Here is a 112,720-nt window from a genome sequence, read left to right on the forward strand (position 1 = left end):
ACTCGGGCGACCCCCTGCGGCCAGGGCGCGCCGGGGAGGTGCAGCGGCACCGGCTCGGACTCCGCGGAGACGACGATCAGCAGGTGCTCGGTCGCCTCCCCGGTGCCGGGCTCGCCCGGGATCCCGGGCCGGAGCATGGCGAGCAGGTGCCGGGTGGGGTCCATCCAGTCGGCATGGGTCATGCCCTCGCCGTCGGCGCGGAACCAGGCGACCTGCCCCGGGTCCAGGGCCTCGGCGTGAGCGGGCTGGAGGAAGTGAGGGGGGCGCAGCGAGGGGTAGGCCGCCCGCAGCTGCAGGAGCCGTCGCACGGCCTCCCGCTGGACGCGGGCGAGCTCGTCGACGTCCCAGCTCAGCCACGAGATCTCGTTGTCCTGGCAGTACGCGTTGTTGTTGCCGCGCTGGGTGCGGGCGATCTCGTCCCCGGCGGTGAGCATGGGGGTGCCGGAGGCGAGGATCAGGGTCGCGAGCAGCGCCCGCTGGGTGCGCAGCCGCTCCCGGCGCAGGGACTCCCGCGCGGCACCGCCCTCGGGTCCGTCCTCGGGCTCGCCCTCGACGCCGTGGTTCCACGAGCGGTTGTTCCCGGTGCCGTCCCGGTTCTCCTCGCCGTTGGCCTCGTTGTGCTTCTCCTCGTAGGCCGTGAGGTCGTGGAGGGTGAAGCCGTCGTGCGCGCTCACGTAGTTCACGGATGCCCAGGGGGAGCGGAGGCTGCGCCCCGGCGGCAGGTGCTCGGGGTCGCCGCCGGTGAACAGGTCGCTCGATCCCGCGAGCCGGGTCGCGAGATCGCGGACCCCGCCGACCGCCCGGTCGCCGGAGCGCTCGCGGTGGGCGCGGTCGGAGAGCCAGAAGGAGCGCACGTCGTCGCGGAAGGCGTCGTTCCACTCGGCGAAGGGCGGCGGGAAGGCGCCCGTCTGCCAGCCGCCGGTGCCCACGTCCCAGGGCTCGGCGATGAGCTTCACCCCGCGCAGCACCGGGTCGGTGACGATCGCGCGCAGCAGCGGGTGGTCGGGGCGGAAGCCGCCCGCGTCCCGGCCGAGCGTCGCAGCGAGGTCGAAGCGGAAGCCGTCCACGTGCATCTCCTGGACCCAGTACCGCAGGGAGCCCAGCACGAGGTCCACGACGTGCACGGAGGTCGCGTCGAGGGTGCCGCCGGTGCCTGTGACGTCCTGGAAGGAGCCGTGGTCCATCGCGTAGTAGGCGAGGTTGTCCAGTCCCCGCAGGGACAGCGAGGGACCCTCCGCGCCGCCCTCCGCGGTGTGGTTGTAGACGACGTCGAGGATGACCTCGAGGCCGGCCGCGTGGAGGCTGCGGATCATGGTCCGCACCTCGTCGAGCACGGCCTGCGCGCCGGCGCGCTGGGCGGCGGCGGTCGCGAGCGAGGGCTCGGGGGCGAAGAAGGAGAGCGAGGAGTAGCCCCAGTAGTTCGTGAGGCCGAGGCGGGTCAGGTGCGGCTCGTCCATCGCCGCGTGGATCGGCAGCAGCTCGACGGAGGTCACCCCGAGCTCGCGCAGGTAGCCGGTGACCGCGGGATGGCCGAGCCCCGCGTAGGTGCCGCGCAGCGGGGCCGGCAGCCCCGGGTGGAGGCGGGTGAAACCCTTGACGTGGAGCTCGTAGAGCACGGTCGCGTCCCAGTCCACGAGCGGGCGCAGGTCGCCCTGCCAGTCGAAGTCGTCCCCCACGACGACGGACCACACCGCCTCGGGGCCCGAGTCCACGGGGCTCGGCTCGGCGGCGGAGCCGACGGCCTCGAGCATCGAGTCCACCTCGAACGGGAAGAAGGAGCTCAGCAGCGGCGAGGCGTGCGAGATGCCGCGGGCCGTGGGGTCCAGCAGCAGCTGGCGCGGGTTGCCGAACAGCCCGGCGGCGGGGTCCCAGGGTCCCTCGACCCGCAGCCCGTAGTGGGTGCCGGGCAGCATGCCGGTCACGTGGTCCCAGCGCAGGCCGCCGTCGAAGTGCCGCAGGCGCTGGCGCCGCTCCGCCCCGGAGGAGCGCACGCACAGGTCCACCGCGGTCGCACGCGGGGCGGCGACGGCGAAGGTCCCGCGTCCCAGCTCGTCCACGACGAGCCCGGGGGAGGTGGGCGCGAGCGGCGGGGTCGCGCGGTCGAATCGGTCTGCCTGCACCCGCGCATTCTCCCACCCGGGGGCCGGCCGCCGTCCCCGCGCCTGAGCCGCGGCGACGCGACCTGGACCACAGCGGCTAGGATCGGCCGGGTGCCCCGCGCTCCGCTCCGGGGAGGGCCGGGCGCCGGCGCGGCCCGGGGGAGCCGGGACCCGCACCGCAGCGGACCTCACGGTCCGTCCACGACCGCAGACCGCTAGGCGCACGCCGCTCCGACGGGGGACACGCAGCACATGACACAGCCACCCATCCCGCAGCCCGCTGCGCGCGGCGCCGCGGCCCAGCCGTCCCCCCAGGGCCCAGCCTCCGGGCATCCCGCCCCCGCGCAGCCCGGCGCGCAGGCGCCCGGCCGCCCCCGCCGCAGCGGCGACTTCGCCGCCCCGGGCGGCTCCGCGATCGCCCCGGGGGACATGGAGCGCAGCGCGGAGATCGTGCGCACCATCTCGCGGGTCTTCGGCTCCCGCGTCGTGGGCCAGGAGAACCTCCGGCTGACCCTGCTCACCGCGCTCGCCGCGGGCGGCCACGTGCTGCTCGAGTCCGTGCCCGGCCTGGCCAAGACGACCGCCGCCTCGGCGCTCGCCTCCGCGATCTCCGGATCGTTCTCACGCATCCAGTGCACGCCCGACCTCATGCCGAACGACATCATCGGCACGCAGATCTTCAACTACGGCACGAGCACCTTCACGACCCAGCTGGGCCCCGTGCACGCGAACGTCGTGCTGCTCGACGAGGTGAACCGCTCGAGCGCGAAGACCCAGTCCGCGATGCTCGAGGCGATGCAGGAGCGGCAGACCTCCATCGGCGGCGAGATCCATCGCCTCCCCGAGCCGTTCATGGTGCTCGCGACCCAGAACCCGATCGAGGAGGAGGGCACCTACGTCCTCCCCGAGGCGCAGATGGACCGCTTCCTCATGAAGGAGGTGCTCACCTACCCGCGCCCCGGCGAGGAGCACGAGATCCTCGACCGCTCCACCGCGGGCAGCCTCACCGGGCCCCGCGAGAGCGTGGGCACCGTCTCCCTCGAGGACATCCGCTTCCTCCAGGAGAAGGTCGACCAGGTCCACGTCGACCCGGCCGTCAAGCGCTACATCATCGACCTCGTCTTCACCACGCGCGGCTCCGGCCCCCGCCCCGTCCCGAACCTCACGCAGTCCGTGCGCGTCGGCGCGAGCCCCCGCGGCTCCCTCGCGCTGATGCGGGTGGGACAGGCGCACGCCCTGCTCCACGGCCGCGACTACGTCACCCCGGACGACGTCCGCGCCATGCGCTACGGCGTGCTGCGCCACCGCCTCGTGCTGACCTTCGACGCCCTCGCCGGCGGCATCAAGCCCGAGCAGATCATCGACGCGGTCTTCCACGCCGTGCCGATGCCCTGATCGGTGCCCACGAGCACGCGGAAGGAGGTCACGCCATGGCGACCTCGCTGATCACCCGGGTCAAGGCCCGGGTGGACCTGCACACCTCCCACCGCGCCCGGGGACTGATCCAGGGCCGCGGCCGCTCCCTGTTCAAGGGCAGCGGCGAGGACTTCGACGACCTGAAGTACTACCAGCCCGGGGACAAGATCTCCGACATCGACTGGAAGGCGACGGCCCGCTCCGGCGAGCCGCTCATCCGCCAGTTCAACGAGGAGCGCGTGCGCCACCTCTCGATCGTCGCGGACACCTCCTCCGCCATGTCCGCGACCGCGGCCGACGGCACCTCCAAGCGCGACGCCGCCGTGATGGCCGCGGGCTTCATCTGCTTCCTCGCCCAGCGCAGCGGTGACCTCGTGGGGCTCGTCGGCGGCTCCGAGCGCTCGCCGATGCAGCTGCCCGCGCGCTCGAGCGACGGCCACCTCGAGCTGCTGCTGCGCTCGATCCAGCAGGGCACCACGGCGAGCTCCCCGGCGCCGGACAGCGCCTGGCTGCTCGAGCGCGCCTTCCGCGTGACCAGCCGCTCCACCCTCATGACGATCATCACCGACGAGGCGCACCCCTCCGTCGAGGACTTCGCCTCGCTGCGCCGTCTCACGACCCGCCACGACGTGCTCGTGGTGCGGATCCGGGACGCGGACCCGCTGCAGGCGGAGGCGCTCGAGAACGACGTGGTGGACATCGAGGACCCGCGGGACCTGACCTCGCTCGCCCGCACCTCGAAGCGCGTGCGCCGGGACGTGGAGAACTATCGCCGCGCCCGTGAGGAGGGCATCACCGAGATGCTCGACCGCCTCCACCTCACGCACGTGATCACCGAGGGGGAGTCCACCGTCGTCGAGGACATGATCGCCATGCTCCGCTCCCGGGAGTACCGCCATGCCCGTGCCTGAGCCCCTGCTCGCCGCGGGCACCGTGCTCGCCGAGCCCGCCCCGCCGGAGATCATCGACCCGCCGCAGTACTCCGTCGCCTGGCTGATCCTCGCCGCGCTGTGCGTGATCGTCGTGGCCGCGCTGATCGTGGGCACGCTGCGCATCACCCGCGGCATCGAGCGGCGCATCGCCTACCGGGCCCGGCCCACGGACGTCGACACCCTGAAGGCGGAGTTCCTGCGCGCGGTCAACGACCTCGCCGACCGCCACGAGGCGGGGGAGCTCGACGCCCGCGAGGGCCACCAGGAGCTCACCGCGATCATGCGCCGCTTCGTGCGGCGCACCACGGGGCACGACGTCACGAGCCAGGATGTCGGCACGCTCCGCGCCGACCCCCGCACCCGCGAGGTGGGCGAGCTGATCGCCGCGCTCTACGAGCCGGACTTCGCCGCCGCCCCGGACACCGCGCTGCGCGACTCCGTGCGCCGCGCCCGGGAGGTGGTGCGCCGATGGTCATGACCCTGTGGTGGGTGACCCTCCTGCTCCTGCTCGCCGCGATCGCGGTCTGGGCGATCACCTTCTGGAACCGCCGGGCGATGCGGCGCTCCCCGGTGGTGGTCGCGAACAGCCGATTCATGGACCGCATCCCGAGCTTCACGCGCGCCCAGCGGGTCGCCGGCGTGCTCCGGGTGGCGCTCGTCGGCGTCACCGTGATCGGTGTGCTCTCCTCCTCGGTGCTCTCCGGGCGGGTGGCCTCCGAGCGTATCGAGACGCCGTCCTTCGCCTCGCGGGACATCGTGCTGTGCCTGGACGTCTCCGGGTCGATGTACGAGTACGACACCCAGATCCTCGCCACCTTCGCAGAGCTCGTGGACTCCTTCGACGGGGAGCGGGTGGCGCTGTCGATCTTCAACTCGACCAGCCGCACGGTCTTCCCGCTCACCAACGACTACGACCTCATCGAGAAGCAGCTGCGGGAGGGATCCGAGGCGATCGACTTCGACGAGTTCGGCTACCGACTGGGCCAGCGCGACTACTCCGAGGACAAGGTGCGCCAGTACGTCGACTTCGTCGACGGCACCCGCGGCGTCGCGGACCAGGCCTCGATCGTGCCCGACGGCCTCGCCTCGTGCGCCCAGCTGTTCGACCAGGCGGAGCAGGACCGCTCCCGCTCGATCATCTTCGCGACGGACAACGAGGTCAACGGCGAGTCGATCTTCACCCTCGACGAGGCGGCGGACGCTGTCACCGCGCGGGACATCTCGCTGTTCACCTTCTACCCGGGCGCCTACGAATGCGGTCCCGAGTGCCTCGAGGAGCTCCGCAGCGCCACGGAGTCCCATGACGGGAAGCTCTACCAGTCCTCGGACCCGCAGGCGATCCCGACGATCATCCAGCAGATCCAGAGGAGCCAGGCCCAGGAGATGGGGGCGGAGCCGGTGCTCGTGCGCAGCGACCACCCCGGACCGATGTTCGTGCTCACGCTGCTCGCGCTGATGGCCGTCCTCGCGCTCGGATGGAGGTCGCGATGATCCGCCTCGATCCCCTGCTCACGCCGTGGGCGGCGGTCCCGCTGTTCGGCGCGATGCTCGTGCTGTGCGTGGTGCTGCTGGTGCGGCGGCCGCGCCAGCGCACGGCCTGGCTGCGGCGCTGCCTGATGGTCCTGCTGCTGCTCGTCGTCGCCCTGCGCCCCGTGACGCCGCTCGACGACCGCCAGACGCAGCGCATGGACGCGAACGTGTTCTTCGTCGTGGACCGCACCGGATCGATGAACGCCGAGGACTACGGGGCCGACGGCGACCAGCCCCGGCTCGACGGCGTCAAGGCCGACATGACCCGGATCATGGGCATGACCGAGGGCGCCCGCTACTCGATCATCGCCTTCGACTCGACCGCGACCCAGCAGCTGCCGCTGACGACCGACGCGGGCGCCGCCAAGGCCTGGATCGACACGCTCACCACCGAGCCCACCGACTACTCGAAGGGCTCGAACGTGGACCGGCCGCTGCAGGCGCTGACGACAGCGGTCACCGAGACCCAGCGGGAGGACCCTGACTCCTCGGTCCTCGTCTACGTGCTCTCCGACGGGGAGAACACCGACGGCAAGGAGACCCAGCCGTACTCCGCCGTCGCCGGATTCGTGGAGGGCGGCGGCGTGCTCGGCTACGGCACCGCCGAGGGCGGCCCGATGAAGGCGCAGGGCGGCGCCCACGACGGGGACTACATCACCGACGGATCGGGCCAGCAGGGGCTGTCGAAGATCGACGAGAAGCAGCTGCAGACGATCGCCGGGCAGCTGGGCGTGCCCTATCTGCACCGGACCTCGCCGGACGAGCCGATCGAGGGCACCATGGACGGCGTGACGCTGCGCCCGGTGCCGATCGAGTCCACCCGCGAGACGACGAACTTCCGCGACTGGTACTGGATCGCGGCGATCCCGCTCGCCGCCCTGATGATCTGGGAGCTCGGCGAGATGACCTATCGCCTGCCCCGCAAGCTCGACCGGCACGACCTCGAAGGAGCCTCGCGATGAGCGCACCCGTGCAGGATCAGCCCTCGTCGACCCCGGCGACCCCGTCGGCCCCGTCGTCGGGCCCGTCCGGACGGCCCGAGGGGGACCCGCTGCACCAGGACGCAGGCGGTCGCCCGGCGGACTTCGGGCTGAACCGGCGCCGGCTGCGCCGCACGCGGATCATCGTCTTCGCGGTGCTCGCGCTGCCGATCCTCGCGCTGTCCCTGCTCGCGGTGAAGTTCGTGTCGATGCCGATCACGCAGGCGTACCACCAGTCCGCCTACGGCGACGGCGACTACGAGGGTGCGATCGAGCGCCTCGCGCCGGTCTGGGTGGTCAACCGCTTCGAGCCCTACCTCCCGCACCTGACCAAGGGCACGGACCTGCTGCGGCAGGGGAAGGACGCGGAGGCCGAGGAGGAGCTGCGGGCCTCCCTCACCGCCTGGCAGGAGGGCACGGACCTCAACCAGCCGGCCCACGCCCAGTGCAAGATCCTCAACAACCTCGCGATCTCCATCGAGAACCAGGCCGACGAGCTCACCGATCCCACCCAGAAGGCGGATCGCCTGTACGAGGCCGAGGAGCTGCTCGCTCCCTGCGCGGGCGGCGGCGGTGGCGGAGAGGGCGAGGGCCAGGGCGGCGGAGGCGGCGGCACCGGCAACGAGGACGAGGGCACAACCGGGGGCAACGGCGAGCGCATCAAGGAGAAGCGCCGCGAGGCCGACGAGCAGGCCGGCAAGGACCCCGACGCGCGCGGCGAGGACGGTTCCGGAGGGGAGGAGCCCGGGAACGGCGGGCCCATAGACCCCGGCACCCCGAAGCACGAGGACCCGGAGGGCGACGGCCCCACCGAGGAGGCCACGACCGAGGGACCCACCGAGGACCCGGACAAGGGCGACGAGCTCGAGCAGCGCAACCGCGACGCCCAGGGCGGCGAGGGTGAGGAGACCGAGGGCGGCACCGACGAGGACCCGTCCCAGCCATGGTGAGCGCCCCCGATCCTGAGGAGAGCGCGCCCCGTCGCGCCTACCTCGACCATGCGGCGACGACGGTCCTGCGACCGGCCGCGGCCGAGGCCTACCTGCGCGCCGCGGCCGTGCGCGGCAATCCCTCCGCGACGCACGCCTCGGGCCGCGCGGCCCGGGCGGTGCTCGACGACGCCGTCGGGGAGATCGGCGAGCTGCTCAGCGTGCCCCGCAGCTGGCTGATCATGACCTCCGGCGGCACCGAGGCGGACAACCTCGCCCTCCGCGCGGCGCCGCTCGGCGTGCTCGCGCAGGACCCCTCCCGCACCGCGGTCGCCGTCTGCGCGACGGACCACCCCGCCGTGCTCGCGACGGCGCGCTCCCTCGCCCCGACGCTCGAGGCGCGCGAGCTGCCCGTCGACGCCGCGGGGCTGCTGGACGCCGGGGCGGTCGAGCAGGTGCTCGCCGACGGCGCCGTCGGCGTCCTCAGCGCGGCGCTCGTGAACAACGAGACCGGGGCGCGGCAGGACATCGCCGCCCTCGCCGCCGCGGCCCGCCGCCACGGCACCCTCGTGCACACCGACGCCGTGCAGGCGCTCGGCCACGTCGACCTCCCCGCCCTCGAGGACCTCGACCTCATGTCGCTGACCGGCCACAAGATCGGCGCCCCGGTGGGCGTCGGCGTGCTCGTCGCCCGGCCCGAGGTGCCCTTCGCCGCGCTCTCGACCGGCGGCGGCCAGCAGCGCGGCGTGCGCTCGGGCACGCTCGACGGACCGCACGCGGCGGCCTTCGCCGCGGCGCTGCGGGAGGTGCTCGCGGAGCGGGCCGAGCAGGCGGGCCGGCTGCGGGAGCTCGCGGCGCGACTGCGCGCGGGGATCGCGCGGATCGACCCGGAGGCCCGCTTCACCCTCCCCGAGGACTCCCCGCAGTCCGGGCACATCGTGCACGTGGTCTTCCCCGGTGCGGACTCGGACGCGCTGCTGTTCCTGCTCGACGAGCGCGGGGTGGACAGCTCCGCGGGGTCCGCGTGCTCCGCAGGTGTCACCCAGCACAGCCCCGTCCTCGCGGCGATGGGCATGGACGCCGCCCGCTCGCGCGGGGCGCTCCGGCTCTCGCTGGGGTGGACGAGCACCGCGGAGGACATCGACCTGCTGCTCGCGGCGCTGCCGGAGTCGCTGCGGCGCGCACGGGCCGTGGGCGCGCTCGCCCGCTGAGCCGGGCGGCTGGACGCATCTCACGCCTCGCGGGTGCGGGGGAGCGGGGCACGGCTCCGTAGACTCGCCCGGGACACGGAGGAGGTGCGCGGGATGAAGGTGCTCGCGGCGATGAGCGGCGGGGTGGACTCCGCCGTGGCGGCGGCCCGCGCCGCCGAGGCCGGCCACGAGGTGGTGGGCGTGCACATGGCGCTGTCGACCTCGCGCGAGGCGCGGCGCACCGGATCGCGCGGCTGCTGCACGGTCGAGGACGCGGAGGACGCCCGCCGTGCGGCGGAGCGGATCGGCATCCCCTTCTACGTGTGGGACCTCTCCGCGGACTTCCACGACCTCGTCGTCGAGGACTTCCTCGCCGAGTACGCCGCCGGCCGCACCCCGAACCCGTGCGTGCGCTGCAACGAGCGCATCAAGTTCGCCTCCCTCCTCGAGCGGGCCACCCTGCTGGGCTTCGACGCCGTCTGCACCGGCCACTACGCCTCCGTTCGCGCGGAGGGCCCGGGCGGCGCCGCCTCGCTGCATCGTTCGCGGGACGCCCGCAAGGACCAGTCCTACGTGCTCGCCGTGATGGGCCCGGAGGCCGCGGCCCGCTCCCTGTTCCCGCTCGGGGAGATGGAGGACAAGGCGGCCGTGCGCGCCGAGGCCCGCGAGCGCCGGCTCGGCGTCTCCACGAAGCCGGACAGCTACGACATCTGCTTCATCCCCGACGGCGACACCCGCGGCTTCCTCGAGCGGAGCCTCGGCGAGGCTCCCGGCGAGGTCGTCGACACCGAGGGCGCCGTGCTCGGCCACCACCGCGGGACACACGGCTTCACCGTCGGCCAGCGCAAGGGTCTCGGCGTGGAGCGTCCCGCGGAGGACGGCCGCCCCCGCTACGTCGTCGACGTCGACCCCGCCTCCCGTCGTGTCGTCATCGGTGCCTCCGAGCTGCTCTCCACCACGGAGCTCGAGGCGACGGACCTCGTCACCTTCGAGGAGCTCGAGCCGGGCCGTGCGGTCTCCGCGCAGATCCGCGCCCACGGCGAGGCCGTGCCCGCGCAGGTCTCCTCGATCCCGTCCGAGGGCGACCCGCTGCTGCGGGTGCACCTCGAGCAGCCGGTGCGCGGCGTCGCCGCCGGCCAGACCCTCGTCCTCTACGACGGCGACCGCGTGCTCGCCGCCGCGACCCTGGAGCGCCGCACCGCATGAGCCCCGCCCCGACCCTCGTCACCCTCGCTGGTGACGGCACCTTCCGCGCCCCCGATGCCTCCCGCATCGAGCGGCTGGACCTGCCCGCGGATCCGCCGCTCGCCGCGCTGATGCGTCTGCGCGCCCTGCTCGGCGACGACCTCGATGCGCAGATCGCGACCCGGCTCGCGCTGCCCGCCGCCCTCGGCTCGGACCCCACGGACCACCTGCTCCCCGCGACGCTCTCCCTGCTCTCCGGCATCACGGGGGACCTCGCCCCCTACGGCTGGCGGATCGGCCCGGGCCTCGGCCGGGCCTGGGCGCATGCGACGGACCTGCGCGGCCGGATGCTCGACGCGGCCCGCATCGCCCTGCTCGGCTTCGAGGGACCGCTGCAGAGCACCGTGCTGGGACCGGCGACCCTCGCCGCCTCGACCTTCGTCGCGACCGGGGAGCGGACGCTCTCGGACACGGGCGCCGTGCGGGACCTGCCGCTGCTGCTCGCCGAGGGGCTCGCGGAGCACCTGCACGCCCTGCGCGAGCGGGTCCCCGGCGCCGCGCCGCACCTGCTCGTGCGGGAGGACGCCGTTACGGCCGTGGTCGCCGGTTCGATCCCCACCCCCTCGGGGCGCCGCCACTACGACCCGGTGCCGCCGGCGCGCGTGGCCCTGCTCTGGCAGAGCCTGCTCGAGGCCCTGCGCACGGGCGCGGGGCTCGATCCCGCGCAGGTGACGCTCGGGGTGGGCGCCGACGCACGGCTGATCGCGGAGGCCCGCACCGCGGGCGCCCGCCGGCTCGCCCTCGCCCCGCGCCGCCTCCCCGCCCTCGCGGGGGCCGGGCGGGCGCTCTGGGAGGAGATCGCGAACGCGCACGAGGCGGGCGTGGCGCTCGAGCTCGTCGTGGACCCGCGCCCGGCCGGCGGCATGGAGCGGGAGCTCGGGGCGGTGCTGCGGATCTGGCACGAGCTGGGCTACGCGGAGTCCGACGCCGCCGGGTTCACCCTCATCGCCCACACGGGCGCCTCCCACCGCGTCCACGAGGGACGCACCGACCCTTCCACGGCCCCCGCCATCGAGGACCTCCTGGACGAGGACGCGCTGGTCGCGCTGCTGCGCGCCGCCCCCGCCTGGGCGGAGCGCGTCGCGGACTGACCGGCGCGAGGGCCGGCGACGCGCCGGCTCAGGAGCCGTTGACGAGGTCGCTGTCCTCGGTGAGCGCGTCCTCGGGGCCGACGGGGAACGCCTCGAGCCGGGGATCGGCGAGGATCGCCGCCACGAGCTCCGCGGATCCCGCGACGATCGTCGAGTCCCAGTCGATCTCGGACGCGAGCGCCCACTCGTGGCCCGCGGGCCACAGCAGCTGCGGGGTCATGCCGGCACCCCACTCCTCGGACCATCCCCACCCCGCGGTGCGCGGCCAGGACGGGTCGGCGAGCTCGCCCGCGGAGGTGGAGAAAAGGAGCATCTCCCGGCCCGGCCAGTCGAGGAAGGGGCCGCTGAGCGCCCGCGCGCGGACGTCGCGGGGCACCGCGTGCTCCGTGACCGGGGCGGTGTCGGGAAGGTCGTCGGCCTCCCCGTCGGTGACCAGCACGACAAAGCGCACGCCGCCGTCATGCAGCTCGCCGTGCCCCGTCCAGAGACCGGCGACGAGCTGCTCCGGGGTCGAGGTGGCCGGGGCGAGATGCTCGGTGAGCGCCGCGAGCAGGTCGGTGTCCAGCAGCCCCTGCTCGGGGGACTGCACGCTCCAGTCCCCGGGCAGCTCCGGATCCTGCTCACCGCCGGTCAGGGAGCGCCACTGGACCAGCGGATGCATGGTCGCGCCCGTGCGGGCGGCGACGTCCGCCCAGCGCCATCGGCCCTCCTCGACCGTCCTCGGGATCCCCCAGGAATCGGTGTCGGCCGGATCGACCCGCCACGCCGGGACCGGGTGCAGGATGCGCGCATAGGCCTCGAAGCCGGTGCCGGCCACGCCGTCCACCTGCGCCCAGCCGCCGGCGCGTGCCAGCAGCCAGCCACCGGCCCGCACGTCCTCCATCAGCTCCATCCCGGCACCCTATCGACGCGAACGGGGGATCGAGGGGGAGCGGGGTGGGTGGAGGGGCGTCGGGGCCATGGAGGACAATGACGGGCGTGACGAACGAGAACCCCCGCACCGATGCCGAGCTCGACCACCGCGACCCCGAGGACGGCGGCCATGACGCCCGGACCCTCGACGCGCAGGAGCGCATCGCTGAGCTGACCGCCCGCATCGAGCAGGCGCGCGCGGAGTACTACGAGCACGACGCCCCCACCCTCACCGACGGCGAGTACGACGCCCTCGAGAAGGAGCTGCGCGCGCTCGAGGAGGAGAACCCTCAGCTCGCGAAGGAGGACTCGCCCACACGGACGGTCGGCGGGCAGGCCGCCACCGGCCTCGCGACGATCGACCACGCCGAGCGCATGCTGAGCCTGGACAACGTGTTCTCCGTGCAGGAGCTGCGGGACTGGTGCGCCCACGCCGTGGAGGAGATCGGCGGCGAGGTGCGCTGGCTGACGGAGCTCAAGATCGACGGCCTCGCGATCAACCTCCGCTACGAGCACGGCGAGCTCGTCACCGCCGCCACCCGCGGCGACGGCCGCACCGGCGAGGACATCACGACCAACGCCCTGCGCATCGAGGGGATCCCGGGCCGCCTCGAGGGCGAGGGCCACCCCGCCCTGGTCGAGGTGCGCGGGGAGGTCTTCATGCCCACCGCCGCCTTCGCCCGCCTCAACGATCTCCAGGTCGAGCTGCGCGAGCGCGCCGTCGCCGAGTCCCGCACCCGCTGGGAGTCCCGCCTGGCCACCTCCCGGCCCTTCGACGAGGAGCGTGAGCAGCTCGCCGCGACCCGGCGCTTCCCGACCTTCGCGAACCCCCGCAACACCGCCGCGGGCGGCCTGCGCCAGCAGCTCGAGAAGAAGGAGGGCCTCGAGCGTGAGGCGGGGGAGGCGCGCCTCGGGGCGCTGCGGCTCACCGTCCACGGCCTCGGCGCCTGGCCCGATCCGCCCGTCGGCTCCCAGAGCGAGATCTACGACCTCCTCGCCTCCTGGGGCCTGCCCACGAGCCGCTACAAGGACGTCGTCACCTCGATCGACGAGGTCGTCGCCTACGTCGAGCACTACGGCGAGCGCCGTCACGACGTCGAGCACGAGATCGACGGCATCGTCGTGAAGGTCGACCACTTCGCGCAGCAGCGGCGCCTGGGCTCCACCTCCCGCGCCCCGCGCTGGGCGATCGCCTTCAAGTACCCGCCGGAGGAGGTCACCACCCGCCTCATCGACATCCAGGTGCAGGTGGGCCGCACCGGCCGGGTCACCCCCTTCGGCGTCATGGAGCCCGTGCAGGTCGCCGGGTCCACGGTCGAGAAGGCGACGCTGCACAACCAGTTCGAGGTCGAGCGCAAGGGCGTGCTCATCGGGGACATGGTCGTGCTGCGCAAGGCCGGCGACGTGATCCCCGAGATCCTGGGCCCGGTGGACGCCCTGCGCGACGGCTCCGAGACGCCCTTCGTCATGCCCGAGCGCTGCCCCTCCTGCGGCACGGAGATCCGCCCCGAGAAGGAGGGCGACAAGGACTGGCGCTGCCCCAACACGCGCGACTGCCCCGCCCAGGTGACGGGCCGCGTCGAGCACGCCGCCTCCCGCGGCGGCTTCGACATCGAGACCCTCGGCGAGGAGAGCGCGATCGCGCTCACCGACCCGGAGGGACGGCGCGAGGAGGCCCTCGCCGCCCTGCGCGCCGGGCACGCGATCTACCTGCCGCTGCGCCGCGAGGAGGAGTTCGACTCCCCGGTCTTCGTGACGGTCCGGGGCGGCAAGGAGACGCAGGGCAACGACGGCGTCCCCATGCTCCGCATCACCGAGGAGACCGCCGGTATGCTGCCCGCCCCGCAGCAGCCCGTCGTCACGACCGGGGCGAACCTCTTCGACCTCACTCCCGAGCAGCTGGAGGAGGTCGCCGTCTGGCAGCCCCTGCGTCGGAACGGGGAGCCGACGGGGGACTGGCAGCTCGTGCCCGCCTTCTGGTCCCGCCCCCAGTGGCGGTACTACAAGTCCCGCGGCGAGTGGACGCTCACCAAGCCCGCGGCGCCCGGGGCGAACACCCAGAAGCTCATGGACGAGCTCGCCAAGGCGAAGGAGCAGCCGCTGTGGCGTGTGCTCGTCGCCCTGTCCATCCGCCACGTGGGCCCTGCCGCGGCCCGCTCCCTCGCGACCGCCTACGGCACGATGGACGCGATCCGTGCGGCGGATCTCGAGGCGCTCACGGAGACCGACGGCGTGGGCGGCATCATCGCCGAGAGCCTGCGCGAGTGGTTCGCCGTGGACTGGCACGGGGAGATCGTCGATGCCTGGGCCGCCTCCGGCGTGCGCATGGCGGACGACGTCGATGAGGGCTTCGTGAAGACCCTCAAGGGGCTCACCGTCGTCGTCACCGGCGGCCTCGAGGGCTACTCCCGCGACGGCGCGAAGGAGGCGATCATCTCCCGCGGCGGCAAGGCCTCCGGCTCCGTCTCGAAGAAGACCGACTTCGTGGTGGTGGGGGAGAACGCCGGCTCCAAGGAGACCAAGGCCCGGGACCTGGGCCTGCGGATCCTGGACGAGGCCGGCTTCACGATCCTGCTCGAGCGGGGGCCTGCCGGGCTGCCCGAGCCCGAGCAGGCGGAGTCCGGTGACGCCGACGAGCCCGAGACGGAGCAGGCATGAGCGCGGAGGCGACCTGGCTGCGGGGGCTCAGCGCCTTCCCGCTCACCCCGCTGCGGGACGGCGCCCTCGACGAGCATGCCCTCACCGCCCTCGTGCGGAGCATCGTCGAGGCGGGCTCCGCGTCGATCGGCGTGCTCGGCTCGACGGGCGTGTACCCGTACCTGCCCCGGGACGTGCGACGCCGCGCGATCGAGGTCGCCGTCGCCGCCTCCGAGGGCGTGCCGGTCCTCGCCGGGATCGGCGCCCTCGCCACGGCGGACGTGCTCGCGCTCGCCGAGGACGCCCAGACCGCCGGGGCGGGCGGCGTGCTCCTCGCTCCCGTCAGCTACCACCCGCTCGCCGATCCCGAGGTGGTGGGGCTGTTCTCCGACGTCGCCGCGGAGCTGTCCGTCCCGCTCGTGGTCTACGACAACCCCGGCACCACGCACGTGACCTTCACCCCGGAGCTCCACGCCGAGGTCGCGGCGCTGCCGGCCGTCGCGGGGATCAAGATCCCGCCGGTTCCCGCGGCGCTCCCCGCGGCGCGCGAGCGGGTCGCCCAGGTGCGCTCCGCGGTCCCGGAGCACGTGCGGGTGGGCGTCTCCGGCGACGCCGTCGGCGCGGTGGGCCTCGAGGCGGGCTGCGACCTGTGGTTCTCCGCGATCGGCGGGGTGCTGCCCGAGCAGACCATGGCGATCGTCCGTGCGCACGAGGCGGGCCGGGACGAGGAGGCGCGCGCCCTCGCGGCCCACCTGGACGGCTTCTTCTCCCTGTTCGCGGAGCAGCGCGGGAGCCTGCGCGTGATCGCGGAGATCGCCGTGCAGCGCGGGCTGGTGGGGGAGGATCCCCTCCCGCGGCCGCTGCGCGGTCTCGACGCCGCGGGCCGCGCCCGGGTGGCCGACGAGCTTGCCGCGCTCGCGACGTCCGGGGACGAGAGGGCCGACGGTCTCGACATCGCCGAGGGCTGATGGAACGGTGTGTAACGCACATCGCACCCGACAGGAAGGCTGCTCACCCGTGAGCGCCCCACGTCCCGCACACCGTCCCGGCCGGTCCACGGCCCCTCACCCGCAGCCCTCTGGCCCCGGTGTGGACCGACGCGCGCTGCTGCGCGGAGCCGGTCTGCTCGGGGCCGTCGCCGCGACCGGGGCGGCGATCGCTCCCGCCCAGGCCGCCCCGGCGCCCACGACGGTGGATCCAGCCGCCTTCCGGCTGACCGCCGACTACACGTCCTCCACCGCACGGGTCGAGGCGCTGCTGGAGCAGGCCGGTCGGGCGAGCGTCAGCGAGGTGATGGACCACGCCAACCACGAGCGCACCCCCGCCACGGTGATCGACACCCAGGTCCACGGTTTCCGCTTCGCCACGAGCGACGAGAACGACCCCGACGCCTTCCCGCAGGGGATCGCCACGAGCCGCGACGCGGTGGGCACCGCGGGGAACGGTCGCTACGACGGGCGCCAGGTGATCGCCGTCAGCTTCTACAACAACTCCCCGAAGTCCAGCCGCATCAACCTCATCGACTGGGACGCGGACCATCCCGACGCCTATCGACGGATCCTGCTCGTCGAGCCGACCGGGACCGCGGAGGAGCCCAGCTTCCGCGACGTGGAGATCCACGCCGGCGGGATCGCCTGGTACGGGGACCTGCTCTACGTCGCGGACTCCGCGGCGAAGCCCGGCGGGATGCGGGTGTTCGACATGAGCAGGATCCTCACCACCGACACCGGCGGCACGAAGGACCAGATCGGTCGCGTGGGCGGGACCTTCTACGCGCACAACTACGCCTACGCCCTGCCGCAGGTCGGGACGATCTCCTCGGAGGTGGACGCGGGCACCGCGCCGCTCGTGTGGTCGACGATCTCGCTGGACCGCGTGACCCGGTCGATCGTCATGACCGAGTACCGCTGCGAGGACTGCGACGACTACCCCACGGGCACCACCCGTGCCGTCCGCTTCGGCTTCCAGCAGGGCGGCCCCACCTTCGCCCGGTCCACGACCGCGAGCGAGGCGCTCGAGGTGCCGCTGCACAACCTCAACGGCGTCGGCTCCCACAACGGGCGCTGGTGGTTCAACAGCTCCCGCCGGAAGACCCTCTCCCACTGGCCCGGCGAGGGAGCGCTCACCACCTATCCCTGGGTCTCCTGGGGACAGTCGCTGAACTACTGGGAGGACGCGGACGGCCCCGACCTCCTGTGGTCCCTCACCGAGGGCGAGGGGTTCCGTGCGGTGTTCGCCGTGAAGCAGAGCGGCTACAGCTGACCTTCCGCGGCGCTCACGCCTGCTGCGCGAGCGCGAGCGGCAGCACGGGCCCGGAGCCCGCACGGCGCAGCAGGCGCGCCGCGACCGCCATGGTCCAGCGGGTGTCGATCACGTCGTCGACCAGCAGGACCGGTGCACCGTCGAGCTGCTCGAGCCGGCCCTGCAGCTGCTCGCCCACGGCGAAGCGCTCCCACAGGTCCGCGACGCGGAAGGCGCTGTTCCCGCCGCCGCGCAGCGGGCCGGCGCCCGGGGCGAGGTCGAGGGCGCCGAGGTCCTCGAGCCTGCCGATCCCCGCGATCCCCGCGGCGAGCGAGCCCACCAGCCGGGGCCGTGTGCTCGAGGGGACGGCGACGACCGCCGCGGGCCGCTGCGCCCAGTCCCAGTCCTTCAGCACCTCGACGATCCGGGAGCCGATCCGCTCGGGCACGACGTCGTCCACGGGGCGGCCGTCCTCGTCCGTGCGCAGGAGCTCCCGCAGCGGGACCGCCCAGCCGAGGTCGGACATGCGGGCGATGACCCGCCCCTCCGCGGCGCGCTCGCCCTCCGGGATCCGTCCCTTGGGGGCACCCGCCCCCAGCAGACGGTCCAGTCCCGAGGGCCAGCTCGCCCGCGGCTCGACCGGCACCCCGACCCGGTCGAGCAGGGCCGCGACGCGCGCATCGGCGCCCTCGGCACCCTCGGAGCCGTCGGCACCGGAGGCCGGGGCGTCGGGGGTGGGGAACCACGGCCCGGCGCATACGTCGCAGCGGCCGCAGGGCTCCGCGGTCGCGTCGTCGAGCTGCCGGGCGAGGAACACCATCCGGCACTGCTCGCGACCACCCGCGAGGCTCTCGTACTCGAGCATGGCCTGCTGCTCCTCCCGGCGCGCGCGGGCCACGGTCGCGTAGCGCTCGGCGTCGTAGTGCCAGGGCGCCCCGGTGGCGATCCAGCCGCCCTTGACGTTCTGCACCGCGCCGTCGACGGCGAGCACCTTGAGGAGCAGCTCGAGCGCGCTGCGGCGCACGTCCACCCGCGCCTCGAGCGCCGGGGTGCTCAGCGGCGCCCCGGACTCCGCGAGGGCGGTGAGCACCTGCGAGGCGCTCTCCTGCGAGGGCATCGAGGAGGTCGCGAAGTACTCCCAGATCGCGCGGTCCTCCCGGCCTGGCAGCAGGAGCACGTCCGCCCGGTCGGTCGCGCGCCCCGCGCGCCCCACCTGCTGGTAGTAGGCGACGGGGGAGGAGGGCGCCCCGAGATGGATCACGAAGCCGAGGTCCGGCTTGTCGAAGCCCATCCCCAGCGCGCTCGTCGCGGCGAGCGCCTTGACCTCGTTGTCCTTGAGCGCCTGCTCGAGCTCGGCCCGCTCCTCCGGATCGGTGCGCCCGGTGTAGGCGCGCACGCGCCGCCCCGGCCGGTCCAGCAGGGAGGCGAGATCCTCCGCGGCGGAGACGGTCAGCGCGTAGATGATCCCGGAGCCCCCGAAGGAGTCCAGGTGCCGCACCAGGTAGTCCAGCCGCTGGCGGTCGTCCGACAGACTCAGCGAGCCGAGACGCAGCGACTCGCGGGTGAGGGAGCCGCGCAGGGTGAGCACCTCCGCGCCCGCCTCGCCGGTGCCGAGCTGCTCGGCGACGTCGGCGACCACGCGGGAGTTCGCGGTGGCGGTCGTGGCGAGGACGGGCACGTGCCCACCGAGCTCGGCGACGAGGTCCCGCAACCGGCGGTAGTCGGGCCGGAAGTCGTGCCCCCAGTCGGAGATGCAGTGGGCCTCGTCGATCACGAGCAGCCCGCAGCGGTCCACCAGGCGCGGCAGCTGCTCCTCGCGGAAGCGCGGGTTGACCAGGCGCTCGGGGGAGACCAGCAGGACGTCGATCGCGTCGGCGGCGAGGCCCTCCTCGATGTCACACCACTCGGTGGGGTTCGCGGAGCTGATCGCCTCGGCGCGCACCCCGGCGCGGCGGGCCGCGGCGACCTGGTCCCGCATGAGCGCGATGAGCGGGGAGATGATCAGCGCCGGACCGGCCCCCCGGTGGCGCTGCAGCAGCGCGGCGAGGAAGTAGACGGCGGACTTCCCCCAGCCGGTGCGCTGGACGACGAGCACCCGCCGGTGCTCCGCGACGAGCGCCTCGATCGCCTCGAACTGCCCCTCATGGAACCGGGCGTCCTCCCGGCCGGTCAGCGCCCTCAACCCCGCGAGGGCCTCCTCGTGCAGAGCGTCATGGTCATCGCGGACGGCGGGGGAGGACGGTGCAGACATGCCCCCAGTGTGCCGGTCCTCCCCGACGTGCGGCGGCGGCAGGACCCCTCGGTGGACGCCGGCGGTGTGGGGAGGAACGACTGTTCACCGGCGCGGGCGGCCGTCCGTCGGCCGGGACGGGACGGTCCTCTCAGATGTCGTAGCCGGGGCCCGCGTCCCGCTCGGTCTCCTCGCGCGTGCGCTCGGCCTCCTCGTCCTCCGCGGCCTGGCGGCGCATCCGCTCGACGGTGGACTCGTCGTCGTGCATCGGGTCCTCCTTCGAGGCCAGCGCCCGGCGCATGCGCCGCTCGTGCAGCTGCGCCTCCCGGATCGCGGGATTCTCGGAGAGCGGCTCCTCGTCCTTCGGGTCGTGCGAGTGGTAGTCCACATGGGGATCGACGGACATGTCCTCCACCTCCGGCATCGGGCGGTCCCGCGCGTCGCTGCGCAGGCTGGACGGCGAGTCTAGTCGGCGGGCGCCGCGTAGGCTCGCGATCATGCCGAAGCGCTCCCGCCGCCCCTCCTCTCCGTCCTCCGACATCGACGGCTCCGCCCTCGTGGAGTCCCTGCTGGGCGGCTGGCGCGCGCTCGCCCGCCTCGACGTGGACGGCTTCGCGCTGCTGCGCTCGCGCGGCGTCACCAGCCGCGCGAACAGCATCGTGCCGATCGACCCGCCCGCGGAGCCCGCCGCGCTCGCCGCCGCCGTCGAGCGGCTCGAGGGCCTCGCCGAGGCCGCCGGGCAGACCCCCACCTTCCGACTGTTCACGGCCCCGCGCCTCGAGCACGGCCCGCTGCGGGAGCTGCTCCTGGCCCGCGGCTACGTCCCCGAGGGGCACACGCTCGTCCAGCAGCGCGAGCTCCCGGCGGCCGGGACCGCGCCTCACCCCGGCGCCCGGATCCTCGTGGGCGGCCCGGACGAGGACTGGCTCGCCGCCTCCTGGCGCCTCTCCCCGCGGCCCGAGGAGGGCGCCCGGGAGACCACGCGCGATCTCATGGCCGGCACGCCCGCCGTCTACGTCTCCCTGCCCTCGGCGGAGGGCGCGGCGAACGCCGCCGTCGGCCGCGCCGCCCTCGTCACCCAGGGCCGACGCACCGTCGCCGTGCTCGACGCGATCGCCGTGGACCCCGCCCACCGTCGCGAGGGCTGGGCGGCGCCGTCGTCGGCTCCCTGCTCGCGCTCGCGGCCGTCCAGGGCGCCGGCCACGCTCTGCTCGAGGTCGAGGAGCACAACGCCGCAGCGCGCGCCCTCTACCGGGGCGCGGGCTTCCGCGCCGGTGGCGAGTACCACTACCTCCGCCGCGGCTGAGCGGACGGACGGTCCGGGCGCGGGGGCACCGCGGCCTAGACTGTCCCCATGCCTTCGATCGGACGAGACGACGTCGCACGCCTCGCCGACCTCGCACGGATCCAGCTCACCGATGAGGAGGTCGACCGCCTGTCCGGCGAGTTCGACGCCATCATGGACGCTGTCGCCTCCGTGTCCGAGGTCGCCACGGCCGACGTCCCCGCAACCAGCCACCCCATCCCCATGACGAACGTGTACCGCGAGGACGTCGTCACGGACACCCTCACGCAGGAGCAGGCCCTCGCCGCCGCGCCCCAGGCGGAGGACGGCCGTTTCGCCGTGCCGCAGATCCTGGGGGAGGAGTGACCATGACCAGCACCGACATCCTGCGCACCTCCGCGGCCTCGCAGGCCGCCGCGCTCGCCGCCGGGGAGATCTCCTCCGCCGAGCTCACCGCCGCCCACCTGGACCGCATCGACGCCGTGGACGGCGACCTGCACGCCTTCCTCCACGTGAGCCGCGACGAGGCCCTGACCACCGCCCGTGACGTCGACACCCGCCGCGCCGCGGGCGAGGAGCTGCACCCGCTCGCGGGCGTGCCCGTCGCCGTCAAGGACGTCGTCGTCACCGAGGGCATCCCCACCACGGCCGCCTCGAAGATCCTCGAGGGCTGGGTCCCGCCGTACGACGCGACCCTCGTCGAGAAGCTCCGCGCCGCCGGCCTGCCGATCCTCGGCAAGACCAACATGGACGAGTTCGCCATGGGCTCCTCCACGGAGAACAGCGCCTTCGGCCTCACCCGCAACCCCTGGGACCGCGAGCGGATCCCGGGAGGCTCGGGCGGCGGCAGCGCCGCGGCGGTCGGCGCCTTCGAGGCCCCGCTCGCGATCGGCACGGACACGGGCGGCTCGATCCGCCAGCCCGCCTCCGTCACCGGCACCGTGGGCGTCAAGCCCACCTACGGTTCGGTGTCCCGCTACGGCCTCATCGCCATGGCGAGCTCCCTGGACCAGGCCGGCCCCGTCACCCGCACGGTGGCCGACGCAGCGCTGCTGCACGAGCTCATCGCCGGGCACGACGCCCGCGACTCGACCTCGCTCACCGACCCCGTCGGCGCCTACGCCGCCGCGGCCGGCCGCAAGGACGTCAAGGGCCTGCGGATCGGCGTGATCGAGCAGCTCGAGGGCGAGGCCTTCGCCCCCGAGGTCAGCGCCCGCTTCACCGAGTCGCTCAGCCTGCTCGAGCAGGCCGGCGCGGAGATCGTGCGCGTCTCCTGCCCGAACTTCGGCTACGCGCTCGGCGCCTACTACCTGATCATGCCGTCGGAGGCGTCCTCGAACCTCGCGAAGTTCGACGGCATGCGCTTCGGCCTGCGGGTGGTCCCGGAGGAGAGCCCGACGGCGGAGTCCGTCATGAAGGCGACCCGCGGCCAGGGCTTCGGCGACGAGGTCAAGCGACGCATCCTGCTGGGCACCTACGCGCTCTCCGCGGGCTACTACGACGCCTACTACGGCAGCGCCCAGAAGGTCCGCACGCTCGTGCAGCGGGACTTCGCGGCCGCCTTCGAGAAGGTCGACGTGCTCGCCTCGCCCACCGCGCCCACGGTCGCCTTCCGCCTCGGCGAGAAGGTCGACGACCCGCTGGCGATGTACGCCAACGACATCGCCACGATCCCGGCGAACCTCGCGGGCGTCCCCGGCATCTCGCTACCCAGCGGCCTCGCCGAGGACGGCCTGCCCGCCGGCATCCAGTTCCTCGCCCCCGCCCGCGGGGACGAGCGTCTCTACCAGGTGGGCGGCGCTCTCGAGGCGCTGCTCGAGGACTCCTGGGGCGGTCCGCTGCTGGACCGGGCCCCCGATCTCGCCGGAGGTGCGGACCGATGACCACCACCACGACCGAGCTGGTCGACTACGACGACGCGACGGACCGCTACGACCCGGTGCTCGGCATCGAGGTCCACGTGGAGCTCGGCACCGCCACCAAGATGTTCGACGGTGCGCCGAACATCTTCGCCGCGGAGCCCAACACGGCGATCACCCCGGTCTCCCTCGGGCTGCCCGGCTCGCTGCCGGTCGTCAACGGCACGGCCGTCGAGTACGCGATCCGGATCGGCCTCGCGCTGAACTGCTCGATCGCGGAGACCTGCCGCTTCGCCCGGAAGCAGTACTTCTACCCGGACCTCACGAAGAACTTCCAGACCTCGCAGTACGACGAGCCCATCGCCTTCGACGGCTGGGTCGACGTCGAGCTCGAGGACGGGGAGATCGTGCGCGTCGAGATCGAGCGCGCGCACATGGAGGAGGACGCCGGCAAGAACACCCACGTGGGTGGGGCGACCGGCCGCATCCAGGGCGCCACGCACTCCCTCGTGGACTACAATCGCGCCGGCGTGCCGCTCGTCGAGATCGTCACGCGTCCCATCGAGGGCACCGGCAAGCGGGCCCCCGAGGTCGCCGCCGCCTACGTGCGCACCCTGCGGGACATCTTCCGCACCCTCGACGTCTCCGAGGCCCGCATGGAGCGCGGCAACGTGCGCGCGGACGTCAACGTCTCCCTGCGGCCCACGCCCGAGTCCCCGCTCGGCACCCGCACCGAGACCAAGAACGTCAACTCGTTCCGGGCGATCGACCGCACCGTGCACTTCGAGATCTCCCGCCAGGCGGGCATCCTCGACGCGGGCGGCACGGTCATCCAGGAGACCCGGCACTTCCACGAGGACACCGGTTCGACCTCCTCGGGCCGCGTGAAGTCCGACGCCGAGGACTACCGCTACTTCCCGGAGCCGGACCTCGTGCCCGTCGCGCCGAGCCGCGAGTGGGTCGAGGAGATCCGCGCCGCGCTGCCGGAGCTGCCGGCCGCGCGCCGTCGCCGCCTGCTCGGCGAGTGGGGCTTCAGCGACCTCGAGATGCGGGACGTGCAGAACGCCGGCGCGCTCGACCTCATCGAGCAGACCGTCGCCGCGGGCGCCTCCGCGCAGTCCGCCCGCAAGTGGTGGATGGGCGAGCTGGCCCGTGTGGCCCGCGAGCAGGAGGTCGAGCTCGAGGAGCTCACCGTCACCCCGGCGCAGATCGCGGAGCTGCAGGGCCTCGTGGACGGCAAGAAGATCAACGACAAGATCGCCCGGAAGGTCCTCGGCTCCGTGCTCGAGGGCAAGGGCGACCCGGCCGCGATCGTGGAGGCCGAGGGTCTCGCCGTCGTCTCCGACGACTCGGTGCTCACGACCGCCGTGGACCAGGCCATCGCGGACAACCCCGACGTGGTCGCGAAGATCCAGGGCGGCAAGGTCCAGGCGATCGGCGCGCTGATCGGCCCGATCATGAAGGCCACCCGCGGTCAGGCCGACGCCGGCCGCGTGCGCGAGATCATCATGGAGAAGCTCGGCGTGCAGGGCTGAGAGCCCGCCACCGCGCACCGGAGCGCCGCACCCCTCAGGGGTGCGGCGCTCCGTCGTCCCCGGGGTGACGCCGACGGCTCGTCGACATCCTCGCGGGAAACCTCCTGCACACGGGCCAGACGGCGATCGTGCGCGAGGCAATCGACGGTCTGGTGGGCGACGACCCGCCGTGACCATTCGGTGCAGCAGCACCGGAACAGCGCTCTGTCCAGGTCTTATGTCCGATCCTCAGGGATCGTGGGACATGTCATGCGTCAGGCGGGAAGGAGTTGCGCACACAAAGGGTTGCGTATTTAGGGTAGCCAATCCTTAGTCGCGCCGGGCTCCGTGCCCGCCTCACCCGGAGGTCCCGCCCATGGCCGTCCTCGCCACCGCTCCCGCCCCGTCGACCGCCGCCCGCCGGCAGACCACGACCGTCGTCGACCCGCCGCAGAGCCCCACCGGACCGGCACCCTCCGGGCTGCTCACCGCCCGCACCTCCGAGGACTACGCGGCGCTCCTGCACCGCACCGTGGACCGCCTCGCCGACCGCTTCGCGAGCGTCGACGCCCCGAGCGCCGGCCCGGACCTCGAGCGCCTCCGCCACCTCGTCGGCGCCGCCGACCTCGACGGCCCCGGCGTCGGATCGGGCGCCGCCCTCGCCGAGGCGGACTCCCTCTATGCGCGCAACGCCGTGTGGTTCCACCACCCCGCCTATCTCGCCCACCTCAACTGCCCCGTCGCCGTGCCCGCCGTCGCCGCGGAGGCGATGCTCGGCGCGATCAACACCTCGGTGGACACCTACGACCAGTCCCTCGTGGGCACCCTCATGGAGCAGCGGCTCGTGGCCTGGACCGCGGAGCGGATCGGGTTCACCGGAGGCGACGGCGTCTTCACCTCCGGCGGCACCCAGTCCAACCTGCAGGCGCTCTTCCTCGCCCGCACCCGCGCCGAGCGCACGAGCGGCGAGCCCCGCTCCTCGCTGCTGCCGCGGCTGCGGGTGCTCAGCACCGACGCCGCCCACTTCTCCGTCTCGCGCTCCGCTGCGCTGCTGGGCCTGGACGAGGACGCCGTGCGCACGGTCGCCACGGATGCCGACGGCCGCATGGACCCCCGCGCCCTGCGCACCCTCCTCGCCCACCTCCACGCCGCCGGGGATTCGGTCATGGCCGTCGTCGCGACCGCCGGCACCACCGACCGCGGCCTCGTGGACCCGATCGCCCCGATCGCCGAGGTCACGAACGCCGCCGGCGTGTGGCTCCACGTCGATGCGGCCTACGGCGGCGGGCTCCTCGTCTCCCCGCGCCGCCGGCACCTCCTGGACGGCATCGAGCACGCGGACTCCGTGACCGTGGACTACCACAAGACCTGGTTCCAGCCCGTCTCCTCGAGCGCGCTCGTGGTCCGCGACCCCGCGGACCTCGCCGCCGCCGCCCACCACGCCGACTACCTCAACCCCGCCGCCGAGGCCGCCTCCGAGGACGCCGAGCCCAACCAGGTGGACCGCTCCCTGCAGACCACCCGGCGCTTCGACGCGCTCAAGCTCTGGACCACGCTGCGGGCACTCGGCCCCGAGCGCATCGGGAGCATGGTCGACGCGATCTGCGACCTCGCGATCGCCGTGCGCGCGCACCTCGAGGACGACCCGGACCTCCACGTCCAGGGCACCACGGACCTCAGCACCGTGATCCTCCGCTTCCAGCCGCCCGGCGTGCCCGACGCCGTGGCCGACGACCTGCAGGCGCGGATCCGCCGCGACCTGTTCCGCTCGGGCCGCGCGATGGTCGCCCGCACCACGATCGACGGCGTGCCCTGCCTCAAGCTCACGCTCCTGAACCCCGAGACGACCGTGGCCGACGTCGCCGCCGTGCTCGAGCAGGTCCGTGCGACCGGCGAGCAGCTGCTCGCGGGGACGAAGGCGACGCGATGAGCACGGGCACCGTGAAGCCCCACGTCCACGACCTCGTCGGCATCGGCATCGGACCCTTCGGCCTGGGCCTCGCCGCCCTCGCCGATCCCCTGGATGACGTCGACGCGGTGTTCCTCGACCAGGCCGCCGGCTTCTCCTGGCACCCCGGCCTGCTCATCGAGGGGACCACCCTGCAGGTGCCCTTCCTCGCCGATCTCGTGACGATGGCGGACCCCACCTCCCGCTACTCGTTCCTCAACTTCCTCAAGGCGACCGGGCGGCTCTATCCGTTCTACATCCGCGAGTCCTTCTACCCGCTGCGCGCCGAGTACGACGCCTACTGCCGCTGGGTCGCCGAGCAGCTGGACTCGCTGCGCTGGCGCCGCCGCGCGATCGAGGTGGTCGAGGAGGGCGAGCACCTGCTCGTCACCATCGAGGTGCTCGGCGAGGACGGCCGTGCCCGGGGTGTGGAGCACCTGCGCACCCGGCACCTCGCCCTCGCGCTCGGCACCGCCCCGCACCTGCCCGGACCGCTCGCCGCCCTCGCCGAGCAGTCGGCCGACGGCGCGCCCGTGCTCCACAGCGCCGGCTACCTCGACCGCCGCGAGGAGCTGCTCGCCCGCGACTCGGTGACCGTCGTCGGCAGCGGGCAGTCCGCCGCGGAGGTCTACCGCGACCTGCTCGAGGCGAGCGAGGGGCGCGGCACCCGCGTGGACTGGGTGACCCGCTCCCCGCGGTTCTTCCCCATGGAGTACACGAAGCTCACCCTCGAGATGACCTCCCCGGAGTACACCGATCTGCACCGCTCCCTGCCCGGGGAGGTGCGGGACCGGCTCTCCCGCGAGCAGCGCCAGCTGCACAAGGGGATCAGCGCCCCGCTCATCGACGAGATCCACGAGCTGCTCTACCGGCTCTCCGCAGGGGGCGCCGAGGTGCCGAGCACCCTGCGCGCGGGCACCGCCGTCACCGCGGCCCGCCGCGAGGGCGAGCAGATCGTCCTGGACCTCGAGCACGAGCTCACCAGGACCGGCCGCACCCACCGCACCGGCGCCGTCGTCGCCGCGACCGGCTACGCGCCGCGCGAGCCGCAGCTGCTGGACGCCCTGGGCGAGCGGGTGCTGCGCGACGAGCACGGCCGCCCCGCGCCCCGCCGCGACTACACCCTCGACGCCGACGGCCGCCTCCACGTGCTCGGCACCGAGGAGCACACGCACGGCGTCACCGCCCCGGACCTCGGCTTCGGCGCCTGGCGCGCCTCCGTGGTGCTCGCGGCGATCACCGGCCGCGAGCCGTACCCGATCGAGCGCCGCATCGCCTTCCAGAGCTTCGGGCCGGAGGGTGAGCGCTGATGACCGCCCTCCCCTCCACCCACCCACGCCACCCAGGAACCGCCATGGACCTCACGACCCGTCCCCTCGACCTCAGCTTCCGCCCGCTCGACCCGGCCGCGGACGCGACCCTCCTGCACCGCTGGCTGAGCATGCCCCGCGCCCGCTTCTGGATGATGACCGAGCACACGCCCGCCCAGGTGCGCACCTACCTCGACCAGATCGCCTGCTCCGCGCACGAGCAGGGGTGGATCGGCATGCGCGGTGGCGAGCCCCTCGTCTACGTCGAGACCTACGACCCCGCGCTGCTGCTCCCCGCCGGGGTGCTCGAGCCGGAGCCCGGGGACCTCGGCATGCACCTGCTCGTCGCCCCGCCGGAGGGCGAGCCCGAGCACGGGCTCACCACGGCCGTCATGGGCGCCGTGGTGCGCTGGTGCCTGCACGGTCGCGGCGCCGCGCGGATCGTCGTCGAACCCGACGAGCGCAACACGGCGGTGCTCGCGAAGAACGCCGCCGCCGGCTTCCGGGTGCTGCGCACGGTGGAGCTCGGCAGCGGCGCGGAGGCGAAGCGCGCGGCGCTCAGCGTCTGCACGCGCGCCGACCACGCCGCCTCCCTCCTCGGCGCGGGCACAGATCCGCTCGCGCACCTCGGGGCGGAGGTGGGGGAGCGGGTGCACCGCCAGCTGCTCGCCAAGGCCATCGCCGAGTTCAGCCACGAGCGCATGCTCACCCCGGAACCGGACGGCAGCACCGAGGGGAGCTACCGGATCACCGCCCGCGACGGCGCCGTGCGCTGGACCTTCACCGCCCGCGAGCTGCCGCTCGAGCACTGGCTGGTGGACCCGGCCTCGATCCGGCGCCACGAGGACGGCGAGGAGACGCGTCTGGACGTGCTGGACCTCGTCCTCGACCTCCAGGAGCAGCTCGGGCTGCCCGAGGAGCTCGCCTCCACCTACCTCGAGGAGCTCTCCTCGACCTTCGCCGCCCGCTGCGCGACGCTCACCGAGGCCCTCGGGGGCGGCCGCCCCACGAGCGCCGAGCTGCTCTCGGCGGGCCTCGAGGAGATCGAGGCGGCGATGACCGAGGGGCACCCCGGCTTCGTCGCGACCAACGGACGGATCGGCTACGGCCTCGCCGACTACCGCACCTACGCCCCCGAGCAGGGACGCCGCACCCGCCTGCAGTGGGTCGCCCTGCGCCGCGAGCTCGGCCACCTCGCCCTCGGCGAGGGACTGGAAGAGCAGTCCCACCTCGACGCCGCCCTCTCGCCGGAGGAGCGGGAGGTGTTCGCCGCGCGCCTGCGCTCCCGGGGCCTGGACCCGGTGGGCTACCACTACCTCCCCCTGCATCCCTGGCAGGCCGATCACCGCCTCGCGATCACCTTCGCCGCCGACGTCGCCCGCGGGGACCTCGTACCGCTCGGGGAGGGCGGGGCGGAGCTCCAGCCCCAGCAGTCCCTGCGCACCTTCCTGGACCGCACGCGCCCCAGCGCCCCGTACGTGAAGACGGCGCTCGCGATCCAGAACATGGGCTTCCTGCGCGGACTCTCCCCGGCGTACATGCGGGACACCCCCGCGATCAACGACTGGCTCGCCCGCATCGTCGCCGAGGACGCGGAGTTCGCCCGCTGCGGCGTGACCGTGCTGCGGGAGCGCGCCGCGATCGGCTACACGGGGGACGCCTACCACCGCACCGCGAGCAGCAACCCGCACCGCAAGATGCTCGCCGCGCTCTGGCGGGAGAGCCCGCTGCCGCTCCTGGCCGAGGGCGAGCGCGCCTTCACCATGGCCGCCCTGCTGCACCGCGACCACGAGGGCCGCTCCTACGCGGGCGCCCTGATCCTCGCCTCCGGCCTCACCCCGGCCGACTGGGTCTCGGGCTACCTGCGCGCCTACCTGCGGCCGCTCGCGCACCTGCTGCTCGCCCACGACACGGTCGTCATGCCGCACGGGGAGAACATCATCCTGCGCGTGCGCGACCAGCAGGTGGTCGGCGCCTTCCTCAAGGACATCGGCGAGGAGATGGCCGTGCTGGGGGAGCGGGAGCTGCCCCGGGACGTCGAGCGGATCCGCGCCCTCGTGGGCGGGGAGGAGAAGGCGCTGTCGATCTTCACCGACGTGTTCGACGGCGTGCTGCGCCACCTCTCCGGGATCCTCGACGCCGACGGCCTGCTGGGCGCGGAGGAGTTCTGGGAGCTCGTCGGCCAGGTGCTCGACGAGTACGAGGCGGATCATCCGGACCTCGCCCGAGGCATCGGCGGGGACGTGGACCTGCGCGCCGGGAGCTTCGCCCACTCGTGCCTGAACCGGCTCCAGCTGCGCAACACGCTGCAGATGGTCGATCTCGGCGACCAGGCCTCGTCGCTGCTCTATGCGGGGCGCATGGAGAACCCCGTCGCGCGGCGGGGTGCGGTGATCGCCTGAGGCCGCAGGGTGACGGCAAGCGGCGACCGAGATCAGTCCCCGGCGTCCGGGCCGGCCTCCGGGTCCGCCTCCAGCAGCGCCGCGGCCGCGGTGGGCGTGCCGTCCTCGTCGAGCGGAAGGTAGGAGACCACGTGCAGGTCAGGAGCGTCCTGCGGGACGATGTTGACCTGCTCGAAGACGAGCCGCCCCACGACCGGGTGCTCGAACACCCGGCGCCGGGAGCTGAATCGGTCCACCTCGTGCGCATCCCAGGCGCGAGAGAACTCCGGGCTCACCGCGCGCAGGTGGTTCACGAGGCGGACGTGCTGCGGCCCGCCGCTGCGACCGCTCGCCTCCGCGCGGTACTCCGCGAGGAACTGGCGGCTGGTGCGGTCCCAGTCCGGCAGCATCGAGCGCACCCACGGGTCGGTGAAGATGAACTGGAGCAGGTTCCGCTGGGCGGGGTCCGCGTCCCGCACCGCCGGGAAGAGCCCTGCGTAGGCGCGGTTCCATGCGGCCACGTCCCAGTGCGTGGTCAGCGCGAACGACGGCGCGGGGTCGAGGGCGTCGAGCAGGTGCTGCACGTGCGAGGGCACCGGGGCGGGCTCGGCGAGATCGGGCCGCGGCGGCGGTGTGAAGCCGGCGAGTCCGAGCACGTAGTCGTGCTCCGCCTCGGTGAGGCGCAGGTTCACCGCCACGGCATCGATGACCTGCCGTGACGGGTTGATGTCCCGCCCCTGCTCGAGCCAGGTGTACCAGGTGACGGAGACGCCGGAGAGGAAGGCGATCTCCTCCCGGCGCAGGCCCGTGGTCCGGCCGCGACCCACGGGCGGCAGGTCGTAGTCGGACCGCTGGACCTCGTTGCGCCGTCGGCGCAGGAAGGTGCCGAGGTCGGTGCGTGCGCCGGTGTCCATGCCGCGAAAACTATCAGTTCCACCACTAGTAGCAGCCGTGTCTTGGTGCCCGGTCGCTCCAGGTGGCCTAATGGACCCCATGCCCCAGCTCCGCTCCCGCACCTCGACCCACGGCCGCAACATGGCCGGCGCCCGCGCCCTGTGGCGCGCCACCGGCATGGAGACCTCCGACTTCGGCAAGCCGATCATCGCGATCGCGAACTCGTACACCCAGTTCGTGCCCGGCCACGTCCACCTCAAGAACCTCGGCGACCTCGTCGCCGGCGCGATCAAGGAGGCGGGCGGCACCGCCCGGGAGTTCAACACCATCGCCGTGGACGACGGCATCGCCATGGGTCACGGCGGCATGCTCTACTCCCTGCCCTCCCGCGATGTCATCGCCGACAGCGTGGAGTACATGGTCAACGCGCACTGCGCCGACGCGCTCGTGTGCATCTCCAACTGCGACAAGATCACCCCGGGCATGCTCATGGCCGCGATGCGGCTGAACATCCCGGTCGTCTTCGTCTCCGGCGGCCCGATGGAGTCCGGCAAGCCCGTCGAGGGCGTCGTCGACCACCGCCTCGACCTCGTCGACGCGATCTCGCTCTCCGCGGACGAGACGATCACCGACGTCCAGCTCGCCGAGATCGAGGAGAACGCCTGCCCCACCTGCGGCTCCTGCTCCGGCATGTTCACCGCGAACTCCATGAACTGCCTCACCGAGGCGCTGGGCCTGTCGCTCCCCGGCAACGGCACCACCCTCGCCACCCACGCCTTCCGCAAGGAGCTGTTCCTCCGCGCGGGCCGCACGATCATGGACCTGTGCCGCCGCTACTACGGCGAGGACGACGACTCCGTGCTCCCGCGCAACATCGCCACCAAGGCCGCGTTCTCCAACGCCATGAGCCTGGACGTCGCGATGGGCGGCTCCACCAACACCGTGCTGCACATCCTCGCCGCCGCGATCGAGGGCGAGGTCGACTTCGGCCTCGAGGACATCGACCGCCTCTCCCGCTCCGTGCCGTGCCTCGCGAAGGTCGCCCCGAACAGCCAGAAGTACCACATCGAGGACGTCCACCGGGCGGGCGGCATCCCCGCGATCCTCGGCGAGCTGAGCCGCGCGGGCCTGCTCGACCACTCCGTGCACTCCGTGCACTCGCCGGACCTCGACACGTGGCTCGGCGACTGGGACATCCGCTCGGGGAGCACCACCAAGGAGGCGGAGGCGTTCTTCCACGCCGCCCCCGGCCGCGTGCGCACCACGCAGGCGTTCTCGCAGTCCGCCGTCTGGGAGGACCTCGACCGCGACGGCGAGTCCGGCGCGATCCGCGCGGTCGCCCACGCCTACACGAAGGACGGCGGGCTCTGCGTCCTCAAGGGGAACCTCGCCACCGAGGGCGCCGTCATCAAGACGGCCGGCATCACCGAGGACCTCTTCCACTTCGAGGGCACCGCCGTCGTCTGCGACTCGCAGGAGGAGGCCGTCCAGAAGATCCTCGACAAGACCGTCAAGGAGGGGGACATCGTCGTCATCCGCTACGAAGGCCCCCAGGGCGGCCCGGGCATGCAGGAGATGCTCTACCCGACCTCCTTCCTCAAGGGCCGCGGCCTCGGCAAGGCCTGCGCGCTCATCACCGACGGTCGCTTCTCCGGCGGCACGAGCGGCGTCTCCATCGGCCACATCTCCCCGGAGGCGGCCGAGGGTGGGCTGATCGGCCTCGTCGAGGACGGCGACCGGATCGTGCTCGACGTCGACAAGCGCCTGCTCGAGCTGCAGGTCCCGGACGAGGAGATCGAGCGCCGCCGCACCGCGAAGGGTACGCTGCCGTGGCGCCCCGAGCACCGCGAGCGCGAGGTCTCCCAGGCGCTCAAGGTCTACGCGCACCTCGTGCGCTCGGCCACCTACGGCGCCACCCGCCGCCCGCTGGACTGACCCCGCACGCAGAGCGCCCGGCTTCCCTCAGGGGGAGGCCGGGCGCCCTGCTGCGTGGAGTCCTGCCACGAGGCAGGAGGCGGGCCGACGGGCGGCCCCCCCCCCGGGGGAGAAGAGAGATCAGCCTCCGAGGGCCTGCCGGTACCGCTCCGCGGCGACGTCCGCGACGAGCGGGTGGTCGCCGAGCGGCGCCGCGAGCAGGTCCGCGCCCGCCGCTGCGAGCTGGTCGTGGAAGAAGCCCGGTGCGAGCAGGTAGGTCGCGATCGCGACGCGACCACCCGCCGCCCGTGCCCGTGCCGCGGAGAGGGCCTCGGGGACGGCCGGCTCCGCGGCGGAGATGAACCCGAGTGTGACCTCGCGCCCCAGGCGCGCGGCGAGCAGGGAGCGCATCTCCTCGGCCATGCCGCGGCCCGCCGCGTCGCGGGTGCCGGCGACGGCCATGACGACCGTGTCCTGCTCCGTCGCACCGGCCTCCTCGAGCCGCTGCGCCATGACCTCCGCGAGCCGCGGGTCCGTGCCCAGCGGCCCGGCGGCGACGGCGTCGTGCGCGGCGACCGCGGCGGCCACGTCCTGGCCCACGTGGAAGCCGGTCGAGAGCAGCAGCGGGACCACCACGGCGGCCGGCGGCCCCTGCTCGCGGGTGCTGCGCTCGGCGCGCACGGGGGCGAGAGCGGCGACGACATCGCCGACGGCAGGGGTCTGCACGTCCACGTAGGCCTCGCGCACCGTCACCCCGGGCAGCGCCGCGTCCAGACGCCGCAGCAGCGCCCGCACCACATCGCGCCCCTCACGGGAGCGGGTGCCGTGGGCGGTGCCGACGAGCACCGGGGAGGTTCCCGAGGCCGCGTCGGAGGGTGTGCCGGGGACGGTGCGGCCCGCCGTCGCCGAGTGGTCGAGCGGGGCGGGCAGCGCCTCGCGTCCCGATCCGTGCGGGGGCACGGGAAGCTCCGGCGGGAGCAGGAAGCCCTCCGCGGCCGTGCGCCCGAGGACGATCACGGAGGGGAAGCCGATGCCCTCGTGCTCGACGACGCGCGCGATCGTGTCGAGGGTGCCGCGCACGGTGCGCTGCCCGGGCAGCGTCGCCTCCTGGACGACGGCGACGGGCAGGTCCCCGGGCACGCCGTTGAGGGTCGCCTGGGAGACGAGACGCGGCAGCCAGCCCACCCCCATCATCAGCACGGTCGTGGTGCCCGGGTCGCGGAGCGCCGCGAGATCCGCCTCACCGAGGTCCCCGTGGGCGTTGACGACGTGCACGGCGACCGCGGTGCCGCGGTGCGTGACGGGCACGTCCCCGGCGGCGGGACCCGCGATCGCGGAGGTCACCCCGGGCACCACCTGGACCGGCACGCCCGCGGCGCGGCACGCGAGGACCTCCTCGCCGCCGCGGCCCAGCACGAAGGGATCCCCGCCCTTGAGCCGCACCACCCGCTTCCCGGCGCGGGCACGGTCCACGAGGACCTCCTCGATCTCGTGCTGGCGCATCGAGGGACGGCCGGGGGTCTTGCCGACGTCGATCACCTCGACCTCGGGGCCCAGGAGCTCGACGACCGAGGCCGGCCCGAGCCGGTCCACGACGACGACCTCCGCCTGCCGCAGCAGGGTCAGCGCCCGCACCGTCATCAGGTCGAGGGCGCCGGGGCCGCCGCCCACGAGGGCGACGGTCCCCGGGTCGAGGACCGCCGCGCCGAGCGCGTCGGGCTCCGGCCCCGACCCCATCAGGAGCCGGCCCGCACGGTGCGCGGGGCGGGGGCGACGAGCACGCGGCCCTCCCGCACCTCCGCGTCGTGGACGTCGATCGGCAGGTCCTCCCCGCCGGCGGCGTCGAGCACCGCGCCGCTGTCCACGTCCCACACCTGCTTGTAGAGGGGCGAGGTGAGCGTGGGGACGACGGTGCCGTCCCCCAGGTCGTGGCTGCCGATGATGCCGCGGGCGAGGACGTTCGCCCCCGAGTACGGGTCCCGCTGCTGGACGGCGCGCACGCCGCCGTCCTCGAGGCGGAACACGGCCACCTGCCGGTCGCCGAGCAGGGCCGCGGCGCCGCGCTCGGGCAGCAGGTCCTCCAGCGCGCACACGTCGATCATGGTCGCCTCCTCGTTCATCGGTCCTCCCGGGCCCCATCCTCGCCGATCCCGGCCGTGCCCTGCAGCGCGAGTTCACGGACCCGCGCCGGGTCGTGGTCCACGATCCGGTCGCCCGGACGCGCCGGCCGCACCTGGCCCCGCTCCGGGGCGAAGGCGAGATCCGGGTCCGGGGTGCCGGGGGCGTTCACGAAGGGCACGAAGCGGGACAGCCGCACGGGGTCGGAGAGGGTCTGCGCCCATTCGTCGGCGTAGGTCTCCACGTGCCGGGCCATCGACGCCTCGAGGTCCTCGCCGATCCCCAGCGAGTCCTCGACGATCACCCGCCGCAGCTCCTCGAGGCCGCCCGGCCGCTCCTCGACCCAGCGCGCGGTGCGCTGGAGCCGGTCCGCCTCCCGCACGTACAGCATGAGGAAGCGGTCGATGCAGCGCACGAGGGCGGCGTCGTCGAGGTCCTCGACGAGGAGCCGCGCGTGCGCGGGCTGGGCGCCGCCGTTGCCGCCCACGTACAGGTTCCAGCCCTTGGCCGTCGCGATGACGCCCACGTCCTTCGCCCGCGCCTCCGCGCACTCGCGGGCGCAGCCGGAGACGCCGATCTTGATCTTGTGCGGGGAGCGGAGCCCCCGGTAACGGTGCTCGAGGGCCACCGCCATCGTCGTCGAGTCCTGCACGCCGTAGCGGCACCACGAGCTGCCCACGCAGGACTTCACCATGCGCAGGGACTTGCCGTAGGCGTGCCCGGACTCGAGGCCCACGGCGTTCAGCCGCCGCCAGATCTCCGGCAGCTGGTCCAGGCGCGCCCCGAACATGCCGATCCGCTGGGCGCCGTTGAGCTTGAGGTAGAGCCCGTGCTCCTTCGCGATCGCGGCGACCTCGGCGAGCTGCTCGGCGGTCACCTCGCCGCCCGGCATGCGGGGGATCACCGAATAGGTGCCGTTGCGCTGGATGTTCGCCATGACGTGGTCGTTCGTGTCCTGGAGCGAGCCCAGCTGACGTCCCACCGGGCTGTGCAGGCTGCCCGAGGTGGAGCCGAGCGTGGAGAGGATGGAGGCGATCGTCGGCCGGCAGACGGCGCAGCCGCGGCCCGTGCCGTGGGCGGCGACGATCTCGGTGAAGGTGGTCTGCCCGCCCTCCTCGACGAGCCGGTACAGCTCGGCGCGGGACATGGGGAAGTGCTCGCACAGGGCCGTCGAGACGGTCTCGCCGAGCTTCTCGAGCTCCGCGTCCAGCAGGGAGGAGAGCGTGGGCACGCACGAGCCGCAGACCGTGCCCGCGCTCGTGCAGCCCTTGATCTCGGCGACGCTGCGGCATCCCTGCTCGCTCACCGAGCGGCGGATCGTGCCCGCGTCCACGGCGTTGCACGAGCAGACCACGGCGTCGTCGGGCAGCTCCGTCTGGACGTCGGCGCCGCCCGCAGGGGCGATGAGGGCGGAGGGGTCCGCGCCGAGCGGGCGCCCGACGAGCGGGCGCAGCCGCGGGTAGAGCGACACGTCGCCCACGAGGACGCCGCCGCGCAGCACGGTCGCGTCGTCGGAGAGGACGAGCTTGCGGTACTGGCGGTGGACGGGGTCGACGAAGGAGACCTCGAGGGCGTCGGGGCTGAGCGCGTTGACGTCGCCGAAGGAGGCGGCGTCCACCCCGGCGCTCTTGAGCTTCGTGCCCTCCGCCGCGCGACGGTGCGTCCTCCCGCCGCCGAGCAGCTGGTCCACGACGACGTCGGCCATGTCGTTGCCGGGCGCGACGAGCCCGGCGCAGGTCCCCTCGAAGGAAGCGCACTCGCCGATCGCCCAGATGGCCGGGTCCGAGGTCCGGCAGCTCGCGCCGACCACGACCCCGCCGCGCTCGCCGATCGCGAGCCCCGCCTCCCGGGCGAGCCGGTCGCGGGGACGGATGCCGGTCGAGAGCACGACGACGTCCGCGGGGACCTCCTCGCCGTCGGTGAGGACCATGGTCGCGACGGCGCCGTCCCCGGAGGGGCGCATGGCGCTCGCGCCGACGCCCGTGCGCACGGCGAGCCCGCGGTCCTGGGCGAGCAGCCGGAGCATCTCGCCGCCGCCCTGGTCGAGCTGGACGGCCATGAGCCGGTCCGCGAACTCGACGACGGTCACCGCGGCGCCGAGCCCCTGGAGGGACGCGGCGGCCTCGAGTCCCAGCACCCCGCCGCCGACGACGACCCCGTGCAGCGGACGGCCGAGGGCCTCGGAGCGCAGGCGGGTCCACTCGGCCAGCTGCTCCACGTCCTCGAGGGTGCGGTAGGAGAAGATCCCGGGCAGGTCCCCGCCCTCGGCGCGCGGCGCCCAGGGCCACGAGCCGGTCGCCAGGACGAGCTGGTCGTAGGGGTGCACGGCCCCGGACCGGGTCGTCACCGTATGCGCCTCGCGGTCGATCGACGCGGCGGCGTCACCCGTGACGAGCGTGATCCGCGGGTCGTCCCAGACGGCCGTGTCGAGCTCGAGCAGCTCGGGGCGGCGGCTCGAGAACCAGTCGGAGAGGTGGACGCGGTCGTAGGGGCGGTGCGGCTCCTCGCCGAGGACGGTGAGCCGCCAGTCGCCGTCCGGGTCCTCGGCGCGCAGCCGTGCCGCGAGGCGGTGGCCGGTCATGCCGCCGCCGAGGACGAGCAGGCGGGTGCCGTCCAGCGGGGAGCGCGCACGGACGGGGACGAGGGGCGAGGAACCGGGGACGGTCATGATCACGATCTCCTGGCGGGTCGGCGAGGTGCTGCCGCCATTGTGGACTCCCCCCGGGGCCGCTCCGCAGGACTTCCGGCCCGGTTCTCCGTGAACGCTCGCCCGTCGGACCGGTCGGTCCGACGGGCGAGCGGCTCAGGCGCGCAGCTCGGCGCCGACCATGCCCGCGGCGAGCGTGGTGCCGCTCTGCGGGTCGATCACGATGAACGAGCCGCCCTCGCGGCTCGCGCCGTAGGGCTCGAGGGGGAGGGGCTGGGCGAAGGCCAGCTCGACCCGGACGAGGTCGTTGAGCTCGCCCTGCTCCGCAGGCACCCGCTCGAGGGCCGCGATGTCGAGCTTCTCGAGGATCGCGGTGACGCGCGCCTGCACGGTGCTGGTGCCGTGCTTGACGAGCACCCGGGCCCCGGGGACGAGCGGCTTCTCCGCGAGCCAGCAGAGCACCGTGGTCGCGGACTCCGCCGTGACGGGGAGGTCGCCCCCGGCGATGAGGTCACCGCGGGACACGTCGAGCTCGTCGGCCAGGCGCAGGGTCACGGCGATGCCGGCCTCCGCACGGTCCACGGACTCGGGACCGCGGTCGATGCCGACCACCTGCGTGCGCCGGCCGGAGCCCGCCACGCCCACCTCGTCGCCCACGGCGATCGAGCCGGAGGTGATGAGGCCCGCGTAGCCGCGGTAGTCGACGTGCGCGGGGTCCACGGCGCCCTGCTGGGGCCGGATCACGAGCTGCACGGGCAGGCGGAAGGGCCCCTCGCGCAGGTCCTGGCCGCCCGGGAAGGCCTCGAGCAGGTCCAGGAGGGTGGGCCCCGTGTACCAGGGGGTCCTCTCCGACGGGGTCACGACGTTGTCGCCGTGCAGGGCGGAGACGGGCACCACGCGCAGGTCGGTGATCGAGAGGGTCCTCGCGATCTCCTCGAGCTGGGAGACGACCTCCTCGTGCACCTGCTGGGGGTTCTCGACGAGGTCGATCTTGTTCAGGGCGACGACCAGGTGGGGGACGCGCAGCAGACCCGCGATCGCGAGGTGCCGGCGCGTCTGCTCGACGACGCCGTTGCGGGCGTCGACGAGCACCGTGACGACGTCCGCCGTGGAGGCGCCGGTGACGGTGTTGCGCGTGTACTGCACGTGGCCGGGGGTGTCGGCGAGCACGTAGGAGCGGGTCGCCGTCGCGAAGTACCGGTAGGCGACGTCGATCGTGATGCCCTGCTCGCGCTCGGCGCGGAGGCCGTCGGTGAGCAGCGCGAGATCGGCGAGCTCGCCCTTCCAGCCGCGCTGACGGCTCGCCGCCTCGACGGAGGCGAGCTGGTCCGCGAGGACGGACTTCGTGTCGTGCAGGAGCCGGCCGATGAGGGTCGACTTGCCGTCGTCCACGCTGCCGGCGGTCGCGATGCGCAGGAGGGTGGGGCCGGAGCCGCCCTCGGAGGATCCCGTGGGATCCAGGAGCAGTGATGCGGTGCTCATCAGAAGTAGCCCTCCTTCTTGCGGTCCTCCATGGCGGCCTCGGAGATGCGGTCGTCCGCGCGGGTCGCGCCGCGCTCCGAGACGGTGGTCGCCGCGACCTCGGCGAGGACGGCCTCGACGTCCCGCGCCTCGGAGGGGACGGCGCCGGTGCAGGACACGTCGCCCACGGTGCGGTAGCGCACGGTGCGCACGGAGGTGGTCTCGCCCTCGCGCAGCGGCACGATCTCGCCGGGGGAGAGGAGCATGCCGTCGCGCTCGACGACCTCGCGCTCGTGCGCGTAGTACAGGGACGGGAGCTCGATGCCCTCGCGGGCGATGTACCGCCACACGTCGAGCTCGGTCCAGTTCGACAGCGGGAAGACGCGCACGTGCTCCCCGGGGCGATGGCGCGTGTTGTAGAGGTGCCACAGCTCGGGGCGCTGGTTCTTGGGATCCCAGTGTCCGAAGGAGTTGCGCAGGCTCACCACGCGCTCCTTGGCGCGGGCCTTGTCCTCGTCGCGCCGGCCGCCGCCGAACACGGCGTCGTGGCGGCCGTCCTCGATGCCGTCGAGGAGGGGGAGGGTCTGGAGCGGGTTGCGGGTGCCGTCGGCCCGCTCCTCGAGCCGGCCGTCGTCGAGGTAGTCCTGGACGCGCGCGACCTTGAGCTCGACCCCGAGGCGCTCGACCGTGCGGTCGCGGAACTCGAGGACCTCCGGGAAGTTGTGGCCGGTGTCGACGTGGAGCACGGGGAAGGGCACGGGCGCCGGCCAGAAGGCCTTCACCGCGAGGTGGAGCATGACCACCGAGTCCTTGCCGCCGGAGAAGAGCATGACGGGGCGCTCGAGCTCCGCGACCACCTCACGGATGATGTGGATGCCCTCGCTCTCGAGGGCGTCGAGCAGGGAGGTCGGCGCGCCGAGCTCCTGCGGGGGGCGGGCGACGGTGGTCATCGGTCCTCCTCGGCGGTGTTCACGGTGATCAGCTGCAGGGGCACGGCCGCGATCGGGGCGCCCTGGGCGTCCTGCTCGGTGCCGGTGCCTCCCTCGGACGGGTGCAGCCCGCACTCGGTCTTCTCCGTGCCGGCCCAGCGGCCCGCACGGGGGTCCTCGCCGGGGGCGACGGCGCGCGTGCAGGGCAGGCAGCCGATGCTCGGGTAGCCCTGGTGCAGCAGCGGGTTCTCGGGCAGGCCGTGCTCGGCGGAGTACGCCATGAGACGGTCGTAGCTCCAGGTCACGAGGGGGTTGATCTTCACCAGCCCGAAGCCCTCGTCCCAGGTGACGACCGGGGTCGCGGCGCGGGTGGGGCCCTCCTCGCGGCGCACGCCGGTCGCCCAGGCGTCGTAGCCGGCGAGCACGCGCTTCAGCGGGGCGACCTTGCGCATGCCGCAGCAGGCGCCCGGGTCGCGGTCGTGCAGGCGGGGACCGTGCTCGGCGTCCTGCTCGGCGACGGTGTGCTCGGGGAGCACGTCCACGATCGTCACGTCGAGCTCCTGCTCGACCCGGTCGCGCGTCGCGAGCGTCTCGGGGAAGTGATAGCCGGTGTCGAGGAAGAGCACGTCGACGCCCGGACGGTGCGCGGCGACGACCTGGGGGAGGACCGCGTCGGCCATCGAGCACGCGACGGCGAGGGCGGGGCCGAACTGCTCGGCGGCCCACGCGGAGACCGCGCTCGCGAGGTCCTCGGGCCCGAGCTCCTTCTCCAGCTCGGCGAAGCGCGCGGAGGCCTCCTCGGCGATCGCGCGGAGCCGCGCGGTGCGCTGCTCGGGGGACTCGCCCGTGGTGCCGGCGGCGGCGGAAGGTCGGTTCTCGGTCATCGCAGCTCCTCGTCCTCGGCGCGGTGCGTCCACGCGGCGAAGGTCTCCCCGCTGTCGCGACCTGCGACGTAACGGCGCACGACCCTCTCCACGTACTCGCCCAGCTCGGTCGCCGCGACCTTGTGCTGTCGCAGCGTGCGTCCCAGCTGCGGCACCTCGAGATCGTGGCGTCCCAGCGATCCTCCCAGATGGACCTGGAACCCGGGGACCTGCTCGCCGGCGTCGGTCGTGATGATCTGGCCCTTGAGGCCGATGTCCGCGGTCTGGATGCGGGCGCACGAGTTCGGGCAGCCGTTCACGTGCATGCTGATCGGCGCCTCGAGCTGGTCCTCGACGTCGGCGAGACGCGTCTCGAGCTCGTCGATCGTGCGCTCGGCCGTGTCCTTCGTGTCGACGATCGCGAGCTTGCAGAACTCGAGGCCGGTGCAGGCCATGGAGGAGCGGCGGAGGGCGCCGGGGCGGGTGCGCAGGCCGAGCCCCTCCAGGCCGGCGACCGCGTCCTCGACGCGCTCCGCGGGGACGCCGAGCACGACGAGCTTCTGGAAGGCGGTCAGGCGCACGCCCTCGGCGCCGACCTCCTCGACGAGGTCCGCGAGGCGGGTGAGCAGGTCCCCGCCGATGCGGCCGACGGTCGGCGCGGCGCCGATGTAGGAGCGGCCGTCCTTCTGAGGGTGCACGCCGACGTGGTCGCCGGGTCCGGTGGCGGGCGCCGGGGCGGGGCCGTCCTCGAGGGCGTAGCCGAGGTACTCGGTCTCGAGCACCTCGCGGAAGCGCTCGGTGCCCCAGTCGGCGAGGAGGAACTTCAGGCGCGCCTTGTTGCGCAGGCGCCGGAAGCCGTAGTCGCGGAAGATCCGGATGACGCCGTGCCAGACGTCCGCCGCCTGCTCCTCCGTGACGAAGGCGCCCAGGCGCTCCGCGAGGCGCGGCGTCGTGGACAGCGCGCCGCCCACCCAGAGGTCGTAGCCGGGGCCCAGCTCAGGGTGCACGACGCCCACGAGCGAGACGTCGTTGATCTCGTGCGCGACGTCGAGGCTCGGGTGGCCGGTGATCGCGGTCTTGAACTTGCGGGGGAGGTTCGCGAGCTCGGGGTCCCCGATGAAGCGGCGCTTGATCTCCGCGATCGCGGGGGTGGGGTCGATGATCTCGTCCGCCGCGATGCCCGCGACCGGGCTGCCGAGGAAACCGCGCGGGGTGTCGCCGCACGCGGTCGTCGTCTCGAGGCCGACGGTGTCCAGGCGCCGCCAGATCTCCGGGACGTCCTCGATGCCGATCCAGTGGTACTGGACGTTCTGGCGGTCGGTGATGTCCGCGGTGCCGCGGGCGAAGTCGGTCGCGATCGAGCCGAGCACGCGCAGAGCGCGCGGGGGCAGCAGGGCGCCGTCGCTGCGCACGCGCAGCATGAAGTAGCGGTCCTCGAGCTCGTGCGGCTCGAGCTGGGCGGTGCGGCCGCCGTCGATCCCGGGCTTGCGCTGGGTGTAGAGGCCCCACCAGCGGAAGCGGCCGTGGAGGTCGTCGCCGTCGATCGAGTCGAAGCCCTCGCGGGCGTAGGTCTCCTCGATGCGCCGGCGCACGTCGAGCCCGTTGCCGGCGGCCTTGACCTCCTCGTTGGAGTTCAGGGGCGTGGGGCCGTCGACCTTCCACTGCCCCTGGGGCTTCCCGGAGCGGGAGGGGCGCACACGCGCGGGCGCGGCGCCGGCGGCGCTCGGGGCCGGGGTGCGCAGGTCGGTGTCAGGGCTGTCCATGCGATCCATAGTGACGCGTTATGCGGCCTCGAACAAATGCTTGGGTCGAAATGTGTCGCCGCATGGCCGGCCCCCGAGGTGTCGACCGGTCGCCGTCCCGTGCGGGTCCGCATCCTGGACGGACGCGGCGGAGGGCGAGGCCGGGCGGGCTATGGTGTGCCCATGCAGAAGATCCTTCTCGTAGTCATCGAGCGCGGCTGACGCCCGTTCGTCCCTACGAGACGTCCTCCGCGCCCCTCCAGAGCCCCAGGCCGAGGGGCTTTTTCGTGTTCAGCGTGATCCGCGGGCACGGACCCGAGAGGGGGAGGGGAACATGGCACGGCCGCCCCTGGTCCCCCGTCCGCGATCCGAAGGAGCAACGATGTCCCCGCAGCAGATGACCGGCGCGCAGGCGCTGGTCGAGTCCCTCGAGCATGCCGGGGCCGAGGTCGTCTTCGGCCTGCCCGGCGGCGCGATCCTCCCCACCTACGATCCGCTCCTGGACGCCAAGAAGCTCCGCCACGTGCTCGTCCGCCACGAGCAGGGCGCGGGCCACGCGGCGAGCGGCTACGCCCACGCGACCGGCAAGGTCGGCGTGTGCCTCGCGACCTCCGGCCCGGGCGCGACGAACCTCATCACCGCGATCGCGGACGCCCAGATGGACTCGATCCCGATGGTCGCGATCACCGGCCAGGTGGGCTCCTCCTTCATCGGCACCGACGCCTTCCAGGAGGCGGACATCGTCGGGATGACGATGCCGGTCACCAAGCACAACTTCCTCGTGAAGGACGCCGCGGACATCCCGCGCACCATCAAGCAGGCCTTCCACATCGCCTCGACCGGCCGCCCCGGCGTCGTCCTCGTGGACGTCACGAAGGACGCCCAGCAGGCGACCGCCCCGTTCGTGTGGCCCGAGGACCTCGACCTCCCCGGCTACCACCCCGAGGGCCGGCCCCACCTCAAGCAGATCCGCGAGGCGGCCTCGCTGCTGCTCTCCGCGAAGCGGCCCGTCTTCCTCCTGGGTGGCGGCGTGCTGCGCGGGAACGCCTCGGCCGAGGTGCGCGAGCTCGTGGACCTCTCCGGCGCGCCCTTCGTCACTACCCTCATGGGCCGCGGTGCGCTCCCGGACTCCCACCCCCAGCAGCTCGGCATGCCCGGCATGCACGGCACGGTCGCGGCGGTCTCGGCCCTCCAGCGGGCGGATCTCATCATCGCGATCGGCGCTCGCTTCGACGACCGCGTGACCGGGCGCCTGGACTCCTTCGCCCCGGACGCGGCGATCGTCCACGCGGACATCGACCCCGCGGAGATCTCCAAGAACCGCACCGCCGACGTCCCGATCGTCGGGCAGGCCGGGGAGGTCGCGACGGCCCTCACCGCTGAGCTGCGCTCCCGCCTCGATGCGGCGGAGCAGGACCCGCGCGACTACGCCGCGTGGTGGCAGATGCTCGACACGCTGCGCAGCTCCTACCCGCTGGGGTGGACCGAGACGGCCGACGGCTTCACGGCGCCGCAGAAGGTCATCTCCCGGATCGGCGCGATCAGCGGCCCGGACTCGGTGTTCGTCGCCGGCGTCGGCCAGCACCAGATGTGGTCGAGCCAGTTCATCTCCTACGAGAACCCGCGCAGCTGGATCAACTCCGGCGGCCTCGGCACGATGGGCTACTCGGTCCCCGCGGCCATGGGCGCCAAGGTGGGCCGCCCGGACGTCCCGGTGTGGGCGATCGACGGCGACGGCTGCTTCCAGATGACGAACCAGGAGCTCGCGACCTGCGTCATCAACGACATCCCGATCAAGGTCGCGGTCATCAACAACTCGAGCCTCGGCATGGTGCGCCAGTGGCAGAACCTGTTCTACGACCAGCGCTACTCGAACACCGAGCTCAACACCGGTCACGGCTCGCGCCGCATCCCGGACTTCGTGAAGCTCGCCGACGCGTACGGCGCGGCGGGGCTGCGCTGCGAGCGGGACGAGGACATCGACGCGACCATCGAGGCGGCGATGGCGATCAACGACCGCCCGGTCGTCGTGGACTTCACCGTGAGCGCCGACGCGATGGTGTGGCCGATGGTCCCCGCCGGCGTCTCCAACGACGAGATCCAGATCGCCCAGGGCATGAGCCCCGAGTGGGAGAGGGACATCTGAGCATGAACTCCACCGATTCCGTGATGCGACCGAACACCCAGACCCTGTCCGTCCTCGTCGAGAACAAGCCCGGCGTGCTCACCCGCGTCTCCGCGCTGTTCGCGCGCCGCGGCTACAACATCGCCTCGCTCGCGGTGGGCCCCACCGAGCACCCGGAGATCTCCCGGATCACCGTGGTCGTCGACGTGGACCAGCACCCCCTCGAGCAGATCACCAAGCAGCTCAACAAGCTGGTCAACGTGCTCAAGATCGTCCAGCTCGACCCTCGCCAGACGATCCAGCGCGAGCTCATCCTCATCAAGGTGGGCGCGGACAACGCCTCGCGCACCTCGGTCCTCGAGGTGGTCCAGATGTTCCGTGCGAAGGTGGTCGACGCAGCCACCGACGCCGTGACCATCGAGGCCACGGGCACCCAGGACAAGCTCGACGCCCTGCTGGGGATGCTCGAGCCCTTCGGGATCCGCGAGATCGTGAAGTCCGGCGAGGTCGCGATCGGCCGCGGCGGCCGCGCGATCACCGACCGCAGTCTCCTCGGCTGACCCGCGAGGGTCACGGGCTGAGACGGCCTCTCACAACGTAAGACGGACGGCGATAGGATCGACCTGTCGCCGGCGCCGAGGGTGCGAACCCCGCCCCGGCGCGGACACAACCACACACAAAGGAGCACATCGTGGCGGAGATCTTCTACGACGACAACGCAGACCTCTCGATCATCCAGGGCAAGAAGGTCGGCGTCATCGGCTTCGGCTCGCAGGGCCACGCCCACGCGCTGAACCTCCGCGACAGCGGCGTCGAGGTCCGCGTCGGCCTGCGCGAGGGCTCGAAGTCGGCCGCGAAGGCGCAGGAGGAGGGCCTGACGACGGGCTCCGTCGCCGAGGTCGCCGAGTGGGCGGATCTCATCATGATCCTCACCCCGGACCAGGACCAGCGGAAGGTCTTCGCCGAGTCGATCCAGCCGCACCTCACCGAGGGCAAGGCGCTCGCCTTCGCGCACGGCTTCAACATCCGCTTCGGCTACATCGAGGTCCCCGCGGGCGTCGACGTGCTGCTCATCGCCCCCAAGGCCCCCGGCCACACGGTGCGCCGCGAGTTCGTCGCGGGCCGCGGCATCCCGGACATCGTCGCCGTCGAGCAGGACGCGACCGGCTCCGCCTGGGACCTCGCGCTCGCCTACGCCAAGGGCATCGGCGGCACCCGCGCCGGCGTCATCAAGACCACCTTCACCGAGGAGACCGAGACGGATCTCTTCGGCGAGCAGGCCGTGCTCTGCGGCGGCATGAGCCACCTCGTGCAGGCGGGCTTCGAGACCCTCTCCGAGGCCGGCTACCAGCCCGAGATCGCCTACTTCGAGGTCCTCCACGAGCTCAAGCTCATCGTCGACCTCATGTGGGAGGGCGGCATCGCCAAGCAGCGCTGGTCGATCTCCGACACCGCCGAGTTCGGCGACTACGTCTCCGGCCCGCGCGTCGTGACCGACGAGACCAAGGCGAACATGAAGGCGATCCTCGCCGACATCCAGTCCGGCGCCTTCGCGAAGCGCTTCATCGACGACCAGGACAACGGCGCGACCGAGTTCCAGGAGCTGCGCGCCAAGGAGGCGACGCACCCGATCGAGACCGTCGGCCGCGACCTGCGCAAGATGTTCTCGTGGTCCACCACGAGCGTCGACGCGGACTACACCGAGGGCAGCGCCGCGCGCTGATCCCGGGGCGTCCCCTCACGGCGGGGCGGGCATCCGATCGCAGGATCGGGTGCCCGCCCCGTCCCTCGTCCGGCGTCCTCCACGAGCCCCTGGAGCACCTTCTCGGATCGTGATCATGGCGACCGCATGGCGGACAGCGGATTACGCTGTGCTCATACGCGTCGCCCCGAGGATGAGTGCGACGATCGCCGTCTGTACCGGAGGAGATTCCGTGACGAGTCCCGTCGTCCTCATCGCCGAAGAGCTGTCGCCCGCCACCGTCGAGGTGCTCGGTCCCGACGTGGAGGTCCGCCACGTCGACGGCGCCGACCGCGCCGCCCTGCTCGCCGCCGTCGTCGACGCCGACGCCCTCCTGGTGCGCTCCGCGACCCAGGTCGACGCCGAGGTCTTCGCGGCCGCGCCGAACCTCAAGGTCGTCGCCCGTGCGGGCGTGGGCCTGGACAACGTGGACGTCCCCGCCGCGACCGTCGCCGGCGCGATGGTCATCAACGCGCCGACCTCGAACATCACCTCCGCCGCGGAGCTCGCGGTGGCCCTCATCCTCGCCTCGCTGCGCAACCTCGCGCGGGCCGACGCCTCCGTCAAGGCCGGGAAGTGGGAGCGCAAGCAGCTCACCGGCGTCGAGCTGCTGGGCAAGACCGTCGGCGTCGTCGGCTTCGGCCGGATCGGCCAGCTGGTCGCCGAGCGCCTCGCCCCCTTCGGCGTCACCCTGCTCGCCTACGACCCGTACGTGAGCCACGCCCGCGCGGCCGAGCTCGGCGCGCGCGTCGTCGAGCTCGACGAGATCATGCGCGAGAGCGACGTCATCACCGTCCACATGCCCAAGACCCCGGAGACCACCGGACTCCTGGGTGCGGAGCAGTTCGCGATCGCGAAGCCGAACCTCCACGTCGTCAACGCCGCCCGCGGTGGGCTCATCGACGAGGAGGCGCTCTACACCGCGCTGACCACCGGTCAGATCGCCGGCGCCGCGCTGGACGTCTACAGCTCCGAGCCGCCCGCGAAGAGCGAGACCGCCGCGAAGCTCCTCGAGCTCGAGAACATCACCCTCACGCCCCACCTGGGCGCCTCCACCGCGGAGGCCCAGGAGAAGGCCGGCGTCGCCGTCGCGCGCTCCGTGCGCCTCGCCCTCGCCGGCGAGCTCGTGCCGGACGCGGTCAACGTCGCGGGCGGCGCGCTCGACGACCTCGTGCGCCCCGGCGTCGCCCTCGCCGACCGCCTGGGCCAGCTGTTCACCGCCCTGGCCGCCGAGGCCCCCGAGGTGCTCGAGATCGTCGTGCGCGGCGAGATCGCGACCCACGACGTCACCGCCCTCAAGCTCTCCGCGCTGCGCGGCATGTTCCGCGGGACGGTCACCGAGCAGGTCTCCTACGTCAACGCCCCCGTCATGGCCGAGGAGCGCGGCATCTCCGTGAGGCTCGAGACGGAGGAGGAGAGCGAGCGCTTCCGCAACGTCGTCGCGCTGCGCGGCACCCTCCGCGGCGGCACCGTCGTCTCCGTCGCCGGCACCCTCAGCGGGGCCCGCCAGGAGCACAAGCTCGTCGAGATCGGCGGCCACGAGCTCGAGGTGCCGCTCTCCGACCACCTTATGGTGATCCGCTACGTCGACGGTCCCGGCATGATCGGCCAGTACGGCGCGCGGCTCGGCGCCGCGGGCGTGAACATCGCCGGCATGCAGGTCTCCCGCGCCGGCACCACCCAGGGCTCCGAGGCGCTCGTCGTCCTCGACCTCGACGAGGCCGCCCCGCGCGAGCTCGTCGAGGAGATCGGTCGCGAGATCGGTGCGCACTCCGTGCACGCCGCCGATCTCGTCTACTGATCCCCGCCCACCACTCCGACCGACACCTCTCCAGGAGCAGCAGATGAACGACTCGACCCTCCGCCTCGCCGTCATCGAGGGCGACGGCATCGGCCAGGAGGTCGTGCCCCAGGGCCTGCGCGTGCTCCGCGCGGCCCTCGAGCCGGCAGGCGTCGCCGTCGAGACGACGCCCTTCGACCTGGGCGCGGGCCGCTGGCACCGCACCGGGGAGACCCTGACGGACGAGGACATGAGCCGCCTCGCCGAGCACGACGCGATCCTGCTGGGCGCCGTGGGCGACCCGGAGGTCCCCTCGGGCGTGCTCGAGCGCGGGCTGCTGCTCAAGCTCCGCTTCGGCTTCGACCACTTCGTGAACCTGCGCCCCACCCGGCTCGTGCCCGGCGTCTCGACGCCGCTCGCGGAGCCGGGGGAGGTTGACTTCCTCGTGGTCCGCGAGGGCACCGAGGGCCCGTACGTGGGCAACGGCGGATCGATGCGCACGGGCACCCCGCTCGAGGTCGCGACCGAGGTGTCCCTCAACACGGCCGTCGGCGTCGAGCGCGTGGTCCGCTACGCCTTCGAGCAGGCCGCCGCGCGCCGCGGGAAGCTCACCCTCGTGCACAAGCACAACGTGCTCGTCCACGCCGGGCACCTGTGGCGCCGGGTCGTCGACGAGGTGGGCGCGGAGTTCCCGGGCGTGAGCGTGGACTACGCGCACGTCGACGCCATGATGATCTACCTGGTCCAGGACCCCGCCCGCTTCGACGTCATCGTCACCGACAACCTCTTCGGCGACATCGTCACGGACCTCGCGGGCGCGATCGGCGGCGGCATCGGCCTCGCCGCGAGCGGCAACATCAACCCCACGGGCGCCTTCCCCTCGATGTTCGAGCCGGTGCACGGCTCCGCGCCGGACATCGCCGGGAAGGACCTCGCCGACCCGACCGCGACGGTGCTCTCGGTGGCCCTGCTGCTGGACCACCTCGGCCACGCGGGTCCCGCCCAGAAGGTCCGCGACGCCGTCGAGGCCGATCTCGCCGAGCGCGCCTCCCTGGGTGCCCGCGGCACCGTCGCGATCGGCGACGCCCTCGTCGCCGCCGTGACCGATCACTGACCCCCACCCTTCCGTCCCGTCCCGTCCCGCCCCAGGAGCCTCCGATGAGCGCGCTCACCTTCACCTCGACCACCACCACCCGTCGCGTGGGCGACGACGAGCGCGCCCGCATCCTCGCCGCCCCCGGTTTCGGCCGGCACTTCACGGACTTCATGGCCCGTGCCCGCTGGACCGCCGAGGGCGGCTGGGGCGAGGCCGAGATCCTCCCCTACGGCCCCTTCGAGATCTCCCCGGCCTCCGCCGTGCTCCACTACGGCCAGGAGATCTTCGAGGGGCTCAAGGCCTTCCGCCACGCGGACGGATCCATCTGGACCTTCCGCCCGGAGCGCAACGCCGAGCGCTTCCAGCACTCCGCGGACCGCCTCGCGCTGCCGCACCTGCCGGTGGAGGACTTCGTGGCGTCGCTGCGCGCGCTCGTCGCGGCCGACGAGCCGTGGGTCCCGCAGCCGGAGGGGGAGACCTCCCTGTACCTGCGCCCCTTCATGTTCGCCAACGAGGAGTTCCTCGGCGTGAACTCCTCCGCGATCGCGGACTACTACCTCATCGCCTCCCCGGCCGGCGCCTACTTCCCGCGCGGCGTGCAGCCGCTCGTGGTGTGGGTGACGGACGAGTACGCGCGGGCGGGCGCCGGCGGCACCGGCGACGCGAAGTGCGGGGGCAACTACGCCTCCTCGCTGCTCGCGAAGAAGCAGGCCGCCGCCCAGGGCGCGGACGAGGTCATGTTCCTGGACTCCGAGTCGCACACCTTCGTCGACGAGCTCTCCGGCATGAACGTCTTCGCGATCACGAAGGACGGCCGGATCCTCACCCCCTCGCTCACCGGGTCGATCCTCGAGGGCGTCACGCGCAACTCGATCCTGCGCCTCGCGGAGGACCGCGGCCTCGAGCCCGTCGAGCAGCGGCTGGACTTCGCCGAGCTCACCGCGCAGATCGCCGCCGGCGAGATCACCGAGATGTTCGCGGCGGGCACCGCCGCGGTGATCACGCCGATCGGGGAGCTGCGCGCCCACGGCGGCTCGTGGACCGTGGCCGACGGCGGGTCCGGCGCGACCACGCTGTCCCTGCGCGAGGAGCTCACCGGGATCCAGTACGGCCGGGTCCCGGACCGCCACGGCTGGCTCACCCGCCTGGTCTGAGGCCCCGATGACGACGACCCCCGCACTCCGCGAGAGCTCCGCGTCCACCGCGATCCCGGGCTTCCACCTCTACGACACGACGCTGCGCGACGGCTCCCAGCAGGAGGGCCTCACGCTCTCCGTCGCGGACAAGCTCGCCGTGGCGCGCCTGCTCGACGAGCTCGGCGTGACCTACATCGAGGGCGGCTGGCCCGGCGCGGTCCCGCGGGACACCGAGTTCTTCACCCGCGCCGCCGGCGAGCTCGAGCTGCGGCACGCGCGCCTGGCGGCCTTCGGGGCGACCCGCAAGGCCGGCGTGGCGGTCGCCGAGGACCCGCAGGTGCAGGCGCTCGTGGACTCCGGCGCGCCGACGATCACCCTCGTCGCGAAGTCGGACCTGCGCCATGTGACGGGCGCGCTGCGCACCACCGCCGAGGAGAACCTCGCGATGGTCCGGGACACGGTCGAGCACCTCGTGGGGCTCGGACGCGAGGTGTTCGTGGACGCGGAGCACTTCTTCGACGGCTTCCTCCACGACCCCGCCTACACGACCTCCGTGGTCGCGGCGGCCCACGCCGCCGGGGCCCGCGCCGTGGTGCTGTGCGACACGAACGGCGGGATGATCCCGCACCAGGTCACCGAGATCGTCGAGGACCTCCGGTCGCGCCTGGACGCGGGGAGCGCCGTCAGCGATGCGCCGGTGCGGCTCGGCGTGCACACGCACAACGACTCCGGCTGCGCGGTCGCCAACGCCCTCACGGCGGTGCGCGCCGGCATCGACCACGTGCAGGGCTGCGTCAACGGCTACGGGGAGCGCACCGGCAACGCCGACCTCGTCACGATGCTCGCTGACCTCCAGCTGAAGATGGGCCTCGAGCTCGTGCCGGAGGCCGCCCTCGAGGACTCCACCCGCATCGCCCACGCGATCGGCGAGATCGTCAACATGCCGGTCTCCCCGCGCAGCCCCTACGTGGGGCAGAGCGCCTTCGCCCACAAGGCGGGCCTGCACGCGAGCGCGATCCGGGTGGACCCGGACCTGTACCAGCACATCGATCCGCGCGAGGTCGGCAACGACATGCGCATGATCATCTCCGACATGGCCGGTCGCGCCTCGATCGAGCTCAAGGGGCGCGAGCTGGGCTTCGACCTCACGGGGGAGAAGAACCTGCTCGCGCGGCTCGCGACCACGGTCAAGCAGCGCGAGGCAGCCGGGTACTCCTACGAGGCGGCCGACGCCTCCTTCGAGCTGCTCCTGCTCGACGAGATGGGGCGCGTGCCGCGGTTCTTCTCGGTCGAGTCCTGGCGGGCGACCTCGCACCTGCTGCGCGACGGCTCCCTCGAGACCGAGGCGACGGTGCGTCTGCTCGCCCGGGCGGACGACCCGAGCTCGCGCTCGGTCACCATCGCCGAGGGCAACGGACCGGTCAACGCGCTGGACACGGCGCTGCGGCGAGGCCTCCTGGAGACCTACCCCCAGATCGACGAGCTCGAGCTGCAGGACTTCAAGGTGCGCATCCTCGACTCCCACCACGGCACCGACGCGACGACCCGGGTGCTCGTGCGCACGGGCGGCGCGGGCCTCGAGTTCCACACGGTGGGCGTGGGCACGAACATCATCGACGCCGCCTGGGAGGCGATCGTGGACGCGTACACCTACGCGTTCCACAAGCTCGGCATCTGAGCTCGGCCGCTGCGTGGTCTCCCCGGTCGCGCGTCCTGCCTTGACAGCTCCGGAACCCTGCGCCCCGGGGCGTGCCGGGCGCTACCCTGGGGCGCATGCTGACCTATGTGCTGACCGCGATCGGCGATGATCGCCCCGGCCTCGTGTCCACCCTCGCCGCGGCCGTGGACGACCACGGCGGGAGCTGGGTGGACAGCCAGCTCGCCCTCCTGGCCGGCAAGTTCGCGGGCATCGTCCGCGTGGACCTCCCCGAGGAACGGGCGGCCGGATTCCTCGACGCCCTACCCGGCCTCGCGGCGGGTGTGGGACTCCAGGTCGAGGCCGCGCCCGCGCACCCGGAGGATGCCGCCGACGGTGCTCCCGCGGGCACGGGTCTCGTGCTGTCCCTGCTGGGCCAGGACCGCACGGGCATGGTGCGTGAGGTGACCGAGGCGCTGCATTCCCAGGGCGCGACCATCGACTCCCTCCGCTCGCTCACGCGCGAGGCGCCCGAGGGCGGAGGCATGCTCTTCGAGGCGGAGGCCGTGGTGCGCCTCCCCGAGGGGGCCGACGAGTCGGAGGTGCGCGAGGCGCTCGAGGCGATCGCCGCCGAGCTCATGGTGGACCTGGACCTCGACGCGCCAGCCTGACCCCGCGCGGCGTGATCACGGAGCCCTCGAGGGCTCCGTGACCGAACCGTGATCGACGGTCTTGCCGGTGACCGGGGTGCTGGTCCCGGGGAGCGGGCGCTTTCAGGCTGAGGGCTCACCCGTCGTCCCGTGAGAGCTGAGTCCCTGTGACCTCGTCGCCGCTGGCCCCGCCGGCCCTGCCCGCCCCGCCTGCCGATCCCGGCCCCTCCACCGATCTCGTCTCTCCGGTCGATCCGGCCCCGCCGATCGACCCGGCCTCGCCCGGCGGCCTCACCCCATCGGTCGGCGCCGCCCCCATCGCCGACACCGCCGTCGCCCTGCCCGCCGGCGCGGTGCGCGCCCTCGTGCTCGCCACCCTCGGCTTCGGCGTGAGCTCCTGGGCCTGGGCGCTGCTGAGCCCGCTCGGGCCGGTGCTCGTGGAGCGCGGCACGATCACCGACGCCTCCCTCGTGGTGGCCGTGCCGGTGCTGGTCGGCGCGCTCGGGAGGGTCCCGATCGGCGCCCTCACGGACCGGCTCGGCGGCCGGGTCATGTTCACGGCCGTCTCGCTCGCCGCCGTCGTGCCGGTGCTGCTGCTCGGCCTCGTCGGCCAGGACTCGCTCGCCGGGCTCCTCCTCGGCGGGCTGCTGCTCGGCATCGCCGGCACGGCCTTCGCGATCGGCATCCCGTACGTGAACTCGTGGTTCCCGCCCTCGCGGCGCGGGATGGCGACGGGGCTCTACGGGGCGAGCATGGGCGGCACGGCGATCGCCGCCTTCACCACCGTGCCGCTCGTGCGGGCCGGGGGAGAGACGGCGCCCTTCCTCGTGGCCGCCGCCGCGCTCGTCGCCTTCGCCGCGGTCGCGGCGACCTCGATGCGCACCGCCCCGACCTGGCGCCCGGCCGTCGGCAGTCCCGCGCGGGCGACGGCCGCGGCCCTCCGGCTGGCCGTGACCTGGCAGGCGAGCGCGCTGTACGCGCTGTCCTTCGGCGGGTACGTCGCGTTCTCGGTCTTCCTGCCCACGCTGCTCGTGCGCTGGTACGGCCTCGAGCCGGGGGAGTCGGCGCTGCGCACGGCCGGCTTCGTGGTCATGGCGGTGCTGCTGCGCCCGCTCGGCGGGGTGCTCTCGGACCGCTTCACCGCCGCCCGCACGCTCCTGGTCTCCTACGCGGCGCTGACCGTCGCGGCCGCCGTCCTCGCGCTGCACCCGCCGCTCGCCCCCACGGGCACGCTCGCGCTCCTGCTCGCCGCCGGGGCGCTGGGCCTCGGCGCCGGCGCGGTGTTCGCGCTCGTCGCACGGGTCGCCCCGGCAGGCGAGATCGGCGCCGTGACGGGCGTGGTCGGTGCCGCGGGCGGGCTCGGCGGGTTCGTCCCGCCGCTGCTCATGGCCGCGACGATGCAGAGCCTCGGCAGCTACGCCCCGGCGCTCGCGCTGCTGCTCCTCGCGGCGGTCGGGGCGATGGTCCTCACCGTGCGCATGAGCCGCCGGTGACTCAGCGGGAGGCCATGTCCCCCACGTGGGTGATCGTGAGCACCGGCTCGCCGGCCTCGTCGGTCGCCTCGAGGTCGAGCTCCGCCTCGATCGCCCAGTCGTGGTTCCCGTCGGGGTCGTCGAGGACCTGGCGGATCCGCCACACCTTCGACTCCTCGGTGATCTGCAGCAGCTGGGGTGAGCGGGCGGGGCCGTCGATGCCGACCTCGTCGTAGGTGTCGTAGTAGGCGTCCATGGCGTCCGCCCAGGCGCGGCGGTCCCAGCCGGCGGCGCCGTCGAGCTGGGCGAGGCGCTCCTCGCGCTCGAAGGCGAAGTGCTCGACCCGCTGCCACATCGCGGCCCGCACCATGGTGCGCAGCACCTTGGTCTGGGCGGAGAGGCCGCGCGGCGAGCTGGGCCGCACCTCCTCCTCGGCGCCGGGTCCGTCCTCGGGGTGGGTGAGCGCCTCCCACTCGTCCAGGAGCGAGGAGTCGATGCCGCGCACGAGCACACCGAGCCACTCGATCGTGTCCTCGAGCTCCTCGGTGCGCAGGTCCTGGGGGATCGTGCGGCGCATGGCCTGGTAGGCGTCGGAGAGGTAGCGCAGCACGATGCCCTCGGAGCGCTGCAGCCCGTAGCGCTGGACGAACTCGCTGAAGGTCTGCCCGGTCTCGTGGATCTCGCGCACCACGGACTTGGGGGAGAGGTCCTCGGCGCGCACCCAGGGCCGGGTGCGGCGGTAGATCTCGAGGGCGGCCTCGAGCTCCTCCGCCATCGGCTTCGGCCAGGTGACCTCGTCCAGCCGCGCCATCCGCTCGGTGTACTCGACGCCGTCGGCCTTGAGCTCGGCGAGCAGCTCGCCCTTGGCGGCGCTCTGCTGGGCGAGCAGGATCTGCCGGGGGTCCTCGAGGACGGACTCGATGATCGTGACGGTGTCCATGGCGAGGGTCGGCGACTCCTCGTCGAGGGAGTCGATCATCGCGATCGCGAAGGGCGCGAGCGGCTGGTTCATCGTGAAGTCGAGCTGGAGGTCCTCGACGAGCGCGAGCCGCCGTCCCAGGTGGTCCGCCTCCGGCAGCAGCTGGACGATCTCGGCGTCCTTGAGCCCGCGGAAGATCTCGGCGGCCTGCCTGACCAGGGCGAGCTTCTGCCGCGTCGTCTGGTGGCTGGTCATGATGAGGTGCCGGGCGGCGCTCACGGCGTTCCCGGGGCGGGCGATGAGCGCGAGCTCCATCGACGGGGTGATCCGCAGGTGCGGGCGCAGGGGCTCCGGCGCGTTCTCGACGAGCTTGGTGAGGTTCTCCTCGGACCACGAGACGGCGCCCTCGGGGATCCGGGGCTTGGGCTCCTTCTTGCGCTTCTTCGCGCTGTTGGGGGCCTTCCCGGCCTCCTCCCGGGCGCGCTGCTTGGCCCGCTCGCGCTCGAACTCGATCGTCCAGGTGGGCGCCTGGACGACCACGTGGCCCACGGTGTCGTAGCCGGCGCGGCCCGCACGGCCGGCGATCTGGTGGAACTCGCGCGAGTTCAGCAGCCGCATGCGCTTGCCGTCGAACTTCGCGAGGCCGGTGAGGAGCACGGTGCGGATCGGGACGTTGATGCCGACGCCGAGGGTGTCGGTGCCGCAGATGATCTTCAGCAGCCCGGACTGCGCGAGCTTCTCCACGAGCCGGCGGTACTTCGGCAGCATGCCGGCGTGGTGGACGCCGATGCCCTCGCGCACGAGCTTGGAGAGCACCTGCCCGAAGCCCTTGGCGAAGCGGAAGTCGCCGATGATGTCGCGGACCTGCTGCTTCTCCTCGGGGGCGAGGATCTTCTGGCCCAGCAGCGCCTGCGCCTGCTCGAGCGCGTCCTTCTGGGTGAAGTGGACGATGTACACGGGGGCGTCGCGGTCCTGCAGGATCGTCGCGATCGTGTCCGGCAGCGGCTCGAGGGCCCAGCGGAAGTCGAGGGGCACGGGTCGGGGCGCGTCGGCGATCGTGGTGACCTCGCGGCCGGTGCGCTCCAGGAGATCCTCCTCGAAGAAGGTCACGTCGCCGAGGGTCGCGCTCATGAGCACGAACTGGCAGCGGGGGAGCTCGACGAGAGGCACCTGCCAGGCCCATCCGCGCTGGGGGTCGCCGTAGTAGTGGAACTCGTCCATGACGGCGAGGCCCACGTCGGAGGAGGGGCCGTCGCGCAGGGCGTGGTTGGCGAAGATCTCGGCCGTGCAGACGATGATCTCGGCGTCGTGGTTGACGCTCGAGTCGCCCGTCATCATGCCGACGCGCTCGGCGCCGAACTGGGCGACGAGGTCGAAGAACTTCTCCGAGACCAGGGCCTTGATGGGGGCCGTGTAGTAGGCGCGCTCCCCGCGGGCGAGGGCGGCGAAGATCGCGGCGTAGGCGATCGTGGTCTTGCCGGAGCCGGTGGGGGTCGCGGCGATGACGTGGTCGCCGGCCGCGATCGCGAGCAGGGCCTCCTCCTGGTGCGGGTAGAGGGTGCGGCCCTGCGACTCCTGCGCGGAGATGAAGCCGTCGACGATCGCGTCCTGACCGTCTCCGTCGAGGTCGGGGGGCAGGAACGGGGTCAGCGCAGGCATGGGTCCAGTCTGCCAGGGCCGGGGCGCCCGGGCGGCTACCCTCGAGCGCCCGGGCACTGCGGTGCCTCCTGCGACGGAAGGACGACGATGCCGGCACGACGATCCGAGGACCCCTCGCTCACCGACGAGCAGAGAGCGGGGGAGGGCGCGGTCGAGCACTGGGACGAGGAGCGACGGGCCGCCGCGCGACCCGCCCCGTTCGGGCGATCGTTACCTGTTCGTGATCAAGATGGCTCGGGGGTCGAGAGCCCCTCGGATGACTGCGCGACGGAGTGCGGAGCGACCTGCAGTGATGGCGGCGGGCGCTCGGAGGGCTCGGGCGAAGGCTTGGCTACCGAGGAGTAGTCGACGGGTGGTGGAGGCGATCCGGGCGGACCGGGAGGAGCCGGAACGAACGGGCAGGTGACCTCCGTCACGTGACGTAGGTTGCCGCCACGGCCTCCCGAGGTCGTCATCCCTCCCCAGGAACCTGTCGAAAGGCACCACCGTGACGCAACGCCCTCTCCTCCGCCGCTGCTCCCGACTCCTGGGCGGCGCCGCCCTGGTCGCCGGACTCGCCGTGGGCGGCGCCGGCATCGCCGCCGCCGACGGCCCGGACAGCGAGCGCACCACGCTCTCCTCGAGCGCGCAGTCCGACGCCCACGAGTACTGGACCGCCTCCCGTATGGAGTCCGCCGTCCCCGCGGAGGACCTCGCCCCCGAGGACTCCCCGGTCACCGACGCCGTCGAGAAGGGCAAGCCCCAGACCGTCACCGGCAGGAGCGCGGAGAAGGGCAAGAAGCCCCAGGCCGCCGCCGCGGCCAAGGACACCGTGGGCAAGGTCTTCTTCACCCAGGGCGGCGTGGACTACGTCTGCTCCGGCAACGCCGTCGCCTCCGGCAACGGCTCGACCGTGGCGACCGCCGGGCACTGCGTGAACGACGCCGGCACCTGGGCCACCAACTGGGTCTTCGTGCCCGGCTACGACCACGGCGACGCCCCCTACGGCACCTGGGCCGCGACGGACCTCGTCTCGACCGACCAGTGGGTCTCCGACGAGGACATCAGCTACGACGTCGCCTTCGCGAAGGTCGAGCCGGAGAGCGGCACCGCGACCCTCGAGTCCACCGTCGGCACCACCGCGATCGCCTTCAACCAGGCCCGCGGCGCGTCGTACACGTCCTACGGCTACCCGGCCGCCGCGCCCTTCGACGGCGAGTCCCTCGAGTCCTGCTCCGGCACCGCGAGCGACGACACGATCGGCGACACCCAGTCCCAGGGCATCTCCTGCGACATGATCGGCGGCTCCTCCGGCGGCCCCTGGTTCCTCGGCGACGGGGCCCAGAACTCGGTGAACAGCTTCGGCTACAACACCCAGAAGAACGTCATGTACGGCCCGTACTTCGGCGCCGACGCGCAGTCCGCGTACGCGGAGGCCGGCGCGCTCTGAGCACGTCCCTCCTCGTGGTCGAGGGCCGGCATCCCCTGGGGATGCCGGCCCTCGGCGTCTCAGGCGTCGGCGGTGAGCGGCGCGAGCTGCTCCAGCAGCCGCGCCCGCAGGGCGTCCGCACCGGTGGCGAGCTCCCGCTGGCGGCGCACGTACTCCGCCTTCCCGCCGGGCGTCTCGATCGGGACCACCCCGTAGCCCAGCGGGCGCACGTCGTACGGGCTCGCCTCCATGTCCAGCACCCGCGTGGCGCGGGCGTGCTCGAAGCAGTCGAGCACGAGCGCGGAGTCCACGAGCGGCCCCAGCTTCATCGCCCACTTGTACAGGTCCATCCCCACGTGCAGGCAGGCGGGGTTGTCGAGCTCCACCTGCCGCTCGCGGCTCGGGGTGATCGCGTTGCGCGGAGCGGCGCTCGGGGTGAAGAAGCGGTACGCGTCGAGGTGGGAGCACACGAGCTGCTCCCGCTCGACGACCGCGTCGGTCTCCTCGTGGCCGAGCCGCAGCGGGAGGTCCTCGTGACGCTGCTGCCCGGGACGGAGTCCGTGGACCATCGCCCACTCGTGCAGGCCGAAGCACCCGAACTCGGGGCGCCGCGCGGTGAGCGTCGAGGAGGAGAGCAGGCGCTGGATGAAACCCAGGGCGCTCGCGCGCTCGGTGCGGAAGCGCTCGACGTCCGCGTGCCGCCAGGTCGTGGGGCCGTCGGCCACGTCGACGTACCAGGAGCGGGAGCCGTCCCCAGTGAGATCCGCGATCACGCTCTCCCCCTGCTCGTCGCGATCCGCGGCGGCGTCGTACGCGACGCCGGCCCCCGGGTGCCAGCGGCGCAGGCGCGCGGCGGAGAACGGGTAGTAGGTGAACAGGAAGTCCTCGACCGGATGCTTCTCCCCGCGGCGCCGGCGCTCGCGGTGCCCCGCGGTCAGCGCATCGGCCCGCTCCTCGTGGGCGCGGCGCTGCTCGCGCGCCTCGTCGGCGGGGATCCGTCGGAGCGGGGGAGGGACGGTCATCCCAGCAGTGTGCCAGCGGCCCGCCGGTCCCGGCTCCTGCGCGTGACCGACCGCGCTCAGCGCCCGTCCCGCAGCCACCGCCGGTGGGCGTCGATCGCCGCGCGGGTGGGACGCGCGGGGTGCAGGAGGTCGGAGCCGTGGTCGAACGTGCTCTCCCCGCGGTGCAGGGCGAACCGTGAGCCGGTGAGCGCGCACCGCACGCGTCGGCCGTCCCGGAGCACGACCACGGTCGCTCCTCGGTCGAAGAAGGACCTGTCCACCTCCACGTGCGCGATCGAGGCCCAGTCCATTCGCCGCGTGCGCACGTAGCCGCGCACCGTGATGCCTCCGGTGGTGACGATGAACGCGGGGCGCAGGAGCAGCGCGACGCCTGTGCCGAGAAGGAGGAACGCGGCGACCAGGAGGGTCGCCAGGAGCACGCGAGCTCGCTCCGGCCTGAGGAGCGACATCGATGCACAGCCGAGGAACGCGACGGCGAGGCCCGCGAGCAGGATGCCCACGGCGACCCGGTAGAGGATGCCGGGCCCCGCGCGATAGACGAGCCGCGGCCCGACGTGCAGCGCAGGGTCGGGCATCGTGGCGCTCCTTCGAGGCGGGGTGCTCGCCGTTACGGACGTGGCGCGGGAGGGACGCCAGGATAGGTCCCACCCCGGAGGGATGCTCGACGCCGGGCGGGGCGGGCCGATCCCGCGGAGGTCAGCGACCGGGGGAGCGGCGCGGCATCGCGGCGTCGGAGGCTCCCTGCGCGAGCAGCTCCCGCACCCGCGGGATGACCTCCGTGCCGTACAGCTCGATCGAGGTCATGAGCTGCTCGTGGGGGACGGGTCCGTTCGCGTACTTGAGGTCGAAGCGGTCCAGGCCGAGGTCCTGCACGGTGCGGGCGATCTTGCGCGCCACGGTCTCCGGTGAGCCGGCGTAGAGGGCGCCGTGCTGCATCTCGGCGTCGAACTCCGCGGGGCCCGTCGGACCCCAGCCGCGCTCGGCGCCGATCTGGTTGCGCTGGGCGATCCAGTGCTCGAGCAGCTGCTCGCGGGCCTCCGCGTCGGTCGCGGCGACGTGCCCGGGGGAGTGGACGCCCACGGGCAGTGCGCCGGTGCCCAGCTGCGAGGTCGCCTCGCGGAAGAGGTCCACGTAGGGGGCGAAGCGCTCGTGCGAGCCGCCGATGATCGCGAGCATGAGCGGCAGGCCGTGCCGGGCGGCGCGCACCACCGAGTTCGGGCTGCCGCCGACGGCGACCCAGGTGGGCAGCTCGCGCTCGAGCGGCGGGAACAGCTCCTGGTCCTTCAGCGGCGGCCGGATGCTCCCGGACCAGCTCACGGGGCGCTCGCGCAGGGCGGTGGCGAGCAGGTCGAGCTTCTCCTCGAAGAGCGTCTCGTAGTTCTGGAGGGAGTGTCCGAACAGCGGGAAGGACTCGGTGAAGGAGCCGCGGCCCACGGTGAGCTCGGCGCGGCCGCCGGAGAGGGCGTCGAGGGTCGAGAAGCGTTCGTAGAGCCGGATCGGGTCGTCGGAGCTGAGGACGATCACGGCGGTGCCCAGCGTGATCCGCTCGGTCCGGCTCGCGATCGCGGCGAGCACGATGTCGGGCGCGCTGACGGCGAAGTCGGGGCGGTGGTGCTCGCCGACGGAGAAGTGGTCGATGCCCACGCGGTCGGCGAGCTCGGCCTGGGCGACCACGTCCCGGAGCGTCCGGGCGTGGCCGACGCTGCGGCGATCGGCGTCGACGGTCACGTCCCCGAAGGTGTCCAGGCCGAAGGTCACGGCAGAAGCAGAAGGAGCCGCGGGGGCCGGAGGGGTGGATGCGGTGGTCATGGCGTCTCCTCGCACAATCTCGTTGAATGTTGAAATACTATGGGGTGTGGGACGAGGTGTCCAGGGCGACGGCCCTCACCAACCGGGGCCCCGCACGCGACGACCTAGACTGGCGCCCATGCGCATCGCCCGATTCACCACCGGTGAGGACCCGATGTACGGCATCGTCCAGGAGAAGGACGGCCGCGACATGGTCTACGGCATCACCGGCGATCCCCTGTACACCGAGATCCGCCCCACCGGGAAGATCCATCCCCTCGAGGACGTCCGCCTGCTGGCACCCGTCATCCCGCGCTCGAAGGTGGTGTGCGTCGGCCGCAACTACGCCGCGCACGCCGCCGAGCTCGGCAACGAGGTGCCCGACCAGGCCCTGTACTTCCTCAAGCCCAACACCGCCGTCGTCGGCCCCGGCGACCCGATCGTGCTGCCCGCCTACAGCGAGGAGGTGAGCCTCGAGGCGGAGCTCGCCGTGGTCATCCAACGGATGGCCAAGGATCTCGAGCCCGAGCAGGTGGAGGACGTGGTCCTCGGCTACACCTGCGCGAACGACCTCACCGCGCGGGACACCCAGCGCGGGGAGAACCAGTGGTTCCGGGCCAAGGCCTGGGACACCTCGTGCCCGATCGGACCGTGGATCGAGACCGACCTCGACCCCGCCGCCCTCGCGATCTCCTCGAGCGTGGACGGCGAGACCGCCCAGGACGGCACCACCGCGGACATGCTCCGCTCCGTTCCCGAGCTCATCTCGGAGATCTCCCGCGTCGTCACGCTGCTCCCCGGCGACGTCGTCCTCACCGGCACCCCGGCCGGCGTCCGCTCCGTCGAGGCCGGCTCGAGCATCGACGTGACCATCCAGGGCATCGGCACCCTGACCAACCCCGTCCTCAGGAGGACCTCCCTGTGACCCCCACCGCCCCCGCGCCCGCCCCCGTCACCGAGGCCACCGGCGCGGACATCCGCGTGCGCTTCTGCCCCAGCCCCACCGGCACACCGCACATGGGCATGGTCCGCACGGCCCTGTTCAACTGGGCCCACGCCCGCCACCACGGCGGCAAGCTGATCTTCCGCATCGAGGACACCGACGCCGCGCGCGACAGCGAGGAGTCCTACCATCAGCTGCTCGACGCCATGCGCTGGCTCGGCATCGATTGGGACGAGGGCGTCGAGGTGGGCGGTCCGCACGGTCCCTACCGCCAGTCCCAGCGCGGCGACATCTACCAGGACGTCATCGCGAAGCTCCGCGAGGGCGGCCACATCTACGAGTCCTACTCCACCGCGGAGGAGATCGCCGAGCGCCATCGCGCCGCGGGCCGCGACCCGCAGCTCGGCTACGACGGCTCCGACCGCGACCTCACCGAGGAGCAGAAGGCCGCCTTCCGCGCCGAGGGCCGCGAGCCCGTGTGGCGCCTGCGCATGCCCGACGAGGACATCACCTTCGAGGACATGGTGCGCGGCGAGATCACCTTCAAGGCCGGGGCCACCCCGGACTTCGTCGTGGTCCGTGCGAACGGCCAGCCGCTCTACACGCTCGTGAACCCGGTCGACGACGCCCTCATGGGCATCACCCACGTGCTGCGCGGCGAGGACCTGCTCTCCTCGACCCCGCGGCAGATCGCCCTGTACCGGGCGCTCATCTCCGTGGGCGTGACCGACGTGATCCCGCGGTTCGGGCACCTCCCGTACGTGCTCGGCGAGGGCAGCAAGAAGCTCTCCAAGCGCGACCCCGAGTCCAACCTCTTCCTCTACCGCGAGCAGGGATTCCTGCCCGAGGGCATGGTCAACTACCTCGCCCTGCTGGGCTGGGGCTACAGCGCGGACCAGGACGTCTTCTCCCGCGAGGAGATGGTCGAGCGCTTCGACGCGTCCGACGTCAACCCCAACCCCGCCCGCGTGGACTTCAAGAAGGCCACGGCGATCAACGCGGACCACATGCGCCTGCTGCCCGAGGCCGAGTTCACCGAACGCATGGTGCCCTACCTGCAGTCCGCGGGGGTCGTCTCCGACCCGGTCACCCCGGAGCAGCACGCGCTGCTCGTGGCGGCGACGCCGCTCGTCCAGCCGCGCATGAACCTGCTGGGGGAGGCGCCGGACATGCTGCGCTTCCTCTTCGTGGCCGATGCCGACCTGGTCGTCCAGGACGACGCCCTGAAGAAGCTCGGCGACGACCCGGTCGCCGTGCTCGACCGCGCGATCACCGAGGTCGAGACGGTGCCGGCGGACTCCTTCGCCGCCGCGACCCTCGAGGAGGTGCTGCGCGCCGCGATCGTCGAGGACATGGGGATCAAGCCGCGCCTCGCCTTCGGGCCGCTGCGCAGCGCGATCTCGGGCCGCCGCATCTCCCCGCCGCTGTTCGAGTCCATGGAGCTCCTGGGTCGCCCCTCGAGCCTCGCGCGGCTGCGCGCGCTCCGCGACCGCCTCGCGGCCGCCGCGGAGTCCTGAGCAGGCTCCGAGCAGGCTCCGGGCATGCCCTGGCGGGCCGCGCGCCGTTCATCCGCAGGCGGGTGAACGGCGCGTGACCAGTCGGGGTGCCGAGGCTCACAGCCGGAAACGGCCCTCTCGCTTTGTCCATCCGGCGCGGACCCGCTAATGTTGTCTCTCGGTACGGCCCCCGCGGCAGACCGGATCGGACGAGTCACACCAGAGGCTCGGACGGCACGGGAAGCTTCGGAAACGTGCTCTCACCATGGGGTATGGTGTAATCGGCAACACAACGGTTTCTGGTACCGTCATTCTAGGTTCGAGTCCTGGTACCCCAGCGCTTCGCAGCTTCGGCTGCTTGGCCCGCGCCCCGTTCGTCTAGCGGCCTAGGACGTCGCCCTCTCACGGCGGTAACACCGGTTCAAATCCGGTACGGGGTACGACACGGATCGTTCGCGATCCGTGAGGAGCCCTCGGGTTCCCGAACGCCCCGTTCGTCTAGCGGCCCAGGACGTCGCCCTCTCACGGCGGTAACACCGGTTCAAATCCGGTACGGGGTACGGCTGAGCCGGTGTCTGCGGACACCGGCTTCTTCCGTTCCTGGGGCAGTGGCCCTGGCCAGGGCGTCGAACCCGGCGTATCGTCGGGATATGATGCAGGCCACAGCTCCGAGGATCACCGTCGGCGTCTTCGACGCCCCCGAGGCGGACGACGCCGTCCGCTGGGCCGCCCGGCACGCGCAGCACACGGGCGGCACCCTCCATCTCCTCCACGCCTTCGTGTGGACCGAGCTGGACGTCAACACCGACCCCGTGCCGGGTCTCTCCGGCTCCGGCATCCGCTCCGCCGCGAACGCCCTCATCGTCGAAGCCGTGAGGATCGCGCGTGAGATCGCCCCGGACGTCCCGATCACCTCGCAGATCGTCGACGGCAACGCCGTGCCCGTGCTCGTCGGGGCGAGCGGCGAGTCCGATCTCATGGTCGTCGGCGGGCGCGGCCTGGGCCGGCTGCTCACGCTCGTGGTCGGCTCGAAGTCCCTCGCGCTCGCGGCGAAGTCCCGCTGCCCGGTCGTCGTGGTGCGCGGCGACATCGACGGTGACGGACCGATCGGGCTCGTGGACCACGGCGAGGATCATGCGAACGAGCAGCGCGCCGCGGATCTCGCCGCGGCCTGGGGCCGCGACCTGGTCCTCATCGTGCGGGCGATGACCTCCCCTGACGAGGCGCAGCACGTGCTCGGCGCGGTGCGGGACCGGCTCGGTCGCACCCATCCGCAGGTCTACGTGCGGGACGTGGTCATCGCCTCCGCGGAGACGGCCCGCGAGCTCGTGCACGCGAGCGAGGGGGCGAGCCTCATGGTCGTCGCGGGGGAGCGATCCGCCAAGGATGCGTCCCGCGTCCATGCGCCGCGGCAGCTGGTGACCGTGCTGCGCTACGCGAACACGCCCGTCTGGATCGAACGCTCCTGACGGCGTGGCCCCCGCCCCCGCCTGACGACGGAGCCCCCGTCCTCGCCTGATGGCGGCGACGGGGGCTCCTGTGCGGGGGAGGACGACTGGCGGCGCGGTGCTCTCGGTGGGGTCAGGCGCCGGCGCGGCGGAGCGTCTCGGTGAGGTGGTTCGCGGAGCTCATCACGGAGGCCGCGTGGAGGCGGCCGGGCTGGCGGGTGATGCGCTCGATCGGGCCGGAGATGCTGAGCGCCGCGACGACGCGCCCGTTGGGGCCGCGCACCGGCGCGGAGACGGAGCCCACGCCGGGCTCGCGCTCCCCGATGGACTGCGCCCAGCCGCGGCGGCGCACGGCGGAGAGCTGGGTCGCGGTGAAGCGGGCGCCGAGCAGGCCGCGGTGGAGACGGTCCGGCTCCTCCCAGGCCAGGAGGATCTGCGCCGCGGAGCCGGCCTTCATCGTGAGCGCGGCGCCGAGCGGCACGGAGTCCCGCAGGCCGATCGGGCGCTCGGCCGCGGCGACGCAGATGCGGTGGTCGCCCTGGCGGCGGTAGAGCTGGGCGGACTCCCCGGTGTGGTCGCGGAGGGCGGCGAGCACGGGGCCGGCGGCTGCGAGCAGGCGGTCCTCGCCGGCGGCGGCCGCGAGCTCGCCCAGGCGCGGGCCGAGCACGAAGCGGCCCTGCATGTCTCGCGAGACCAGGTGGTGGTACTCGAGCGCCACGGCGAGGCGGTGCGCGGTGGGGCGGGCCAGTCCGGTGGACTGGACGAGCTGGGCGAGGGTGGCGGGGCCGGCCTCGAGGGCTCCGAGCACGATCGCGGCCTTGTCGAGCACGCCGACGCCGCTGCCGTTCTCCTCCGACGGGGTGTTGTCCATGCTCCGATACTGCCGTCTTATTTGGTGAGACGCAAGTGCGACGTGTCGGGCACCGCCCAAGACTTGTCCTGCGTCCGATCCCGGACGTGGCCGTCGCGGACCCTCGCGGCGCCGAGATTCAGTGCCCGCACCCCGGGCGCGAGGAGGGAAAGACATGGCGAGCACGCTCGCGGAGAAGGTCTGGCAGGACCACGTCGTCCGCCGCGGTGAGAACGGCGAACCGGACCTGCTCTACATCGACCTCCAGCTCCTCCACGAGGTGACCAGCCCCCAGGCCTTCGACGGCCTCCGGCAGGAGGGGCGCCAGCCCCGCCGCGTCGACCAGCAGCTCGCCACCGAGGACCACAACACCCCCACGATCGACATCGACAAGCCGATCGCGGACCTCACCTCGCGCACCCAGATCGACACCCTGCGCCGCAACGCCGAGGAGTTCGGCGTGCGCATCCACTCGCTCGGCGACAAGGACCAGGGCATCGTCCACGTGGTGGGACCGCAGCTGGGACTGACCATGCCGGGCATCACCGTGGTCTGCGGCGACTCGCACACCTCGACCCACGGTGCCTTCGGCGCGCTCGCCTTCGGCATCGGCACCTCCGAGGTCGAGCACGTGCTCGCCACCCAGACGCTGTCGCTCAAGCCCTTCAAGACCATGGCGATCACCGTGGACGGCACGCTCAAGCCGGGCGTCACCGCGAAGGACGTCATCCTCGCCGTCATCGCGAAGATCGGCACCGGCGGCGGCGCGGGCTACGTGCTCGAGTACCGCGGCGAGGCGATCCGCTCCCTCTCCATGGAGGGGCGCATGACCGTCTGCAACATGTCCATCGAGGCGGGCGCCCGCGCCGGCATGATCGCCCCCGACGAGACCACCTTCGAGTACGTGAAGGGTCGACCGCACGCGCCGAAGGGCGCGGACTGGGACGAGGCCGTCGCCTACTGGCGCACCCTGCGCAGCGACGACGACGCCGTCTTCGACGCCGAGGTGCACATCGACGCCGACGAGCTCGAGCCCTTCGTCACCTGGGGCACGAACCCCGGCCAGGGCCTCCCGCTCTCCGCGAGCGTCCCCGCCCCCGAGGACTTCACGGACGACACCTCGCGCACCGCCGCCGAGAATGCGCTGGCCTACATGGACCTCGTCCCCGGCACGCCGCTCAAGGACATCAAGGTCGACACGGTCTTCATGGGCTCGTGCACCAACGGCCGCATCGAGGACCTCCGGGCCTTCGCCGAGACCGTCAAGGGCCGCGATAAGCACCCCGACGTGCGGGTCATGGTCGTCCCGGGCTCCGCCCGCGTGCGGGTCCAGGCCGAGCAGGAGGGCCTGCACGAGATCTTCCTCGCCTTCGGCGCCGAGTGGCGCCAGGCCGGCTGCTCGATGTGCCTGGGCATGAACCCGGACCAGCTGAAGCCGGGCGAGCGCGCCGCCTCCACCTCCAACCGCAACTTCGAGGGCCGCCAGGGCAAGGGCGGTCGCACCCACCTGGTCTCCCCGGTGGTGGCAGCGGCGACCGCGATCCGCGGCACCCTGTCCTCCCCGTCGGACCTCCAGCCCACCGCCTGAGGAGCAGCATCATGGAAGCCTTCACCACGCACACCGGCATCGGCGTCCCGCTGCGCCGCAGCAACGTCGACACCGACCAGATCATCCCCGCCGTCTACCTCAAGCGGGTCACCAAGACCGGCTTCGACGACGGCCTGTTCAACGCCTGGCGCGCGAACGACCCCGACTTCGTGCTGAACCGCGAGCCGTACTCGCGTGGCAGCGTGCTCGTCGCCGGCTCCGACTTCGGCACCGGCTCCTCCCGCGAGCACGCCGTGTGGGCGCTGCGGGACTACGGCTTCAAGGCCGTGCTCTCGAGCCGCTTCGCGGACATCTTCCGCGGCAACGCGGGCAAGCAGGGCCTCGTCGCCGCCCAGCTCACGCAGGACGACATCGAGCAGCTCTGGAAGATCCTCGAGGAGAACCCGGGCACCGAGGTGACCGTGGACCTCGTCGAGCGACAGGTCCACGCCGGGGACACGGGCGCCGTGTTCCCCTTCGAGATCGACGACTACACCCGCTGGCGGATCATGGAGGGGCTCGACGACATCGGCCTCACCCTGCGCCACGAGGAGGACATCACCGCCTTCGAGGCGACGCGTCCCTCCTGGATGCCGAAGACGCTCCCGGCCCGCATCGCCGAGGACGCCTGAGGGGATCCCGACCATCGGAGGGGGTGGGGAGTGACCCGCGTCGCGGGGAGCCCCCACCCCCCTCCGGTAGGGTGTGCCGGTCAGTCACCAGGCGCCCGGGCGCCTGTCCAGCGAAGCAAGGACACCATGAGCTCGACTTTCCATGTGCGCGGAGGACGGCCCCTCGACGGCGAGATCACCGTCCGCGGGGCGAAGAACCTGGTCTCGAAGGCCATGGTCGCGGCGCTGCTGGGCGAGGAGCCCAGCGTGCTCCACTCCGTCCCCGACATCCGTGACGTGCAGATCGTCTCCGACCTGCTCGCGATCCACGGCGTGAAGGTCGAGCGGGACGTCGTCGGCGGCGTGATCCGGATGGACCCCTCGAACGTCGAGCGCGCCCACGCCACGGAGATCGACGCCCATGCGGGCAGCTCCCGCATCCCGATCCTCTTCTGCGGCCCGCTGCTGCACCGCCTCGGCGAGGCGATCATCCCGGACCTCGGCGGCTGCCGGATCGGCGACCGCCCCATCAACTACCACCTCGACGTGCTGCGCAGCTTCGGCGCGGTCGTGGACAAGCGCGAGATGGGCATCTACATCACCGCGCCGTCCGGCCTCCAGGGCACGACGATCGCGCTCGAGTACCCGAGCGTCGGCGCGACGGAGCAGGTGCTGCTCACCGCCGTGCGCGCGCAGGGCGTGACCGTGCTGTCCAACGCGGCCGTCGAGCCGGAGATCGAGGACCTCATCTCCGTGCTGCAGAAGATGGGCGCGCTCATCACCGTGCAGACGGACCGCACGATCATCATCGAGGGCGTGGACCGCCTGGGCGGCTACGAGCACGTGGCCCTCCCGGACCGCATCGAGGCCGGCTCCTGGGCCTGCGCCGCCCTCGCCACCAAGGGCAGCGTGCTCGTGCGCGGCGCCCAGCAGAAGCCGATGTCGACCTTCCTGAACACCTTCCGGAAGATCGGCGGCGGGATGGACATCACCGAGGCGGGGATCCGCTTCTACCACCCGGGCACCCCGCTGCGGGCGATCGCCGTGGAGACCGACGTCCACCCGGGGCTCATGACGGACTGGCAGCAGCCGCTCGTCGTCGCCCTCACCCAGGCCGACGGCATCTCGATCGTCCACGAGACCGTCTACGAGAACCGGCTCGGCTTCACCTCGGCGCTCAATGACATGGGCGCCCACATCCAGGTGTACCGCGAGTGCCTCGGCGGCTCCTCGTGCCGGTTCGGGCGCCGCAACTACAACCACTCGGCCGTGATCTCGGGCCCCAAGCCCCTGCACGGCGCCGAGATCACCGTCCCGGATCTCCGCGGCGGCTTCTCCTACCTCGTCGCCGCGCTCGGTGCGGACGGCGTCTCCTCGATCCACGGCATCGACCTGATCGACCGCGGATACGAGCAGTTCCGCGACAAGCTGACCGCGCTCGGCGCGGATTTCTGGGAGGACTGAGCAGATGAGCGACGCCGTCGGCCCCCGGGCGGGGGAGCAGGTCCCCTCGCCGGCGAGCTCGCTCGCCCTGCGGGACATCCCCGTCCCAGACTACTGCGACGTGGTCATCGTCCCCACGCGCGGGGTCGACGAGACGGATCCGCGGGTGTGGGCGGAGGCGATCTTCTCCCACGAGAACACGCCGCTGTCCCGCCGCGGCCTGCTCGCCCTGCGGGACGAGGCCGTGCGGCTCATGGACATGGTGCCGCCGCCCGAGAAGGAGTACGTGGCCGACGAGGTCGTGGGCTCCGAGGCGCTCATCAAGGACGACGACGAGAACCTCCGCGTGCGGATCGGCGTGGCGCTCCTGCCCGGCGGGCAGCTGCTGCAGGTGACGACCGCCGTGAAGTACCGCTCGATCCGCGGCCGCCTCGCGTACGCCCCGCGCCGGCTCATGCACGCGGCGGCCGTGAACACCCTCGCCCGCCGCGCGCCTGCCACCCTGCGGCGTCGCGGCGCGCTCGCGACGGGCCCGTCGCGGCGGAGCCTGGGCCGCGGCCGCGACCGGCGCGCCCTCGACTCCTGAGATGACGCGACGCGAGCCCGTCGGACGTCCTGCGAGGACTGCTCGCCCGCGGATCAGCCGGCGTCGCAGCTGGGACCTGGGCTCCGCGCGGCCGCCCGAGCGCCGCTCCCCGGCGGTCATCCGCCTCGCGCAGATCCCGCTGCGGCCGCTCGTCACGGCGATCGCGCGGCCCGTGTGGATCGGCCGCGAGCACCTGCCCGAGCGCGGCGGGGCGATCCTGGCGGGCAACCACATGGGTCCCTTCGACGCGCTCGCCTACGGCCACCTGCTGCAGGCCTCCGGCATCGCCCCGCGCTTCCTCGCCAAGGGATCGCTGTTCGACGTGCCCGTGCTGGGCGCGCTGCTGCGCGCGAGCGGCCAGGTGCCCGTGCACCGCGGCAGCCGCGACGGGCGCGACGCCCTCGCGAGCGCCCGTGAGTCCCTCGAGCGCGGCGAGATCATGATGGTCTTCCCCGAGGGGACCTACACCCGGGACCCGGAGGAATGGCCCATGCAGGCCCGCACCGGCGCCGCCCGGCTCGCGCTCTCGACCGGGGCCCCGCTGGTCCCCGTCGCCGCCTGGGGATCGCGACGCGCCTGGCCCGTGGGCCGCGCGCTGCCGCGCCCCGTGCCCCGGCGCACCCTGACCATGCGGATCGGCGCCCCGATCCCGGCGCTCCGCGGCCCGGGGGAGACCGAGCACGCCGCCGCCCAGCGGCTCACCGAGCAGCTCATGGCCGCGATCACCGCGCTCCTCGGCGAGACGCGCGGGGAGGAGCCGCCCGCCGTGCTCCACGACCCGCGTCGCGACCCCGTGCGCCCCGAGGCCGGTCACCGGCTCGACGCCGAGGACCGCGCCGTGCTGCGGGACGCGGCGGCCGCCGCGAGCCTGCGCACCGAGGCGCTCGAGCAGGCCCGCACCGCGCACACGATGGGGGCCGGCCGATGACCCGCTGGGCGGTGCTCGGAGCGGGCGCCTGGGGCACGACCTTCGCGCAGGTCCTGGCGGACTCCGGCGCCCAGGTCACCGTCTGGGCCCGCCGCGAGGAGATCGCCGATCGGATCGCCGCGGAGCACCGCAACCCGGACTACCTCGGCGAGCACGAGCTGCCCGCGGCGGTCACCGCCACCTCCCGTCCCGAGGAGGCGCTCGAGGGGGCCGACGCGGTCGCGGTCGCCGTCCCCGCCCAGCAGCTCCGCGCGACCCTGGGCTCCTTCGCCTCGCCCCTGCCGGCGGTCCCGCAGCTCTCCCTCGTCAAGGGGATCGAGCGGGGGACCGATGCACGGGTCAGCGAGATCATCGCGGAGGCGGGCCGCGTGGACCCGGCGCTCGTGGGCGTCCTCTCCGGCCCCAACCTCTCCGCGGAGATCCTGCAGCGCCGCCCCTGCGGCAGCGTCATCGCCTTCCCCGACGCCGCGCGCGCCGCGGCCGTCGCCGAGGCCTGCGCCGCCCCGTACCTGCGCGCCTACACCTCGACCGACGTCACGGGCGTCGAGATCGCCGGGGCCGTGAAGAACGTCATCGCGATCGCCGTGGGAGCGGCGACGGGTCTCGGGCACGGGCACAACACGACCGCCTCCCTCATCACCCGCGGCCTCGCCGAGATCACCCGGCTCGGCGTCGCGCTCGGCGGGCACCGCGAGACCTTCGCCGGTCTCGCGGGCATGGGCGACCTCGTCGCCACCTGCTCCTCGCCGCTCTCACGGAACCACCGACTGGGCCTCGCCCTCGGCCAGGGGCTCGACGTCGAGGCCGCCGCCGAGCGCGTGGGCTCGACCGCGGAGGGCGTCGCGACCGCCCGCGCCGTCGCCTCCCTCGCCGAGCGCCTGGGCGTGGACATGCCGATCACCCGGTCCGTCGTCGCCGTCGTCGACGACGGCGCGAGGATCGACCAGGTCACAGCGGCCCTGCTGTCACGGTCGGTGCGCCCGGAGTGACTAGGGTTCCCCCTATGAGAACCACAGTGGCACTCCTGTTCGGCGGACGCAGCGGCGAGCACGGGATCTCCTGCGTCACCGCCGGCGGCATCCTCGGGGCGATCGACCGCGAGCGCTTCGACGTCGTCGCCGTCGGCATCACGCCCGAGGGCCGCTGGGTGCAGGCCTCCGACGACCCCGCGGACTGGACCCTCGTCTCCGGGCAGGCGCCGACCGTCGGCGACGACGGCCCCGAGGTGCTCCTGCCCTCGACCCGTCACCGCCCCGGCGAGCCGATCACGCTGCGCACGGTCGACGCATCCGGCCGCGTGGTGCCGCTCGCGGACGTCGACGTGGTCCTCCCGCTGCTGCACGGGCCCTACGGCGAGGACGGCACGCTCCAGGGCATGCTCGAGCTCCTCGACGTGCCCTACGTCGGCTCCGGCGTGCTCGCCTCCGCCTCCTGCATGGACAAGGCCGCGACGAAGCAGGCGCTGCGTGCCGCGGGCCTGCCCTGCGCTCCCGGCATCGTGGTCCGCGAGGACCACTGGGCGCAGGAGGCGGACGCCGTCCTCGCCCACCTCGAGAAGCACCACGCGCTGCCGTGGTTCGTGAAGCCCGCCCGCGCCGGGTCGAGCCTCGGCGTGTCCAAGGTGACCCGCCCCGAGGAGCTCGAGCACGCGATGAAGACCGCCTTCGCGGAGGATCCGAAGGTCCTCGTCGAGGAGGGCGTCACCGGCCGCGAGGTCGAGTGCGGGGTGCTCGGCCCGCGGGACGGCGGCGAGGTGCGCACGACCGTCCCCGGTGAGGTGCGGATCGGCGAGGACCTCGCCTTCTACGACTACGAGGCGAAGTACTTCGGCAAGGGCACCGTCGAGATCGACGTGCCCGCCGCGCTCCCGGACGCCGCCCTCGAGGAGGTGCGCGAGGTCGCCGCCCGCGCGTTCACCGCCCTGGGCCTCGAGGGGCTCGCGCGCGTGGACGTGTTCGTCACGGAGGCCGGCGAGGTCGTCGTCAACGAGGTCAACACGATGCCCGGGTTCACGCCCTACTCGATGTTCCCCGTGCTCTGGAGGAACATGGGCGTGGAGTACACGGCGCTGATCACCGACCTGCTCGAGCAGGCGCTCTCGCGCCCCCTCGGCTCCCGCTGACACCACGGCGGACGGCCGAGCCCGCGGGGGCAGGGGTCAGGAGACGTCCTCCGCGCCCACGCAGTGATCGGTGGCGTCCACGTTCGTCGTGACGAGCTGCCCCAGGTCCAGGGCGGCGGCGGAGGGCTGGTCCGGGGCCACGGCCCGCGGCACCGAGACGTCGATCGCGGGGGAGCGGCCGTAGGTCGTGTAGAAGACCAGATCGTCCTGCTCACGCACGATCCAGTCGACCTGCACGCCGCTCGAGTCCTCCAGGCGCGTGCACAGATCCGTCGTCGGCCCGGGCGGGGTGACCCCGCAGCGCAGCACGATCGTGTCCTCCCCGGAGCCCCAGGCGATCGTTCCCTGGCTCGAGGTCTCCGCACGCGGCAGCCCCAGCAGCTCGTCCGGGGCGCCGAGCACCACGCCGGCGCAGGTGGGATCCCCGGCCTCGGGGCCGGCGGGGACCCTCACCGTCCCGCAGCCCGCGAGGCCCAGGGCGATCCCGCCGATCACGGCGGCGGTCAGAGGTCGAGGAGCACGCATCCCACCAGGGTACGTGCCGACGATCCGGCACACTGGGAGCATGGCTCCCCACGCGCGGCACGCGCAGATCGGCGAGGCCGGGCTGCTCGCCCGGATGCTCCCGCAGCTCCCCGTCGACCCGCGCACCGAGGTGGGCCCGGGGGACGACGCCGCCGTGCTGCGGCTGGACTCCCCGCGCCTGGTCATCACCACCGACTCCCTCGTCGAGGGCCACGACTTCCTGCGCACCACGACGAGCGCCCGGCGGGTGGGCCGCAAGGCAGCGGTCCAGAACCTCGCCGACGTCGCCGCGATGGGCGCCCGGCCCCAGGCGCTGGTCGTCGCGATCTCCGCCCCGTCGGACGAGCCGCCCTCGACCTTCGAGCAGATCACCGCGGGGATCGCGGAGCGCGCCGCGGCCTGGGGGGCGAGCGTCGTCGGCGGGGACCTCGGCGGCGCCGAGCAGCTCTCCGTGACGATCACCGCGGTGGGCTCCCTGCCGGGGGAGGAGCCTCCGATCCGGCGGGACGGGGCCCGCGCCGGCGACCTGCTCGTCGTCGGCGGGCCGCGTCTCGGCCGCTCCGCCGCCGGCCTCGCCGTCGCGCTCTCGGGCCGCGCCGCGCTGGCCTTCGACGACTCGGCCGACGGCCCCGCCCGCCTGGACCCGGAGCTCGCCGCGACCGACGCCGCCGTGCTGCTCGAATGGCACGATGCCCCGGACCCTGACCTCGCGCTCGGCTGGGGGAGCGGGGGAGCGGTCAGCGCCCAGATGGACCTCTCCGACGGTCTCGTGCGGGACGGCGCCCGGATCGCCGCGGCGAGCGGCCTGGCCGTGGACCTCGACCCCGCGCTGCTCGGCGCCGACGTCGAGACGCTGAGGTCGCTCGCGTCCGTGCTCGGCGCGGAGCCTCTGGACTGGGTGCTCCACGGCGGTGAGGAGCACCTCATGCTCGCCGCCGCCGAGGCGGTGCCTGCGGGGTTCCGCGCCGTGGGCAGGTTCACCCCCGGGCCGGAGGGCCTCGTCACGCTCGGCGGCGCCCCCGTGCCCGGAGTGGGATTCGACCACTTCTCCTGAGACCGGCCCGCCTCCCGGGAAGACCCCGACGGGTCTAGTCTGGGGAGGTTGCCCGATCATCCCGACATCGAGGAGACCCCTGTGTCCATCACCGTGAAGGCCCTGCAGAAGACCGGGCCCGACCAGCCCTACCGCGTCGTCGAGATCGAGCGTCGCGACCCCCGCGAGACCGACGTCGTCATCGACATCAAGGCCGCGGGCATCTGCCACAGCGACATCCACACCATCCGCAACGAGTGGGGCGAGGCGCACTTCCCGCTCACCGTCGGCCACGAGATCGCCGGCGTCGTCTCCGCCGTCGGCTCCGCCGTCACCGACTGGAAGGTCGGCGACCGCGTGGGCGTCGGCTGCCTCGTGAACTCCTGCGGCGAGTGCGAGCAGTGCCTCGCCGGCTTCGAGAACAACTGCCTCAACGGCAGCGTCGGCACCTACAACGCGAAGGACGTCGACGGCACGATCACCCAGGGCGGCTACGCCCAGAAGGTCACCGTCGAGCAGCGCTTCGTGTGCCGCATCCCCGACGCCCTCTCCTTCGAGCAGGCGGCGCCGCTGCTGTGCGCCGGCATCACCACCTACTCGCCGCTCGCCCGCTGGGGCGCCGCCGAGAAGCGGGCCGACGGCTCCGCCAAGAAGGTCGCCGTGCTCGGCATGGGCGGCCTCGGCCACATGGGCGTGAAGATCGCGGCGGCCATGGGCGCCGAGGTCACCGTGCTCTCCCGCTCGCTCAAGAAGGAGCAGCTCGCGATGGACCTGGGCGCCGCCCGGGTGCTCGCGACCACCGAGGACGACTTCTTCACCGCGCACCGCGGCGAGTTCGACCTGATCCTCAACACGATCAGCGCGGACATCGACGTCGACGCGTACCTGCGCCTGCTCACCCCGCGCGGCGTCATGGCCGTCGTGGGCCTCCCGCCGGCCGCGCAGTCGCTGAGCTTCGGCTCGATCATCGGCGGCGGCAAGGTGCTCGCCGGCTCGAACATCGGCGGCATCCCCGAGACCCAGGAGATGCTGGACTTCTGCGCCGAGCACGGCTTCGGCGCCGAGGTCGAGGTCGTCTCCGTCGACGAGGTCGACGCGGCCTACGAGCGCGTCGTCGCCGGCGAGGTGTTCTTCCGCGCCGTCATCGACACCGCGACCTTCGAGGACGCGCCCGTCGCCGTCTGAGACGGTCCCCGTCCGAGGCCGTCCCCGGCCTCCGCGCCGGTCCCGATCGTGCCCGCGCCCTGCCCCGTGCAGAGCGCGGGCACGCTCATGCCAGGAGCTCGACCGGCAGATCCGTCTCGACCGCGCCGCCGGCGCCGTCGGCCTCGATCCGGGTGACCCGGGCGCCCGGCACCTCGGTCACGGCCCGCTCGAGGACGGTGCCGCGGAACAGCAGCCCGGTGCCGTCGTCCGTGCACAGGGCCGGGCCGAGCACCCCCTCGGCGACCAGGCGGCGGATCAGCGGGCGCCGAGCGGCCTCGGAGTCCATGTGGACGCCGTTCGCGCCTGGCAGGAAGCCCAGACCGTTCGTGACCGGTGCGAGCTCGGGGCCGAAGGAGTCCGTGACCCCGCCCTCGAACCAGCAGATCGACCCGGCGGAGATGCCCGCGAGGACGACCCCCTCCTGCCACAGCCGGTGCAGGATCTCCGGCAGCCCGTGCGCCCGCCACACCGCGAGCAGGTTCACGACCGAGCCGCCGTTCACCCAGATGACGTCGAAGCCTCGCAGGTAGGCCTCGACGTCGGGCACGTTGGGCATGGAGAACAGGCTCAGGTGGTGCAGGCGGTAGCCGGCCTCGCGGGCCGCCTCCTCCATGTCCCGCTGGAAGCCCTTGTCGTCCCCGGAGGCGGTGCCGATCACGCAGATCCGGTCGCCGTGGGCGAGCTCGGTGGCGAGCGCCATCATCGGGCCGAAGCCGAAGCGGAGCCGAGGGTGCGGGCGCAGGCCCGCGCTCGTGGCGAGGATCGTGGGGGCTGAGGCCGTCATGGCTCTCCTTCAGCAGGACCGGGCGGCGGGAGCGGCCAGCCTACGGGTACCCCGCGCGCGGACCGTCGGCCGGGATGCCGTCGGAACCGCCCGCGGAACCGCCGTCGGATCCGTCACCGGACATGCAGAAGGGCCCCCGCCGTTCCCGGCGAGGGCCCTTCACCGCGGTGAAGCAGAGGCGCTCAGGCGCTGAGCTTCTGCACCTTGCCGGCCTTGAGGCAGGAGGTGCAGACGTTCAGGCGCGTGGGCGTGCCCTTGATCACGGTGCGCACGGTCTGGATGTTCGGGTTCCAGCGGCGCGAGGTGCGGCGGTGCGAGTGGGACACGCTCTTGCCGAAGCTCGGGCCCTTGGCGCAGATGTCACACGTGGAAGCCACTGTCGTCTCCTGAAGGGTCGAAATGCTGTACCTGGTGCCCGCCCGAGCCTGGCCGGCTCGCGGACCATGGGATCCGCGCCGCACGAGATTCGGTGACCTGGACAGCGCGATGGGGACGCACGGCCCCCGGGTGGTCAGGGCAACCCCGACACCATATCCCAGAGCGACCCCGGACCAGAAGTGCACAGTGCCTGTCGCGCCCTGTGGACTCCGCCACAGCACCCTGCGGGGATGGCACGATGGACCCGGCGACGGCACAGGACAGGAGGCTGCGGTGGCGCGGACGCGAACCCCGGCACGGGGCACCGGCTCCCTGCCGCTCGAGGAGGTCCTCGAGTCCAAGGAGCTCAAGGCGATGCACGGATTTGACGTGCACACCCTCGACGACATGCTCCGCTTCGCCCCGCGCCGCTACACCGTGCCCGCCGCCCTCCGCTCGATCCACGAGGTCGCCGAGGGAGAGGAGATGGCCGCGGTCGTCACCGTGACCGGGCTGACCGCGCGCAGCATGCGCAACCGGCGCGGCACCCTGCTCATCGTCGACGTGACCGACGGCGACTCCGCCCTCGAGCTGGTCTTCTTCCTCGCCAAGGAGCACCAGGTGGCGTGGCACCGGTCCCGTCTGCGCGTGGGGGAGCGGTACACCGTCTACGGGATCGCGGGGCGCGACTCGCGCACGGGCACCCCCCAGCTCACCCATCCGCGCTACGAGGAGTACGAGGACACCCCGGAGGGGCGCGCCCGGGCCGAGCGGCCCCTGCCCGTGTACCCGCTGAAGAAGAACGTCGCCCAGAAGACGATGCGGGACGCGACCGAGCGGGGGCTCGAGTTCGCCGACGGCCTCCAGCGGATCCTCCCGGACGCGGTGCTCCGCCGGCGCGGCCTGCTGTCGCTGGCCGACGCCGCCCGCGCCCTCCACCACCCGCTGACCGTCGAGGACACGCTCGCGGGCCGGGCGCACCTGGTGTTCGAGGAGGCCTTCGTGCTGCAGGCGATCTTCGCCCAGCGCCGCGCCCAGGACGAGCGCACCCCCGCGCCCGCCCTGCGCGGCGACGGCCCGCTGCGCCCCGCCCTCGACGCACGCCTGCCCTTCACCCTCACCGACGGGCAGCTCGAGGTGGGGGCGGCCCTCGAGGAGCGCCTCGCCCGCGAGCACCCCACCTCGGTGCTGCTCCAGGGGGACGTCGGCTCCGGCAAGACCGTCATCGCGCTGCGGGCCATGCTCAGGGCCGTCGACTCCGGGCACCAGGCGGCCCTGCTGGCGCCCACCGAGGTCCTCGCCGAGCAGCACCACCGCACGATCACGGGACTGCTCGGCGACCTCGCCGCCGCCGGCCGGCTCGACGGTCACGCCGACGCGACCTCCGTGCGCCTGCTCACCGGCTCACAGCGCACCGCCGAGCGCCGGCGCACCCTCCTCGACGTCACCTCCGGCGAGGCGGGCATCGTCATCGGCACCCATGCCCTGCTCACGGAGTCCGTCGAGTTCGCCTCGCTGGGCCTCGTCGTCATCGACGAGCAGCACCGCTTCGGCGTGGACCACCGCCGCCGCCTCCGCTCCAAGGGGCCGGGCGGCATGAGCCCGCACGTCGTCGTCATGACCGCGACACCCATCCCGCGCACCGCCGCGCTCGCCGTGGTGGGCGACCTCGACGTGCTCACCCTCCGCGAGAGCCCCGGGCGCCGCGCCGGCGTCACGAGCTTCGTCGTCCATGAGTCGCTCCCGCGCTGGGAGCAGCGGATGTGGGCGCGCGCCGGGGAGGAGGTCGCCGCGGGCCGGCAGGTGTTCGTGGTCTGCCCGCGCATCGACGAGGACGACGCCGCCCCACCGGACCCGGAGGGGAGCGAGCCGCTGCCGCCCCCGCGCGGCGTCACCGAGACCGCCGCCCGCCTCGCCTCCCGCCCCGAGCTCGCGGGCGCCCGCGTGGGCGTGCTCCACGGCCGGCTCGGCACCGAGGAGAAGCAGCAGGTCATGGAGGACGTCGTCGCCGGGAGGATCGACGTGCTCGTCGCGACCACCGTCATCGAGGTGGGCGTCGACGTCCCCAACGCCTCGACCATGATCGTGCTGGATGCGGAGCGCTTCGGCGTGTCCCAGCTGCACCAGCTGCGCGGGCGCGTGGGGCGCGGCGAGGCCCCCGGCATCGCGTTCCTCGACACCCGGGTCGAGCAGGGCTCCGTCTCCTCCCAGCACCTGCAGTCCGTCGCGGAGGCGACCGACGGCTTCGCCCTCGCCGAGCTCGACCTCCACCGCCGCGGCGCGGGCGACCTCGTGGGGGAGCTGCAGTCCGGCCTGGGCCGTACGCTCCAGCACCTCGACGTCATCCGCGACGGCGAGGTCATCGCCCGGGCCCGCGAGGACGCCTTCCCGCTCGTCGCCGCGGACCCGGATCTCACCGACCATCCCGTGCTCGCCGCGGCGATCGAGACCCGTCTGGCGGACGCCGACGTGGAGAGGAGCTGACGTGCCCCGCATCGTCTCCGGCAGCCTCGGGGGCCGGACCATCCCCGGCATCGTCTCCAAGGGCACCCGGCCCACCTCGGACCGGGTGCGCGAGGCGCTCTTCTCGCGGCTGGACGGCTGGGACGCCCTCGCCGGCGCGCGCGTGCTCGACCTGTACGCCGGTACCGGCGCCCTCGCCTTCGAGTCCCTCTCCCGCGGCGCCGCGCACGCCCTGCTCGTGGAGCTGCACGCGCCGAGCGCCCGCTCGCTGGGCGCGGCCGCACGGGAGCTGGGCCTCGCCGATCGTTGCACCGTGCGCGCCGGCCGCGCCGAGACCGTCGCCGCCCAGCTCGCCGCGGAGGCGGGCTCCCGCGAGCCGTGGACCCTCGTGTTCCTCGACCCGCCCTACGACGCCCCGACGGACACCCTCGAGACGCTCCTGGTGACCCTGCGTCCCGCGCTCGCCGACGACGCCCTCGTGGTGATCGAACGCAGCAGCCGCACCCGCCCGATCACCTGGCCCGAGGGCTGGGCGGACGACGGCACCAAGAGCTACGGCGAGACCGTGCTCCAGTACGGCGGCCCGGCCACCTGACCTCGCTCACCGCCACCTCGCCCGCGCGCTTGCTCACGTTGCTCGCCGCTGCCCCAGCTCGCGGATGGTCCGATTCCGTTCCAGATGCGGCGCCGATCTGGAACGGAATCGGACCATCGTGAAGGTGCCCTCGGGCTGAGGACCTCCGCCGCCCGCTGATCAGCGCAGGACGGAGACCGTCCCGTCGATCCGACCGGCGGAGCAGGCTCGGGGGCATGACATCGACACCGGCCCTCACCGCCGAGACCGAGACCCCTCCGCCCACCGCCCTCGCCGAGCGCACCGCCGCCGGCCTCCTGCACCAGCGGATCCTGCTGCTGGACCGGGAGCTCGAGCAGGACAACGGCGCGCAGCTGTGCGCCCAGCTGGTCCTCCTCGCCGCCGAGGACCCCACCCGGGACGTGACCCTGCTGATCAACTCCCCGGGCGGCCTGGTCCCCGCGATGCTCGCGATCGGCGACCTCATGGACCTCGTCCCGTGCGACGTGCGCACCGTCGCCCTCGGCATGGCCTACAGCGCCGGGCAGTTCCTGCTCACCCACGGCACGCCCGGCAAGCGGTACGTGCTCCCGCACGCCCGCGTGCTCATGCACCAGGGGTCGGCCGGGTTCGGCGGCAGCGCCGCGGACATCGAGCTCCAGGCGGAGGACCTCCGCCGTGGCCGGGACCTGCTGCTGGACCTCACCGCGGAGCGCACCGGGCAGAGCCGCGAGAGGATCGCCCGGGACTCGGAGCGGGATCGGATCTGGGAGGCGCAGGCGGCCGTCGAGTACGGCTTCGCCGACCACGTGCTGGGCTCCCTCACCGAGCTCCTGCCCTTCGGCGGCCCGGCCCGCACGAGCGGGGTGTCGCGATGAGCTCCTACACGATCCCCAGCGTCATCGAGCGCACCGTCAGCGGGACCGAGCGCAGCGCGGACGTCTTCTCCCGCCTGCTGTCCGACCGCATCGTCTACCTCGGCACCGGGGTGGACGACGGGGTCGCCAACACGATCATCGCCCAGGTCCTCCACCTCGAGAACGACGCCCCCGGGCAGCCGATCCAGCTGTACCTCAACTCCGAGGGCGGGGACGCGCAGGCCGTGCTCGCGATCCACGACGCCCTCGCGTACGTGCGCTGCCCGGTCGCCGTGACCTGCATCGGCCAGGTGGTCGCGGCGCCGGTCGTGCTGCTCGCCGCGGGCACCCCGGGGCTGCGCTCGGTGCTCCCTCACGCCCGGGTGGTGCTGCACCCGCTCGAGGCGAGCGGCCGTGGCGCGATCCCGGACCTCATCCTCGCGACCCAGGAGGTCGAGCGGGTGCGGCGCGAGCTCGAGACGGTGCTCGCCGAGCACAGCGGCCGTCCGCTCGCACAGGTCCGCGAGGACCTCGAGCGGGAGCGGGTGCTCGACGCGCAGGCGGCCGTCGACTACGGCCTCGCGGACACGGTGCTCCGTCGACGCTGAGGTCGGGGACGCCGGTCCGACGGTGCTGCTCCGACGCTTCAGCTCAGGTCCGGTGCTGCCGGTCAGGCGACGCTGAGCAGCACCGGACCGGCGGCCTGGGCGCCGGTCGACGCGGCCGTCGGCCCCGGGAGCGGCAGCTCCTGACGCCCGGCGACGGTGAGGTCGAGGACGCGCAGGGCGGCGGGGGAGCGGCGGGCCGCGGCGACCCGGTCACCGATCTCGTAGACGCTGAGGCCGAGGGCGCCGGTGATCGCGGCGAGCACCTCGGAGGAGGGGTCCTTGCGGCCGCGCTCGACGTCGCTCAGGTGCTGCATGCTCACCCCGCTCGCCGCGGCGAGACGAGCGAGGGTGAGGCCCTGGCGGAGGCGCTCCTCGCGCAGCACCGCGCCGACGAGCTCCCGCAGCAGCGGCTCGGTCGCGCGCGACGGAGCGGTGCTGGCCGACGGTCCGGTGCTGCTCGACGGTCCGGAGATCGCCGACGGTCCGGCGGCGTCGATCGGCTCGATGGCGTCCATGGGCCGAGCCTACGATCCCGTGGCCCGGCGCACACCGGGCTCCGCTGTGAGCGGATCCTCGCTGCCGATCACCGCGAGCAGCGCGAGCCTGCTCGCGGCCTCGGAGCGGGGCGGCGCGGTGAGCACGAGCAGCACCTGGGACTCGTCCTCGGTGAACAGGGCCTGGCAGTCCACGTCGATCTCGCCGATCTGCGGGTGCACGACGGTCTTGTGGTCCTCGAAGCGGTGCCCCACCTCCTGCCGCTCCCACAGCCGGGCGAACTCGGGGCTGCGCGCGGCGAGGTCGCGGGCCATCTCCGCGGCGCGGGCACGGGTGGCCTCCCTGCCGTAGGCGGCGCGCAGCTGGGCGACCTGGAGGCGACCCTGGTGCGCGTGGTCCCGCGCCGGGTAGGCGCGGCGGCCGGAGGCGGGATCGGCGAACCAGCGGTGGATCGCGGAGCGCTCCGGGCTCCGCAGACGGTCCGTGTCCCCGAACAGGGCGCGGGCCGGCTCGTTCTGCACGAGCGTCTCCCCGAGGGAGCTGATGATCAGCGCGGGCGTGTCGGTGAGCCGGTCCAGCACGCGCAGCAGCCCGGGGGCGACGTGCCCCTGCGGGGAGGAGCGGTCCGGCGCGGGATGACCCGCCACGCGGAAGAGGTAGTCGCGCTCGTCCTCGGTGAGGCGCAGCGCGCGGGCGAGAGCGGCGAGCAGCGGAGGGCTCGGCTGCGGACCGCGCCGCTGCTCGAGCCGCGTGTAGTAGTCGACGGACATCGCCGCGAGCAGGGCGACCTCCTCGCGGCGCAGCCCTGCGGTGCGGCGGCGGGCGCCCGCGGGCAGCCCGACGTCCTCCGGGCGGAGGCCGGCACGGTGCTGCACGAGGAAGGCGGCGAGCGCGGGACGATCCATCCCCGAAGCATCGCAGGGCGTCCGGGGCGTATCCAGGGATCGCGGATCCCCCGATCGTCGCGGCCTGGAGCGCCGCGCTCGCCGGGCCCACGCTGGGGTCATGACACTTCGAGCGGACCTCAGCGGCCACACGATCCTCGTCCCCGGCGCGACGAGCGGCATCGGACTCGCCCTCGCCCTGCGCCTGCGGGAGCAGGGCAGCACCGTGATCGTCGGCGGCCGTCGGACCGCCCTCCTCGAGCAGATCGCCCGGGAGCACCCGGGGCTCGACACGATCGAGATCGACGTCGCCGATCCCCGCAGCATCGAGCACGCCGTCGCCGAGGTGATCCAGCGCCACCCGGAGCTCGACGTGCTCGTGACGATGGCCGGGATCATGCAGGCGGAGGACTGGTCCGACACCGCCACGGCGCTCGCGACCGCCGAGCGGGCCGTGACGACGAACCTGCTGGGCACGATCCGCCTGATAGCCGCCGTCCAGGAGCACTTCCGCGCCCGGGGCGACGCCACGATCATGACCGTCACCTCCGGCCTCGCCCACGTGCCGATGCGTGCCACGCCCACCTACACGGCCACCAAGGCCGCGGTGCACCAGCTCACCGAGTCCCTGCGCCTGCAGCTCGCGCCGGCGGGCATCGAGATGATCGAGCTCGTGCCGCCGGCCGTCGGCACCGACCTCATGCCCGGTCACCGCGACAGCCCCGGCGCCATGGACCTCGAGGCGTTCGCGGACGAGGTCCTCTCCCTGCTCGCGACGGAGCCCGCGGACCCGCGCGCCTCCCGCGAGATCCTCGTGCGGCACGTGGAGCCGCTGCGCCTCGCGGAGGTGCGCGGCAGCTACGAGGAGGCCGTGGCGCGGCTGAACCCGCCGCTCGCCTGACCCCGTCCCCGGCGCGCCCCTGAGCCGTCGACCGCGGTCACGAGGTGCGCGGGATCGACCCGGTGCCGGCCTTCGTGGAAATCGCGCGGGCCCGCCGGCCGGACGTCGACGTGAGCCCCGGCGGCGAGGGGGCGTCACCTCGGTCGATGCCGGCTCACGGCGGTTCCGGTCCTACCCTGAGGCGGTGACCGACACGCGTCCTGCTCTCCCCGTCCTCGCCGACCTCGACTGGCCCCTGCGCACCGCCCGGCTCGTCCTGCGCCCCGCGCGCCCGGAGGACGCCGCCGCGATCTGGCCCTGGTACGGACGCGAGGACGTGCAGGAGTACACGACCACCCGCCCCGCGGACCTCGCGGCGATGCAGGAGTGGTGGGACGAGCCGAGCCGCCTCGTGAGCACCGTCGTCGCCGAGCGGGACGGGGTGATCGTCGCGACCGGCATGATCAAGATCCAGGACGCCTGGGGGCAGTCCGACGTGGTCGAGCAGGCCCGCGGAACCCTCGCCGAGCTCGGCTGGACCGTCGACCCGGGCCGGCAGGGCGAGGGGATCGGCACCGAGCTCGCCGCGGCCCTGCTCGACGTCGCGATCGACGGCCTCGGGATCCGCCGCGTCGTCGCCGAGTGCTTCGCCGTCAACACCGCCTCCCGCCGCGTGATGGAGAAGATCGGCATGCGCCTGGAGGCCGTGCACCGCGAGGACTCCCTGCACCGCAGCGGCCGCTGGATGGACGGTGCGACCTACGCGATCCTCGCGTCCGAGCGCACCGCCGGTGAGAGGATGACCGGGTCCGACGAGCCCGCCTCCCACCAGGAGACCCGATGAGCACCAGCGACAGCCCCGTCGAGCCCGCCGTGCCCGTCACGGCGACCTTCACCGTCTCCGTGGTCCCCGGTGACACGGTGCTCGAGGGCACCGGCCGCTTCGACCTCGTGAAGACCTGGCACGGCGGCATCGAGGGCACGAGCCGCGGCGTCATGCTCACCGCGGGGGACCCCGAGGCGGGCAGCGCCGGCTACGTGGCGCTCGAGGTGTTCGAGGGGACCGTCGGCGGCCACGCCGGTACCCTCACGCTGCAGCAGTCCGGGACGATGGAGGGCGAGGCCGTGGACCTCGCCTACCGGATCGTGCCCGGCGGCGGCACCGGCGCGCTCGCCGGGCTGCGCGGGGAGATCACGATCGAGGGCATCGCGGAGGACGGCACCCACCACGCCGCCCTCACCCCGGCCTGAACGACGGTCCGCGGCCGCTCCGGCCCCTAGAGTGGGGGCCATGAGCACGGTCGTCCTCCCCGGATCCTTCGACCCCTTCACGCTGGGCCACCTGGACCTCGCGCGCCGCGCGGCCGCCCTCGCGGACTCCGTCGTGATCGCCGTGAGCCACAACCCCGGCAAGAAGAACCTCCTGGATCTCGAGACCCGCCAGCGAGTCATCCGCGAGACGCTCGCGGCGGAGGGGCTCACCGAGCGCTGCGAGGTGAGGACCCTGGGCCGTGGGCTGCTCGTCGACTTCTGCCGCGAGGCGGGGGCCCACGCCGTGGTGCGCGGGCTCCGCTCCCAGGTCGACCTCGCCTACGAGGAGCCGATGGCGCGGATGAACCGCCACCTCGCGGAGGTGGACACCGTCTTCCTGCTGACCGCCGCGGATCTCGCGCACATCTCCTCGAGCCTCGTGCGGGAGGTGCACGCCCTCGGCGGTGACGTCTCCGACATGCTCCCGGCGCCCGCTCTCGACGCACTCGTCGCCGCCTCCCGCGTATCCTGAATCCCATGCCCACCACGCCTGCCACCCCTGCCGCACACGAGCCCGAGTTCGCGCCCGGACTGCGCCTGGACGCCGTCGACCTCGTGGGCCGCACCGGCTCCCACCGCCACGTGGAGCGCACCGTGCCCGCTCCCGCGCGCGACGACCTGGGCCCCGCCATGCAGCCCGAGGAGGGCGCGGACCTCCTCATCGACGTGGAGCTCGAGTCCGTCGTCGAGGGGATCTACGCCCACGGCACCGTCGGCGCCCACCTCGTGGGGGAGTGCTCCCGCTGCCTGGACCCCGTCGAGCAGGAGTTCTCCTCCCGCCTCGACGAGCTGTTCCTCTACCCGCAGAAGGTCAAGGCCGCGGATCGCGAGGACTCCGTGCTCCTCGCCGACGACGACACCGCGGACCTCAACCCGCTCGTGCGCGACGCGCTCGCCGTCGACGCCGACGAGCGCCCCCTGTGCCGTCCCGACTGCCCGGGGCTGTGCCCCACCTGCGGCTTCCGCATGGAGGACGACCCCGAGCACCACCACGAGGTGATCGACGACCGCTTCGCCGCGCTCGAGGGCTTCTTCGAGGACGACGAGCGATGAGCCGTCGGCGACGCTCCACCGAGGCCGCCGACCCCCAGGGCCTGATCGACGCGCTCCCGCTCGACGGCGGCCAGGCGGCGGACCTGCGCGAGTCCGGCCTGCTGGACCTCGCGCTCACCCACCGCTCCTACTCCTACGAGAACGACGGCATCCCGCACAACGAGCGCCTCGAGTTCCTCGGTGACGCCGTGCTGCAGCTCGCCGTCACCGAGAAGCTCTACGCGGACCATCCGAGCCTGCCCGAGGGCGACCTCGCCCGGCGTCGCGCCGCGACCGTGAGCGCCCGCGCGCTCGCCGTGATCGCGAGCCGGCTGCACCTGGGGGAGTACGTGAAGCTCGGCCGCGGCGAGGACCTCTCCGGCGGCCGCGCCAAGGTCTCGATCCTCGCGGACACCACCGAGGCCGTCATCGGCTCCGTGCACCTCGCCTGCGGGCAGGACGTCTCGCGCCGCTTCGTGCTGGACCTCATGTCGCCGCTGCTGGACTCCGACGAGTTCCTCGAGTCCAGCTACGACTTCAAGTCCCGTCTCCAGGAGATCGCCGCGGCCTCCGGGCTCACCCCGGTCTACCGGATCACCGAGACCGGCCTCGAGCACGACAAGACCTTCACCGCGCAGGTGAGCGTCGAGGGCGTGGTCTCCGCGAGCGGCGAGGGGCATTCGAAGAAGGACGCCGAGCTCGCCGCCGCCCAGAACGCGGTGAGGGCGATCCTCGCCGAGCGCGGCGAGACCCTCATCCCGCGCGGCTGAGGCGGGACCGCGCATGCCGGAGCTGCCCGAGGTCGAGGTGGTGCGTCGCGGTCTCGCCGAGCGTTCGGTGGGCCGCACGATCACGGGCCTCGAGGTGCTCGACGCCCGCAGCCTGCGCCGCCAGAGCGGCGGGGAGGACCGCCTGCGCGCCGTGCTGCTCGGCGCCCGGATCAGCGCCGTCGTGCGCCGCGGGAAGTTCCTGTGGCTGCGCCTGGCCGATGGGACGACAGTCGAACGGCCGACGGCCGACGGTGCGGTGCCGGACGGCGCGGAGACGGGCGAGGCGCTCATGGCGCACCTCGGCATGAGCGGCCAGCTCCGCCTCACGACGGGGGAGACCCCGGCCCCGGCGCGCGAATCCTCCGAGGGGCCGGCCTCCGATCCGCTCCGTCACCGCCGGGTCTCGCTCTCCCTCGAGGACGGCTCCCGCATCGACCTCGTGGACCAGCGGCTGTTCGGCGGGGTCTGGGCGAGCCCCCTCGTCCCCGCTCCGGACGGCCTCCCCGCCGGCGAGGGCAGCCCGGACTCCCTGCTGCCCGAGGCCGCCGCGCACGTGGCCCGCGACCTCCTCGACCCCGCGATCGACCTCCCCGAGGTGGCCCGCCGGATGCGCACCCGCCGCGCGCCGGTGAAGGCGCTGCTGCTGGACCAGGCGCTCGTCTCCGGGATCGGCAACATCTACGCGGACGAGGGCCTCTGGGCCGCCCGCGTGCGCGACGACACCCCCGGCGCGGCGCTCTCCCAGCGCACCGCCCACGCCCTGCTGCGGGAGACCGCCGCCGTCATGCGCCGCGCCCTCGCGGTGGGCGGCACGAGCTTCGACGCGCTGTACGTGAACGTCGACGGCCGCAGCGGCTACTTCGCCCGCTCCCTCGCCGCCTACGGCAAGGAGGGGGAGCCGTGCCCTCGCTGCGGGACGCCGATCCGCCGCCGTGCCTTCGCCGGCCGCTCGAGCCACTTCTGCCCGCGCTGCCAGCGGGCCCCGCGACCACCCCGATCCCGCCCGACGGAAGGACCTTCGCGATGAGCGACCAGAACCCGCCCCCGATCCGCGTCATGCTCGTGGACGACCACGAGGTGGTGCGGCGCGGCATCGTCACCGTTATCTCCTCCCATCCCCGGCTCGAGGTGGTGGGGGAGGCGTCCACGGTCGCCGAGGCGAACCGTCGTCTGCCCGCGATCCGCCCCGAGGTGCTCGTGGTGGACCTCCAGCTGCCCGACGGCACCGGGCTCGACGTCATGCGCCGCGCCCGGGAGGTCGAGCCCGAGCAGACGATGCTCGTGCTCACGAGCTTCGACGACGACGCGGCCGTGCGGGAGTCCCGCGAGAGCGGCGCGGCCGGGCTCGTGCTGAAGTCCGCCCGCTCCCAGGAGATCGTCGACGCGATCCTCGCGGTGCACGGCGGGGGGAGCATCTGGCCTGCCGGCCACGAGAGCGAGGAGCCGGAGCTGTCGCCGTCGGACGGCCGGATCGTCGAGCTCATCGGCGACGGCCACTCGAACCGGGAGATCGCCGAGCAGCTGGGGATCGCGGAGAAGACGGTGAAGAACCGGATCACGGTGATCCTGCAGACCCTCGGCATGCAGCGCCGCACCCAGGTCGTCGCCATGGTCGCGGCCCGGCGCCGCGCCGGCTGGCGCTGAGTCCGACGGAGCGGTTCCAGTCCTCCTCAGTCCTCCGGGGGCAGCGTCACCCGCCACGAGATCATCGTGCCGGGCTCGAGGCTGATCGCGTCGACCCAGCCGGAGTGCCGCCGCGCCCGCGAGGACATGTTCGCGAGCCCGCTGCGGCGGGTGACCGAGGGATCGATCCCGCGGCCGTTGTCCGAGACGTCGACCTGGACCACCCGGTCCACCCCCTCCTCGATCACGCTGACCGAGACGGCGACTGCGCTCGCATGGGCATGCCGGGCGGCGTTGGCGAGGCACTCGCGCACCACGGCGACCACGTCCTCGGCGATCTCCCGGGGGAGCATGCGGTCGAGCTCCGAGGGGTCCGCGGGCATCCGCAGGGTCGGCACGAAGCCGAGCCCGCTGGTGGCGAGGCCCACCTCGTGGCGCAGCCGCTCCGCGAGCGTCGCCTCACTGCGCTCGCGGCGCAGAGACTGCACGATCTGACGGATCTGCGCCACCGCGTTCTCGACGCCCTCGACGCCGGCGGCGACCGCCGAGCGGATCCGGGCGTTGCTGGGCGGCTCGCCGGTGGAGGACAGCGACTGGGCGAGGGCCTCGAGCTCCATCCCCACCGCGAACAGCTCCTGGATCGCGAGGTCGTGGAGGTCGCGGGCGATGCGCCCGCGCTCGTCGTCGAGCTCGCCCGCGTCGCCGAGGTCCGGGAGGCGCAGCGTGAGCGCCACGAGCGCGGCGAGCGCGTCGAGCCGCTCCCGGCTGCCCGTGCCGGCGCGTGAGGGACCGGTCGTCGTCGGCGGGCCGAGCACCAGCAGGGCGCCGGTCCCGTGCTCCCCGGCGTCGACCACCGCGGCGTCCACCGCGAGCATCCCGGAGCCGAGGTCCACCGTCGCGATCGACTCGACGCCCTCCGCCGACCCGGTGCGCAGCGCGGTGCCGAGACCCGACGCCGGCCGGACGGACGCGCCGAGCAGACGGGAGGAGGAAGGGCCGTCCGCGAGCTCGACGACCCAGCCGCCGGAGCCGTCGGCGAGCACGAGCAGGGCATCCTCCGCCCCGAGGTCGCTGCGCGCCGAGCGCACGAGCAGCTCGAGCAGCTCCTCGGGCTCCGCGCCCGCGAGCACGGCGCTCGTGAGGTCCTGGATCCGGGTGCGGGTCATCGGAGCTCCTCGATCCTGAGCACGGGGGTGCCGGGCGGGATCGCCGACTCCCGATGGGTGACGACCACGACCGTGCTCGTCGCCGGCACGAGGGACTCGTCCCCGGGGGTGAGCAGGGAGCGCAGCAGCGCGTCGCCGCGGGCGGCGTCGAGGTGCTCGGTGGGCTCGTCGAGCAGGAGGATCGGCCCCGAGCGGAGCACGGCTCGCGCCAGCAGCAGGCGACGCCGCTCGCCGCCGGAGACGGTGGTGCCGTCCGGTCCGAGCAGGGTGTCGAGGCCGGCCGGGAGTGTACGCACCCATGCCGCGAGGCCGACGGCCGCGAGCGCGGCGCGCGCCTCCTCGTCGGTCACGTCCCCGCGCACCACGCGCAGGTTCTCCCGCAGCGTCGTCGCGAAGACGTGCGCGTCCTCGGGGAAGGCCGTGACCTGCTGACGGGGGTCCTCGCCCGCGGCGTCGACGGTGCCCTCGAGCGGGTCGAGCAGCCCGGCGAGCGTGAGCAGCAGCGTGGTCTTCCCGCTGCCGGAGGGACCGAGCACCGCGAGCCGCGACCCGGCGGGCAGGTCGAGGTCGAGGTCCCGGACGACCGGCGCCCCGGCCGTCCAGCCCGCGGTGAGCCCCTGGGCGCGCAGCGGCGCGGTGATCGCGCGCTCCACGCTGCGGGAGGGCTCCGGTCGGGCCGCGTCCCAGCGCTCACCGGCGGCGGCCTCGAGGCGGGCGGCGGCGGAGCGGGAGCGGGCGTGCTGGGCGGCCGCGGCGGGCAGCGCGGTCGCGGCCTCGAAGGCGGAGAGCGGCAGCAGCACGAGCACGCCGATCTGCCCGGCGGTCGCGGCGCCGGCGGACCACGCGGCGCCCGCCGCGATCAGGGACCCGAGGACGGTCAGCGCGATCGCGAGCGGCACGGCGGCCGTCGCGAGGGCGGCGGGCAGGGCGGCGCGGTCCAGGGCGCGGTCCTGGCGTCGCTGGGAGGCGGCGAGACCGGCCAGGGATTCATCGAGCCGGCCCTCGAGCCGCAGGGAGGTCGCGTCGTCGAGGATCTCGAGCAGGTTCGTGCCCACCCCCGCGCGGCCCTCGACCACCGCCTCCTCCCGCACCCGGGCTGCGCGGTGCGCGGCGGCGGGGGCGAGGAGAGCCGCGACGAGCTGGCCCAGCAGCATCGCCACCGCGCCGAGCGGCGAGATCGGGGCGATCGTGACGACGGCGACCATGGCCATCACGGCCGCGACGAGCGCGGGGACGATCGCGGAGACCACGTGGTCGCCGAGCTCCTGGGCGTCGTCCCCGAGCCGGGTGAGCAGGTCGCCGCGGCGCAGGCGGGTCAGCGCGTCGTCGCGGCGGGAGGCGAGCGCCGTGAACAGGGTGGCGCGCAGGGAGACGACGCCGCGCAGGGCGACGTCGTGCGCGAGCATCCGGTCCAGCCAGCGCAGCACCGCCCGGGAGACGCCGAGGGCACGCACGGCGACCACGGCGACCGTCAGGTCGAGCACGGGAGGCATCGTCCAGGCGCGGGTGACGAGATAGGCGGAGACCGCGGCGAGGGCGAAGGCGGCCCCGGCGGTCGCGGAGGCGGCGAGGACGGCGGCGAGCAGGCGGCCCCGCGGGATCGCGAGGGCTCGCTCCGCCGTGCGCAGCGCGGTCATCCGGTCACCTCCGTCCCGAGGGACACGACGTCGTCCGCCCGTCCGAGGAGGGTCTCACGATGGGCGACCACGAGGACGGTGCGTCCCTGCTCGCGCAGGCGGTCCACGAGGTCCAGCACGATCTGCTCCGTGCCGCCGTCGAGGTGGGCCGTCGGCTCGTCGAGGACCACGAGCGGGGCGGGGGAGAGGAGGGCCCGGGCGAGGGAGAGGCGCTGCCGCTCGCCGAGGGAGAGGCCGCGGCCGCCGCGGCCGAGGTCAGCGTCCCAGCCGCGCGCGGCGATCACCGGGGCGAGCCCCGTGAGCCGCGCCGCCTCCTCGAGCTCCTCCGGGCTCGCCCCGGGGCGGGCGGCGGTGAGCACCTCGCGGAGGGTCCCCGGCGGGAGCACCGGGCGCTGGGGGAGCAGGGTCAGCTGGTCCCAGTAGCTGCGCCGGTCCAGGTCGCGGACGTCGGTCACGGCGCCGTCGGGCCCGATCACCTCGGCGCGTCCGCGATCGGGGTCGAGCAGGCCCAACAGCACCTGCACGGCGGTGGTCTTGCCGGTCCCGGAGGCGCCGGTGAGCGCGAGCACGCGGCCCGGGCGCAGGGTGAGCTCGGCGCCGTCCGGGGCGAGACCGTGCCGGGAGGCCACGGCGACGTCCCGCAGGGCAAGGGTCGAGCGGCGCAGGTCCGGCGCGGGCAGCGTCCCGGCGGAGGGCCGGGGCTCCGCGAGCACGGTGAAGGTCGCGTCGAGCGCCGCGAGGCCGTCGGTCGAGGCGTGGTAGCGGGCACCGACGTTCCGCAGCGGCAGGTGCACCTCGGGGGCGAGCACGAGCACCGCGAGCGCCGGCGCGAGCTCCATCTCCCCGGCGACGAGCCGCAGGCCGATGCTCACCGCGACGAGGGCGACGCACAGGGTCGCGAGGAACTCGAGCACCATCGAGGAGAGGAAGGCGTAGCGCAGCGAGCCGAGGGCGGAGGCGCGGTGGCGGTCGCCGAGCGCGCGCACGGTCTGCTCGGGCCCGTGCTCGCGGCCCAGGGCGCGCAGGGTGGGCAGCCCGTCCACGAGGTCCAGCAGCTGCGCCCACAGCGAGCGCATGTCCTCGATGAGCCGGGCGGAGCGGCCCACGGTGAGGGAGCCCACGAGGATCATGAACAGCGGGATCAGCGGCAGGGTCACGAGGGTGATGACGGCGCTCAGCGGGTCCAGGAGCGCGATCACGAGGAGGCACAGCGGGGTGACGGTCGCGGCGAGCAGGAGCTGGGGGACGTAGCCCACGAGATAGGGCCGCAGCTTCTCCAGCCCGCTCGTCGCGAGCGAGGCGACGTCCGCCCCGCGCCCGGCTCCGGCCCGGGGGCCGAGCTCCGCCGTGTGAGAGACCAGGCGCAGCCGGAGGTCCGCGATCGTGGCCGTCGCGGAGCGGTGGCCGTAGCGCTCGGTGATCCCTGCCGCGAGCGCCCTCACGCCGAGGGCGAGGAGGACGGCGGCGAGCGTCCCCGGCAGGGTCGTCGGCAGGGTGTCGTCCTGCAGCAGGGCCGTGCCGATCCGTGCGAGCCCGAGGGCGACGGTGATCGCGCAGGCCGCCTGCACGAGCCCCAGCAGCACGGTGCGCAGCACGTGGCCCCGGGCGGCACGCACCTCCCGCACGAGGCGCGGGTCCAGGGGCGCGCGGCTGCGGCGGGCGGGCGGCGCCGGGGCGTCGACCGGGCTGCCGACGGGGGTCTCGGCGGGGGCGGTCACTCCGCCTCGAACGCCCGACGGTGGCCCTCGGCGAGACGGGCGGCGAGGGGCTTCACGGTGGCCCGGGTGGAGCCGTCCTCGTTCAGACGATGGCGGAACACCCAGTACGCCCAGCTCTGGTAGACGAGGATCACCGGCACGAGGATGCAGGTCACGACGAGCATGATCGTCAGCGTGTGCGGGGTCGAGGAGGAGCCCGCGACCGTCAGCCCGGTGCCCTCGAGGCCCGTGGACGGCATGACGTAGGGGAACAGCCCGCCGAACAGCGTCGCCGCAGCGGCGAGGATCGCGACGCCCGTCCCCACGAGGCTGAGACCCTCACGCCGGGCGCGCTGGGCGAGCAGGGTCCCCACGAGGGCGAGGGCCGCCACGAGCAGCGGCACCCAGGTCCACGACTGGTGCGAGTACGCCAGCTGGTACCAGAGCAGCAGCGCGGCACCGCCCACGAGGGCGGGGAGCATGAGCAGCCGTGCCCGGCGGCGGGCCCGCTCCCGCAGCTCGCCCTGGAGCTTCAGCGTGAGGTAGTGCGAGCCGTGCAGCCAGAAGAGCAGCACGAGCACCACGCCGGCGAGGAGCGCGAAGGGCTGCAGGAGCCCGGCGGCGGAGGTCACGACCCAGCGGTTCTGGTCGATCTCGACGCCCGCGACGACGTCGCCGAGCACGATGCCCCAGAGGAACGGCGGCAGGAAGCCGGTCGCGACGTGGATCCCGTCCCAGGCGCGGCGCCACGCGTCGCCGGGTCGCGCGTCGCGATAGGTGAAGGCGACCACGCGCACGATCAGCGAGAACAGCAGGAGCAGCAGCACGGGGTAGAAGCCGGAGAAGAGCGTGGCGTACCACTCGGGGAAGGCCGCGAAGATCGCGGCGGCGCCGGTGATGATCCACACCTGGTTGCCGTCCCAGACGGGGTGGATGGTGCTCAGCAGGGTGTGGCGCTCGTGGTCGTCACGGGCGAGGGTGCCCACGTTCATCTGCACGCCGAAGTCGAAGCCCTCGAGCACGAAGTACACGCCGAACAGGAGCGCGATGAGCGCGAACCAGGCGATCTGGAGGCCGGTGGGGGCGAGGAGGGGGTCCATGGCGGTCGTCCTTCCGTTCTCAGTAGTCGAAGGAGAGCACGGGCGTGTCCAGCTGCCCCGTGTCCGGGTCGCGATGGGGCAGCGGGGCGCCCTGGAGCGCGGTGCGCCGGATGAGCAGGAACCACACGACCGCGAGGACGCCGTAGACGAGCGTGAAGGCGATCAGGCTCGCCACCACCCAGCCCGCGGGATGGCTCGAGACCCCCTGGAGCGTCATGAGCCGCACGGTCGGGTCGTCGGGGTTGGGGTGCACCACCCAGGGCTGGCGTCCCATCTCGGTGAACACCCAGCCGGCGGAGTTCGCGAAGAACGGCATGGGGATCGCGAGCACGGTGAACCACTGGAAGGCGCGCGAGCCGGTGGTGCGGCCCTTCCTCGTGGCCCACAGGGCCCACAGCGCGACGACGCCGCTGAAGGCCGCGAGACCCATCATCAGGCGGAAGGACCAGTAGGTGACGAAGAGGTTGGGGCGGTACTCCGCGGTGACCTGGTTCCCGTGGATGTCGGTGACCGTCGAGCCGAACTCCTCCTGCGCCTGGGCGTTGAGCTCGTCGACGCCCTGGAGGGTTGCGTCGAAGGTGTGGGTGGCCAGGAAGGAGGTCACGTAGGGGACCTCGATGAGGTGGGTGATGCTCGAGCAGTCCTGGGCGAAGGCGTCGGGCCCGCCCACGGTGAGGATCGAGAAGGAGGCGCCGGTCTCGGTCTCGCACAGCGCCTCGGCCGAGGCCATCTTCATCGGCTGCTGCTTGAACATGATCTGTGCCTGCTGATCGCCGGAGACCACCAGGGCGATCGCGGCCAGGACCATGGCGAGCACGCCGAAGCGCACCGTGGGCCGGTAGAGGCCGCGGGCCAGCTCGTGCTGGCGCGCGCCCTCCTCGGTGTCCCGGCCCGCCTCGTCCGCGGCGCGGTGGTGCTTGACCATGTGCCAGGAGGCGATGCCGGTGACGAAGGCGGCGGCGACGAGCCAGGCGCCCGCGATCACGTGGGGGAAGGCGGCGAGCGTCGTGACGTTGGTGAGCACCGCCCACAGCGAGTCGAGCTCCGCGCGGCCGGTCTCCGGGTTCAGGGTCGCGCCCACGGGGTGCTGCATGAAGGAGTTCGCGGCCACGATGAAGTAGGCCGAGCACGTGGTGCCCAGGGCGACCGCCCAGATCGTCAGCAGGTGGATCCTCTCCGGCAGCTTGTTCCAGCCGAAGATCCACAGGCCCAGGAAGACCGACTCGAGGAAGAAGGCGACGAGCCCCTCGAGGGCGAGCGGCGCGCCGAACACGTCACCGACGTACCGCGCGTACTCCGACCAGTTCAGGCCGAACTGGAACTCCTGGACGATGCCCGTCGCGATGCCGATCGCGAAGTTCAGCACGAGCAGGGAGCCGAAGAACTTCGTCATACGGGTCCAGGCGTCCTTGCGGTCCGGGTCCTTCGCGAACACGGAGAAGGTCTGCATGACCGCGACGAGCAGCGAGAGGCCGATCGTGAGCGGGACGAAGAGGAAGTGGTAGACGGTGGTGATGCCGAACTGCCACCGGGCAAGATCGAGGGCTTCCATGAATGCTCCAAGTCGGGGGACGACGGGACGCCACGACGACCGTACGGTGCACCGCAGCACGGCCGTGGGGACCATGGTCCTCCCTCCCCGGGTGACACGCATCCCGGTCCGAGGGGCCCGCTGTGCCATACTGACCGCGGCACTCTCCTGCTCCGTACCGGGTGGGGGAACCTCCCGGCGTCGATGCGCCGGAGCACCGGTGACGCGTCCGTCGCGACCGAGTCGGCTCCTCCATCGACACGCTGCGCTCCCCTCGGGAGCAGCGCCTGGCGAGGGCCGGAGACTTCCGTCCCCCAGGACGATGACCACGTGGACCCAGGGTGCGCTGGATCCTTTCGAAGGAGACGGCCTCATGGCTGACAGCACCACCACCCCCGATCCCGCGGATCCCGCGCCCCGCCGGACCCGCCGCCGCGCGGCTGGAGCCCCCGCCGGCGCCCCGGCGCCGTCCGTCGTCGAGACGCCCGCCGCGGAGTCCTCCGAGACCTCTGCGGCCCCCCGCACGTCCGTGCCCGAGCAGACGGCGGCCCCCGCTGAGCCCACCTCCCCGAAGCGCCCCCGTCGCCGTGCGGCCGGTGCCCCGGCCGGTGCCCCCGTGTTCCGCGCGGCCACCGATCCCGCCCCCGAGCCCGAGGTCGAGGAGGCCCCGGCCCCCGCGCCGGAGGCCGACGTCGAGCAGGACGCCCCCGAGGAGGACGCCCCCGCGGCGCCCGAGCCCACCACCCGCGCCGAGCGCGAGCGTCCCGCCGAGGACGACCACGACACCTCGAGCGTCGTCGCAGATCTTCGCGCCCTCGCCGATGCCCGCGGCAGCGGCGACCGCGCCGACGAGGACGGCCGGGAGCGCCGCGAGCGCGCCCAGCTCGACTTCGCCTCGCTCCTGTTCCAGGCGCCGGCGCCCGCGCAGCCCCGCACCACCGTCGGCCCCGGCCTGCCCGTGTTCTCCGAGGACGAGGACGACGAGACCCCCGACAGCGCGGAGGACCGCGAGGACGCCGACGGGACCGACGCGGACGACCGCGACCGGGACGAGCGCGACGCCCAGGGCTCCGACGATGACGACGAGCAGCGCTCCGGCGCCTCCCGCCGCCGTCGCCGCCGCGGCGGCCGCGGTCGGCGCGGCCGCGGTCGCGGCGAGGACGACGCCCGCGACGAGGAGCAGGGCGAGGACGACCGGGGCGATGCCTCCGGTGACGCCGACGACGCCGCGCAGGACGAGGACTCCCAGGACGACGCCGAGCAGCGCACCGAGGGCGAGGGCAGGTCCTCGCGCTCGCGGTCCGGCCGCCGCCGGGGCCGCGGTCGCGGCGCGGGCGCCCGCTCCGAGGAGCCCGCCGAGGGCGACAGCGCCCCCGAGGGCTCGGCGGAGGACGCCGGGGTCGAGGGCTCCGGCTCCGAGGACTCCGGTCCCGACGACCAGGACCAGTCCGGCTCCTCGTCGAGCTCGCGCCGGCGTCGCCGCCGTCGCCGCTCGGACGCGGGGGACGGCGAGTCGACCTCGCCCGACGATCCGCCCAACACCGTGGTCAAGGTCCGCGAGGCCCGTGACGAGGTGAAGGCCGTCAAGGGCTCGACCCGTCTCGAGGCCAAGAAGCAGCGCCGCCGCGAGGGCCGCGACAACGGCCGTCGTCGCAACGTCATCACCGAGGCGGAGTTCCTCGCCCGCCGCGAGTCCGTGAAGCGCTCGATGATCGTGCGCGAGCGCCCGGGCCGCACGCAGATCGCCGTGCTCGAGGACGACGTGCTCGTCGAGCACTACGTCGCCGCGAAGTCGCACACCTCGATGGTCGGCAACGTGTACCTGGGCAAGGTCCAGAACGTGCTGCCCTCGATGGAGGCCGCGTTCGTGGACATCGGCAAGGGCCGCAACGCCGTGCTCTACGCCGGCGAGGTGAACTGGGACGCCGTGGGTCTCGAGGGCCAGCCGCGCCGCATCGAGCTCGCCCTCAAGAGCGGCGACCCGGTGCTGGTCCAGGTCACCAAGGACCCGATCGGCCACAAGGGCGCTCGGCTCACGAGCCAGATCTCGCTGCCCGGCCGCTACGTCGTCTTCGTGCCCGGTGGCTCGATGACGGGCATCTCCCGCAAGCTCCCGGACACCGAGCGCAACCGCCTGAAGAAGATCATGCGCCAGCTCATCCCGGAGGACGCGGGCGTCATCGTGCGCACCGCCGCTGAGGGGGCGAGCGAGGAGGAGCTGACCCACGACGTCGAGCGCCTGCGCGCCCAGTGGGAGAAGATCCAGAAGGCGCAGAAGGCGCGCTCCGCGCCGATCGCTCTCTCCCAGGAGCCCGACCTCGCGATCAAGGTGGTCCGCGACGTCTTCAACGAGGACTTCACCTCGCTGATCGTCGAGGGCTCCTCGACCTACGAGGCCGTCCACGAGTACGTCAAGGACGTGGCCCCGGACCTCCTCGAGCGCGTCACCGCGCACGTGGGCCCCAAGGACTCCTTCGCGAAGCACCGCGTGGACGAGCAGCTGCTCAAGGCCATGGACCGCAAGGTCTACCTGCCCTCCGGCGGCTCCCTCGTCATCGACCGAACCGAGGCGATGACGGTCATCGACGTGAACACCGGCAAGTTCACCGGCTCCGGCGGATCCCTCGAGGAGACGGTGACCCGCAACAACCTCGAGTCCGCCGAGGAGATCGTGCGCCAGCTGCGGCTGCGCGACATCGGCGGCATCATCGTCATCGACTTCATCGACATGGTGCTCGAGTCCAACCGCGACCTCGTGCTGCGGCGCCTGGTCGAGTGCCTGGGCCGTGACCGCACCAAGCACCAGGTCGCCGAGGTCACCTCGCTGGGCCTCGTGCAGATGACCCGCAAGCGCGTGGGCCAGGGCCTCGTGGAGACCTTCTCCACCACCTGCGAGCACTGCAACGGCCGCGGCGTCCTCGTGGACATCGACGGCGAGGCGCACCAGCACGGCGACGGCGGCGGCGCCCGCATCGACGGACCGGACGAGCAGTCCTCCTCCGGCTCCTCCCGCTCGGGCAAACGCCGTCGCGGCCGCGGCCGCGGCAAGGACTCCGAGGGCGGCGAGACGGACAAGGGCGGCGAGAACGCCGGCGACCACGCCGACGAGTCCGGGGACGTCCACCGCCTCGGGAACGACGACACGCGGGCCCTGGCCCGCGCGACGATCGCCTCCATCGCGGCGGCGACCACCTCGCACCCGCACCCGGAGGTCGTCGTGGACGGCGAGGTCGTCGCGGTGGCCGAGGGCGAGGAGCCTGCTCCGACGCAGGCCGAGGCCGCCCCCGCGACGCCGGAGGCCCCGGCGGAGGAGCTCCCGAGTACCTCCGCGGACGGCGAGCAGAGCGCCCTGAACTCCGAGGCGTGACGCGTTCCACAGCATTCCTGCAGGTCGCGGCGCACACCGTGGTTGACCGCAGGGTGCGGGGATCGTAGGCTGTCCCGTGGCGCTCAGCGCGCCGATGCCCTTCCCCTCCGGGTCCGCCTGGCCGCAGCCTCCCTCCCGTCCGCGGGACCGGTCGACGGTCGCAGGTCGGCGGTTCGACCCGGGGAACGGCACCCCTCAGCAGAAGCAGCAGTACTCATCGAGATGGAGCAGTGACGTGGTGTACGCAATCGTCCGCGCAGGCGGCCGTCAGGAGAAGGTGTCGGTCGGCGACACCATCGTGATCAACCGCGTGGCCGGCGAGGCGGGCGACGCCGTGGAGCTCGCCCCCGTCCTGCTGGTCGACGGTGACAAGATCACCTCGACGCAGGCCGACCTCGGCAAGGTCAAGGTCACGGCGGAGAAGGTCGAGGACCTCCGCGGTCCGAAGATCCGGATCCTCAAGTACAAGAACAAGACCGGCTACAAGAAGCGCCAGGGCCACCGCCAGGAGCTCACGCGCCTCAAGATCACCGGCATCGCCTGATCGTCCTAGCGACGTCGAAGACTCGAGAGAAGGTCACTCCTCATGGCACATAAGAAGGGCGCAAGCTCCTCCAAGAACGGTCGCGACTCGAACGCGCAGCGCCTCGGCGTGAAGCGCTTCGGCGGCCAGGTCGTCGGCGCGGGCGAGATCATCGTCCGCCAGCGCGGCACCTCCATCCACCCGGGCGACGGCGTCGGCCGCGGCAACGACGACACGCTGTTCGCGCTCACCGCGGGCACCGTCGAGTTCGGCCGCAAGCGCGACCGTCGCGTGGTCAGCGTCGTCGAGACCGCCTGATCCCGCTCCCGGCCCGTCCGGGAACCCAGCCTCTCGAGGGGCGGAGCCGCTGCTCCGCCCCTCGATGCATATCCGCTCCAGAGCCCTCGGGAGGGCACCCATGGCCACGTTCGTCGACCGCGTCCAGCTCCACGTCATCGCCGGCGCCGGCGGGAACGGCGCCGCCTCGATCCGCCGCGAGAAGTTCAAGCCCCTCGCCGGGCCCGACGGCGCCGACGGCGGCCGCGGCGGCGACGTGATCCTCGAGGTGGACCCGTCCACCACGACCCTGCTCGCCTACCACCACAAGCCCCACCGCAAGGCCACCTCGGGCGGCTTCGGCAAGGGCGACATGCGCGCCGGGGCGCGCGGCGAGGACCTGATCCTCCCCGTGCCCGACGGCACCGTCGTCGCGACCGCCGACGGCCAGGTGCTCGCGGACCTCGTGGGCGTCGGCACCCGCTTCGTCGCCGCCCAGGGCGGCCAGGGCGGCCTCGGCAACGCGGCCCTCTCCTCCCGCCAGCGCAAGGCCCCGGGCTTCGCGCTGCTCGGTGAGCCGGGGGAGGAGCGCGACCTGGTCCTCGAGCTGAAGACCGTCGCCGACGTCGCGCTCGTGGGCTACCCGAGCGCCGGCAAGAGCTCGCTCATCGCCGCGATGAGCTCCGCCCGGCCCAAGATCGCCGACTACCCCTTCACCACGCTCGTGCCGAACCTCGGCGTCGTCGAGGCCGGCGAGCACCGGTACACGATCGCCGACGTCCCCGGCCTGATCCCCGGCGCGAGCCAGGGCAAGGGACTGGGACTGGAGTTCCTGCGCCACATCGAGCGCTGCCACGTCATCGTGCACGTGCTGGACACGGCCGCCCTCGAGTCGGACCGCGACCCGGTCTCCGATCTCGAGACCATCGAGAACGAGCTCGCGACCTACGCCGCGGGCCTCGACGAGGGCGCCGGCGACCGCGTGCCGCTCATGGAGCGCCCCACCGTCATCGTCCTGAACAAGACGGACGTGCCCGACGGCGCCGACATGGCGGACCTCGTCCGTGAGCGCCTGGGCGACCGCGGCGTGCCGATCCTCGACATCTCCGCCGTGTCCCACAAGGGCCTGCGCGAGCTGTCCTTCGTCCTCGCGGGCCTCGTCGAGGAGGCGCGGGCCTCGCTGCCCGAGCCCGAGGAGGCGCCCATCGTGCTCACGCCGCGTGCGCGCGGCGGCCGCGAGTTCGAGGTGGTCAAGGAGCAGTTCGAGGGCGACAACGCCTTCCGCGTCGTGGGTGACAAGCCCGAGCGCTGGGTCAAGCAGACCGACTTCGCGAACGACGAGGCCGTGGGCTACCTCGCGGACCGCCTCGCGAAGGTGGGCGTGGAGGAGGCGCTGTACAAGGCGGGGGCCGTCGCGGGCTCGACCGTGATCATCGGTCCTGGACAGGACGCCGTGGTCTTCGACTGGGAGCCCACAATGGTGGGCGGCGCCGAGCTCCTGCTCGGCGCGCGCGGCGCGGATCGCCGCCTCGAGGACCACCACCGCCCCACGCGTGAGCAGAAGCGTGAGGAGCAGCGGGAGCGCACGGCGTCCCGGATGCAGCGGCTCGAGGCGATGGAGAAGGAGCGACGCGCCGGCCACTGGGCCGATCCGACGATCAGCGACGAGGAGAACTGAGCATGGTCACCGTCCCCGCCGAACCGCATCAGCCGGCGAGGCTGCTCGCACGCACCGACATCCCCGGACCGCGGCGGGCGGTGGTCAAGATCGGCTCCTCGAGCCTCACCCGCGCCGACGGGCACCTCGACGAGACCGGACTGCGGCTCATCGCGGACCAGGTCGCCGAGCTCCTGCAGGGCGGCTGGGACGTCGTGCTGGTCTCCTCCGGTGCGATCGCCGCGGCGCTGGGCCCGCTGGGCCTGGACGAGCGCCCGAGCGACGTCCCCACCCAGCAGGCGTGCGCGGCCGTGGGCCAGTCGCTGCTGGCGACGGCATGGGCCGCCGCCTTCGGCGCCCACGGCCGGATCTCCGGTCAGCTGCTGCTGACCGAGGCGGACGTCATCCGCCCGGACACCTACCGCAACGTGCGCTCGGCCCTCGAGGCGATGCTCGCCGTGGGCGTCATCCCCGTGATCAACGAGAACGACACGACGGCGACCCACGAGATCCGCTTCGGCGACAACGACCGCCTCGCCGCGCTCGTGGCGCAGCTCCTGGGCGCGGATCTCCTCGTCCTGCTGACGGACGTCGACGGCCTGTACACGAAGAACCCGGCGGAGCCCGACGCCGAGCGGATCAGCGTGGTCGACGACTTCGCGGCGCTCGTGGACGTGAAGGTCGGCTCGGTGGGCTCGAAGGTCGGCACGGGCGGCATGGTGACCAAGCTCGACGCCGCCCACCACGCCTCCACGACCGGCACCGCCACGATCCTCACCCGTGCGGACCGCTTCGGCGCCGCCGTGCACGGCGAGGACGTCGGCACGTTCTTCCCCGCGCAGACGGGCCGTCGCCGCTCCCGGCTCGTGTGGCTGCGCTACGCGACGCGCGGCGCGGGCACGCTGCGCCTGGACGAGGGCGCCGCGGCGGCGATCCGCTCCCGCCGCCGCTCCCTGCTGGCCGTCGGCATCACGGAGGTGACCGGGGCGTTCTCCGCCGGGGTCCCCGTGGACATCGCCGATCCCGACGGCACCGTCATCGCCCGCGGCCTCGTCGCCTACTCGAGCGAGGACCTCCGCGCCATGGCGGGTCTCACCACCGCGGAGCTCCGCGAGCGCATCGGCGACCACTACGGCCGCTCGGTCGTGCACCGCGACGCGATGGTAATGCTGGGCTGAGCCCCACGGGACCTGCGCCCGCACGGGCGGGGGCCATCCGCCCCGGCGGCACCGGCGCTCAGCGCGGGTAGCTCGACTGCGCCCCGCGGGCGGTGACGGACCTCCCCGCGAAGGCGGTCGCCCGCTCGGCGGCCCGCACGAGTCCCTCACCCGCGGACAGGTGGGCGGCGAGCGCGCCGATGAACGCGTCCCCGGCCCCTGTCGTGTCGACGACCTCGACCTGCGCCGCCGGGATCACCGCGGGGTCGCCGGCCCCGGTCCCGTCGCCCTCATCGAGGGCGGGGCCCGCGACGACGGCCCCGCGGGCGCCGAGGGTCAGCACGACGGACCGCACCCCCGCGTCCCGCAGGGCGGCGACGAGCTCCTGCGGATCCCGGTCCTCGCCCGCGTCCGTGGCCGCGCCCGTGCCTGCACCCTGGAGCTGCTCGAGCACCGCCGCCGCCTCGTGCTCGTTGACGACGAGCGGATCCGCGTCGCGCAGCACCGCGGGGTCCAGGGCGAGCACCGGGGCGGGGTTGAGGACCACACGACCTCCCGCCGTGTGCACCGCCCGCGCCGCCGCCTCGATGCCCTCGCGCGGGATCTCGCCCTGCAGCACGAGCACCGCGGCCCGGGCGAGGAGGTCGGCGTGCCGGTCCACGGCGGCGGCGTCCACGGAGGCGTTCGCGCCGGGGACCACGAGGATGGCGTTCTCGCCGTCCGCCGCGACCGTGACGACGGCGAGGCCCGTCGGCCCGGGGACGACCGCCACGGCGGAGAGGTCCACGCCGTCCTCGCGCAGGAGCCCGAGGGCGACCTCGGCGTCCGGGTCGTCCCCGACGGCGCCCACCATGTGCACCGCGGCGCCGGCGCGCCAGGCGGCGAGGGCCTGGTTCGCCCCCTTGCCACCGGGGGAGCGGCCACCGCCGCCCGCGATCAGCGTCTCGCCGGGGGAGGGGTGGCGGTCCACGGTGAGGGCGAGGTCCACGTTCAGGGAGCCCACCACGACGACGATCTCATCACTCATGCACTCCATCGTGCCTCGCCGCGCCCCGCGTACGCTGGAGCGCATGACTGTCACCCGCGAGCACACCGACGTCGAGACCGCCGTCCTGGCGGCCGCCCGCGCCGCGAAGGAGGCCCAGCCCGCCCTCGCCCGGCTGCACCGCTCCCAGAAGGACGCCCTGCTGCTGGCCATGGCGGACGCCCTCGTCGAGCGCAGCGCGGAGGTCGTGGAGGCGAACGCCCGCGACCTCGCCGCCGCGGACGCCTCCGGCATGGAGGCGGGCCTGCGGGACCGCCTCGCGCTGAGCGAGGAGCGCGTCGCCGCGATCGCCCAGCAGCTGCGCGACGCCGCCGCCCTCCCCGACCCGGTGGGAGAGGTGGTGCGCGGCGGGCTGCTCGACAACGGCCTCGAGCTGCGCCAGGTGCGCGTGCCCATGGGCGTGATCGGCATGGTCTACGAGGCCCGGCCCAACGTCACGGTCGACGCCGCCGGCCTCTCCCTCAAGGCGGGCAGCGCCGTCGTGCTGCGCGGCGGCTCCGCCGCCCTGCACTCCAACACCGCGCTCATCGCCGTCCTCCGCTCCGTGCTCGCCGCGCAGGGCCTGCCCGAGGACCTCGTCATCGGCATCGACGAGCACGGCCGGGACGGCGTCGACGTGCTCATGCGCGCCCGTGGCCTCGTGGACCTGCTCATCCCGCGCGGCGGCGCCGGCCTCATCCGGCGCGTCGTGGAGAACTCCCTGGTGCCCGTCATCGAGACCGGCACCGGCAACACGCACGTCTTCGTCGACGCGAGCGCGGACCTCGACCAGGCCGCCGCGATCGTCGTCAACGCGAAGACCCAGCGGATCGGCGTCTGCAACTCCCTCGAGACGCTGCTCGTCCACGCGGACGTCGCCGAGCGGGCGCTCCCCGCGATCGCCCCGGGCCTCGTCGAGGCCGGGGTGCGGATCCACGCCGACGAGCGCGCGGGGGAGATCCTCGCCGCTGCCGGGGTGGCGAGCGAGCCCGCCACCGAGGAGGACTGGGACACGGAGTACCTGGCCCTCGAGATCGCCGTGCGCGTGGTCGAGGACCTCGACGCCGCGCTCGAGCACATCCGCGCCTGGTCCACGGGGCACACCGAGTCGATCCTCACCGCGGACCTCCGCTCCCAGCAGCGGTTCCTCACCGAGGTGGACTCCGCGGTCGTCATGGCGAACGCCTCGACCCGGTTCTCCGACGGCGGCGAGTTCGGCTTCGGCGCGGAGATCGGCATCTCGACCCAGAAGCTCCACGCCCGCGGGCCGATGGGCCTGACCGAGATCACCGCCACGAAATGGATCGTCGTGGGCCAGGGGCACGTGCGCCCCTGACCCCGGGTGCTGTGGGATGATGACGCGGTCACCCAGGAAAGGCGCTTCCAGTCATGATCGATCAGCTCATCATCCTCGCCGAGGCCGGCCACGAGGCCACCGAGGGCGTGCCGCCGCAGTACATCGGCATCGGGGCGTTCATCACGATGCTCATCCTGCTCGGCATCGCGAGCCTCGTCGGCGGCAGCCACCAGCGTGACGAGGACCCCGAGCAGCACACCGATCACTGAGCCCCATGGAGCAGCAGCGGCGACGGATCGGCGTGATGGGCGGGACCTTCGACCCGATCCACCACGGTCACCTGGTCGCCGCGAGCGAGGTGCAGAGCGTCTTCGCCCTCGACGAGGTGGTGTTCGTGCCCACCGGTCGCCCATGGCAGAAGTCCGAGCGGGAGATCTCCGATCCGGAGCACCGCTACCTCATGACCGTCGTCGCGACGGCCGCGAACCCCGTCTTCACCGTCTCGCGGGTGGACGTGGACCGGCCCGGGGACACCTACACGATCGACACCCTCCGCGACCTCCACGCCCAGCACGACGACGCCGACCTCTTCTTCATCACCGGTGCTGACGCCCTCCAGAACATCCTGACCTGGAAGGACAACCAGGAGATCTTCGAGCTCGCGCACTTCGTCGGGGTCACCCGGCCGGGGCACGAGCTCGACACCTCCGGTCTCCCGGCCGACGGCGTCACCCTCATCGAGGTGCCGGCCATGGCGATCAGCTCGACGGACTGCCGCACCCGCGTGGCCGCCGGGGCCCCCGTCTGGTACCTGGTGCCCGACGGCGTCGTCCAATACATCAGCAAGTACGCCCTCTACACAGGAGGAGACGCTCATGAGTGAGTCCACCGCGGCTCCCCGGCACGGCCGTCGCGCCCGTCGGCTCAGCGAGGAGGAGGCCGCCGCCCTCGCCCCGCACCCCGTGGCGGAGGCCGGGGGCGACCAGCCCGCCGTCCCTGCCGTGCGCGGCGCGGTCGCGGCTCCCGGCGCGGACGCCCCGACGCCCGCGCTGCGCAAGTTCGGCAAGCGCGCGCGGATCATCGAGCTCACGGAGGAGCCGCCCGAGCAGGCGGGGCAGCCCTCCGAGCAGCCGTCGGCCGACGGCGCACCGGACGCGGCATCCCCTGCGGTCGCCGCCGAGGAGCCCGCAGCCCCGGCCGCGCCCCGACCGGGCAGCGCGGCCGGCGCCGGCACCGTCTCCACCGGGGCAGCCCTGACCTCGGGCACCACCGGTGCCGCGAGCGGCACGGGAGGCACGGGAACAGCCACGACCGGTGACGCTTCGTCCTCCGAGACCGCGCCGTCCGGCGCTGCCCCGTCCGACCCCGCGCAGCCCGGCACCGCGTCGTCCGAGGCGGCGTCGTCCGCCGACGGTGCCGCGTCCGTCGCCGCAGCGACCGCCGGCACCGCCACGACGGCCGGCCCCGCGCGCTCCACGGGCACGCCGGCCGCGACCGCCACGATCGAGCGGGACGCCGACGGCGTGGAGCTCGGCGAGCTCTCCGTCACTCAGGCCCCCGACCCCCGGCCCGCGCCGCGGTTCGACGGCCGCGTCCTCCACCGCCCCGAGCGCTCGGGCGGCCGCCCGCTGCTGTGGGTCGTGTGGGGGCTCATCGCGCTCGCGATCGTCGTGCTCGTCGTGCTGCTGATCACCGGTGTGCTCGGCGGCTCGGGCAGCTCCTCGGCGCTCGCCCCGGCCCTCGACGCCCACCTCTCCAGCCTCTCAAGCCTTTCCGGCCCCGGCTCCCCGGCGGCCTCCCTCCCCTCGAGCACCCAGGAGCTCCCCGCGTGACCGCATCCGACGAAGCCCTCGACATCGCCCGCGTCGCCGCCCAGGCCGCGGCGGACAAGCTCGCCCAGGAGGTGATCGGGCTCGACGTCTCCGAGCAGATCGTCATCACCGACGTCTTCCTGGTCTGCTCCGGCGAGTCCGAGCGGCAGGTCTCCGCGATCGTGGGCGCCGTGGAGGAGGAGCTGCTCAAGCAGCGCCGCCGCAAGACCCTGCGCCGCGAGGGCGAGCGGGACTCGCGCTGGGTCCTCCTGGACTACGGCGACGTCGTCGTCCACGTGCAGCACGCCGAGGACCGCGCCTTCTACGCGCTCGAGCGCCTGTGGCGCGACGCCCCCGTGCTGGATCTCGACATCGACGTGGACCGGGACGCCACCGCGTGAGCACCAGTCATGCCGGGGTGCACCATCCGGTGCACACCCGTCTCGTCCTGGTGCGCCACGGGCAGACGGACCACAACCGCGACGGCCGGCTCCAGGGCCAGGTCGACATCCCGCTGAACGCGACGGGCCGCAAGCAGGCCGCTCGGGCCGCCGCGAGCATCGCGCAGAACCCGCCGAATCTCATCGTCGCCTCCCCGCTGGACCGCGCCCACGAGACCGCCCGGATCATCGGCGAGGCCTGCGGGGTCGCGGTGACCACGGACGCCGCCTTCCTCGAGCGCAGCTTCGGCGCGTGGGAGGGTCTGCGCGGCGAGGAGATCCGTGGTCGCTGGCCGCAGGAGCACGCCGCGTGGCGCGCGCACCGACCGGTGCCGGGGCTCGACATCGAGGAGCGGCTCGCGGTGGGGGAGCGGGTCGCGGCCGCGGCGCGCTCGCTGATCGCGGAGAACACCGGCGGCACGGTCATGGTCGTCGCACACGGCGCCGCGATCACCCTCGGGATCACCGCCCTGCTGGGCGAGGACCCGGAGACCTTCCGCGGCCTTGGCGGGCTCGAGAACTGCCATCGCAGCGTGCTCGAGCCGCTCGTCTCGGACCCCACCGGGCAGGCGATGAGGTTGCTGTCACACAACCTCCCTCCGGATTTCACGGGAGCCCCCTGACCATGTAATCTAGTGGAGTCGCCACGGAGCGGGGACGGAGAATCGCGAGAGGATCCGAACCGCGAGGGCGGCACCCTACGGGGCTATGGCGCAGTTGGTAGCGCGCTTCCATGGCATGGAAGAGGTCGGGAGTTCGAATCTCCCTAGCTCCACTCGAGAAACTCTTGAGACAGTGACTCGTCCGAAGGGCCCCACCGCGAGGTGGGGCCCTTCGTCGTGCTCCGGGCGTGATCGGGCCCCGCCCCCGCTCCGGGTACCCGGTCCGCGGTCCGGGACGCCCGGGGCCGCGCTCAGGAGGTGGGCTCGACGCCCTGGCGCAGGATCGTGCGCAATCGCTCCGGGGCCGTGCGCCGCGGGTCCCCGAGATAGATCTCGTGATGGTGGCCGCGCGGTCGCAGCCCCAGGCCCGGAAGCACCTCCTCGTGCAGGCGTGCGAGGACGGGTCCCTCGTCGTCGTACGGGCCCACGTGGAGGGTCTGCACGCAGTCGCCCTCGTCGAGCACCTCGCAGCGCAGCTCCTCGATCAGCGGCGGGGGCGTGCGGCGCGAGCGGGCGCGGGCCAGGGCCGCCTCGACGTGCTCCTTGTCGGCGTGGTCGGGCACGAGCAGCAGCAGCGTCCAGTCCCAGGCGTCCTTGTCGCGGGCCGTGGTGAAGGCGGCGAGGTCCTCCGCCCACCAGCGCCCCTCGAGCGGGGGCACCACGTGATCGCGATTCAGCTCCTCTCGGCATACAGCCTTCAAGGCGTATGAAACTGGATACAGCGTCTGCAGCGCGTCCTGGTAGCGCGGGGCGGTGTTCGGATCGCCGTGGCCGTCGACCATGAGATAGCGGTGCGGCGGCACCACGAGGCGGCGCATCTTCCCCGCGTGCGCCTGGTACTCGTCGAGGTCACGCTTGACGTCGAGGGGGCTCGTCATCGCTCAGCCCACCTGCTCGAGCGTCGCGAGCACCTGCTCGCCGTACTCCGCGAGCTTCTTCGCGCCCACGCCGCTCACCCCGCCGAGCTCCGCGACGGTCCCGGGCCGCTGCTCGATGATGCCCACGAGGGTCGCGTCGGAGAACACCATGTACGGCGCGATCTGCTTCTCCTTCGCCACACCCGTGCGCCAGGTCCGCAGCGCCTCGAACACCTCGCGCTGTGCGGGCTCGAGCGACTCCGCCGCCCCGCCGCCGCGCCGTCGGCCGGACCCGCCGCGCGCCTTCGCGGGCGTGCGATCGACCGCGAGCTCGACCGTCTCCTCGCCGCGCAGCACCGGCCCCGCCGCACGCCCCGGGACGAGCACGCCGTAGTCGCCCACCGCCTCGACGATCCCGCGGGCCAGCAGCTGGCGCAGGGCCGTGCGCCACTCGCGCTCGCTCAGCTCCGTGCCGATGCCCCACACGCTCAGCTCGTGGTGGCGCGACTGCCGGGAGCGCTCCGATTCCTTGCCCAGCAGCACGTCGATCACCTGGCCGGACCCGAAGCGCTGGTCCCGCTCCCGGTCCAGGCGGATCAGCGCGGAGAGCAGCTTCTGCGCGGCCGTCGTCGCGTCCCACGTCTCCGGCGGGGACAGGCAGGTGTCGCAGTTCCCGCAGGGCTCGCCCGCCTCCTGGCCGAAGTACCGCAGCAGCTGCACGCGCCGGCAGCCGACCGTCTCGCACAGGGCGAGCATCGCGTCGAGGTGCGCGCGGGCATTGCGCTTGAACTGCTCGCCGCCCTCGCCCTCGTCGATGAAGCGTCGCTGGTTGACGACGTCCGCGAGGCCGTAGGCCATCCAGGCGGTCGAGGGGAGCCCGTCGCGGCCGGCGCGGCCCGTCTCCTGGTAGTAGCCCTCGATGGACTTGGGCAGGTCCAGGTGCGCCACGAAGCGGACGTCCGGCTTGTCGATCCCCATACCGAAGGCGATCGTCGCGACGATGACGAGCCCCTCCTCGCGCAGGAACCGCTCCTGGTGGTCCTGGCGCATGCGGGCGTCGAGCCCCGCGTGGTACGGCAGGGCCGGGACGCCCTGGTCGGCGAGGAACTGCGCCGTCTGCTCCACGCTGCGCCGCGAGAGGCAGTAGACGATGCCCGCGTCCCCCGCATGCTCGGTGCGGATGAGCCGCAGCAGCTGCTCGCGAGCGCGGTCCTTGGGGCCGATCCGGTACTGGATGTTGGGGCGGTCGAAGCTCGCGACGAAGTGCTGAGCGCCCTGCAGCGCCAGGCGCTCGGTGATCTCCCGGTGCGTCGCCTCCGTCGCGGTCGCCGTCAGCGCCACCCGCGGCACCCCGGGGAACGTCTCGGCGAGCATCGACAGGCCCAGGTAGTCGGGACGGAAGTCGTGCCCCCACTGGGACACGCAGTGCGCCTCGTCGATCGCGAACAGGGCGAGCCGCGCACGCTGCAGCAGCTGCACGGTGCGGGGGAGCACGAGCCGCTCGGGCGCCATGTAGAGGAGGTCGAGCTCCCCGCCGATCAGCTGCTGCTCGACGGCCTGCGCCTCGTGCGGATCGAGCGTCGAGTTGAGGAACGCGGCGCGGATGCCGACGGCGCCGAGCGCCGCCACCTGGTCCGCCATGAGCGCGATGAGCGGGGAGACGACGATCCCCGTGCCCTCCCGCAGCAGCGAGGGGATCTGGTAGCACAGCGACTTGCCGCCGCCGGTGGGCATGAGGACGACCGCGTCCCCGCCGCCGGCGATCTGGTCGATGATCTGCGCCTGCTCGCCGCGGAACGCGTCGTAGCCGAAGACGGTCGAGAGGATCTGCAGCGCGTCGCCGCCCGTCGGGGCGGGGGAGGGCACGGGGCCGTCGGAGGGGGCAGGGGCGTCGGACGGCGAGGCGGGAGGCATGCCCTCCAGCCTAGGCGCTCGCGACGAGCTGCTCGGTGTGGCGCAGGGCGAGCGCCAGCACGGTCAGCACCGGGTTCGCGCCGCCGTTGGTGACGTGCACGGAGGCGTCGGCCACGAGCACGTTCGGGTGCCCCCAGAGCCGCCCGTGGGGATCGGTCGCGGAGGCCGACGGATCCGTTCCCCATGCGCAGGGTCCCGGCCTGGTGCTGGCCGTTGCTCACGGCGATCGTCCCCGTGAGCGGGGCGGCGGGCACCACACGCCGGGCGCCGGCCTCCGCGAGCCACTCCGCGGCACGCGCGGAGAGCAGGTCCCGGCCCCGCAGGTCCTCCGGGTGCAGGTGCCCCTCGAGGCGCACGAGGGAGCGCCCGAGCCGGTCGCGGCGGCGGTCCAGGCGCACGCGGGCGCTCGCGGTCGTCACCTCCTGGACCGGGCCGACGACCCTCCCCAGCCGGAGCATGGCCCGCTCGAGCTCGGGCGACCCGGCACGTGCCCCGGCGGGGACCAGTCCTGCCTCCCGCAGGTAGCGCTGGGTGGCCGCGGGGGTGGGGACGAACTCGTCGGCGAGGATGCCGCCGCCGATGATCCCGGCGTTGCCGTGGCGGAAGCGCTCGGTGGAGACGTCCGGACCCGGCCCGCGCAGGTCCGCCACCGGATCCTCGAACAGGGCCGTCGCGCCGCCGTAGGCGTGGCCCTGCAGGTGCCGGCCCACCTGGTCCCCGCCGAGGCCGCTGTCCAGCTCGAGCCGCGCGGACTCGATCGCGCCGGCGGAGAGCACCACCTGCTCGGTCAGGACCGTGCGACGGCCCTGCGCGCCGCCGGGGCCGGTGAGGACGATCTCCACCCTCGTCGCCCGGCCCCCGGCGCCGGTGAGGATCCGGGTGGCGACGGCGCCCGGCAGGAGGTGCGCGCGGCCGGTGGCGAGCGCCGCCGGGAGGGTCGTCGTGTGGCTGCCCGCGCGGGCGCCGACGGGGCAGTCGAAGCCGACGCACTGCGAGCACCGCACGCACGCCGCCCGGCCGCGCCGCGCGACGGTGTTGATCAGCAGCGGCACCGGCCGGGTCGCGAGCCCCAGCCGCTCGCCCGCCGCGGCGAGGCGCCCGCCGAGCGGCGAGGGGTCCAGCGGCGGCATGGGCAGGTCCCCGCCGCCGCTCACGCCGAGCATGTCCTCGACCCGCGCATAGAACGGGGCGAGCTCCGCGGCGGTGAGCGGCCAGTCGGCGAGGGAGCTGCCGTCGGGCACGCCGTAGGTGCTCGCCATCGTGAAGTCCTCGGCAACGAAGCGCCAGGCCTGCGCCCCGTACATGCGGGTGCCGCCGCCCACGGTCATCGCGTTGTTGCCCCAGGCGGGGGAGCTGGGCGGGACCTCCCCGGTGGCCGTGAGGCGGGGCTCGGCGTCCGCTGCGGGACCGGAGCTGGGCGGCAGGCCCAGGGTGGCCCGCGGGGTCGTGAGGTGGTCCTCGAGGAGGCGGTCGCGCTGCGGCCAGGCGCCCCGTTCGAGCACGAGCACCGACCATCCGGCCTCGGCGAGGACCTGCGCCGCCATGCCGCCGCCTGCGCCCGAGCCGATGACGACCGCGTCGTAGCGCTCTTGGAGGGCGGCCGGGTCGAGGAAGGAGCTCGGGCCCAGCAGGGTGGGCAGGCGCTTCTCGGCGGGCGGGGGTGACCAGACCCCGACGTGCGGGGCGAGGTCCGGCCCCACCCTGCCGTGCTGCAGCCCGTGCTCGTACAGCACGTCCGTGACGATGGCCTCTGCGGTGCCCGGGGCGCCGGTGAGGACCTGCTGCTCCCAGCCGATGGGCGCCGTCGTATCCAGCGCCCGGATCCGCGCCGTGAGCCGTGCGGCGAGCTCCGGGGAGCTCAGCTGCGGATCGAGCGCCGCGGCGACGCGGGCGAGGAGCGGATCATCGATGACCATGCGCCCACGCTAGCGGCGCGGGGGCTCCGGGGTGCGCGTGCGCAGCGCGGCGAGATAGCGGGCGGTGATCCGTCGCTGCATCAGGCGGGACACGGGACGGCCGAGCCGTGACCACCAGAGCGCCGGGGCGGAGACCGCGGTGATCCTCAGCTCCGGCTCGGAGCCGGGCGAGGCGATGACCGTGAAGCGCTCGAGGCCCTGCTCGGGATGGCCCGCGAGGGTCGCATAGGTGAAGCTCGCGAGGCCCTGCTCCTGACGGACCTCGACCACCTCGCAGGGGACGCCGATGCGCAGCGGACCGAGCCGCAGCGTCATGAGCAGGCGGGTGCCGACCTGCAGACGCGCCGACGTCGCCGCCACGTGGAGCCCGGCCCGCTTCTGGACCCGGCCGGTCAACAGCTCCTCGGTGAGGTCCGCGAAGGACCGGCCGGGCAGTGCGGCCCCGACCTCCATCCGCTCCATGCCCCGCGGAGTGTCGACGTCGACCGCGGTGACGCCGCCCGTGCGCAGCGGGAGCGCCTCGAGGGCGAGGCGTCGCGGGT

95 protein-coding genes, 4 tRNA genes and 2 pseudogenes (2 of these 101 running past the window's edge) are annotated in these 112,720 nt (G+C 73.6%); 69 read left to right on the forward strand and 32 right to left on the reverse strand.

Features of this window, described 5'->3' with window-relative positions; genetic code table 11:
• Positions 1–2,120, reverse strand: the 5' portion of a protein-coding gene (gene glgX, locus ACYVAP_RS06515) for a glycogen debranching protein (protein WP_498860036.1). 115 nt of this gene lie to the left of the window's left edge; only the first 2,120 of its 2,235 coding nucleotides appear in the window; it begins with the start codon at positions 2,118–2,120; the stop codon falls past the left edge of the window.
• A gap of 231 nt (positions 2,121–2,351) precedes the next feature.
• Between glgX and ACYVAP_RS06520 the strand changes: the two genes are divergently transcribed.
• From ACYVAP_RS06520 to ACYVAP_RS06560, 9 genes are all read left to right on the forward strand, one after another.
• Entirely contained in the window at positions 2,352–3,494 is a 1,143-nt protein-coding gene (locus ACYVAP_RS06520; RefSeq protein ID WP_498860037.1) for an AAA family ATPase, read from the forward strand.
• A gap of 35 nt (positions 3,495–3,529) precedes the next feature.
• A complete protein-coding gene (locus tag ACYVAP_RS06525; protein WP_137770503.1) occupies positions 3,530–4,426 on the forward strand; it encodes a DUF58 domain-containing protein in 897 nt (298 codons plus the stop codon).
• The gene (locus ACYVAP_RS06530) at positions 4,413–4,925 is read left to right on the forward strand and encodes a hypothetical protein (protein ID WP_498860038.1); all 513 of its coding nucleotides are present in this window, start codon (positions 4,413–4,415) and stop codon (positions 4,923–4,925) included. Before ACYVAP_RS06525 ends, ACYVAP_RS06530 begins: the two co-directional genes overlap by 14 nt.
• Positions 4,916–5,938 (forward strand): vWA domain-containing protein, encoded by a 1,023-nt coding sequence (locus ACYVAP_RS06535; RefSeq protein WP_498860039.1) that lies wholly within the window; start codon positions 4,916–4,918, stop codon positions 5,936–5,938. Before ACYVAP_RS06530 ends, ACYVAP_RS06535 begins: the two co-directional genes overlap by 10 nt.
• Positions 5,935–6,939, forward strand: a complete 1,005-nt coding sequence (locus ACYVAP_RS06540) for a vWA domain-containing protein (RefSeq protein WP_498860040.1) — start codon at positions 5,935–5,937, stop codon at positions 6,937–6,939. Before ACYVAP_RS06535 ends, ACYVAP_RS06540 begins: the two co-directional genes overlap by 4 nt.
• Positions 6,936–7,907: a hypothetical protein gene (locus ACYVAP_RS06545; protein ID WP_498860041.1), complete on the forward strand. Its 972-nt coding sequence runs from the start codon at positions 6,936–6,938 to the stop codon at positions 7,905–7,907. Before ACYVAP_RS06540 ends, ACYVAP_RS06545 begins: the two co-directional genes overlap by 4 nt.
• The gene (locus ACYVAP_RS06550) at positions 7,901–9,097 is read left to right on the forward strand and encodes a cysteine desulfurase family protein (RefSeq protein ID WP_498860042.1); all 1,197 of its coding nucleotides are present in this window, start codon (positions 7,901–7,903) and stop codon (positions 9,095–9,097) included. Before ACYVAP_RS06545 ends, ACYVAP_RS06550 begins: the two co-directional genes overlap by 7 nt.
• Before the next feature lie 93 nt (positions 9,098–9,190).
• Entirely contained in the window at positions 9,191–10,282 is a 1,092-nt protein-coding gene (gene mnmA / locus ACYVAP_RS06555; protein ID WP_264451563.1) for a tRNA 2-thiouridine(34) synthase MnmA, read from the forward strand.
• Positions 10,279–11,412 (forward strand): amino acid adenylation domain-containing protein, encoded by a 1,134-nt coding sequence (locus ACYVAP_RS06560; RefSeq protein WP_498860043.1) that lies wholly within the window; start codon positions 10,279–10,281, stop codon positions 11,410–11,412. Before mnmA ends, ACYVAP_RS06560 begins: the two co-directional genes overlap by 4 nt.
• A 28-nt stretch (positions 11,413–11,440) precedes the next feature.
• Here ACYVAP_RS06560 and ACYVAP_RS06565 read toward each other — a convergent pair whose 3' ends face one another.
• Positions 11,441–12,304: a hypothetical protein gene (locus ACYVAP_RS06565; RefSeq protein WP_498860044.1), complete on the reverse strand. Its 864-nt coding sequence runs from the start codon at positions 12,302–12,304 to the stop codon at positions 11,441–11,443.
• Positions 12,305–12,381: 77 nt separating this feature from the next.
• On the opposite strand from ACYVAP_RS06565, the gene ACYVAP_RS06570 reads away from it, so the two are divergent.
• From ACYVAP_RS06570 to ACYVAP_RS06580, 3 genes are all read left to right on the forward strand, one after another.
• The gene (locus ACYVAP_RS06570; protein WP_498860045.1) at positions 12,382–14,982 is read left to right on the forward strand and encodes an NAD-dependent DNA ligase LigA; all 2,601 of its coding nucleotides are present in this window, start codon (positions 12,382–12,384) and stop codon (positions 14,980–14,982) included.
• A complete protein-coding gene (locus tag ACYVAP_RS06575) occupies positions 14,979–15,929 on the forward strand; it encodes a dihydrodipicolinate synthase family protein (protein ID WP_498860046.1) in 951 nt (316 codons plus the stop codon). The genes ACYVAP_RS06570 and ACYVAP_RS06575 overlap by 4 nt, the downstream gene beginning before the upstream one ends.
• Before the next feature lie 121 nt (positions 15,930–16,050).
• Positions 16,051–17,223, forward strand: coding sequence for a hypothetical protein (locus tag ACYVAP_RS06580; RefSeq protein ID WP_498860047.1), 1,173 nt, complete (start codon positions 16,051–16,053; stop codon positions 17,221–17,223).
• Positions 17,224–17,236: 13 nt separating this feature from the next.
• Here ACYVAP_RS06580 and ACYVAP_RS06585 read toward each other — a convergent pair whose 3' ends face one another.
• Together ACYVAP_RS06585 and ACYVAP_RS06590 are read right to left on the reverse strand one after the other, a co-directional pair.
• Complete coding sequence (locus ACYVAP_RS06585) at positions 17,237–19,453, reverse strand: RecQ family ATP-dependent DNA helicase (protein WP_498860048.1); 2,217 nt, start codon at positions 19,451–19,453, stop codon at positions 17,237–17,239.
• 130 nt (positions 19,454–19,583) lie between these two features.
• A complete protein-coding gene (locus tag ACYVAP_RS06590; RefSeq protein ID WP_264450707.1) occupies positions 19,584–19,838 on the reverse strand; it encodes a hypothetical protein in 255 nt (84 codons plus the stop codon).
• A gap of 91 nt (positions 19,839–19,929) precedes the next feature.
• Here ACYVAP_RS06590 and ACYVAP_RS06595 point away from each other — a divergent pair.
• The 7 genes and pseudogenes from ACYVAP_RS06595 to ACYVAP_RS06625 form a co-directional block, all read left to right on the forward strand.
• Positions 19,930–20,571, forward strand: a pseudogene (locus ACYVAP_RS06595) (GNAT family N-acetyltransferase, cg3035/Rv0428c family); the annotation flags it as partial.
• 215 nt (positions 20,572–20,786) lie between these two features.
• The gene (gene gatC / locus ACYVAP_RS06600; RefSeq protein WP_137770515.1) at positions 20,787–21,083 is read left to right on the forward strand and encodes an Asp-tRNA(Asn)/Glu-tRNA(Gln) amidotransferase subunit GatC; all 297 of its coding nucleotides are present in this window, start codon (positions 20,787–20,789) and stop codon (positions 21,081–21,083) included.
• 2 nt (positions 21,084–21,085) lie between these two features.
• Positions 21,086–22,600, forward strand: coding sequence for an amidase (gene gatA, locus ACYVAP_RS06605; protein WP_498860049.1), 1,515 nt, complete (start codon positions 21,086–21,088; stop codon positions 22,598–22,600).
• Entirely contained in the window at positions 22,597–24,111 is a 1,515-nt protein-coding gene (gene gatB, locus ACYVAP_RS06610; protein ID WP_259359586.1) for an Asp-tRNA(Asn)/Glu-tRNA(Gln) amidotransferase subunit GatB, read from the forward strand. Before gatA ends, gatB begins: the two co-directional genes overlap by 4 nt.
• Before the next feature lie 355 nt (positions 24,112–24,466).
• Positions 24,467–26,020 (forward strand): pyridoxal phosphate-dependent decarboxylase family protein, encoded by a 1,554-nt coding sequence (locus tag ACYVAP_RS06615; protein WP_498860050.1) that lies wholly within the window; start codon positions 24,467–24,469, stop codon positions 26,018–26,020.
• Positions 26,017–27,348, forward strand: coding sequence for a lysine N(6)-hydroxylase/L-ornithine N(5)-oxygenase family protein (locus ACYVAP_RS06620; RefSeq protein ID WP_498860051.1), 1,332 nt, complete (start codon positions 26,017–26,019; stop codon positions 27,346–27,348). Before ACYVAP_RS06615 ends, ACYVAP_RS06620 begins: the two co-directional genes overlap by 4 nt.
• Positions 27,349–27,392: 44 nt before the next feature.
• A complete protein-coding gene (locus ACYVAP_RS06625) occupies positions 27,393–29,750 on the forward strand; it encodes a GNAT family N-acetyltransferase (protein ID WP_498860052.1) in 2,358 nt (785 codons plus the stop codon).
• A gap of 32 nt (positions 29,751–29,782) precedes the next feature.
• On the opposite strand, the gene ACYVAP_RS06630 is transcribed toward ACYVAP_RS06625, so the two are convergent.
• Complete coding sequence (locus ACYVAP_RS06630; RefSeq protein WP_498860053.1) at positions 29,783–30,643, reverse strand: helix-turn-helix transcriptional regulator; 861 nt, start codon at positions 30,641–30,643, stop codon at positions 29,783–29,785.
• Positions 30,644–30,722: 79 nt separating this feature from the next.
• Between ACYVAP_RS06630 and ilvD the strand changes: the two genes are divergently transcribed.
• The gene (ilvD, locus tag ACYVAP_RS06635) at positions 30,723–32,558 is read left to right on the forward strand and encodes a dihydroxy-acid dehydratase (protein ID WP_498860054.1); all 1,836 of its coding nucleotides are present in this window, start codon (positions 30,723–30,725) and stop codon (positions 32,556–32,558) included.
• Positions 32,559–32,678: 120 nt separating this feature from the next.
• Here the strand turns inward: ilvD and cobA are convergent, their stop codons facing one another.
• The 7 genes from cobA to ACYVAP_RS06670 all read right to left on the reverse strand — a co-directional run bounded on the left by cobA (position 32,679) and on the right by ACYVAP_RS06670 (position 42,318).
• Positions 32,679–34,274 (reverse strand): uroporphyrinogen-III C-methyltransferase, encoded by a 1,596-nt coding sequence (gene cobA, locus ACYVAP_RS06640; RefSeq protein ID WP_498860055.1) that lies wholly within the window; start codon positions 34,272–34,274, stop codon positions 32,679–32,681.
• A complete protein-coding gene (nirD, locus tag ACYVAP_RS06645; RefSeq protein WP_498860056.1) occupies positions 34,274–34,639 on the reverse strand; it encodes a nitrite reductase small subunit NirD in 366 nt (121 codons plus the stop codon). Before nirD ends, cobA begins: the two co-directional genes overlap by 1 nt.
• Positions 34,640–34,653: 14 nt before the next feature.
• Positions 34,654–37,323 carry a nitrite reductase large subunit NirB family protein gene (gene nirB, locus ACYVAP_RS06650; RefSeq protein WP_498860057.1) on the reverse strand — a complete coding sequence of 890 codons (2,670 nt, stop codon included), beginning with the start codon at positions 37,321–37,323 and terminating at the stop codon, positions 34,654–34,656.
• 135 nt (positions 37,324–37,458) lie between these two features.
• Positions 37,459–38,784 carry a sulfate adenylyltransferase subunit 1 gene (locus ACYVAP_RS06655; RefSeq protein WP_498860058.1) on the reverse strand — a complete coding sequence of 442 codons (1,326 nt, stop codon included), beginning with the start codon at positions 38,782–38,784 and terminating at the stop codon, positions 37,459–37,461.
• Positions 38,784–39,713: a sulfate adenylyltransferase subunit CysD gene (cysD, locus tag ACYVAP_RS06660; RefSeq protein WP_259359598.1), complete on the reverse strand. Its 930-nt coding sequence runs from the start codon at positions 39,711–39,713 to the stop codon at positions 38,784–38,786. The genes ACYVAP_RS06655 and cysD overlap by 1 nt, the downstream gene beginning before the upstream one ends.
• Complete coding sequence (locus ACYVAP_RS06665; protein WP_498860059.1) at positions 39,710–40,576, reverse strand: adenylyl/phosphoadenylyl-sulfate reductase; 867 nt, start codon at positions 40,574–40,576, stop codon at positions 39,710–39,712. The genes cysD and ACYVAP_RS06665 overlap by 4 nt, the downstream gene beginning before the upstream one ends.
• The gene (locus ACYVAP_RS06670) at positions 40,573–42,318 is read right to left on the reverse strand and encodes a nitrite/sulfite reductase (RefSeq protein ID WP_498860060.1); all 1,746 of its coding nucleotides are present in this window, start codon (positions 42,316–42,318) and stop codon (positions 40,573–40,575) included. Before ACYVAP_RS06670 ends, ACYVAP_RS06665 begins: the two co-directional genes overlap by 4 nt.
• A 361-nt stretch (positions 42,319–42,679) precedes the next feature.
• Here ACYVAP_RS06670 and ACYVAP_RS06675 point away from each other — a divergent pair, with 361 nt between their 5' ends.
• The 9 genes from ACYVAP_RS06675 (at position 42,680) to ACYVAP_RS06715 (ending at position 53,954) form a co-directional block, all read left to right on the forward strand.
• Positions 42,680–44,443 carry an acetolactate synthase large subunit gene (locus ACYVAP_RS06675; protein WP_498860061.1) on the forward strand — a complete coding sequence of 588 codons (1,764 nt, stop codon included), beginning with the start codon at positions 42,680–42,682 and terminating at the stop codon, positions 44,441–44,443.
• 2 nt (positions 44,444–44,445) lie between these two features.
• Positions 44,446–44,982, forward strand: coding sequence for an acetolactate synthase small subunit (gene ilvN, locus ACYVAP_RS06680; RefSeq protein ID WP_240811083.1), 537 nt, complete (start codon positions 44,446–44,448; stop codon positions 44,980–44,982).
• 131 nt (positions 44,983–45,113) lie between these two features.
• The gene (ilvC, locus tag ACYVAP_RS06685; protein WP_264450687.1) at positions 45,114–46,145 is read left to right on the forward strand and encodes a ketol-acid reductoisomerase; all 1,032 of its coding nucleotides are present in this window, start codon (positions 45,114–45,116) and stop codon (positions 46,143–46,145) included.
• A gap of 211 nt (positions 46,146–46,356) precedes the next feature.
• A complete protein-coding gene (gene serA, locus ACYVAP_RS06690; protein WP_264450686.1) occupies positions 46,357–47,964 on the forward strand; it encodes a phosphoglycerate dehydrogenase in 1,608 nt (535 codons plus the stop codon).
• 43 nt (positions 47,965–48,007) lie between these two features.
• On the forward strand, positions 48,008–49,057 hold the full coding sequence (locus tag ACYVAP_RS06695) for a 3-isopropylmalate dehydrogenase (RefSeq protein ID WP_498860062.1): 1,050 nt from the start codon (positions 48,008–48,010) through the stop codon (positions 49,055–49,057).
• 44 nt (positions 49,058–49,101) lie between these two features.
• Positions 49,102–50,193 carry a branched-chain amino acid transaminase gene (locus ACYVAP_RS06700; protein WP_498860063.1) on the forward strand — a complete coding sequence of 364 codons (1,092 nt, stop codon included), beginning with the start codon at positions 49,102–49,104 and terminating at the stop codon, positions 50,191–50,193.
• 7 nt (positions 50,194–50,200) lie between these two features.
• Complete coding sequence (cimA, locus tag ACYVAP_RS06705; RefSeq protein ID WP_498860064.1) at positions 50,201–51,853, forward strand: (R)-citramalate synthase; 1,653 nt, start codon at positions 50,201–50,203, stop codon at positions 51,851–51,853.
• Between the two features lie 95 nt (positions 51,854–51,948).
• A complete protein-coding gene (locus tag ACYVAP_RS06710) occupies positions 51,949–52,482 on the forward strand; it encodes a glycine cleavage system transcriptional repressor (RefSeq protein WP_498860065.1) in 534 nt (177 codons plus the stop codon).
• A gap of 146 nt (positions 52,483–52,628) precedes the next feature.
• The gene (locus ACYVAP_RS06715; protein WP_498860066.1) at positions 52,629–53,954 is read left to right on the forward strand and encodes an MFS transporter; all 1,326 of its coding nucleotides are present in this window, start codon (positions 52,629–52,631) and stop codon (positions 53,952–53,954) included.
• Between the two features lies 1 nt (position 53,955).
• Here ACYVAP_RS06715 and ACYVAP_RS06720 read toward each other — a convergent pair whose 3' ends face one another.
• A complete protein-coding gene (locus tag ACYVAP_RS06720) occupies positions 53,956–56,511 on the reverse strand; it encodes a DEAD/DEAH box helicase (protein ID WP_498860067.1) in 2,556 nt (851 codons plus the stop codon).
• A 487-nt stretch (positions 56,512–56,998) separates the two neighbouring features.
• Between ACYVAP_RS06720 and ACYVAP_RS06725 the strand changes: the two genes are divergently transcribed.
• Complete coding sequence (locus ACYVAP_RS06725) at positions 56,999–57,940, forward strand: trypsin-like serine peptidase (protein ID WP_498860068.1); 942 nt, start codon at positions 56,999–57,001, stop codon at positions 57,938–57,940.
• A 59-nt stretch (positions 57,941–57,999) separates the two neighbouring features.
• Here the strand turns inward: ACYVAP_RS06725 and ACYVAP_RS06730 are convergent, their stop codons facing one another.
• The 3 genes from ACYVAP_RS06730 to ACYVAP_RS06740 form a co-directional block, all read right to left on the reverse strand.
• Positions 58,000–58,941 carry a 3-methyladenine DNA glycosylase gene (locus tag ACYVAP_RS06730; protein WP_498860069.1) on the reverse strand — a complete coding sequence of 314 codons (942 nt, stop codon included), beginning with the start codon at positions 58,939–58,941 and terminating at the stop codon, positions 58,000–58,002.
• A 56-nt stretch (positions 58,942–58,997) separates the two neighbouring features.
• Positions 58,998–59,516 (reverse strand): PH domain-containing protein, encoded by a 519-nt coding sequence (locus tag ACYVAP_RS06735; protein ID WP_498860070.1) that lies wholly within the window; start codon positions 59,514–59,516, stop codon positions 58,998–59,000.
• A gap of 121 nt (positions 59,517–59,637) precedes the next feature.
• On the reverse strand, positions 59,638–60,750 hold the full coding sequence (locus ACYVAP_RS06740) for an LLM class flavin-dependent oxidoreductase (protein ID WP_498860071.1): 1,113 nt from the start codon (positions 60,748–60,750) through the stop codon (positions 59,638–59,640).
• Positions 60,751–60,868: 118 nt separating this feature from the next.
• Here ACYVAP_RS06740 and ACYVAP_RS06745 point away from each other — a divergent pair, with 118 nt between their 5' ends.
• The 6 genes from ACYVAP_RS06745 (at position 60,869) to ACYVAP_RS06770 (ending at position 64,637) form a co-directional block, all read left to right on the forward strand.
• Positions 60,869–61,654 (forward strand): fumarylacetoacetate hydrolase family protein, encoded by a 786-nt coding sequence (locus tag ACYVAP_RS06745; protein WP_498860072.1) that lies wholly within the window; start codon positions 60,869–60,871, stop codon positions 61,652–61,654.
• On the forward strand, positions 61,651–63,189 hold the full coding sequence (gene gltX / locus ACYVAP_RS06750; protein ID WP_498860073.1) for a glutamate--tRNA ligase: 1,539 nt from the start codon (positions 61,651–61,653) through the stop codon (positions 63,187–63,189). Before ACYVAP_RS06745 ends, gltX begins: the two co-directional genes overlap by 4 nt.
• A gap of 245 nt (positions 63,190–63,434) precedes the next feature.
• Positions 63,435–63,506: transfer RNA gene (locus ACYVAP_RS06755), tRNA-Gln, on the forward strand.
• Positions 63,507–63,535: 29 nt separating this feature from the next.
• Positions 63,536–63,608, forward strand: a tRNA-Glu gene (locus ACYVAP_RS06760).
• Between the two features lie 47 nt (positions 63,609–63,655).
• Positions 63,656–63,728: transfer RNA gene (locus ACYVAP_RS06765), tRNA-Glu, on the forward strand.
• A gap of 90 nt (positions 63,729–63,818) precedes the next feature.
• Complete coding sequence (locus ACYVAP_RS06770) at positions 63,819–64,637, forward strand: universal stress protein (protein WP_498860074.1); 819 nt, start codon at positions 63,819–63,821, stop codon at positions 64,635–64,637.
• Between the two features lie 112 nt (positions 64,638–64,749).
• Here ACYVAP_RS06770 and ACYVAP_RS06775 read toward each other — a convergent pair whose 3' ends face one another.
• Entirely contained in the window at positions 64,750–65,487 is a 738-nt protein-coding gene (locus ACYVAP_RS06775; RefSeq protein WP_137770547.1) for an IclR family transcriptional regulator, read from the reverse strand.
• Between the two features lie 154 nt (positions 65,488–65,641).
• On the opposite strand from ACYVAP_RS06775, the gene leuC reads away from it, so the two are divergent.
• The 7 genes from leuC (at position 65,642) to ACYVAP_RS06810 (ending at position 72,744) form a co-directional block, all read left to right on the forward strand.
• Complete coding sequence (leuC, locus tag ACYVAP_RS06780) at positions 65,642–67,054, forward strand: 3-isopropylmalate dehydratase large subunit (RefSeq protein ID WP_264450823.1); 1,413 nt, start codon at positions 65,642–65,644, stop codon at positions 67,052–67,054.
• A gap of 11 nt (positions 67,055–67,065) precedes the next feature.
• The gene (leuD, locus tag ACYVAP_RS06785) at positions 67,066–67,686 is read left to right on the forward strand and encodes a 3-isopropylmalate dehydratase small subunit (RefSeq protein WP_137770549.1); all 621 of its coding nucleotides are present in this window, start codon (positions 67,066–67,068) and stop codon (positions 67,684–67,686) included.
• Positions 67,687–67,812: 126 nt separating this feature from the next.
• Positions 67,813–69,129: a UDP-N-acetylglucosamine 1-carboxyvinyltransferase gene (murA, locus tag ACYVAP_RS06790; protein WP_498860075.1), complete on the forward strand. Its 1,317-nt coding sequence runs from the start codon at positions 67,813–67,815 to the stop codon at positions 69,127–69,129.
• A 4-nt stretch (positions 69,130–69,133) separates the two neighbouring features.
• Positions 69,134–69,694 (forward strand): DUF2867 domain-containing protein, encoded by a 561-nt coding sequence (locus ACYVAP_RS06795; RefSeq protein WP_259359622.1) that lies wholly within the window; start codon positions 69,134–69,136, stop codon positions 69,692–69,694.
• A gap of 1 nt (position 69,695) precedes the next feature.
• Positions 69,696–70,622 (forward strand): lysophospholipid acyltransferase family protein, encoded by a 927-nt coding sequence (locus ACYVAP_RS06800; protein WP_498860076.1) that lies wholly within the window; start codon positions 69,696–69,698, stop codon positions 70,620–70,622.
• Positions 70,619–71,611, forward strand: a complete 993-nt coding sequence (locus ACYVAP_RS06805) for an NAD(P)H-dependent glycerol-3-phosphate dehydrogenase (RefSeq protein ID WP_498860077.1) — start codon at positions 70,619–70,621, stop codon at positions 71,609–71,611. The genes ACYVAP_RS06800 and ACYVAP_RS06805 overlap by 4 nt, the downstream gene beginning before the upstream one ends.
• A gap of 14 nt (positions 71,612–71,625) precedes the next feature.
• Positions 71,626–72,744 carry a D-alanine--D-alanine ligase family protein gene (locus ACYVAP_RS06810; protein ID WP_498860078.1) on the forward strand — a complete coding sequence of 373 codons (1,119 nt, stop codon included), beginning with the start codon at positions 71,626–71,628 and terminating at the stop codon, positions 72,742–72,744.
• A gap of 36 nt (positions 72,745–72,780) precedes the next feature.
• Here the strand turns inward: ACYVAP_RS06810 and ACYVAP_RS06815 are convergent, their stop codons facing one another.
• Positions 72,781–73,269 carry a DUF3515 domain-containing protein gene (locus ACYVAP_RS06815; protein ID WP_240811084.1) on the reverse strand — a complete coding sequence of 163 codons (489 nt, stop codon included), beginning with the start codon at positions 73,267–73,269 and terminating at the stop codon, positions 72,781–72,783.
• A gap of 40 nt (positions 73,270–73,309) precedes the next feature.
• On the opposite strand from ACYVAP_RS06815, the gene thiL reads away from it, so the two are divergent.
• Positions 73,310–74,323, forward strand: coding sequence for a thiamine-phosphate kinase (gene thiL, locus ACYVAP_RS06820; protein WP_498860079.1), 1,014 nt, complete (start codon positions 73,310–73,312; stop codon positions 74,321–74,323).
• Between the two features lie 81 nt (positions 74,324–74,404).
• The gene (locus tag ACYVAP_RS06825; protein WP_498860080.1) at positions 74,405–75,487 is read left to right on the forward strand and encodes an NAD(P)-dependent alcohol dehydrogenase; all 1,083 of its coding nucleotides are present in this window, start codon (positions 74,405–74,407) and stop codon (positions 75,485–75,487) included.
• Positions 75,488–75,572: 85 nt separating this feature from the next.
• Here ACYVAP_RS06825 and ACYVAP_RS06830 read toward each other — a convergent pair whose 3' ends face one another.
• On the reverse strand, positions 75,573–76,292 hold the full coding sequence (locus ACYVAP_RS06830; protein ID WP_498860081.1) for a Type 1 glutamine amidotransferase-like domain-containing protein: 720 nt from the start codon (positions 76,290–76,292) through the stop codon (positions 75,573–75,575).
• 182 nt (positions 76,293–76,474) lie between these two features.
• Positions 76,475–76,669, reverse strand: a complete 195-nt coding sequence (gene rpmB, locus ACYVAP_RS06835; RefSeq protein WP_137770559.1) for a 50S ribosomal protein L28 — start codon at positions 76,667–76,669, stop codon at positions 76,475–76,477.
• A gap of 274 nt (positions 76,670–76,943) precedes the next feature.
• Here rpmB and ACYVAP_RS06840 point away from each other — a divergent pair, with 274 nt between their 5' ends.
• From ACYVAP_RS06840 to ACYVAP_RS06855, 4 genes are all read left to right on the forward strand, one after another.
• Positions 76,944–79,133, forward strand: a complete 2,190-nt coding sequence (locus ACYVAP_RS06840) for an ATP-dependent DNA helicase RecG (protein ID WP_498860082.1) — start codon at positions 76,944–76,946, stop codon at positions 79,131–79,133.
• Position 79,134: 1 nt separating this feature from the next.
• Positions 79,135–79,707: an RsmD family RNA methyltransferase gene (locus ACYVAP_RS06845; RefSeq protein WP_498860083.1), complete on the forward strand. Its 573-nt coding sequence runs from the start codon at positions 79,135–79,137 to the stop codon at positions 79,705–79,707.
• A 215-nt stretch (positions 79,708–79,922) separates the two neighbouring features.
• A complete protein-coding gene (locus ACYVAP_RS06850; protein ID WP_498860084.1) occupies positions 79,923–80,564 on the forward strand; it encodes a ClpP family protease in 642 nt (213 codons plus the stop codon).
• Entirely contained in the window at positions 80,561–81,151 is a 591-nt protein-coding gene (locus tag ACYVAP_RS06855) for a ClpP family protease (protein WP_498860085.1), read from the forward strand. Before ACYVAP_RS06850 ends, ACYVAP_RS06855 begins: the two co-directional genes overlap by 4 nt.
• A gap of 62 nt (positions 81,152–81,213) precedes the next feature.
• On the opposite strand, the gene ACYVAP_RS06860 is transcribed toward ACYVAP_RS06855, so the two are convergent.
• The gene (locus ACYVAP_RS06860) at positions 81,214–81,666 is read right to left on the reverse strand and encodes a helix-turn-helix domain-containing protein (protein ID WP_498860086.1); all 453 of its coding nucleotides are present in this window, start codon (positions 81,664–81,666) and stop codon (positions 81,214–81,216) included.
• A gap of 9 nt (positions 81,667–81,675) precedes the next feature.
• Entirely contained in the window at positions 81,676–82,551 is an 876-nt protein-coding gene (locus ACYVAP_RS06865; RefSeq protein ID WP_498860087.1) for a helix-turn-helix transcriptional regulator, read from the reverse strand.
• 100 nt (positions 82,552–82,651) lie between these two features.
• On the opposite strand from ACYVAP_RS06865, the gene ACYVAP_RS06870 reads away from it, so the two are divergent.
• The 8 genes from ACYVAP_RS06870 to ACYVAP_RS06905 all read left to right on the forward strand — a co-directional run bounded on the left by ACYVAP_RS06870 (position 82,652) and on the right by ACYVAP_RS06905 (position 88,167).
• Entirely contained in the window at positions 82,652–83,431 is a 780-nt protein-coding gene (locus ACYVAP_RS06870; protein ID WP_498860088.1) for an SDR family oxidoreductase, read from the forward strand.
• A 184-nt stretch (positions 83,432–83,615) separates the two neighbouring features.
• Positions 83,616–84,254 carry a GNAT family N-acetyltransferase gene (locus ACYVAP_RS06875; protein WP_498860089.1) on the forward strand — a complete coding sequence of 213 codons (639 nt, stop codon included), beginning with the start codon at positions 83,616–83,618 and terminating at the stop codon, positions 84,252–84,254.
• Positions 84,251–84,661: a DUF3224 domain-containing protein gene (locus tag ACYVAP_RS06880; RefSeq protein ID WP_498860090.1), complete on the forward strand. Its 411-nt coding sequence runs from the start codon at positions 84,251–84,253 to the stop codon at positions 84,659–84,661. The genes ACYVAP_RS06875 and ACYVAP_RS06880 overlap by 4 nt, the downstream gene beginning before the upstream one ends.
• A 40-nt stretch (positions 84,662–84,701) precedes the next feature.
• Complete coding sequence (gene coaD, locus ACYVAP_RS06885) at positions 84,702–85,193, forward strand: pantetheine-phosphate adenylyltransferase (protein WP_264450812.1); 492 nt, start codon at positions 84,702–84,704, stop codon at positions 85,191–85,193.
• Positions 85,194–85,198: 5 nt separating this feature from the next.
• Positions 85,199–85,774: a YceD family protein gene (locus tag ACYVAP_RS06890; protein ID WP_264450811.1), complete on the forward strand. Its 576-nt coding sequence runs from the start codon at positions 85,199–85,201 to the stop codon at positions 85,772–85,774.
• Entirely contained in the window at positions 85,771–86,523 is a 753-nt protein-coding gene (gene rnc, locus ACYVAP_RS06895; protein WP_259359643.1) for a ribonuclease III, read from the forward strand. Before ACYVAP_RS06890 ends, rnc begins: the two co-directional genes overlap by 4 nt.
• Before the next feature lie 13 nt (positions 86,524–86,536).
• A complete protein-coding gene (gene mutM, locus ACYVAP_RS06900; protein ID WP_498860091.1) occupies positions 86,537–87,550 on the forward strand; it encodes an Fpg/Nei family DNA glycosylase in 1,014 nt (337 codons plus the stop codon).
• Positions 87,547–88,167, forward strand: a complete 621-nt coding sequence (locus ACYVAP_RS06905; RefSeq protein WP_498860092.1) for a response regulator — start codon at positions 87,547–87,549, stop codon at positions 88,165–88,167. The genes mutM and ACYVAP_RS06905 overlap by 4 nt, the downstream gene beginning before the upstream one ends.
• A gap of 26 nt (positions 88,168–88,193) precedes the next feature.
• Here ACYVAP_RS06905 and ACYVAP_RS06910 read toward each other — a convergent pair whose 3' ends face one another.
• The 5 genes from ACYVAP_RS06910 to ACYVAP_RS06930 are packed head-to-tail and all read right to left on the reverse strand — an operon-like array spanning position 88,194 to position 95,298.
• Entirely contained in the window at positions 88,194–89,312 is a 1,119-nt protein-coding gene (locus tag ACYVAP_RS06910; protein WP_498860093.1) for a sensor histidine kinase, read from the reverse strand.
• The gene (gene cydC / locus ACYVAP_RS06915; RefSeq protein WP_498860094.1) at positions 89,309–90,949 is read right to left on the reverse strand and encodes an amino acid ABC transporter ATP-binding/permease protein; all 1,641 of its coding nucleotides are present in this window, start codon (positions 90,947–90,949) and stop codon (positions 89,309–89,311) included. Before cydC ends, ACYVAP_RS06910 begins: the two co-directional genes overlap by 4 nt.
• Positions 90,946–92,667 (reverse strand): ABC transporter ATP-binding protein/permease, encoded by a 1,722-nt coding sequence (gene cydD / locus ACYVAP_RS06920; RefSeq protein ID WP_498860095.1) that lies wholly within the window; start codon positions 92,665–92,667, stop codon positions 90,946–90,948. The genes cydC and cydD overlap by 4 nt, the downstream gene beginning before the upstream one ends.
• Positions 92,664–93,746, reverse strand: coding sequence for a cytochrome d ubiquinol oxidase subunit II (cydB, locus tag ACYVAP_RS06925; RefSeq protein WP_498860096.1), 1,083 nt, complete (start codon positions 93,744–93,746; stop codon positions 92,664–92,666). Before cydB ends, cydD begins: the two co-directional genes overlap by 4 nt.
• Before the next feature lie 19 nt (positions 93,747–93,765).
• Complete coding sequence (locus ACYVAP_RS06930) at positions 93,766–95,298, reverse strand: cytochrome ubiquinol oxidase subunit I (protein WP_498860097.1); 1,533 nt, start codon at positions 95,296–95,298, stop codon at positions 93,766–93,768.
• Positions 95,299–95,650: 352 nt separating this feature from the next.
• Between ACYVAP_RS06930 and ACYVAP_RS06935 the strand changes: the two genes are divergently transcribed.
• From ACYVAP_RS06935 to proB, 5 genes are all read left to right on the forward strand, one after another.
• Positions 95,651–98,644: an Rne/Rng family ribonuclease gene (locus ACYVAP_RS06935; RefSeq protein ID WP_498860098.1), complete on the forward strand. Its 2,994-nt coding sequence runs from the start codon at positions 95,651–95,653 to the stop codon at positions 98,642–98,644.
• Positions 98,645–98,879: 235 nt separating this feature from the next.
• A complete protein-coding gene (gene rplU, locus ACYVAP_RS06940) occupies positions 98,880–99,188 on the forward strand; it encodes a 50S ribosomal protein L21 (RefSeq protein ID WP_264451325.1) in 309 nt (102 codons plus the stop codon).
• A gap of 42 nt (positions 99,189–99,230) precedes the next feature.
• Positions 99,231–99,485, forward strand: a complete 255-nt coding sequence (gene rpmA, locus ACYVAP_RS06945) for a 50S ribosomal protein L27 (RefSeq protein WP_137770576.1) — start codon at positions 99,231–99,233, stop codon at positions 99,483–99,485.
• A gap of 100 nt (positions 99,486–99,585) precedes the next feature.
• Positions 99,586–101,121, forward strand: coding sequence for a GTPase Obg (obgE, locus tag ACYVAP_RS06950; RefSeq protein WP_498860099.1), 1,536 nt, complete (start codon positions 99,586–99,588; stop codon positions 101,119–101,121).
• A gap of 2 nt (positions 101,122–101,123) precedes the next feature.
• A complete protein-coding gene (gene proB / locus ACYVAP_RS06955; protein WP_498860100.1) occupies positions 101,124–102,278 on the forward strand; it encodes a glutamate 5-kinase in 1,155 nt (384 codons plus the stop codon).
• Positions 102,279–102,336: 58 nt separating this feature from the next.
• Here the strand turns inward: proB and ACYVAP_RS06960 are convergent, their stop codons facing one another.
• Positions 102,337–103,284, reverse strand: a complete 948-nt coding sequence (locus tag ACYVAP_RS06960; RefSeq protein WP_498860101.1) for a ribokinase — start codon at positions 103,282–103,284, stop codon at positions 102,337–102,339.
• A gap of 43 nt (positions 103,285–103,327) precedes the next feature.
• Here ACYVAP_RS06960 and ACYVAP_RS06965 point away from each other — a divergent pair, with 43 nt between their 5' ends.
• The 7 genes from ACYVAP_RS06965 to ACYVAP_RS06995 all read left to right on the forward strand — a co-directional run bounded on the left by ACYVAP_RS06965 (position 103,328) and on the right by ACYVAP_RS06995 (position 107,604).
• Positions 103,328–104,617 carry a gamma-glutamyl-phosphate reductase gene (locus ACYVAP_RS06965; RefSeq protein ID WP_498860102.1) on the forward strand — a complete coding sequence of 430 codons (1,290 nt, stop codon included), beginning with the start codon at positions 103,328–103,330 and terminating at the stop codon, positions 104,615–104,617.
• Positions 104,618–104,670: 53 nt separating this feature from the next.
• Positions 104,671–104,847, forward strand: a complete 177-nt coding sequence (locus ACYVAP_RS06970) for a hypothetical protein (RefSeq protein WP_498860103.1) — start codon at positions 104,671–104,673, stop codon at positions 104,845–104,847.
• A 35-nt stretch (positions 104,848–104,882) separates the two neighbouring features.
• On the forward strand, positions 104,883–105,461 hold the full coding sequence (gene nadD / locus ACYVAP_RS06975) for a nicotinate-nucleotide adenylyltransferase (protein WP_377827330.1): 579 nt from the start codon (positions 104,883–104,885) through the stop codon (positions 105,459–105,461).
• Complete coding sequence (locus ACYVAP_RS06980; RefSeq protein ID WP_498860104.1) at positions 105,454–106,410, forward strand: hypothetical protein; 957 nt, start codon at positions 105,454–105,456, stop codon at positions 106,408–106,410. Before nadD ends, ACYVAP_RS06980 begins: the two co-directional genes overlap by 8 nt.
• Positions 106,407–106,790: a ribosome silencing factor gene (gene rsfS / locus ACYVAP_RS06985; protein WP_137770582.1), complete on the forward strand. Its 384-nt coding sequence runs from the start codon at positions 106,407–106,409 to the stop codon at positions 106,788–106,790. The genes ACYVAP_RS06980 and rsfS overlap by 4 nt, the downstream gene beginning before the upstream one ends.
• Positions 106,787–107,452 (forward strand): histidine phosphatase family protein, encoded by a 666-nt coding sequence (locus ACYVAP_RS06990; protein ID WP_498860105.1) that lies wholly within the window; start codon positions 106,787–106,789, stop codon positions 107,450–107,452. Before rsfS ends, ACYVAP_RS06990 begins: the two co-directional genes overlap by 4 nt.
• A gap of 79 nt (positions 107,453–107,531) precedes the next feature.
• Positions 107,532–107,604 (forward strand) — tRNA-Ala (locus ACYVAP_RS06995).
• A 138-nt stretch (positions 107,605–107,742) separates the two neighbouring features.
• Here ACYVAP_RS06995 and ACYVAP_RS07000 read toward each other — a convergent pair.
• The 4 genes and pseudogenes from ACYVAP_RS07000 to ACYVAP_RS07015 all read right to left on the reverse strand — a co-directional run.
• Positions 107,743–108,369, reverse strand: a complete 627-nt coding sequence (locus ACYVAP_RS07000) for a GyrI-like domain-containing protein (RefSeq protein ID WP_498860106.1) — start codon at positions 108,367–108,369, stop codon at positions 107,743–107,745.
• Between the two features lie 3 nt (positions 108,370–108,372).
• The gene (recQ, locus tag ACYVAP_RS07005) at positions 108,373–110,262 is read right to left on the reverse strand and encodes a DNA helicase RecQ (protein ID WP_498860107.1); all 1,890 of its coding nucleotides are present in this window, start codon (positions 110,260–110,262) and stop codon (positions 108,373–108,375) included.
• Between the two features lie 698 nt (positions 110,263–110,960).
• Positions 110,961–112,178 (reverse strand): annotated as a pseudogene (locus ACYVAP_RS07010) (GMC family oxidoreductase N-terminal domain-containing protein); the annotation flags it as partial.
• Between the two features lie 9 nt (positions 112,179–112,187).
• A protein-coding gene (locus ACYVAP_RS07015) for a DUF1990 domain-containing protein (protein WP_498860108.1) crosses the window boundary here: on the reverse strand, positions 112,188–112,720 show its 3' portion. The gene runs 22 nt beyond the window's last position; the window shows 533 of its 555 coding nt (coding positions 23–555); the start codon falls outside the window, past its right edge; its stop codon occupies positions 112,188–112,190.

This window comes from Brachybacterium horti, assembly GCF_054777615.1.

What these genes read in the sequence shown, in the direction of transcription:
- ACYVAP_RS06630 (WP_498860053.1), bottom strand. Translation starts at nt 30,643, where the DNA reads ATGGACACCGGCGCACGCACCGACCTCGGCACCTTCCTGCGCCGACGG.
- gatA (WP_498860049.1), top strand. Translation starts at nt 21,086, where the DNA reads ATGACCAGCACCGACATCCTGCGCACCTCCGCGGCCTCGCAGGCCGCC.
- ACYVAP_RS06865 (WP_498860087.1), bottom strand. Translation starts at nt 82,551, where the DNA reads ATGGATCGTCCCGCGCTCGCCGCCTTCCTCGTGCAGCACCGTGCCGGC.
- recQ (WP_498860107.1), bottom strand. Translation starts at nt 110,262, where the DNA reads ATGCCTCCCGCCTCGCCGTCCGACGCCCCTGCCCCCTCCGACGGCCCC.
- proB (WP_498860100.1), top strand. Translation starts at nt 101,124, where the DNA reads ATGGTCACCGTCCCCGCCGAACCGCATCAGCCGGCGAGGCTGCTCGCA.
- gatB (WP_259359586.1), top strand. Translation starts at nt 22,597, where the DNA reads ATGACCACCACCACGACCGAGCTGGTCGACTACGACGACGCGACGGAC.
- ACYVAP_RS06700 (WP_498860063.1), top strand. Translation starts at nt 49,102, where the DNA reads ATGAGCGCGCTCACCTTCACCTCGACCACCACCACCCGTCGCGTGGGC.
- cimA (WP_498860064.1), top strand. Translation starts at nt 50,201, where the DNA reads ATGACGACGACCCCCGCACTCCGCGAGAGCTCCGCGTCCACCGCGATC.
- ACYVAP_RS06745 (WP_498860072.1), top strand. Translation starts at nt 60,869, where the DNA reads ATGCGCATCGCCCGATTCACCACCGGTGAGGACCCGATGTACGGCATC.
- leuC (WP_264450823.1), top strand. Translation starts at nt 65,642, where the DNA reads ATGGCGAGCACGCTCGCGGAGAAGGTCTGGCAGGACCACGTCGTCCGC.
- ACYVAP_RS06550 (WP_498860042.1), top strand. Translation starts at nt 7,901, where the DNA reads ATGGTGAGCGCCCCCGATCCTGAGGAGAGCGCGCCCCGTCGCGCCTAC.
- ACYVAP_RS06800 (WP_498860076.1), top strand. Translation starts at nt 69,696, where the DNA reads ATGACGCGACGCGAGCCCGTCGGACGTCCTGCGAGGACTGCTCGCCCG.
- ACYVAP_RS06590 (WP_264450707.1), bottom strand. Translation starts at nt 19,838, where the DNA reads ATGTCCGTCGATCCCCATGTGGACTACCACTCGCACGACCCGAAGGAC.
- ACYVAP_RS06615 (WP_498860050.1), top strand. Translation starts at nt 24,467, where the DNA reads ATGGCCGTCCTCGCCACCGCTCCCGCCCCGTCGACCGCCGCCCGCCGG.
- ACYVAP_RS06585 (WP_498860048.1), bottom strand. Translation starts at nt 19,453, where the DNA reads ATGTCTGCACCGTCCTCCCCCGCCGTCCGCGATGACCATGACGCTCTG.
- obgE (WP_498860099.1), top strand. Translation starts at nt 99,586, where the DNA reads ATGGCCACGTTCGTCGACCGCGTCCAGCTCCACGTCATCGCCGGCGCC.
- ACYVAP_RS06880 (WP_498860090.1), top strand. Translation starts at nt 84,251, where the DNA reads ATGAGCACCAGCGACAGCCCCGTCGAGCCCGCCGTGCCCGTCACGGCG.
- ACYVAP_RS06670 (WP_498860060.1), bottom strand. Translation starts at nt 42,318, where the DNA reads ATGGACAGCCCTGACACCGACCTGCGCACCCCGGCCCCGAGCGCCGCC.
- ACYVAP_RS06860 (WP_498860086.1), bottom strand. Translation starts at nt 81,666, where the DNA reads ATGGACGCCATCGAGCCGATCGACGCCGCCGGACCGTCGGCGATCTCC.
- ACYVAP_RS06545 (WP_498860041.1), top strand. Translation starts at nt 6,936, where the DNA reads ATGAGCGCACCCGTGCAGGATCAGCCCTCGTCGACCCCGGCGACCCCG.
- ACYVAP_RS06620 (WP_498860051.1), top strand. Translation starts at nt 26,017, where the DNA reads ATGAGCACGGGCACCGTGAAGCCCCACGTCCACGACCTCGTCGGCATC.
- ACYVAP_RS06735 (WP_498860070.1), bottom strand. Translation starts at nt 59,516, where the DNA reads ATGCCCGACCCTGCGCTGCACGTCGGGCCGCGGCTCGTCTATCGCGCG.
- nadD (WP_377827330.1), top strand. Translation starts at nt 104,883, where the DNA reads ATGGGCGGGACCTTCGACCCGATCCACCACGGTCACCTGGTCGCCGCG.
- ACYVAP_RS06870 (WP_498860088.1), top strand. Translation starts at nt 82,652, where the DNA reads ATGACACTTCGAGCGGACCTCAGCGGCCACACGATCCTCGTCCCCGGC.
- ACYVAP_RS06695 (WP_498860062.1), top strand. Translation starts at nt 48,008, where the DNA reads ATGAACGACTCGACCCTCCGCCTCGCCGTCATCGAGGGCGACGGCATC.
- ACYVAP_RS06890 (WP_264450811.1), top strand. Translation starts at nt 85,199, where the DNA reads ATGCCCACCACGCCTGCCACCCCTGCCGCACACGAGCCCGAGTTCGCG.
- ACYVAP_RS06625 (WP_498860052.1), top strand. Translation starts at nt 27,393, where the DNA reads ATGGACCTCACGACCCGTCCCCTCGACCTCAGCTTCCGCCCGCTCGAC.
- rpmA (WP_137770576.1), top strand. Translation starts at nt 99,231, where the DNA reads ATGGCACATAAGAAGGGCGCAAGCTCCTCCAAGAACGGTCGCGACTCG.
- cydC (WP_498860094.1), bottom strand. Translation starts at nt 90,949, where the DNA reads ATGACCGCGCTGCGCACGGCGGAGCGAGCCCTCGCGATCCCGCGGGGC.
- ACYVAP_RS06575 (WP_498860046.1), top strand. Translation starts at nt 14,979, where the DNA reads ATGAGCGCGGAGGCGACCTGGCTGCGGGGGCTCAGCGCCTTCCCGCTC.
- ACYVAP_RS06525 (WP_137770503.1), top strand. Translation starts at nt 3,530, where the DNA reads ATGGCGACCTCGCTGATCACCCGGGTCAAGGCCCGGGTGGACCTGCAC.
- ACYVAP_RS06675 (WP_498860061.1), top strand. Translation starts at nt 42,680, where the DNA reads ATGTCCCCGCAGCAGATGACCGGCGCGCAGGCGCTGGTCGAGTCCCTC.
- nirB (WP_498860057.1), bottom strand. Translation starts at nt 37,323, where the DNA reads ATGACCGTCCCCGGTTCCTCGCCCCTCGTCCCCGTCCGTGCGCGCTCC.
- ACYVAP_RS06805 (WP_498860077.1), top strand. Translation starts at nt 70,619, where the DNA reads ATGACCCGCTGGGCGGTGCTCGGAGCGGGCGCCTGGGGCACGACCTTC.
- ACYVAP_RS06570 (WP_498860045.1), top strand. Translation starts at nt 12,382, where the DNA reads ATGACGGGCGTGACGAACGAGAACCCCCGCACCGATGCCGAGCTCGAC.
- ACYVAP_RS06815 (WP_240811084.1), bottom strand. Translation starts at nt 73,269, where the DNA reads ATGCGTGCTCCTCGACCTCTGACCGCCGCCGTGATCGGCGGGATCGCC.
- ACYVAP_RS06930 (WP_498860097.1), bottom strand. Translation starts at nt 95,298, where the DNA reads ATGGAAGCCCTCGATCTTGCCCGGTGGCAGTTCGGCATCACCACCGTC.
- ACYVAP_RS06970 (WP_498860103.1), top strand. Translation starts at nt 104,671, where the DNA reads ATGATCGATCAGCTCATCATCCTCGCCGAGGCCGGCCACGAGGCCACC.
- ACYVAP_RS06935 (WP_498860098.1), top strand. Translation starts at nt 95,651, where the DNA reads ATGGCTGACAGCACCACCACCCCCGATCCCGCGGATCCCGCGCCCCGC.
- leuD (WP_137770549.1), top strand. Translation starts at nt 67,066, where the DNA reads ATGGAAGCCTTCACCACGCACACCGGCATCGGCGTCCCGCTGCGCCGC.
- nirD (WP_498860056.1), bottom strand. Translation starts at nt 34,639, where the DNA reads ATGATCGACGTGTGCGCGCTGGAGGACCTGCTGCCCGAGCGCGGCGCC.
- ACYVAP_RS06730 (WP_498860069.1), bottom strand. Translation starts at nt 58,941, where the DNA reads ATGACCGTCCCTCCCCCGCTCCGACGGATCCCCGCCGACGAGGCGCGC.
- ACYVAP_RS06960 (WP_498860101.1), bottom strand. Translation starts at nt 103,284, where the DNA reads ATGAGTGATGAGATCGTCGTCGTGGTGGGCTCCCTGAACGTGGACCTC.
- ACYVAP_RS06810 (WP_498860078.1), top strand. Translation starts at nt 71,626, where the DNA reads ATGAGAACCACAGTGGCACTCCTGTTCGGCGGACGCAGCGGCGAGCAC.
- thiL (WP_498860079.1), top strand. Translation starts at nt 73,310, where the DNA reads ATGGCTCCCCACGCGCGGCACGCGCAGATCGGCGAGGCCGGGCTGCTC.
- ACYVAP_RS06775 (WP_137770547.1), bottom strand. Translation starts at nt 65,487, where the DNA reads ATGGACAACACCCCGTCGGAGGAGAACGGCAGCGGCGTCGGCGTGCTC.
- ACYVAP_RS06910 (WP_498860093.1), bottom strand. Translation starts at nt 89,312, where the DNA reads ATGACCCGCACCCGGATCCAGGACCTCACGAGCGCCGTGCTCGCGGGC.
- cydB (WP_498860096.1), bottom strand. Translation starts at nt 93,746, where the DNA reads ATGGACCCCCTCCTCGCCCCCACCGGCCTCCAGATCGCCTGGTTCGCG.
- ACYVAP_RS06535 (WP_498860039.1), top strand. Translation starts at nt 4,916, where the DNA reads ATGGTCATGACCCTGTGGTGGGTGACCCTCCTGCTCCTGCTCGCCGCG.
- cobA (WP_498860055.1), bottom strand. Translation starts at nt 34,274, where the DNA reads ATGGGGTCGGGGCCGGAGCCCGACGCGCTCGGCGCGGCGGTCCTCGAC.
- ACYVAP_RS06795 (WP_259359622.1), top strand. Translation starts at nt 69,134, where the DNA reads ATGAGCGACGCCGTCGGCCCCCGGGCGGGGGAGCAGGTCCCCTCGCCG.
- ilvD (WP_498860054.1), top strand. Translation starts at nt 30,723, where the DNA reads ATGCCCCAGCTCCGCTCCCGCACCTCGACCCACGGCCGCAACATGGCC.
- ACYVAP_RS06850 (WP_498860084.1), top strand. Translation starts at nt 79,923, where the DNA reads ATGACATCGACACCGGCCCTCACCGCCGAGACCGAGACCCCTCCGCCC.
- ACYVAP_RS06980 (WP_498860104.1), top strand. Translation starts at nt 105,454, where the DNA reads ATGAGTGAGTCCACCGCGGCTCCCCGGCACGGCCGTCGCGCCCGTCGG.
- ACYVAP_RS06560 (WP_498860043.1), top strand. Translation starts at nt 10,279, where the DNA reads ATGAGCCCCGCCCCGACCCTCGTCACCCTCGCTGGTGACGGCACCTTC.
- ACYVAP_RS06965 (WP_498860102.1), top strand. Translation starts at nt 103,328, where the DNA reads ATGACTGTCACCCGCGAGCACACCGACGTCGAGACCGCCGTCCTGGCG.
- mutM (WP_498860091.1), top strand. Translation starts at nt 86,537, where the DNA reads ATGCCGGAGCTGCCCGAGGTCGAGGTGGTGCGTCGCGGTCTCGCCGAG.
- ACYVAP_RS07000 (WP_498860106.1), bottom strand. Translation starts at nt 108,369, where the DNA reads ATGACGAGCCCCCTCGACGTCAAGCGTGACCTCGACGAGTACCAGGCG.
- ACYVAP_RS06710 (WP_498860065.1), top strand. Translation starts at nt 51,949, where the DNA reads ATGCTGACCTATGTGCTGACCGCGATCGGCGATGATCGCCCCGGCCTC.
- coaD (WP_264450812.1), top strand. Translation starts at nt 84,702, where the DNA reads ATGAGCACGGTCGTCCTCCCCGGATCCTTCGACCCCTTCACGCTGGGC.
- ACYVAP_RS06520 (WP_498860037.1), top strand. Translation starts at nt 2,352, where the DNA reads ATGACACAGCCACCCATCCCGCAGCCCGCTGCGCGCGGCGCCGCGGCC.
- ACYVAP_RS06540 (WP_498860040.1), top strand. Translation starts at nt 5,935, where the DNA reads ATGATCCGCCTCGATCCCCTGCTCACGCCGTGGGCGGCGGTCCCGCTG.
- ACYVAP_RS06720 (WP_498860067.1), bottom strand. Translation starts at nt 56,511, where the DNA reads ATGCCTGCGCTGACCCCGTTCCTGCCCCCCGACCTCGACGGAGACGGT.
- gatC (WP_137770515.1), top strand. Translation starts at nt 20,787, where the DNA reads ATGCCTTCGATCGGACGAGACGACGTCGCACGCCTCGCCGACCTCGCA.
- cysD (WP_259359598.1), bottom strand. Translation starts at nt 39,713, where the DNA reads ATGACCACCGTCGCCCGCCCCCCGCAGGAGCTCGGCGCGCCGACCTCC.
- ACYVAP_RS06665 (WP_498860059.1), bottom strand. Translation starts at nt 40,576, where the DNA reads ATGACCGAGAACCGACCTTCCGCCGCCGCCGGCACCACGGGCGAGTCC.
- ACYVAP_RS06530 (WP_498860038.1), top strand. Translation starts at nt 4,413, where the DNA reads ATGCCCGTGCCTGAGCCCCTGCTCGCCGCGGGCACCGTGCTCGCCGAG.
- ilvN (WP_240811083.1), top strand. Translation starts at nt 44,446, where the DNA reads ATGAACTCCACCGATTCCGTGATGCGACCGAACACCCAGACCCTGTCC.
- ACYVAP_RS06905 (WP_498860092.1), top strand. Translation starts at nt 87,547, where the DNA reads ATGAGCGACCAGAACCCGCCCCCGATCCGCGTCATGCTCGTGGACGAC.
- ACYVAP_RS06740 (WP_498860071.1), bottom strand. Translation starts at nt 60,750, where the DNA reads ATGACCACCGCATCCACCCCTCCGGCCCCCGCGGCTCCTTCTGCTTCT.
- ACYVAP_RS06770 (WP_498860074.1), top strand. Translation starts at nt 63,819, where the DNA reads ATGATGCAGGCCACAGCTCCGAGGATCACCGTCGGCGTCTTCGACGCC.
- ACYVAP_RS06855 (WP_498860085.1), top strand. Translation starts at nt 80,561, where the DNA reads ATGAGCTCCTACACGATCCCCAGCGTCATCGAGCGCACCGTCAGCGGG.
- ACYVAP_RS06655 (WP_498860058.1), bottom strand. Translation starts at nt 38,784, where the DNA reads ATGAGCACCGCATCACTGCTCCTGGATCCCACGGGATCCTCCGAGGGC.
- ACYVAP_RS06565 (WP_498860044.1), bottom strand. Translation starts at nt 12,304, where the DNA reads ATGGAGCTGATGGAGGACGTGCGGGCCGGTGGCTGGCTGCTGGCACGC.
- mnmA (WP_264451563.1), top strand. Translation starts at nt 9,191, where the DNA reads ATGAAGGTGCTCGCGGCGATGAGCGGCGGGGTGGACTCCGCCGTGGCG.
- rnc (WP_259359643.1), top strand. Translation starts at nt 85,771, where the DNA reads ATGAGCCGTCGGCGACGCTCCACCGAGGCCGCCGACCCCCAGGGCCTG.
- murA (WP_498860075.1), top strand. Translation starts at nt 67,813, where the DNA reads ATGAGCTCGACTTTCCATGTGCGCGGAGGACGGCCCCTCGACGGCGAG.
- ACYVAP_RS06830 (WP_498860081.1), bottom strand. Translation starts at nt 76,292, where the DNA reads ATGACGGCCTCAGCCCCCACGATCCTCGCCACGAGCGCGGGCCTGCGC.